At 69.6% G+C, this 115343-nt stretch carries 93 protein-coding genes and 6 pseudogenes (1 of these 99 running past the window's edge); 59 read left to right on the plus strand and 40 right to left on the minus strand.

The annotated features are described in order from the left end of the window. Positions 1–42: 42 nt before the first annotated feature. The 5 genes from OOK07_RS35045 (at position 43) to OOK07_RS35065 (ending at position 5731) form a co-directional block, all read left to right on the plus strand. Positions 43–1311 carry a cytochrome P450 gene (locus tag OOK07_RS35045; RefSeq protein WP_266800480.1) on the plus strand — a complete coding sequence of 423 codons (1269 nt, stop codon included), beginning with the start codon at positions 43–45 and terminating at the stop codon, positions 1309–1311. Beyond that, the gene (locus OOK07_RS35050) at positions 1308–2330 is read left to right on the plus strand and encodes an MDR family NADP-dependent oxidoreductase (protein ID WP_266800482.1); all 1023 of its coding nucleotides are present in this window, start codon (positions 1308–1310) and stop codon (positions 2328–2330) included. The genes OOK07_RS35045 and OOK07_RS35050 overlap by 4 nt, the downstream gene beginning before the upstream one ends. A 56-nt stretch (positions 2331–2386) precedes the next feature. Then, a complete protein-coding gene (locus tag OOK07_RS35055; protein ID WP_266800483.1) occupies positions 2387–3469 on the plus strand; it encodes a winged helix DNA-binding domain-containing protein in 1083 nt (360 codons plus the stop codon). Positions 3470–3702: 233 nt separating this feature from the next. Further along, on the plus strand, positions 3703–4464 hold the full coding sequence (locus OOK07_RS35060; RefSeq protein WP_266685821.1) for an SDR family NAD(P)-dependent oxidoreductase: 762 nt from the start codon (positions 3703–3705) through the stop codon (positions 4462–4464). 43 nt (positions 4465–4507) lie between these two features. Then, complete coding sequence (locus tag OOK07_RS35065) at positions 4508–5731, plus strand: cytochrome P450 (RefSeq protein WP_266685826.1); 1224 nt, start codon at positions 4508–4510, stop codon at positions 5729–5731. Positions 5732–5843: 112 nt separating this feature from the next. Here the strand turns inward: OOK07_RS35065 and OOK07_RS35070 are convergent, their stop codons facing one another. Then, positions 5844–7271, minus strand: coding sequence for an alpha/beta fold hydrolase (locus tag OOK07_RS35070; protein ID WP_266685827.1), 1428 nt, complete (start codon positions 7269–7271; stop codon positions 5844–5846). Between the two features lie 38 nt (positions 7272–7309). Continuing rightward, positions 7310–8782, minus strand: coding sequence for an MFS transporter (locus OOK07_RS35075; protein ID WP_266800485.1), 1473 nt, complete (start codon positions 8780–8782; stop codon positions 7310–7312). A gap of 176 nt (positions 8783–8958) precedes the next feature. Here OOK07_RS35075 and OOK07_RS35080 point away from each other — a divergent pair, with 176 nt between their 5' ends. The 4 genes from OOK07_RS35080 (at position 8959) to OOK07_RS35095 (ending at position 12131) form a co-directional block, all read left to right on the plus strand. Continuing rightward, positions 8959–9282, plus strand: a complete 324-nt coding sequence (locus OOK07_RS35080) for a 2Fe-2S iron-sulfur cluster-binding protein (protein ID WP_266800487.1) — start codon at positions 8959–8961, stop codon at positions 9280–9282. Then, the gene (locus OOK07_RS35085; RefSeq protein WP_266800488.1) at positions 9282–10541 is read left to right on the plus strand and encodes an NAD(P)/FAD-dependent oxidoreductase; all 1260 of its coding nucleotides are present in this window, start codon (positions 9282–9284) and stop codon (positions 10539–10541) included. The genes OOK07_RS35080 and OOK07_RS35085 overlap by 1 nt, the downstream gene beginning before the upstream one ends. Before the next feature lie 105 nt (positions 10542–10646). Then, entirely contained in the window at positions 10647–11189 is a 543-nt protein-coding gene (locus OOK07_RS35090; protein WP_266685832.1) for a hypothetical protein, read from the plus strand. A gap of 159 nt (positions 11190–11348) precedes the next feature. Beyond that, positions 11349–12131 (plus strand): VOC family protein, encoded by a 783-nt coding sequence (locus OOK07_RS35095; RefSeq protein WP_266685833.1) that lies wholly within the window; start codon positions 11349–11351, stop codon positions 12129–12131. A gap of 97 nt (positions 12132–12228) precedes the next feature. Here the strand turns inward: OOK07_RS35095 and OOK07_RS35100 are convergent, their stop codons facing one another. From OOK07_RS35100 to OOK07_RS35110, 3 genes are all read right to left on the minus strand, one after another. Beyond that, positions 12229–13452 carry a cytochrome P450 gene (locus OOK07_RS35100; RefSeq protein WP_266800490.1) on the minus strand — a complete coding sequence of 408 codons (1224 nt, stop codon included), beginning with the start codon at positions 13450–13452 and terminating at the stop codon, positions 12229–12231. A gap of 152 nt (positions 13453–13604) precedes the next feature. Next, positions 13605–14729: an acyl-CoA dehydrogenase family protein gene (locus tag OOK07_RS35105; RefSeq protein WP_266800492.1), complete on the minus strand. Its 1125-nt coding sequence runs from the start codon at positions 14727–14729 to the stop codon at positions 13605–13607. A gap of 45 nt (positions 14730–14774) precedes the next feature. Beyond that, positions 14775–15260 (minus strand): SRPBCC family protein, encoded by a 486-nt coding sequence (locus tag OOK07_RS35110; protein WP_266685836.1) that lies wholly within the window; start codon positions 15258–15260, stop codon positions 14775–14777. A 292-nt stretch (positions 15261–15552) separates the two neighbouring features. Between OOK07_RS35110 and OOK07_RS35115 the strand changes: the two genes are divergently transcribed. The 3 genes from OOK07_RS35115 to OOK07_RS35125 all read left to right on the plus strand — a co-directional run bounded on the left by OOK07_RS35115 (position 15553) and on the right by OOK07_RS35125 (position 17902). After that, positions 15553–16338, plus strand: a complete 786-nt coding sequence (locus OOK07_RS35115) for an SDR family NAD(P)-dependent oxidoreductase (protein ID WP_266685837.1) — start codon at positions 15553–15555, stop codon at positions 16336–16338. Positions 16339–16448: 110 nt separating this feature from the next. After that, positions 16449–16985: a flavin reductase family protein gene (locus OOK07_RS35120; RefSeq protein ID WP_266685839.1), complete on the plus strand. Its 537-nt coding sequence runs from the start codon at positions 16449–16451 to the stop codon at positions 16983–16985. Continuing rightward, positions 16982–17902, plus strand: a complete 921-nt coding sequence (locus OOK07_RS35125) for an MBL fold metallo-hydrolase (RefSeq protein WP_266800495.1) — start codon at positions 16982–16984, stop codon at positions 17900–17902. Before OOK07_RS35120 ends, OOK07_RS35125 begins: the two co-directional genes overlap by 4 nt. A gap of 105 nt (positions 17903–18007) precedes the next feature. On the opposite strand, the gene OOK07_RS35130 is transcribed toward OOK07_RS35125, so the two are convergent. Further along, on the minus strand, positions 18008–18457 hold the full coding sequence (locus OOK07_RS35130; protein ID WP_266531663.1) for a nuclear transport factor 2 family protein: 450 nt from the start codon (positions 18455–18457) through the stop codon (positions 18008–18010). Between the two features lie 273 nt (positions 18458–18730). Continuing rightward, positions 18731–19176, minus strand: a pseudogene (tnpA, locus tag OOK07_RS35135) (IS200/IS605 family transposase). Between the two features lie 25 nt (positions 19177–19201). On the opposite strand from tnpA, the gene OOK07_RS35140 reads away from it, so the two are divergent. Both OOK07_RS35140 and OOK07_RS35145 read left to right on the plus strand, forming a co-directional pair. Further along, positions 19202–20425, plus strand: coding sequence for an RNA-guided endonuclease InsQ/TnpB family protein (locus OOK07_RS35140; protein ID WP_266800497.1), 1224 nt, complete (start codon positions 19202–19204; stop codon positions 20423–20425). Positions 20426–20485: 60 nt separating this feature from the next. After that, positions 20486–21007: pseudogene (locus tag OOK07_RS35145) on the plus strand (HxlR-like winged helix-turn-helix transcriptional regulator); the annotation flags it as partial. Positions 21008–21056: 49 nt separating this feature from the next. On the opposite strand, the gene OOK07_RS35150 reads toward OOK07_RS35145, so the two are convergent. Genes OOK07_RS35150 through OOK07_RS35160 form a run of 3 tightly spaced genes read right to left on the minus strand, consistent with a single transcriptional unit; the run spans position 21057 to position 24684 of the window. Beyond that, a complete protein-coding gene (locus OOK07_RS35150; protein WP_266800499.1) occupies positions 21057–21863 on the minus strand; it encodes a hypothetical protein in 807 nt (268 codons plus the stop codon). Continuing rightward, the gene (locus tag OOK07_RS35155) at positions 21863–23128 is read right to left on the minus strand and encodes a VWA domain-containing protein (protein WP_266800501.1); all 1266 of its coding nucleotides are present in this window, start codon (positions 23126–23128) and stop codon (positions 21863–21865) included. The genes OOK07_RS35150 and OOK07_RS35155 overlap by 1 nt, the downstream gene beginning before the upstream one ends. 44 nt (positions 23129–23172) lie before the next feature. Continuing rightward, positions 23173–24684, minus strand: a complete 1512-nt coding sequence (locus OOK07_RS35160) for an IucA/IucC family protein (RefSeq protein ID WP_266800503.1) — start codon at positions 24682–24684, stop codon at positions 23173–23175. Between the two features lie 110 nt (positions 24685–24794). Between OOK07_RS35160 and OOK07_RS35165 the strand changes: the two genes are divergently transcribed. After that, positions 24795–26279 (plus strand): IucA/IucC family protein, encoded by a 1485-nt coding sequence (locus tag OOK07_RS35165; RefSeq protein ID WP_266685845.1) that lies wholly within the window; start codon positions 24795–24797, stop codon positions 26277–26279. A gap of 212 nt (positions 26280–26491) precedes the next feature. Further along, positions 26492–26905, plus strand: a complete 414-nt coding sequence (locus tag OOK07_RS35170; RefSeq protein ID WP_266800505.1) for a BlaI/MecI/CopY family transcriptional regulator — start codon at positions 26492–26494, stop codon at positions 26903–26905. Positions 26906–27048: 143 nt separating this feature from the next. Here the strand turns inward: OOK07_RS35170 and rfbD are convergent, their stop codons facing one another. Genes rfbD through OOK07_RS35185 form a run of 3 tightly spaced genes read right to left on the minus strand, consistent with a single transcriptional unit; the run spans position 27049 to position 29980 of the window. Beyond that, a complete protein-coding gene (gene rfbD, locus OOK07_RS35175) occupies positions 27049–27897 on the minus strand; it encodes a dTDP-4-dehydrorhamnose reductase (RefSeq protein ID WP_406313399.1) in 849 nt (282 codons plus the stop codon). 32 nt (positions 27898–27929) lie between these two features. Beyond that, positions 27930–28916 (minus strand): dTDP-glucose 4,6-dehydratase, encoded by a 987-nt coding sequence (gene rfbB / locus OOK07_RS35180; RefSeq protein WP_266800509.1) that lies wholly within the window; start codon positions 28914–28916, stop codon positions 27930–27932. After that, a complete protein-coding gene (locus OOK07_RS35185) occupies positions 28913–29980 on the minus strand; it encodes a glucose-1-phosphate thymidylyltransferase (protein ID WP_266685850.1) in 1068 nt (355 codons plus the stop codon). The genes rfbB and OOK07_RS35185 overlap by 4 nt, the downstream gene beginning before the upstream one ends. Before the next feature lie 491 nt (positions 29981–30471). Between OOK07_RS35185 and OOK07_RS35190 the strand changes: the two genes are divergently transcribed. The 4 genes from OOK07_RS35190 to OOK07_RS43805 all read left to right on the plus strand — a co-directional run bounded on the left by OOK07_RS35190 (position 30472) and on the right by OOK07_RS43805 (position 34943). After that, complete coding sequence (locus OOK07_RS35190) at positions 30472–32466, plus strand: glycosyltransferase (protein WP_266800512.1); 1995 nt, start codon at positions 30472–30474, stop codon at positions 32464–32466. Between the two features lie 27 nt (positions 32467–32493). After that, positions 32494–33090: a dTDP-4-dehydrorhamnose 3,5-epimerase gene (gene rfbC, locus OOK07_RS35195; RefSeq protein ID WP_266800514.1), complete on the plus strand. Its 597-nt coding sequence runs from the start codon at positions 32494–32496 to the stop codon at positions 33088–33090. A 160-nt stretch (positions 33091–33250) separates the two neighbouring features. Beyond that, positions 33251–34513, plus strand: coding sequence for an alpha/beta hydrolase (locus OOK07_RS35200; RefSeq protein WP_266800516.1), 1263 nt, complete (start codon positions 33251–33253; stop codon positions 34511–34513). Between the two features lie 229 nt (positions 34514–34742). Beyond that, positions 34743–34943 carry a hypothetical protein gene (locus OOK07_RS43805; protein WP_406312863.1) on the plus strand — a complete coding sequence of 67 codons (201 nt, stop codon included), beginning with the start codon at positions 34743–34745 and terminating at the stop codon, positions 34941–34943. Positions 34944–35200: 257 nt separating this feature from the next. Here the strand turns inward: OOK07_RS43805 and OOK07_RS43810 are convergent, their stop codons facing one another. Then, positions 35201–36283: an eCIS core domain-containing protein gene (locus OOK07_RS43810; RefSeq protein ID WP_406312865.1), complete on the minus strand. Its 1083-nt coding sequence runs from the start codon at positions 36281–36283 to the stop codon at positions 35201–35203. Between the two features lie 133 nt (positions 36284–36416). After that, positions 36417–36695 carry a hypothetical protein gene (locus tag OOK07_RS35215; protein WP_266800518.1) on the minus strand — a complete coding sequence of 93 codons (279 nt, stop codon included), beginning with the start codon at positions 36693–36695 and terminating at the stop codon, positions 36417–36419. Positions 36696–37099: 404 nt separating this feature from the next. Here OOK07_RS35215 and OOK07_RS35225 point away from each other — a divergent pair, with 404 nt between their 5' ends. Together OOK07_RS35225 and OOK07_RS35230 are read left to right on the plus strand one after the other, a co-directional pair. Continuing rightward, a complete protein-coding gene (locus OOK07_RS35225; protein WP_266800519.1) occupies positions 37100–38014 on the plus strand; it encodes a HipA family kinase in 915 nt (304 codons plus the stop codon). After that, positions 38011–38289 carry an Rdx family protein gene (locus OOK07_RS35230; protein ID WP_266685857.1) on the plus strand — a complete coding sequence of 93 codons (279 nt, stop codon included), beginning with the start codon at positions 38011–38013 and terminating at the stop codon, positions 38287–38289. The genes OOK07_RS35225 and OOK07_RS35230 overlap by 4 nt, the downstream gene beginning before the upstream one ends. 4 nt (positions 38290–38293) lie before the next feature. Here OOK07_RS35230 and aceB read toward each other — a convergent pair whose 3' ends face one another. Next, on the minus strand, positions 38294–39928 hold the full coding sequence (gene aceB, locus OOK07_RS35235) for a malate synthase A (protein ID WP_266800521.1): 1635 nt from the start codon (positions 39926–39928) through the stop codon (positions 38294–38296). A gap of 184 nt (positions 39929–40112) precedes the next feature. Continuing rightward, positions 40113–40712 carry a nucleotidyltransferase family protein gene (locus OOK07_RS35240; protein WP_266685859.1) on the minus strand — a complete coding sequence of 200 codons (600 nt, stop codon included), beginning with the start codon at positions 40710–40712 and terminating at the stop codon, positions 40113–40115. 189 nt (positions 40713–40901) lie between these two features. Here OOK07_RS35240 and OOK07_RS35245 point away from each other — a divergent pair, with 189 nt between their 5' ends. Beyond that, positions 40902–41222 carry a DUF5955 family protein gene (locus tag OOK07_RS35245; protein WP_266800523.1) on the plus strand — a complete coding sequence of 107 codons (321 nt, stop codon included), beginning with the start codon at positions 40902–40904 and terminating at the stop codon, positions 41220–41222. Between the two features lie 176 nt (positions 41223–41398). Here the strand turns inward: OOK07_RS35245 and OOK07_RS35250 are convergent, their stop codons facing one another. After that, positions 41399–42196 (minus strand): IclR family transcriptional regulator, encoded by a 798-nt coding sequence (locus OOK07_RS35250; RefSeq protein ID WP_266685861.1) that lies wholly within the window; start codon positions 42194–42196, stop codon positions 41399–41401. 268 nt (positions 42197–42464) lie between these two features. Here OOK07_RS35250 and allB point away from each other — a divergent pair, with 268 nt between their 5' ends. Then, entirely contained in the window at positions 42465–43805 is a 1341-nt protein-coding gene (gene allB / locus OOK07_RS35255) for an allantoinase AllB (protein WP_266800525.1), read from the plus strand. A 47-nt stretch (positions 43806–43852) separates the two neighbouring features. Continuing rightward, positions 43853–44983 carry an allantoicase gene (alc, locus tag OOK07_RS35260; RefSeq protein WP_266800527.1) on the plus strand — a complete coding sequence of 377 codons (1131 nt, stop codon included), beginning with the start codon at positions 43853–43855 and terminating at the stop codon, positions 44981–44983. A gap of 135 nt (positions 44984–45118) precedes the next feature. On the opposite strand, the gene OOK07_RS35265 is transcribed toward alc, so the two are convergent. Then, complete coding sequence (locus OOK07_RS35265) at positions 45119–45865, minus strand: 3-oxoacyl-ACP reductase family protein (RefSeq protein WP_266800529.1); 747 nt, start codon at positions 45863–45865, stop codon at positions 45119–45121. A gap of 113 nt (positions 45866–45978) precedes the next feature. Between OOK07_RS35265 and OOK07_RS35270 the strand changes: the two genes are divergently transcribed. The 3 genes from OOK07_RS35270 (at position 45979) to OOK07_RS35280 (ending at position 48035) form a co-directional block, all read left to right on the plus strand. Beyond that, a complete protein-coding gene (locus OOK07_RS35270; RefSeq protein ID WP_266800530.1) occupies positions 45979–46791 on the plus strand; it encodes an AIM24 family protein in 813 nt (270 codons plus the stop codon). Positions 46792–46880: 89 nt separating this feature from the next. After that, entirely contained in the window at positions 46881–47507 is a 627-nt protein-coding gene (locus OOK07_RS35275) for a dihydrofolate reductase family protein (protein WP_266685867.1), read from the plus strand. A 132-nt stretch (positions 47508–47639) separates the two neighbouring features. Beyond that, positions 47640–48035, plus strand: a complete 396-nt coding sequence (locus OOK07_RS35280) for a ribonuclease domain-containing protein (RefSeq protein WP_266800531.1) — start codon at positions 47640–47642, stop codon at positions 48033–48035. Positions 48036–48110: 75 nt separating this feature from the next. Here the strand turns inward: OOK07_RS35280 and OOK07_RS35285 are convergent, their stop codons facing one another. Continuing rightward, the gene (locus OOK07_RS35285) at positions 48111–48311 is read right to left on the minus strand and encodes a hypothetical protein (protein WP_266800533.1); all 201 of its coding nucleotides are present in this window, start codon (positions 48309–48311) and stop codon (positions 48111–48113) included. 178 nt (positions 48312–48489) lie between these two features. Here OOK07_RS35285 and OOK07_RS35290 point away from each other — a divergent pair, with 178 nt between their 5' ends. Beyond that, a complete protein-coding gene (locus tag OOK07_RS35290; RefSeq protein WP_266685872.1) occupies positions 48490–49737 on the plus strand; it encodes a sensor histidine kinase in 1248 nt (415 codons plus the stop codon). 47 nt (positions 49738–49784) lie between these two features. After that, on the plus strand, positions 49785–50465 hold the full coding sequence (locus OOK07_RS35295) for a response regulator transcription factor (RefSeq protein WP_266800534.1): 681 nt from the start codon (positions 49785–49787) through the stop codon (positions 50463–50465). A 207-nt stretch (positions 50466–50672) separates the two neighbouring features. On the opposite strand, the gene OOK07_RS35300 is transcribed toward OOK07_RS35295, so the two are convergent. Next, positions 50673–51695 carry a Gfo/Idh/MocA family protein gene (locus OOK07_RS35300; RefSeq protein ID WP_266685874.1) on the minus strand — a complete coding sequence of 341 codons (1023 nt, stop codon included), beginning with the start codon at positions 51693–51695 and terminating at the stop codon, positions 50673–50675. Between the two features lie 130 nt (positions 51696–51825). Here OOK07_RS35300 and OOK07_RS35305 point away from each other — a divergent pair, with 130 nt between their 5' ends. From OOK07_RS35305 to OOK07_RS35330, 6 genes are all read left to right on the plus strand, one after another. After that, on the plus strand, positions 51826–52563 hold the full coding sequence (locus OOK07_RS35305) for a GntR family transcriptional regulator (RefSeq protein WP_266802133.1): 738 nt from the start codon (positions 51826–51828) through the stop codon (positions 52561–52563). A gap of 255 nt (positions 52564–52818) precedes the next feature. Continuing rightward, positions 52819–53967 carry an ROK family glucokinase gene (locus tag OOK07_RS35310; RefSeq protein WP_266802135.1) on the plus strand — a complete coding sequence of 383 codons (1149 nt, stop codon included), beginning with the start codon at positions 52819–52821 and terminating at the stop codon, positions 53965–53967. Then, positions 53964–54548 (plus strand): sugar kinase, encoded by a 585-nt coding sequence (locus OOK07_RS35315; RefSeq protein WP_266800536.1) that lies wholly within the window; start codon positions 53964–53966, stop codon positions 54546–54548. Before OOK07_RS35310 ends, OOK07_RS35315 begins: the two co-directional genes overlap by 4 nt. Before the next feature lie 101 nt (positions 54549–54649). Next, the gene (locus tag OOK07_RS35320) at positions 54650–57487 is read left to right on the plus strand and encodes an SCO1167/SCO6262 family helicase (protein ID WP_266800537.1); all 2838 of its coding nucleotides are present in this window, start codon (positions 54650–54652) and stop codon (positions 57485–57487) included. A 1070-nt stretch (positions 57488–58557) separates the two neighbouring features. Continuing rightward, on the plus strand, positions 58558–60657 hold the full coding sequence (locus OOK07_RS35325) for an SWIM zinc finger family protein (protein WP_406312874.1): 2100 nt from the start codon (positions 58558–58560) through the stop codon (positions 60655–60657). 125 nt (positions 60658–60782) lie between these two features. Beyond that, positions 60783–61748 (plus strand): hypothetical protein, encoded by a 966-nt coding sequence (locus OOK07_RS35330; protein WP_266685878.1) that lies wholly within the window; start codon positions 60783–60785, stop codon positions 61746–61748. 48 nt (positions 61749–61796) lie between these two features. Here OOK07_RS35330 and OOK07_RS35335 read toward each other — a convergent pair whose 3' ends face one another. Further along, positions 61797–62465, minus strand: coding sequence for a TetR/AcrR family transcriptional regulator (locus OOK07_RS35335; RefSeq protein WP_266685879.1), 669 nt, complete (start codon positions 62463–62465; stop codon positions 61797–61799). A gap of 112 nt (positions 62466–62577) precedes the next feature. Here OOK07_RS35335 and OOK07_RS35340 point away from each other — a divergent pair, with 112 nt between their 5' ends. Next, entirely contained in the window at positions 62578–63387 is an 810-nt protein-coding gene (locus OOK07_RS35340) for a hypothetical protein (RefSeq protein ID WP_266802139.1), read from the plus strand. A gap of 281 nt (positions 63388–63668) precedes the next feature. Here the strand turns inward: OOK07_RS35340 and OOK07_RS35345 are convergent, their stop codons facing one another. Then, positions 63669–64361, minus strand: a complete 693-nt coding sequence (locus OOK07_RS35345) for a TetR/AcrR family transcriptional regulator (RefSeq protein ID WP_266680069.1) — start codon at positions 64359–64361, stop codon at positions 63669–63671. Positions 64362–64509: 148 nt separating this feature from the next. On the opposite strand from OOK07_RS35345, the gene OOK07_RS35350 reads away from it, so the two are divergent. After that, on the plus strand, positions 64510–65181 hold the full coding sequence (locus OOK07_RS35350) for an SDR family NAD(P)-dependent oxidoreductase (RefSeq protein ID WP_266800538.1): 672 nt from the start codon (positions 64510–64512) through the stop codon (positions 65179–65181). Between the two features lie 224 nt (positions 65182–65405). On the opposite strand, the gene OOK07_RS35355 is transcribed toward OOK07_RS35350, so the two are convergent. Beyond that, the gene (locus OOK07_RS35355; RefSeq protein WP_323183048.1) at positions 65406–66848 is read right to left on the minus strand and encodes an NF041680 family putative transposase; all 1443 of its coding nucleotides are present in this window, start codon (positions 66846–66848) and stop codon (positions 65406–65408) included. A gap of 376 nt (positions 66849–67224) precedes the next feature. Continuing rightward, positions 67225–68229 (minus strand): amidohydrolase family protein, encoded by a 1005-nt coding sequence (locus OOK07_RS35360; protein ID WP_266800542.1) that lies wholly within the window; start codon positions 68227–68229, stop codon positions 67225–67227. Between OOK07_RS35360 and OOK07_RS35365 the strand changes: the two genes are divergently transcribed. Continuing rightward, positions 68216–69229 (plus strand): LysR family transcriptional regulator, encoded by a 1014-nt coding sequence (locus OOK07_RS35365; protein WP_266800544.1) that lies wholly within the window; start codon positions 68216–68218, stop codon positions 69227–69229. The two genes, OOK07_RS35360 and OOK07_RS35365, sit on opposite strands and share 14 nt — an antisense overlap. A 453-nt stretch (positions 69230–69682) precedes the next feature. Here OOK07_RS35365 and OOK07_RS35370 read toward each other — a convergent pair. Then, a pseudogene (locus OOK07_RS35370) lies at positions 69683–70690 on the minus strand (IS5 family transposase). 43 nt (positions 70691–70733) lie between these two features. Continuing rightward, positions 70734–72497, minus strand: a complete 1764-nt coding sequence (ltrA, locus tag OOK07_RS35375; protein WP_266794682.1) for a group II intron reverse transcriptase/maturase — start codon at positions 72495–72497, stop codon at positions 70734–70736. A gap of 895 nt (positions 72498–73392) precedes the next feature. On the opposite strand from ltrA, the pseudogene OOK07_RS35380 reads away from it, so the two are divergent. The 4 genes and pseudogenes from OOK07_RS35380 to OOK07_RS35395 form a co-directional block, all read left to right on the plus strand. Next, a pseudogene (locus OOK07_RS35380) lies at positions 73393–74172 on the plus strand (IS481 family transposase); the annotation flags it as partial. A 538-nt stretch (positions 74173–74710) separates the two neighbouring features. After that, positions 74711–76513: a reverse transcriptase/maturase family protein gene (locus tag OOK07_RS35385; RefSeq protein WP_266794913.1), complete on the plus strand. Its 1803-nt coding sequence runs from the start codon at positions 74711–74713 to the stop codon at positions 76511–76513. 106 nt (positions 76514–76619) lie between these two features. Beyond that, positions 76620–76790: pseudogene (locus OOK07_RS35390) on the plus strand (integrase core domain-containing protein); the annotation flags it as partial. Between the two features lie 60 nt (positions 76791–76850). Next, entirely contained in the window at positions 76851–78362 is a 1512-nt protein-coding gene (locus tag OOK07_RS35395) for a serine hydrolase domain-containing protein (RefSeq protein WP_266800546.1), read from the plus strand. A gap of 620 nt (positions 78363–78982) precedes the next feature. On the opposite strand, the gene OOK07_RS35400 is transcribed toward OOK07_RS35395, so the two are convergent. Beyond that, positions 78983–79453, minus strand: coding sequence for a DIP1984 family protein (locus OOK07_RS35400; RefSeq protein WP_266802141.1), 471 nt, complete (start codon positions 79451–79453; stop codon positions 78983–78985). 546 nt (positions 79454–79999) lie between these two features. On the opposite strand from OOK07_RS35400, the gene OOK07_RS35405 reads away from it, so the two are divergent. The 4 genes from OOK07_RS35405 (at position 80000) to OOK07_RS35420 (ending at position 82863) form a co-directional block, all read left to right on the plus strand. Continuing rightward, positions 80000–80203, plus strand: a complete 204-nt coding sequence (locus tag OOK07_RS35405; RefSeq protein ID WP_023586116.1) for a cold-shock protein — start codon at positions 80000–80002, stop codon at positions 80201–80203. A gap of 343 nt (positions 80204–80546) precedes the next feature. Beyond that, positions 80547–82052: a DEAD/DEAH box helicase gene (locus OOK07_RS35410; RefSeq protein ID WP_266685882.1), complete on the plus strand. Its 1506-nt coding sequence runs from the start codon at positions 80547–80549 to the stop codon at positions 82050–82052. Positions 82053–82098: 46 nt separating this feature from the next. Then, entirely contained in the window at positions 82099–82503 is a 405-nt protein-coding gene (locus tag OOK07_RS35415; protein ID WP_266800548.1) for a CBS domain-containing protein, read from the plus strand. 51 nt (positions 82504–82554) lie between these two features. Then, entirely contained in the window at positions 82555–82863 is a 309-nt protein-coding gene (locus OOK07_RS35420; RefSeq protein ID WP_266685884.1) for an SCO5918 family protein, read from the plus strand. Between the two features lie 103 nt (positions 82864–82966). On the opposite strand, the gene OOK07_RS35425 is transcribed toward OOK07_RS35420, so the two are convergent. Beyond that, complete coding sequence (locus OOK07_RS35425; RefSeq protein ID WP_266685886.1) at positions 82967–83326, minus strand: hypothetical protein; 360 nt, start codon at positions 83324–83326, stop codon at positions 82967–82969. Positions 83327–84384: 1058 nt separating this feature from the next. Between OOK07_RS35425 and OOK07_RS35430 the strand changes: the two genes are divergently transcribed. Both OOK07_RS35430 and OOK07_RS35435 read left to right on the plus strand, forming a co-directional pair. Continuing rightward, complete coding sequence (locus tag OOK07_RS35430) at positions 84385–84723, plus strand: MerR family transcriptional regulator (RefSeq protein ID WP_031144137.1); 339 nt, start codon at positions 84385–84387, stop codon at positions 84721–84723. Positions 84724–84965: 242 nt separating this feature from the next. After that, positions 84966–85169 (plus strand): cold-shock protein, encoded by a 204-nt coding sequence (locus tag OOK07_RS35435; RefSeq protein ID WP_030052720.1) that lies wholly within the window; start codon positions 84966–84968, stop codon positions 85167–85169. Positions 85170–85679: 510 nt separating this feature from the next. Here OOK07_RS35435 and OOK07_RS35440 read toward each other — a convergent pair. Then, positions 85680–87365, minus strand: a complete 1686-nt coding sequence (locus OOK07_RS35440) for a ribonuclease J (protein WP_266685887.1) — start codon at positions 87363–87365, stop codon at positions 85680–85682. Positions 87366–87837: 472 nt separating this feature from the next. Between OOK07_RS35440 and OOK07_RS35445 the strand changes: the two genes are divergently transcribed. From OOK07_RS35445 to OOK07_RS35455, 3 genes are all read left to right on the plus strand, one after another. Next, on the plus strand, positions 87838–88530 hold the full coding sequence (locus OOK07_RS35445; protein WP_406312881.1) for a restriction endonuclease: 693 nt from the start codon (positions 87838–87840) through the stop codon (positions 88528–88530). A 723-nt stretch (positions 88531–89253) separates the two neighbouring features. Further along, the gene (locus OOK07_RS35450; protein WP_266800556.1) at positions 89254–92754 is read left to right on the plus strand and encodes a SpoIIE family protein phosphatase; all 3501 of its coding nucleotides are present in this window, start codon (positions 89254–89256) and stop codon (positions 92752–92754) included. Between the two features lie 357 nt (positions 92755–93111). Continuing rightward, a complete protein-coding gene (locus tag OOK07_RS35455) occupies positions 93112–93600 on the plus strand; it encodes a GNAT family N-acetyltransferase (protein ID WP_266800558.1) in 489 nt (162 codons plus the stop codon). 91 nt (positions 93601–93691) lie between these two features. Here the strand turns inward: OOK07_RS35455 and OOK07_RS35460 are convergent. The 9 genes and pseudogenes from OOK07_RS35460 to OOK07_RS35500 all read right to left on the minus strand — a co-directional run bounded on the left by OOK07_RS35460 (position 93692) and on the right by OOK07_RS35500 (position 105817). Further along, positions 93692–95649 (minus strand): annotated as a pseudogene (locus tag OOK07_RS35460) (SMI1/KNR4 family protein). 917 nt (positions 95650–96566) lie between these two features. Then, positions 96567–97916 (minus strand): cation:proton antiporter, encoded by a 1350-nt coding sequence (locus OOK07_RS35465; protein WP_266800559.1) that lies wholly within the window; start codon positions 97914–97916, stop codon positions 96567–96569. 480 nt (positions 97917–98396) lie between these two features. Then, positions 98397–99203: a TetR/AcrR family transcriptional regulator gene (locus OOK07_RS35470; protein WP_266800560.1), complete on the minus strand. Its 807-nt coding sequence runs from the start codon at positions 99201–99203 to the stop codon at positions 98397–98399. Positions 99204–99522: 319 nt separating this feature from the next. Then, positions 99523–99819, minus strand: coding sequence for a TfoX/Sxy family protein (locus tag OOK07_RS35475; RefSeq protein ID WP_266800561.1), 297 nt, complete (start codon positions 99817–99819; stop codon positions 99523–99525). Positions 99820–99977: 158 nt separating this feature from the next. After that, positions 99978–100907, minus strand: a complete 930-nt coding sequence (locus tag OOK07_RS35480) for a DUF1702 family protein (RefSeq protein ID WP_266685904.1) — start codon at positions 100905–100907, stop codon at positions 99978–99980. After that, positions 100904–101893, minus strand: a complete 990-nt coding sequence (locus tag OOK07_RS35485; protein WP_266800563.1) for a DUF1702 family protein — start codon at positions 101891–101893, stop codon at positions 100904–100906. Before OOK07_RS35485 ends, OOK07_RS35480 begins: the two co-directional genes overlap by 4 nt. 173 nt (positions 101894–102066) lie before the next feature. After that, the gene (locus OOK07_RS35490; RefSeq protein ID WP_266800565.1) at positions 102067–103059 is read right to left on the minus strand and encodes a DUF1702 family protein; all 993 of its coding nucleotides are present in this window, start codon (positions 103057–103059) and stop codon (positions 102067–102069) included. An 11-nt stretch (positions 103060–103070) separates the two neighbouring features. Beyond that, positions 103071–104006, minus strand: coding sequence for a DUF1702 family protein (locus tag OOK07_RS35495; protein WP_266802143.1), 936 nt, complete (start codon positions 104004–104006; stop codon positions 103071–103073). Positions 104007–104011: 5 nt separating this feature from the next. After that, positions 104012–105817, minus strand: coding sequence for an NAD(P)/FAD-dependent oxidoreductase (locus OOK07_RS35500; RefSeq protein ID WP_266685908.1), 1806 nt, complete (start codon positions 105815–105817; stop codon positions 104012–104014). 546 nt (positions 105818–106363) lie between these two features. On the opposite strand from OOK07_RS35500, the gene OOK07_RS35505 reads away from it, so the two are divergent. The 6 genes from OOK07_RS35505 to OOK07_RS35530 all read left to right on the plus strand — a co-directional run bounded on the left by OOK07_RS35505 (position 106364) and on the right by OOK07_RS35530 (position 112715). Further along, positions 106364–107590, plus strand: a complete 1227-nt coding sequence (locus OOK07_RS35505) for an IS110 family RNA-guided transposase (protein WP_266801861.1) — start codon at positions 106364–106366, stop codon at positions 107588–107590. A 300-nt stretch (positions 107591–107890) separates the two neighbouring features. Further along, positions 107891–108781 (plus strand): AfsR/SARP family transcriptional regulator, encoded by an 891-nt coding sequence (locus OOK07_RS35510; protein ID WP_266685909.1) that lies wholly within the window; start codon positions 107891–107893, stop codon positions 108779–108781. A 98-nt stretch (positions 108782–108879) separates the two neighbouring features. Continuing rightward, positions 108880–109209, plus strand: a complete 330-nt coding sequence (locus OOK07_RS35515) for an SCP2 sterol-binding domain-containing protein (RefSeq protein WP_266800569.1) — start codon at positions 108880–108882, stop codon at positions 109207–109209. A gap of 283 nt (positions 109210–109492) precedes the next feature. Continuing rightward, positions 109493–109984, plus strand: a complete 492-nt coding sequence (locus OOK07_RS35520; protein WP_266685912.1) for a hypothetical protein — start codon at positions 109493–109495, stop codon at positions 109982–109984. A gap of 98 nt (positions 109985–110082) precedes the next feature. Then, a complete protein-coding gene (locus OOK07_RS35525; RefSeq protein WP_266802145.1) occupies positions 110083–110616 on the plus strand; it encodes a TetR/AcrR family transcriptional regulator in 534 nt (177 codons plus the stop codon). A gap of 437 nt (positions 110617–111053) precedes the next feature. Then, on the plus strand, positions 111054–112715 hold the full coding sequence (locus OOK07_RS35530) for an MFS transporter (protein ID WP_266800571.1): 1662 nt from the start codon (positions 111054–111056) through the stop codon (positions 112713–112715). 137 nt (positions 112716–112852) lie between these two features. Here OOK07_RS35530 and OOK07_RS35535 read toward each other — a convergent pair whose 3' ends face one another. Continuing rightward, complete coding sequence (locus tag OOK07_RS35535; protein WP_266685916.1) at positions 112853–113695, minus strand: AfsR/SARP family transcriptional regulator; 843 nt, start codon at positions 113693–113695, stop codon at positions 112853–112855. 675 nt (positions 113696–114370) lie between these two features. Here OOK07_RS35535 and OOK07_RS35540 point away from each other — a divergent pair. Next, positions 114371–115343, plus strand: the 5' portion of a protein-coding gene (locus tag OOK07_RS35540) for an NAD(P)/FAD-dependent oxidoreductase (protein ID WP_266800574.1). 863 nt of this gene lie beyond the right edge of the window; the window shows 973 of its 1836 coding nt (coding positions 1–973); it begins with the start codon at positions 114371–114373; its stop codon lies off the right edge, out of view.

Here is a 115343-nt window from a genome sequence, read left to right on the forward strand (position 1 = left end):
CCGCAGCGCGGCGACACGCCGCCCGACCGAGGAGCCGTCATCGTGCCTGACACACACTGCGCCGAGGACCTGCCGGCCTTCCCCTTCCCAGGGTCGAGCTACCGGGGGCCCGCGCCGCTGTTCGCCCGGCTGCGGGGCGAGCGGCCGGTCGTCCGGGTGGCATGGCGGGGTGGGGGCCACGCCTGGCTGGTCACCCGGTACGCGGACATCAAGGCCGCGCTCGACGACCCCAGACTCAGCCGGGCCGCCGCCTACGGGCCCGAGGCACCCCGGTTCAGCGGGCTTTTCCAGGCGCCACCCGGAATGATCATCTCGCTCGACCCGCCGGACCACACCCGGCTGCGGGCCCTGGCAGAGCAGGCGTTCTCGGGGGAGCGGATCGAGGCGATGCGACCACGGGTGCGCGAGCTGGCGGGCGGGCTGCTCGACACGCTGGAGAAGGAGGCCGCGTCGACCGGCGGCCCCGTGGATCTGGTCGCCTCCTTCGCGGCACCGCTCGCGATGGCCGTGATCGGCGAACTGCTCGGCATCCCCGAACAGGACCGGCCCCAATTCCATGACTGGGTACGGCAGTTCGCCGACGTCTCGGCCCCCGCCGAACACAGCGCCGAGGGTGGGGAGATGCTGGGCGCGTACATCGCGGGCCTGGTGGCCGCCAAGCAGCAGTCGCCCGGCGACGACGTCCTCTCCGCGCTCATCATGGCCCGCGGGGGCGCGGCCGGCCACGACGGACCCGCGGACCGCCTCACCTTCGACGAACTCGTGGGCCTCGGCTTCACCCTCCTCGGCGCCGGGTTCGACTCCTCCGCCGGACAGCTCGCCAACTTCGCACTCGCGCTGCTGGCCGACCACCCCGAGGCCTGGCGGCGCCTGGGCGAGTGTCCGCAGGAGATCCCGGCGGCCGTCGAGGAACTCCTGCGGACCGTCAATCTGAACGGGGACGACACGTCGGGCCTGCCGAGGATCGCCACCGAGGACGTCGTCATCGGCGGCGTCACCGTCCCCGCCGGGGACGCGGTCTTTCTCGCCTTCCCCTCGGGCAACCGGGACCCGGCCGTCTTCGAGCACCCCGACCAGGTCGACCTGCTGCGCACGGGGGCCGGACATCTGGCGTTCGGGCACGGCATCCACCGCTGCCTCGGTGCCCCGCTGGCCAGGCTCGAACTCGCCGTGGCCGTCGAGGAGTTGACCCGACGCTTTCCCGGCGCCCGGCTCGCCGTACCGGAGCAGGAGCTGTGCTGGCGGCTGGGCGACGTCAACCACAACCTGCTGGCCCTTCCCGTCCACCCGCACCCCCAGGAGCTCTCATGACCACCGAGCAACTCCCCACGACCAGCCGCGAGATCCGGCTCGCCTCCTACCCGCAGGGTCCCGTCACCCTGGACCACTTCGAGCCCGGCGAGACGCCGCTCCGCGAGCCGGCCGAGGGCTACGTCGTGGTCCGCAACGACTGGATGACACTGGGCTCCGTCGCCCGCGACCAGATGAACCCGGACACCAGACTGCCGATCCCGGTGTTCCAGCCGGGTGTGGCCATGTGGGGCCGCACCGTGGGCACGGTGGTCAGGTCGGGCAGCCCGCTGCACGCGGTCGGTGACCTGGTCGAGCACTTCAACGGGTGGCGCGAGTACGCCGTCGGCACCGCCCACGAGTTCTTCCCGCGGGACCGCTCACTGCTGCCGGGCCCCGAGTACTTCCTGTCCCAGGGCCCGACCGCCTGGCACGGCATGGTCGGCACCGCCCGGATCGCCGAGGGCGACGTGGTCTTCGTGTCAGGGGCCACCAACGGCGTCGGCGCCCTGGCCGGACAGATCGCCAAGCTGAAGGGCGCCGCACGGGTCATCGGCAGCACCGGCTCCAAGGAGAAGATCGACTTCCTGGTGGACGAACTGGGCTTCGACGCCGCCTTCGACTACCACGAGGGCCCGGTGGCCGAGCAGTTGGCCAAGCTCGCCCCGGACGGGGTGAACGTGGTCTTCGACAACGTCGGAGGCGAGCAGTTCGAGGCGGCGGTCCAGGTCGCGGCCCCGGGCGCGCGGTTCGCGCTGTGCGGCGCGCTGGCCGGGCAGCACGGCTCGGACGACGGTGGCCGACCCCGGCTCGCGCTGATGTCGGCCATCACCAAGTCGCTGACCCTGCGCGGCTTCGCGACGCTCCACACGCCCGACCAGATCGACGAGTGGAACGCCCAGTTCGGCGCCTGGCTGCGCGAGGGGCGGATCGTCTTCCCGCACACCGTCGTCGAGGGCGGAGTGGCCGCCCTGCCGGAGACCTTCGTGGCACTGCTGGAACGCAAGTACAGCGGCACGGTCGTCGTGAAGCTGTCCTGAGGGCCTGTGAGACGCACTGAACCCGGTGCCTGGCACATCGGGAAGGCGGGGGCGGGATGACCGTACTGGACCGACGTACGCTCAACAGGGCTTTGCTGGCACGGCAGTTGCTCCTGGAACGGCAGCCCGTGTCCGCCTCCGCCGCCCTGGAGCACCTGGTCGGCATGCAGGCGCAGGCGCCCGACCCGCCCTACATCGGCCTGTGGACCCGGCTTGCCGGCTTCGCCGCGGAGGACCTCGCGGGTCTGATCCGGGAGCGCGAGGCCGTGCGGCTCGTCCTGATGCGCGGCACCCTCCACCTGGTCACCGCACACGACTGCCTGACCCTGCGGCCCGTGCTGCAGGGCGCGCTGGACCGGCAGCTGACCGGCGCCTTCGGACGCAGGCTCGGCGGTCTCGACCTGGACGAGGTCAGCGCCTACGGACGCAAGCTGTGCGAGGCCGAGCCGCTCACCGTGGGCGGCCTCGGCGCGCTGCTCGCCGAACGCTGGCCGCAGCACGAGCCGTTCGCGCTGGCCAACGTGGTGCGTAACCGCGTGCCGCTGGTGCAACTGCCGCCGCGCGGGCTGTGGGGCGTCGGCGGGCAGGCCGTACACGGCACGGCCGAGTCATGGCTGGGCCGCTCACCGGCCGCGGACACCGCACCGGAGGCCCTGGTCGAGCGGTATCTGGCGGCCTTCGGACCGGCCACCGTCAAGGACATCCAGGCGTGGTCGGGACTGACCCGGATCGGCGCGGTCGTCAAGCGGCTGCGGCCCCGCCTGAGGATGTTCCACGACGAGAACGGGGCGGAACTCTACGACGTCCCGGGCGCCCCGCTGCCCGATCCCGGGACACCGGCGCCCGTGCGGTTCCTGCCCGAGTTCGACAACATCCTGCTCGCACACGCCGACCGGACCCGCATCCTCACCGACGAACAGCGGCGCCAGGTCTTCACCCGCAACGGGCTGATCAGGTCCACGGTGCTGGTGGACGGCTTCGTACGGGCGGTGTGGCGGATCGAGGACGGCGGCCTGGTCGTCGAGCCACTGGGGCGCCCCCTGCCGGCCCGGGAGCGCACCGCGGTGGAACGCGAGGGCCGCGCCCTGCTCGCCTTCACGGCACCGGCCTCGGACGCTCCACGCATCCGCTGGACCTGACCCCCACACCCACGAACGACCGCGCCCGGGCTCCGCGCCCGGGCTCCGCGCCCGCGCACCGCGTCCCGGAGGTCCGCGTCCGGGCTTCGCGTCCGGAGTCAGGGCCCGGAGCCGTGCCCGGAGGCCGTATCCGGCGGGCGACGGACGGGTCTCTGCTCGCCCCGGACTCGACCATCGCCCAAGACGCACCCGCTGTACTGACGCCCTCGGACCGAACCAGAGAGGGAGCCGCCATGCCGGAGAAGCCCTTTGCGGAGCACACTGTCGTCGTCACGGGAGGCGGCACCGGCATCGGCCGGGCCGCCGCCCTGTCGTTCGCGGAGCTCGGCGCACGCACCGTGATCGTCACCGGCCGCCGCAAGGAGCGGCTCGCCGAGGTCGCCGCACTGCACGACGCGATCGTGCCGGTGGGCGCGGATGTGACCACCGAGTCGGGCGCCCAGGCCGTCGCCGACGCGGTGGGGGAGCGGGGCGGAGCCCTGGACGTCCTCGTGCACAACGCGGGGATCTTCCGCTTCAGCCCGCTGACGGCGCTCGACACGACCGTCGCCCGGGACGTCGTCGACACCAACGTCCTCGGCCCGCTGCTGCTCACCGCACATCTGCTGCCCCTGCTGCGCTCGTCCGGCAGCATCGTCCTGGTCTCCAGCCGCGGCGGGCACACCCCGGGCCCGGACAGCTCCGTCTACTCGGCGAGCAAGGCGGCCGTGCACAGCTTCACCCGGAGCTGGGCCGCCGAACTCGCCCCGCGCGGTATCCGTGTCAACGCCGTCGCCCCCGGCTTCGTACGCACCGAGGCCTATGCGGCCAACGGCCTCGGCCCGGAGCAGGTCGAGGGCCTCTTCGCGGGCGTCGCCGCCACCGTCCCGCTGGGCCGGATCGGTGAGCCCGAGGACGTCGCGCAGTGGATCACCCGTCTCGCGGACCCCGCGAACGCGCTGGTCACAGGCCAGATCATCACGGTCGACGGCGGCCTGGACATCACCGCCCGCTAGGCACGTCAGCACCCATCCACTCCTGCTCACGAAAGGACCCACCGTGACCACCAGTGCCACCGAGGCGGACGCGCCGGCCGAGGCGAGGACCTTCCCGTACCCGCGCACCTGCCCGTTCAGCCCTCCCGCCGAATACACGGAGATGGCCGACAAGGACGTCTCACAGGTCACCCTGACGGGATCGGGTCTGCGCATATGGACGGTGACGGGCTATCAGACGATCCGTGAGCTGCTCACCGACCCGAGGGTCAGTGCCTCCCGCAAGCACGACAACTTCCCGTTCTACTTCATCGCCCCGCCCGAGTACCGCACGGAGACGTCGTTCATCGGCTACGACGGCAAGGAGCACAGCTCCACGCGGCGCAGGGCGGCGCTGACGTTCACCAACCGTCAGGTGCAGCGACTGCGGCCGCGTATCGAGGAGATCGTCGACGAGCACATCGACAAGCTCCTCGCCCTGCAGCCGCCGGCGGACTTCCACCGGGTGTTCTCCCTCGCCGTCCCCATGACGGTGATCTGCGAACTGCTGGGCATCCCGCAGGACCAGCACGACTTCTTCATCAAGCACGGCACGGCGCTGCTCGGCGGGCACAGCTCCACCGAGGAGCGGCAGGCCGCGATCGTCGAGGTCAACGCGTATGTCAGCGACCTGATCCAGCTCAAGCGGCGCGAGCCGGGCGAGGACCTGCTGAGCCGGGCCATGGCCGACTACGAGGAGTCCGGCGAGGAGTACACCGACCGCGACCTGTTCAACATGGTGCGGCTGCTGATGAACGGCGGCCACGAGACCACCGCCAGCCAGATCTCGCTCGGCACGGCCTGCCTCCTGGAGAACCCCGACCAGCTCCGGCTCCTCCTGGACGACCCGTCGCTGGTGAAGCCGGCCGTCGAGGAACTGGTGCGCTACGCGACCATCGGCGACACGGCCGTGCCGCGCGTCGCCCTGGCGGACATCGAGATCGGCGGGCAGGTCATCCGCAAGGGCGACGGCATCCTGTGCCTGGGGCTCGCCGCCAACCGCGACCCGGAGGTCTTCCCCGAACCGCAGAAGCTCGACATCACCCGCGGCAGCCGCAAGCACCTCGGCTTCGGGCACGGCGTGCACCACTGCATCGGCGCGGACCTGGCCCGGCTGGAGCTGGAGATCGTGTGGAGCAAGCTGTTCCAGCGCATCCCGACCCTCCGGCTGGCCAAGCCGTTCCTGGAGATCCCGCGCAAGGAGGGCGCCGTCATCTACGGCCTGTGGGAGCTGCCAGTCGAATGGTGACGTGAGCGGCGTCCGTGCGGATCTCCGTGCGGATCTGCCGTACGACGACGAAGGGGCCCGGTACCGCATTCGGTACCGGGCCCCTCGTCTGCGAACTCTCCTCCCGGCAGCGTCAGTTCGGGTCGGCCGCGACGTCCGGGCGCGGGGTGCGGCCGGGGCAGGTGGCGCGGTGGGCCGGGAGCCGGCCGTCCACCAGGTAGCGGTGGACGACTGCGTCGACGTGCGGGTTGCCGCCGAGCACGTACACCTCGTGCTCACCGGAGTCCTCGACGGTGAGCAGATGGTGACCGAGGCGCTCCGCCATCGCCACCCCGCCGTCGTAGTGGTCCATCGGGTCGCCGTCGGCCTGCACCACCAGGCCCACCGGGTACCCGGCGCGCACCGGCACGACCGGCGGCTCGGCGGGCTCGAAGGCCCGGAAGGCGCCCACCCAGGGCTGCGCGCGCAGCACCCCGTAGCCGTACGGGAAGCGCTCCCGGAACTCGCGCATGTCCTGGTAGTAGACCTCCGGGTCGGCGGGCCACTCGTGCTCCAGCGTGATGGCCTCCAGGACGCCCACGCGCAGGGAGCCCTCGCTGTCGTCGGGGCGCCAGGTGCCCTGCTCCTGCAGCAGCCGCCGGCAGGCCTCGACGTCGCCCGCCTCGGCCGCCTTGCCCAACTCGCCGACGAGCGCGCCGAGTTCGGCCCACTGGCCGCGGTCGGCCGCCCGGTTTCCGACGGCGCCGTCGAACAGGGTGCGCAGGAACGGCCCCTGCCCGAGGCCGTCGAGGCGTACGACGACGTCCTCCACCGCGGCGAACACCAGCTCCGGTGTGTCCCCCAGCCCGAAGTGCAGCCGGCGGGCGGCCGTCCACTCGGCCCAGCGCTCGACGTTGCGCCGCACCGCGTCGCCCTGCCACAGGAACTGCTCACGCCAGCTCCAGTCGGGGTGGACGCACGAGTCCAGGACGCTGCGGTCGAGGTGAGCGGGAAACAGGGTGCCGTACACGGCGCCGACGTACGCCCCGTACGCGTATCCGACGAAGGTCAGCCGCTCCTCGCCGAGTACGCCGCGGATCACGTCCATGTCGCGGGCCGTGTTGGCGGTGCTGATGTGGCGGCGCAGCTCGCCGCCGGCGCGGGCACAGGCCTCCTCGCGCAGCCGCATGTCCTCGGCGAACTGCGGGAACAGCTCGTCGGGCGGGCGGGAGTCGAACGGGGCCCTGGGCACGGTCACTTCGGCGAGGAGGTTGGTGGACGCGCCGGTGCCGCGCGGATCGAACCCGATCAGGTCGTACACCTCGTGCAGCGGCGTGCCGGCGAACTTGTCCGGCAGCTCCCGGCCGGCGCCCCAGTCGCCGCCGGGACCTCCGTTGACGCCGAGGAGGATGCCGCGGCGCCGCGGGGGCGCAGTCGCACGGCGGCGGCTGAGGGCGATCTCGATCCGTTCACCGCCCGGCTCGGCGTAGTCGCGCGGCACCTGGATCGTGGCGTGTTCGAGCAGCTCGTCGTCGGGGTCCGGCGACCACTGCGGTCGCTGGGCGTAGAAGTCGGTGAGCACCGCGAACCTCCGTTCTGGTCAGGAGGCTCAGCGTCTCCTCATCGCCTTGAGAAGGCCTGGAACCCGCCCTGACCGGACGCTCGGGGCACCGCGAGTGCGGCCAGCAGCCCCGCGGCCGTGAACGCGGCCGCCCCGGTCAGGGCGAGGCCGTAGCCGGAGGCGAGCGCCTGGACGGAGGCCGAAGGGCCGGGGCCGGACGCCTCGTCGATACGGTGCGCCGAGAGGGCCGCCAGCGTCACCAGGCCCAGGGCGCTGCCGAGTTGGCGCGTGGCGTTGAGCAGTCCGGAGCCGAGGCCCGCCTGGTGGACGGGCAGGCCGGCGGTGGCGGCGTTCGTCGTCGCGTTGAGCACCGCGCCCATGCCGAAGCCGAGCAGCAGTGCGGGGCCCAGCAGATCCGCGACGTAGGTGGCGTGTGCGTCCGCCCGGGCCAGCCACAGCAGGCCCAGGCAGGACAGCGACAGACCGCTCATCAGCACGGGCCGCGGTCCGATGCGCGGGACGAGCGAGGAGACGCCCCAGCCGCCGAGCGCGATGCCCGCCGACAGCGGCAGATAACTCAGGCCGGTGCGTACGGGGCTGTAGCCGAGCACGTTCTGCAGCAGCAGCAGCGTGAAGAAGTAGAAGGTACTGAACAGGGCGGCGACACTGAAGAACGCGACCAGGTTGGCGGCGGCCACCGAGCGGATGCGGAAGACACCGAGCGGCACCAGAGGATGCGCCGCGAACCTCGCCTGGATCAGTACGAACAGCGCGAGCAGCGCCACCCCGCCGACGAGCGGGACGAGCACCACCGGTGACATCCAGCCGTAGGTGTGCGCCTCGGCGACCGCGCAGACCACCGCCATCAGGCCGAGCGTGACGGCGACGGCGCCGGGCAGATCCAGACCGGGGCGCGGCCCGTCGCGGTGCGGTCCGCGAGGCACCGCGCAGCAGACGGTCACGAACAGCGCGATCCCGATGGGTACGTTGATCAGCAGCGTCCAGCGCCAGGACAGCCACTCGGTGATCGCGCCGCCGGCCAGTACACCGACCGCTCCCGCCGCCCCCGACACCCCGCTCCACCAGCCGAAGGCTTTCGCCCGCGCCTCGGGCCGGGTGAACGTGGTGCCCAGCACGGTCAGCGTGGCCGGTGCCATGACGGCGGCGCCGAGCCCCTGGAAGGCGCGGGCCAGGATCAGTGTCGCGGGGCTGTGTGCCGCCCCGCCGACGGCACTGGCGAGCGTGAACAGACCGACCCCGGCCAGGAAGACGCGGCGCTGCCCGAACAGGTCGGCCAGCCGGCCGCCGAGCAGCAAGAAGCCGCAGACGACGACGGTGTACGCGTTGTTGACCAGCTGCAGATGATGCCGGTCCAGACGCAGTTCCTCGGCGATCACGGGCAGCGCCACATTGACCACCGAGGCGTCGAGCACGTTCATGAACTGGCCCAGGCAGCAGGCGGCGAGGACGATCCCGAGCCGCTGCCCGGCCCCGGCGGGCGCGGCGGCGGTCTGCACGGTCGAAGCGGTCATGCGGGCACGCTGCGCCGGCACGGTCGACCTCCGATCGCCCCCCGGTCGTGACCCGGTCGAGCCGGGCGGCCGCGGCTGCCCGCCTGAGGAGCACTCAAGGGCGTTTCGAGAGCGGATGCCCACAGTCGCCTTCCGAACCGCCGCAGGGCCGGACGACATTCCCCGAGGAGAGCGCCATGGCCAAGATCACCTACCTGCATCCCAACGGCACCGCCACCGTCGTCGACGTCCAGGCACCCAACACGGTCATGCGCGGCGCGAAGCTCCACAACATCGACGGCATCGAGGCGCAGTGCGGCGGCTCCGCCCAGTGCGGCACCTGCCATGTCTACGTCGACGAGGACAGCACCGTGCCGCTGCCGCCGATGGACTCCGTGGAGGACGACGTCCTGTACGGCACGGCCTGCCCCCGCCGGGAGAGCAGCCGGCTCAGCTGCCAGTTGCCGGTCTCCGAGGAAATCGACGGGCTCGTGGTGCGGCTGCCCGAGGCGCAGAGCTGATGGCCCCCCGGGGAGTCGTCGTCGTCGGCGCCGGACAGGGCGGTCTGGACACGGTGGCAGCACTGCGCGCCAAGGGTTACGGCGGACCGGTCACCCTGGTCGGCGAGGAACCGGTGCTCCCGTACCAGCGGCCGCCGCTGTCCAAGGGCTTTCTCACCGGCGCCGTCGCACGCGGCGAACTGACCCTGCGCACCGAGTCGTTCTTCGAGGCACAGGACATCGCCCTGGTGTCCGGCGACCGCGCGCAGCACATCGAGGTGGAGCGGCAGCGCGTCCGGCTGGCCTCGGGCGGCACGCTCGGATACGACAAGCTGGTCCTCGCCACCGGTTCCCGGCCCCGTACCCTTCCGGTGCCCGGTATGGACCTCTCCGGTGTGCTGACGCTGCGCACGCTCGCCGACGCCGAGGCCCTGCGCACGCTGCTGGACGGACCGCCCCGCCAGGTTGTCGTGCTCGGCGCCGGCTTCGTCGGACTCGAACTCGCCTCCACCGCCCGCGTCCTGGGCCACGACGTCACCGTGGTCGAGGCGCAGCGGCGCGTCCTCGCCCGCGCCCTCACCCCGCAGATGTCGCAGTGGCTCGCCGAACGGCATGCGCAGCAGGGCGTCCGGCTGCTGCTCGGCCAGGAGGTCACCGCACTGCACGGGACGGCCGCGGGCGAGGTCGCCGTGGTGCGGCTGCGCGACGGGCGGCGGCTGCCCGCGGACCTCGTGGTCGTGGGCGTCGGAGCCCTGCCCAACACCCAACTCGCCGCCGAGGCAGGGCTCCTCGTCGGTGACGGCGTCGTCGTCGACCGTTGGCTGCGAACCGACGACCGGTCCGTGTACGCGATCGGCGACTGCGCCCGTTTCCCCAGCACCCGCCTGGGGCGTCACATCCGCCTGGAGTCGGTGCAGAACGCCTCCGACCAGGCCCGGTGCGTGGCCGCCGCGATCTGCGGTGAGTCCGCCCCGTACACCGCGGTCCCCTGGTTCTGGTCCGAGCAGTACGCGTTGCGGCTGCAGATGGCCGGACTGACCGCGGGGCACGACGAGACGGTCACTGTCGGCGATCCCGACGGGGCCCGTTTCTCCGTGCTCTGTTTCCGCGAGGGCCGGCTGACCGGCGTCGAGTCGATGGGCAGGCCAGCCGACCACGGCATCGCACGACGCCTCCTGTCGTCGGACACCGGCCCTTCTCCGGCCGAGACACGAGCTCCCGGCTTCGACCTCAAGTCCTATGCCATGAAGCCGAGTTCGACCGTCCCGGCCCCCGCGTGACCGCAGACAAGACACCAACACAGGCACCGGATCCACATCCACATCCCTATTCAGATCCCGATTCAGAACCAGCACCAGAACCAGGCCCAGAGAGGACCTCCCCGCATGCCCGACACCACCCCGGCCGCACCCACGCGTGACCGCCGTATCCGCCGCCTCCGTCCCCGTACCCTCGCAGTCTCGCTCGTCCTGTCGGCCGCGATCGCCGGGACGCTGACCCTCTCGGCAGCGCCCAGCGGGGCGGCCTCCCGCAACAACGCCACGCTGGCGGGCACCTGGGACCTCACGGTCTCCGTCACGACACCCGACGGAGGCGCCGCGGTCACCACCCCGCGCTTCGTCTTCACTCCGGACCACCGGCTGTCGGCCGAGGGCCCGAAGGACAGCGACGGCGTGCCCGCCTATGTGGCCCACGGGTTCTGGAACGAGGAGTCCGACGGCGACATCGCGTTCTACATCAACCACTCCGGCCGCGCGGACGGCGCCTACCTCGGCGCGGTACAGGCCGAGCACATGGGCCACCTCACCCGGCACGGCACCCGTTTCAGCTCCCACGCCTACGCCTTCACCACCCAGGAGGACGGCACCACACAGGGCCCGATAGCGGTCAGCAGCACGGCCGTCCGGGTGTCCGACGCCACCGGGTGAACCCACGCGCCGAGACCGGCACACCAGGCCCGCGTCCCACTCCCGCACGAGTCGGACGCGGGCCTGGCTCGTCCGGCGCTCAAGGCGCCGTCCCTAGCGTTCCGTCACGACCATGCCCTCCCCCCGCTGAGTATCACGCAGCAACGAAGTGAGGCAGAAATGACCGCATTCACCGCAGGATCCCCTTGCTGGGCCGATGTCAGCGTCCCTGACCCCGACGCCGCGAAGCGCTTCTACGGTGCGCTCCTGGGCTGGGACTTCGAGACCGGCGAGGAGCCCTTCGGCGGGTACGCGCCGGCACTCAAGGACGGCAAGAACGTGGCGGCCGTCGCCACGGCGCAGGGCGGCGCCCCCGCCGCCTGGAACCTGTACTTCGCCACGCCCGACGCGCAGGCGCTGGCCCGGCGCATCGGAGAGGCCGGCGGCAAGGTCGTACTGGAGCCGACCGCGATCGGCGACGCCGGCACCATGCTGCTGGCGGCCGACCCGGGCGGGGCCCACTTCGGTGCCTGGCAGCCGGGCACGCGCGCCGGTTTCGAACTGCAGGGGGTGCCCGGCACGTTCTTCTGGCCGGAGATCTACACCCGTGACAAGGCCGACGTCGACCCGTTCTACGAGGGCGTGTTCGGCTTCAGCGGCCAGCAGATCTCGGAGGGCCCCTTCGACTTCAAGCTGTGGTTCCAGCCGGACAACCCGCAGCCCGTCGCCGGGCGGCTGCAGATGGGCGAGTTCATGCCGGCTGAGGTCCCGGCGCACGCGCTCGTCTACTTCTCGGTGGCCGACACCGACGAGACCGTGGCGAAGGTGCTCGAACTCGGCGGCAGCGTGGGCCGGGAGCCGGCGGACAGCCCCTTCGGGCGCTCCGCCCTCGTCGCCGACGACCAGGGAGCGCGCTTCGCGGTGATGGGACCGGTCAAGGACCAGGACGCCGCCGCGAGTTGAGCCACGTACCGCAAAGAGCCGGTCCCGGCACCCCCAGGGGGTCCGGGACCGGCTCTTGTGTTCTGGCTCGTGTTCAGGAGGCCGGGCGGGCGGGGGTTCAGTCGCCCCAGACCACCGGAAGGCTGGTCAGCGTGTGGTTGATCTCGCCGACGTGCCACGGCAGTTCGGACTCCGGCACCGCCAGACGCAGGTCGGGGAAGCGGGTCAGCAGTCCCTCGATGGCGATCACCAGCTCCATACGGCCCAGGTGCTTGCCCAGGCAGTAGTGCAGACCGTGCCCGAAGGAGATGTGCGGGTTGTGCTCGCGGGCGAGGTCGAGCCGGTCCGGATCGGTGAAGACGTTCTCGTCCCGGTTGGCCGAGGCCAGGGCCAGCAGCACCGCGTCGCCCTTACGGATGGTCACGCCGCCGACCTCGATGTCCTCGGCGGCGATCCGCGGGAAGCCGGAGGTGTCGGTGGCGAACAGGTTGACGTGCCGCAGGAGTTCCTCGACCGCCACCGGGATCCGGGAGTGGTCCTCGCGCAGCCACTGCCACTGGTCGCGGGCGTCCACGAGAAGCGCGAGCACGGAGTTGGCGAGCTGGTTGGCGGTGGTGTCGAAGCCCGCGCCGATGAGGGTGAAGCCGAAGGTGACCAGCTCCTGCTCGCTCAGCCGGTCGTCGTTGTCGCGGGCGGCGATCAGCTCGGAGAGCATGTCGTCGGTGGGGTTGGCCCGCTTCTCGGCGATGAGGCCGACGATGTACTCGCTGAGCTTGGCGAGCCCGTCGAGCGACTCCTTGCCGCCGGCCCGCTCGTCGACGGTGGCGAACGCGCGCGCCCACTTCTCGAAGGTGCGCAGGTCCTCGGACGGTACGCCGAGCAGCTCGCCGATGACGGTCAGCGGCAGCGGCACCGCGAACTCCTGTACCAGATCAGCCGTGCCGCCACGGGAACTGATGCCGTCGAGCAGTTCGTCGCAGACCTTCTGCACGTTGTCCCGCATGCGCTCGATCCGGCGCATCGTGAAGGCCCCGGCCACCAGCTTGCGCAGCCTGGAGTGCTCGGGCGAGTCGAGCGAGATGATCATCTCCGGGGTGGTGTGCATGGTGCCGCCGATCCTGGGCGCGCCCTCACCGCAGGCCATGGCCCGGCTCAGCCGGGGATCGGCGGACAGCTCCCGCACGTCCTGGTAGCGGGTCACCAGCCAGGCATCCACCCCGCCCGTGGTGCGCACCTTGACCACCGGCCGGGTCCTGCGCAACTCCGTGTAGCGCGGTGCCGGGGCCCGGTACGACGAACCGGGCAGGGGGTACACATCGGTTTCCTGAAGGGCAGTCACCATGACTCCTCCGCTGTAGCCGCCAAGGTCTCCAACACCGTACGAACCGGTGATGGAGACCAAGTCGGATGCAACTGGAGCCAGTTGGGGAACGCGGGAGCCGGTCGGGGAATGCGGGAGCCCGTGTCCGGCGCCATGCCGTCAGTCGTCAGGCGTCAGGCGTCGGGCGCGCCGAGCAGCACCGTGGAGTAGTTCTTGCGCGCGGCGGTGTCGTACTGCAGGGCGACATGGCTGGTGGCCGAGGTGACGTCGCGCCAGGCCCGCTGCAGCGCGTGCGTCTCCCCGAGGCCGCCGGTGCCCGTGGCGCGGACGAGCAACTCCAGTGCTTCCTGGAGGAGTTCGGCGGAGAAGGTGGCGTTGCGCTCGCTGCGCGCCATCAGCTCGGGCGTGAAGGACCTGGTGTCCAGGACGGCCGCGTTCTGCTCGACGAAGTGCCGGGCCGCGTCGACCCGCCCGGACGCCCTGACCAGCTTCGTCTCCGACGTGACCGTGCGCTTGCGGCCGGTCAGCAGCCCGGCCGCCGCCTCCAGGGCGCCGGCGGCGGCGCCCACCACGGGCGCGATGAAGGTCAGCCCGCCGACCGCCTGGAACGGCACGTTGTGGGCGGGCAGTTCGGACGTCGCGTTGCGCCCGCTGAGCATGTCGGCGCGGGCGAACGACAGATGCTGCGGTACGAAGACGTCGTCCACGACGACGGTGTGGCTGCCGGTGGCCCGCATGCCGACGCTGTCCCAGGACCGCTCGACGGCGAACATGTCCCGCGGCAGCGCGAAGAACCGCAGCTCACCGGGCCCCTCGCCGCCGGGCGCCGGCACCGCGGCGCAGACCAGCGCCCAGCCGGCGAAGTCGATCCCGCTGACGTAGCTCCATCGGCCCGTCACCCGCCAGCCGCCCTCGGCCGCCCGCGCCCGCCCGGCCGGCATCAGCCCGGTGGCGATGACCGTGTCCGGGCTCTCGCCCCACAGCGCCCGGTGCCCCTGGGCGGGCAGATGTGCCGCGAACCGCGCCGAGTACGCGGCCAGCGAGGCGCACCACGCGGTGGCCGCGCAGCCCTCGCCCACGGTGAGCACGGCGCGGGTCAGCTCGCCGAACGAGCCCTCCGCACCGCCCCACTCGGCGGCCACGAAGTGCCGGGCGAAGCCGGCCTCGGTCAGTGCCTCGACCACCGCCGGGGCGAGCGCGCGCTGCCGGTCCGCCTCGGAGGCGTGCTCGGCCGCGAGCAGGCGCAGCTTCTCGGCGGCCGGAAGCAGCCCGGTTGCGTTGTCGGGATCGTTGCCCATGCCTGTGACCTCCTGCGTGGGTGGTGGTGATCGGTCGAGTGGGTGTCAGACGCCGCGCGCGACGGCCTGGGCGAACCGCTCCAGGGTCTCCCCGGGACTGGGGCCGTCCAGGGCGCGGAAGATCCCCTCGGCGCCCTCGCCGTGCCGGTGGAGCTTGACGTGCGCGAGTGACACCCTGGTCGTCGTGGCGTCGACCGGTTCGATGTCGAGTTCGATCTCGCTGGCGCGCTCGTCGTCCGGTATGGACTGCCAGTTGCCGTCGATCCGCCAGGTCATGACGAGCCTGCGGCCCGGCTCCCACTCCAGGACGCGGCCCCAGGCGATCTCGGTGCCCTCCACGTCCCACTCGTAGTAGCGGCCGCCCACGCCCGGTTCGAAGGCGAGCCCGGCCCGCTCCTTCTTCACCAGCACATGGGACGGCGGCCACCACTGTCCGGGCTGCTCGGTGAACACCCGGAAGCAGTCCTCGGGACTCGCCACGACGGTCACCGACTTCCGTACGTCGGGGATGCTCTGCGTCTGCTCGGGCACGGGCCCTCCTCGTCAGGTGTCTGCACAGGTCCGCTCACGCTGGCGTGCGGGGCTCGATACGCGCCGGACCGCCGGTAGGGCCGCGATAGGGGGTGCCACGCCGTGTCGTCTCGCGGCTGCGGCTGCGGCTGTGGCTGCGGCGCCGCGGTGGCCGGTCGCGCCCACGCGGTGGCGCGGCACATCGATGCGGCCCCGAGTCCCTTCGGGGCGCTCCGGCGGGAGGCGAGCGACGTCCTAGGCCCCGCGTCCACCGTCGTTTCGACCGGGCCCCACGACCTCTTGGGAGAGCACGATGACAGAAGCGGGACGACGGGTTGCCTTCGTCACGGGCGCGACCAGCGGGATCGGCCTCGCTGTGACCGAACTGCTGGCCCGGCAGGGCGCGGCGGTGTTCGGTGTGGCGCGCGGAGAGGAGAGCGTCCGTGCGGTGGTGAAGCGGCTGCGCGAGGAGGGCCTTGAGGTCTCCGGGGCGGTCTGCGACGTCACCTCGCAAGAGCAGGTGAGGACCGCCGTCGAGGCGGCGGTGGCCGTGTACGGGCGGATCGACATCCTCGTCAACAACGCGGGCCGGGGCGGCGGCGGAGTCACCGCCGAACTGTCGGACGCCCTGTGGCTCGATGTGATCGACACCAATCTGAACGGCACGTTCCGCGTCACCCGCGAGGTGCTGAGCACCGGGCGGATGCGGGACGGCGACTGGGGCCGCATCATCAACATCGCCTCCACCGGTGGCAAGCAGGGCGTCGAACTGGCCGCTCCCTACTCGGCGTCCAAGCACGGTGTCGTCGGCTTCACCAAGGCCGTCGGCAAGGAACTGGCGAGGACCGGCATCACCGTCAACGCCGTGTGCCCCGGATACGTCGAGACCCCGATGGCGCAGCGGGTCCGCCAGGGCTATGCCGGCCACTACGGCGTCAGCGAGCAGGACATACAGGAGAAGTTCAACGCGAAGATCCCGCTGGGCCGTTACTCCACACCCGAGGAGGTGGCCGGCCTGGTCGGCTACCTGGCCTCGGACCCGGCTGCGTCCATCACCGCCCAGGCACTCAACGTCTGCGGAGGCCTGGGCAACTACTGACCTCCCGGCGACCGTCCCGGCAGACTGCCCGGCTGAATCCGTCGCCGCCACACGCGTGATCCACGCCCGACCCACGCCGCTGATCCCGTTACGAGAGACGGAGCCCCACGATGACCGACACCGGTGGCACGCTGCTCGCCGAACCCGCAACCGAACTCGCCGCCTTCCGGGCGGCGATGGGCCGCTTCCCCACCGGGGTCACCCTGCTCACGCAGGGCAGCGGCGACGACACCATCGTCATGACCCTCAACAGCCTGACCTCGGTCTCCCTCGACCCCATGCTGCTGCTCGTCTCCGTCAAGTCGGACGGCCGGATGCGTCCGAAGATCGTGCGTGGCGGGGGCTTCGCGGTGAACGTGCTCAGCGAGCAACAGCGCGACCTGGCCCAGGAGTTCTGCCGCCCCGACCGTCCGGCCGGCCGGGCCGCGATGCTGCGCGTCGGCGCGGTCGAGGGAACGCTCGGCCATGCGGTGATCCCGTCGGCCGAGGCGTACTTCGAGTGCGAGCTGCACGACCAGCACGAGGCGGGCGACCACGTCCTGCTCGTGGGCCGGGTCGTGGCCCTGCACGACCGGCCCGGTGAGGCACAGCCCCTCCTCTTCCACCGCGGCGCCTACGCGCAGGTGGGCGCGGGCAGGGCGGCATGAGCGCGCCCGCCGCCACGGCACCGACGCTCGACCGGGTGGCGGACGGGGTGTACGCCTACGTGCAGTCCGGAGGCGGATGGTGTGTGAACAACGCCGGCCTGATCGTCGGCGAGGAGGCGGCGGTCCTGGTCGACACGGCGGCGACGCAGGCGCGTACGAGGCGCCTGCGCGAGGAGGCCGAACGGGTCGCTCCCGGTGGCGTGGACCTCGTGGTCAACACGCACTTCCACGGCGACCACACCTTCGGCAACGGGCAGTTCACGCCCCGCGCGCAGATCGTCGCCCATGAGGGCACCCGGGCGGACAGCGCGGAGGCGGGCCTGCATCTGCGGGGTCTGTGGCCGCAGGTGGAGTGGGGAGAGACCCCCTTGACCCTGCCGACGGTCACCTTCCAGGACACGCTGACACTGCACCCGGGCAGCGGCGTACGGGCCGAACTGCACCACGTCGGCCCCGCGCACACCGCGAACGACGTGGTCGTCTGGGTCCCGGACCGGTCGGTCCTGTTCGCCGGCGACGTGGTGTGGTCCGGTGTGACGCCGTACGTCCTGATGGGCTCGATCACGGGCTCCCTGGAGGCCCTGGAGCGGCTGCGCGCGCTGCGCCCCCGCACGGTGGTCCCCGGCCATGGCCCGGTCGGCGGCCCGGAACTGCTGGACTTCACCGAGGCGTACCTGCGCCTGGTCGACCGCCTGGCGGTGGACGGCCTCCGCGACGGCCTGACCCCTCTCCAGGCGGCCGAACGCGCCGACCTGGGCGGGTTCGCGACGCTCGTCGACGCGGAACGCCTCGTGGGCAACCTGCACCGGGCCTACGCGGAACAGCGGGGACTGCCACCGGGGGACCGGCTCGACGTGGTGGAGTCGTTCAAGGAGATGGTGGCGTACCAGGGCGGCCTGCCGCAGTGCCACGCGTGACGATCCACGCCGGTCGCGGGCGAGAGCCGCGCGCCGGACGGAGGCCCATCACAGTCCCCGTCCGGCGCGCGGCTCTTTTTCCGGCTGTCCCCGCGTCCTCCGCCTCTACGCCGGTACCGGCTGATCGCGGTGGATCACCCGCCGCCTGGTGAACAGCACGCCCTCGCGGCGCACCAGTTCGTCCTCCACCGTGAAGGTGGGCTCGAAGACGACGTTGCCCTCGCGGTCGGTCTGGGTGACGAGCGAGTAGTACGAGACGTGCAGGGTGTTCTCGTCGACCGGGTCGGCCTCGATCAGCACGTGGTCGAACCAGTGGCGTACGGCGATGTCGCGGTAGCGGGGCAGCGCCGCCCGCATTCCTGCGAGCATCTCCGCCCGCCCGCGCTGCACCGCGCCTCCCGCGTGTACGACCTCCCCGTCCTCGGTGAACGTCGCGGCGAACCCCTCGATGTCCAGCGCGTCGACCCGGCGCATCTGCCATGCGTAGAACGTCCGGACCTCGGCATAGACCTCCCCGGAGACCTGCGCGTACGTTTTCTGGACCGCCTGGGACACGGCGTCTCCCCTCAGTGACAACGGCCGCCCGACTCCGGCGGCGCGACTGCCGCCCACGCTGCCCGGCCCCGCTCCAGGCGCGCTGGAGGCCCGGTCAGTCGGCCGCGCTACCGGGATTCATTCGCAGTGCATCGGGCTTCAGCCCGGTGGTGAAGCGAATCTGAGGGTTGCGACGCGGAGCGTCGCAGTCTTGTCCGGCGGAGCCGGACGGCGTGCTCCTCACCCGTGGCGCGGAGCGCCACGACAGCTGGTCCCGGCGGAGCCGGGCGATGCTCACACGGGCCGGTTCTGCTGTTCGGTGTACTGCCTGACCACGGAGAGCGGGGCGTCGCCGACGGTGCCGGCGAAGTAGGAACCGGACCAGAGCTTGTTGGCCCGCCAGTAGTGGCGTACCAGGTCGGGGAACTCTCCCCCAGCCTTCGGCCGGGAGGTGCCCCCAGGCGCAGACGGCGGGAGGAGACGCCCTTGAGGGAGTTGACGAGTTTGGTGACGGCGACCTTGGGCGGGAAGTTCACCAGGAGGTGGACGTGATTGTCCTCGCCGTTGAACTCCACCAGCTCGCACTCGAAGTCCGCGCACACCGACCGCATGATCTCCTCCATCCGCGTCAGATGAACATCCGTGAACACCTTGTGCCGGAACCTGGTCACGAAGACCAAGTGGACATGCATCACGAAAGCACAGTGCCGGCCAGTTCTGATCTTCTGCATCTCACCCATAACCCAATTATCTAGCGTGGCCGTCATGCAGCTTCGGCACGCCTTCAGGTTGTACCCGGACTCCGGCCGGCAAACGGAACTGGCGAAGGCGTTCGGGTGCGCCCGCGTCGTGTTCAACGACGCGGTGCGCGCCCGCGAGGACGCCCGCACAGCGGGCGAGGTGTTCCCGACGGCCGGCGAGCTGTCCAGGAAGCTGATCACCGAGGCGAAACAGACCGACGCACGGTCGTGGCTGGGCGAGGTCTCCGCCGTCGTGCTCCAGCAGTCCCTGCGCGATGTGGAGGCTGCCTACAACAACTTCTTCGCCTCCCTCCGGGGCGAACGCAAGGGCACGAAGACGGGTGCGCCCCGCTTCAAGTCCCGCAAGGACAACCGGCAGGCGATCCGCTTCACGGCCAATGCCCGCTGGTCGATCACCGGCAGCGGGCGGCTGAACCTGCCGAAGATCGGGGCGGTGAAGGTGAAATGGTCCCGCACTCTGCCCACCACCCCGACCTCGGTCACCGTGATCAAGGACGCGGCCGGCCGGTACTTCGCCTCCTTCGTCATCGACACCGACCCGCACGCCGACGCCGCACGCATGCCCGCCACCGGCCACACGGTCGGCATCGACCTGGGCCTGACCCACTTCGCGGTCCTCTCCGACGGCACGAAGATCGACTCCCCGCGCTTCCTGCGCCGCGCGGAGAAAAAACTGAAGCGAGCCCAGCGGGACCTGTCCCGCAAGCAGAAGGGATCCAGGAACCGGGAGAAAGCCCGCCTCAAGGTCGCCCGCGCCCACGCACAGGTGGCCGACGCACGCCGCGAGTTCCACCACCAGCTCTCCACCAAGCTGATCCGCGACAACCAAGCGATCGGTGTGGAGGACCTGGCGGTCAACGGACTCGCGCGCACCAGACTCGCCAAGAGCGTGCACGACGCGGGCTGGTCACAGTTCGTGGCCATGCTGGAGTACAAAGCGCTCCGGTACGGCCGGACCCTGGTGAAGATCGGCCGGTTCGAGCCGACCTCCCAGACCTGCTCGGCCTGCGGTGTCAAAGACGGACCCAAGCCCCTGAACGTCAGGGAATGGACCTGCACCGCCTGCGGCACCCTCCACGACCGCGACCACAACGCCGCGATCAACGTCAAGACGGCCGCCGGACTGGCGGTCACAGCCTGCGGAGCACCGGTAAGACCAGGACTCGTCCCGGCACGGCGCGAAGAAACAGGAAGCCACGGATTCCCGCCCGAAACCTGTGCCGCGTAGCGGCACAGCAACGGACGAGAAGGCCAGAATCCCCGGGCTTCAGCCCGAGGAGCAAGTCAAACGGACCTGCACGCGGACCTGCCCGGCGTGAGCACGGACGTACTCGCCTCGCGGCTGAAGGACATGGAGCGGGACGGCCTCGCGAGCAGGCGCCGGCTGCCGCCGCCCGGCGCGGCGTACGTCTACGAACTGACCGCGAGAGGACGGGAGTTGCTGCCCGTGCTGCAGGCGCTGAGCCTGTGGGGCGAGGCCGAGCTGGGTGAGCGGCGGGCCACCGACGCCCTGCGGGCCCACTGGTTCGCGCTGCCGCTGCTGCGCTCGCTTGAGGAAGTCCCGGACAGTGAGGGGCTCGTCGAAGTGCGTCTGGAGGAGGGCGACTTCCATCTGCACGTCCGCGCCGCGCACGGAGCGGTGTACGGGGACGGTCCCGCACCCGGGGAGCCCGACGCGCGACTGGTCCTGGATGCCGGGACGTGCGCGGCCGTCAGCCGCGGGGAGTTGAGCCTCACCGAAGCGGTGCGGAACGGGCGGGTCGGGGTGACCGGCGACGGCACACTCGCCAAGGCGCTCAGGGAGGCATGACCACGCAAAGGCCCGCCGCACCGAAGAGCGGCGGACCATTGACGTACCGTCAGGCTCCCGCCGTCACCCGCGCAGGCCGCCCCGAGCCACGCGTCAGCGCATATCCGCCGACCCCGGCGAGCGCGGCCAGCACACCGCCGATCGCCGTCCACACCCACCGGTCGGACCACCAGCCGGACGACCAGCCGTCATCGGGCTCGATGCCGGACAGGACGGCGGCCTTCGCCGAACCCTCGTCACTCTTGGACGCGGACGTCACCGCGATCCCCGGCACCAGCGGCTTCGCCAGTGAGCCGTCCACCGCCGCCGAGCCGCCGATGTCCTGGGAGCCGACCCGGACCGAGGCGCCGATCGGCTGACCGAGGTCGGCCGTCGCCAGGTTCACCGCCGTCAGCCGGAGGTAGTACGTGCCCGGCAGCGGGTCGTTGGCCCACGACTCCGACCAGGCGCGCACGGTGCGCAGGGTGCAGGCCAGCTCGACCGAGGTGGAGCCCTCGGCCGCGGTGCGCGTCTGCGCCCCGTACTGGCAGGCCTGGCGGCGGCGCAGGCCGTCATACACGTCGACCTGCCAGGTCTGGGCCGCGTGCGAATCCGGCAGCTTCACCGTCGCCTTGACGGTCGGGCGCTGTCCGGCGTCCGCGGGGAACGACCAGTACAGGTAGTCGCCCGTGGACGCGCTCGCGGTCGCCTGCTGTCCCTGGTCGATCTCGGTCGCCGTGCGGAACGACGTGCCCGCGGTGGCCGGCGCCGACTTGTCGCCCGACGCGCTCGGCGACGGGGAGGAGTCGGCGAAGGCCGGCGAGACGGCCAGCCCGAACAGCAGCGCCGTAGCGCTCAACACGCGTGTGATCCCCATCAGTTGGTCCTCCAGACCGCGACCCGCCAGCGAGACACCCAGCCCCAGATCAGCCCCGCGAGGAAACCGGCCGGCACCAGCACGCCGAGCAGCCACCAGCCGCGACCGAGGCCGAAGGAGGCCACGTCGCCCGAGTGCGAGGGGCCGTCCACGACGTCGACGGTCAGCTCCAGCGGCAGGCCCGGCGTGGTCTTCACACCGGAGGTCGCCGAGAAGGAGTGGCTGACCTGCAGGCAGACCGTCTCGGCCGGCGCCTCGTCGTCGTCGCTCTCCGCCTTCGGGTAGCGCAGACCCGTGGAGACCACGTCCGTACGGCCGTTGCCCGCCGCCTCGCCGCGGACGATCTCACGGCCGTGCACGCTTACCGCCCTGAGCAGCACCCCGTAGCCCGGGTTCACGGCCCGGTCGGCCGCCACGCTCACCGAGGCCCGCAGTTCCTGACCGGGGCTCACCTCCACGCGGTAGAAGCGCTGCTGCCCGAACTCCTCGCGGTCGGTGTACAGACCGGACTTCAGCGTCGGCGCGTCCGCGCACTGCGCGGCACCCTCGGCGGCGACCGGCGTCACCACCGGGTCGGCCGCCCGGTCCACCAACTGGTTGACCTTGTCGGTGAGTTCGCCCGCGTGCTCGACCGAGGTGTACGTGCCGCCGGTCGCCTCGGCGATGCAGCTGAGCTGCTTGCGCATCTTCGTGTTCGGGACGAGGCCGAGCGTGTCGATCGTCATGCCGATGCCCTTGGCGGCGATCTCGCGGGCCACCTCGCACGGGTCGAGCGGGGCGCAGGTGTCCTCGCCGTCGCTGATCAGCACGATCCGCTTGGAGCCGGCACCGCCGGCCAGGTCGTCGGCCGCCTTCAGCAGGGCCGGGCCGATCGGGGTCCAGCCGGTGGGCGAGAGGGTCGCCACCGCGGTCTTCGCCTGGGTGCGGTCCAGCGTGCTGACCGGGTAGAGCCGCGCGGTGTCCTTGCAGCCCGTCTTCTGGTCGTTGCCCGCGTAGTCGGCGCCCAGCGTGCGGATGCCGAGCTGGACCTCCTCGGGTGTCGCGTCGAGGACCTCGTTGAAGGCCTGCTTCGCGGCGGTCATCCGGGTGTCGCCGTCGATGTCCCGGGTCCGCATGGACCCGCTGACGTCGAGGACGAGGTCCACCTTCGACGTAGCCTCGCCGGTGGGTTCACCGGCACTCGCCGCGGCCGGGAAGGCGACCCCGGCCGCCAGGGCGGCGAGCAGGGCGCACACTCCCGCCGCCAGCCGTTGTGTTCTGATCATCGGCGGATCCTATTGATCAGATGCGCCACCCTCCAAAACGAGCGTCAGCGGCCCTTCCACCGCAGGGGGTTGGGCAGCTCGGCCCACTGGTCCCCGGGCGTCCCCGGCGACATCCGCATCAGCGTCAGCGCCTTCGCGGGCAGTGGCTCCTCCAGCAGCGCGACCAGGTCGGGGGTGCGCGGCAGATCCCGTACGGCCCGCTCCAGCGCCGCGCGCAGGGCCGGCGCCGACCCCGCCGTCCCCGCGAGGGCGCCCGCCACCAGCGAGCCGAACAGCTTGCGCCGCAGCGCCGGCACGTCGTCCGTGACGATCCGTCCGGACAGATCCGGGACCGGGACGCCGTGCCGTGCCAGCCTCGCCGGGCTCACGCGGATGTCGGCGAGGTCGCGGTAGACCAGTCGCAGGGGGGCACCCTTCGCCGAGAGCACGACGAGGAGGTTCTGGCCGTGCGCCTCCAGGGCCACGCCCAGCTCCAGCAGGCGCAGGCCGACGGTGAGGGTGAGGCGGGTGAAGTCGGCGAGCCAGGCGGGGGACTCGGGCAGCGCGGTGGTGGCGAGCGCGGCCACCGGCACCACCCGCTCGCCACGGTCGGTCGAGGCGTACGTCTGCGGCGACTCCCGCAGCACGGCGGCGAGGTCGGGCGAGTCGGCCGTGGCCGCGCCCAACGTCCGTGTGACGTGCAGCAGTCCGTCCGCACGGGCCGCCAGCGAATCCGCGAAGTCCGACAACGTCGCCGACAGTGAGACCGAGTAGGCCGAGATGTCCCGCACCGAGGACGTCAGCCGGGCGCTCAGCGCGGTCTTGACGTGCGGTCCGCCGGGCACCGCGAGCGTGCGCAGGGACATCAACGGGTGCGCGGTGAGCACCTCGTCGCAGGTCCGCTTGAGCACATGAGCCGCCTGCCACGGATGCACCGGAAGCAACAGCCGCTCCCCGTCCCGCATGCCGTCCGGCCACACCCCGGTCACCAGGCACTCCCCGGCCCGGACCGGCAGCATCCCCAACGCGACCAGCGGCCGGTGCTCGGGCCCGTAGGCGAACTGCTCGGCCACCGAGAACCCGGGCCGGGAACGGCAGCCCGGGTGGTACGGATGCCCGTCGACCACCCGCTGCTCCCACTCCCAGCCCCACGCCGGCCATTCGCCCGTGTGACCCGCCTGCCCGGCCCGGGACAGCGCCAACGAGGCGACGCTGTGCCCGAGTTCGGCCGCGAAGTCCACACAGTGCGGCACGGCGAGGTCCGTCATCAGCCGCGCCGGATGCTCGTACGCCACGCCGTCGAGTCGTACGACGCTCACGTACGCGGCGGTGGCATACGGATCAGGGGCCGGCCCGTGCAGCCTGCGGCCGTCCCCGAGACGCAGCGTCGGCCCCTCCCGGCCTTGGTCCCGGTCCGTGATCCACGGCAGCGGCTCATGGGTGAGCGCCCGCCACAGCCGGGTCAGGACCGCGGCGCGGGCGCCCGGCAGCTCGGCCGCGTACCGTGTCAGCAGGGCCGGACGCACGGCGGCCAGCTCCTCGGCGACCTCGGCCTCTGCGGGGTGGGGACGGTGCACGGGCGGACTCCTCGGGTACGAGTAGGGCGTCACGAACCGGGGTGACGGCATACATACTGATCGCCTCCGCCCGAACGGACCTCAGGGAACGAGTGGATCGCGTGGACCTCATGCCCCCGCCCGCAGGTGGCGACGCCGACGCGTACGCGGCCGCGCCGCTCCTCAACTGCCTGCTGCGCGAGGTCGCGGAGCCCGTCGCGCCGAGGGGCACCCACCGCACCTACCGGCTGCCCGGCGTCGACCGCCTGCTGCGTGTGCGCGGCGAGCGGCGGCCGGGAGCGCCCGAGGTGTACGCGGCGGGCCACTGGCACCCCATCGGCCACACCGAACTCGTCAAACTCGTCGCCGAGGAGCTGCGCCGCCACACGGGCCTGTCCAACCACGAGCTGCCCGCCGAGATGATCGACAGCCGCGACGCGGTGGCCGCGCTCCTCGCCGCCCGCGCCCTGGCGACGGTCCCTGAGGACCCGTACCGGCGCTCCGAGCAGTCCCTCATCACCGGCCACCCCTACCACCCCGCCCCCAAGGCACGCGGCGGCGGTCCGGTGGCCGGCTGGCTGCCGTACGCCCCCGAGGCACACGCCCGCTTCCCGCTGGTGCTGCTCGGAGTGCGCGCGGACACGGTCGTCGAGGACGGTGACACCTCGGCGCTCGACGCCCTGGGCGAGGCCCCGCCCGGCTATCGCGTGCTGCCCGCGCACCCCTGGCAGCTCGACCTCCTCGACCTCGCGGAGGCCTTCGCCGACGGCCGTCTCGTCCGGCTCGGCACCACCGCCTTCGACACCTGGCCCACGGCCGCGATCCGCACGCTGTACGCGCCCGAGCACGACCTGTTCCTCAAGTTCAGCCTCGATGTCCGCATCACCAACGACATCCGCCGCCTGTGGCGCCACGACCTGCTGAAACTCGGCAGGACGGATACGGCGGTGACCGCGGCCTTCGGGGAGTGGAGCGGCCGGGCCGCCTGGCTGAGCGACCGCGGCTACCGCACGGCGGACTTCGCGTTCGAGGAGCTCGCCGTCCTCGTCCGCGACGGACTGCACGGCCGGCTGCTGCCCGGCGCGACCCCGCTGCTCGCCGCCGGTCTGGTGGAGGGCTTCGCGGGCAGTCCGCTGGAGAGCACCGCCGACCCGGCCGCCTGGTGGGAGGCGTACCTGAGGGCGGTCGTACCGCCCGCGCTGGGAGTCTTCGACCGCCATGGCGTCGTACTCGAAGCGCATCTGCAGAACACGCTGGTCGCCGTCGACGCAGGCGGCATGCCCGTGCAGGCGCTGTTCCGGGACGCCGAGGGCGTGAAGCTGGTGCCGGAGGTGTCCCGGGCCGACGGCTGGGAGCGGCTCGTATACTGCCTGGTCGTCAACCACCTCGCCGAGATCTCCGGTGCCCTGGCCGAACGCCACCCCGGCCTGGATCCCTGGACCGCGGCCCGCCGCGAACTCGCCCGCCACGACCTCCCCGAGATCCCCGGCCTGCTCACCTCACCGACCCTGCCCGGCAAGACGAACCTGCTCCTGCGCTGGACCGGGGCGGACGGCGCCGACGCCCGCTATCTCCCCCTGCCCAACCCACTGGCAGGCCCGGTGCCGGAGCACTGACCACCGCGCTCCTGCCTGCCCTCCCCGTCCTACCCGTCCTGCTGGTGGGCGTACGGCGCCGGGGCACGCGGACGCACCGGACTTCCGAGGTGGGGCATGGGCCTCGGCTCGTCCCTCCCAGGTGGGGTGGCCGGCCGCACCCCGCCTTCTGCCTTCTACAGGTCGTAGTAGCCAGCCGGTAGGCTGAGAGGTCGAGTGGGAAGGCGGTGAAGGTGCGCGCGCGGAAGAGCGATGAGAGTGGCGGGGCGACCGGCAGGAGGGCCCGCGGGGAGCTGGAGAGCGCCGTCCTGGCCGCCCTGTGGGCGGCGGACGAGCCGCTGACCGCACGGCAGGTCCAGGAACGGCTGTCCGGAAGCCTCGCCTACACGACGGTGCTGACGATCCTGTCGCGCCTGCACGACAAAGGCATGCTCCTACGCCACCCCGCAGGCCGCGGACACGCCTTCGCACCCGTCCGGGACGAGGCGACCGAGACCGCCGTACGGATGCACAGCCTGCTGGAGCGCGGCTCGGACCGGGAGGCGGTGCTGTCCCGCTTCGTGTCCGAACTGTCGCAGGAGGACGAGCAGTTGCTGCACCGCCTGCTGGGCGAGCAGGACGCCGGGCGCGGCGACGACGGACAGTGAGCGGTGACGATCAGCCTCTCCGCTCCCTCCTGGACACAGCCGCTGGCCGAGTACGACCGTCGCGCCGGTCGGCGCACCCGCCGCTGGATTCAGCAACGGATGTGGCCGAGCACACCCGTTTCGCGGGGACTTCGTGCGCCGGGTCACGGTCGCTCGGCCGCCAGCAGTTCCGGAAACGATTCTTGCAGGGCCTGACGCCAGTCGCGGATCGGCTCGACCCCGGCGGCTGCCCAGCGGTCGTGCCCGAGGACGCTGTAGGCCGGTCGGGGTGCCGGGCGGACGAAGGCGGCGCTGGTGGTCGGGCGGACCCGCCCGGGGTCCGCGCCGAGGAGCCGGAAGATTTCCCGGGTGAGGCCGAACCAGGTGGTCTCGCCGCCGCTGGTGCCGTGGTAGATCCCGGCCGGAGCGGCACCGGTCAGCGCGGAGTGCCCGAGGCGGACGAGCCGGTCGGCGAGGTCCACGGTCCAGGTGGGCTGGCCGCGCTGGTCGTCGACCACGTCGAGGGTGTCCTTGACGCTCTCCAGCTTGATCATCGTACGGACGAAGTTGCCGCCGCCCGCGCCGTACAGCCATGCCGTGCGCACCACGTAGCCAGACTCGGGCAGTGCGGTCAGCACCGCCTCTTCACCCGCCAGCTTGGTGCGGCCGTAGGCGCTCCGCGGGGCCGTCGGTGCGTCCTCGGCGTACGGAGAGGTGCCGTCGCCCGCGAAGACGTAGTCCGTGGAGACCTGGAGCAGCCTGGTGCCGGCCTTGGCGCAGGCTGCTGCCAGGTTCCGGGCGCCGTGGCCATTGATCCGCAGAGCCTCGGTCTCCTGGGTTTCCGCGTCGTCGACGGCCGTCCAGGCGGCGCAGTTGACCACCACATCGGGCTGGTGCTCCGCGACGGCCCCGTGCACCGCCTCCGGGTCCGTGATGTCGAGGTCTGCCCGGGTCAGGCCGACGCCGTGTTCGCCGTCGGCCGCCAGCCGGGCCAGGAGGTCCTGCCCGAGCATCCCGCCCGCGCCGGTGATCAGCCAGGTGGATGTCACAGCGCCGCACGCTCCTTCAGAGGCTCCCACCAGCCGCGGTTGTCGCGGTACCAGGTGACCGTCTCCGCAAGGCCGGTGGTGAAGTCCTTGCGGGGTTCGTAGCCCAGTTCCGTGCGGATCTTGGTGCAGTCCACGGAGTAGCGGCGGTCGTGGCCCTTGCGGTCGGCGACGTACTCGACGGAGGTGTCCCAGTCGGCGCCGCAGGCTTCGAGCAGGAGGGTGGTGAGTTCCTTGTTGGACAGTTCGGTGCCGCCGCCGATGTTGTAGACCTCGCCGGGACGGCCCTGGGTGCGCACCAGGTCGATGCCCTGGACGTGGTCGTCGATGTGCAGCCAGTCGCGGACGTTGCCGCCGTCGCCGTAGAGCGGGACCTTCTTGCCGTCCAGCAGGTTGGTGATGAACAGCGGGATGACCTTCTCGGGGAAGTGGTGGTGCCCGTAGTTGTTGGAGCAGCGGGTCACCCGCACGTCGAGGCCGTGGGTGCGGTGGTAGGACAGGGCGATCAGGTCGCTGGACGCCTTGGCGGAGGAATAGGGCGAGTTGGGCTGCAGCGGATGGGTCTCCGGCCAGGAGCCCTCGTCGATGGAGCCGTAGACCTCGTCGGTGGAGATGTGCACGAAGGTCTTGATGCCGGCCCGGTGCGCGGCGTCGATCAGCGTGTGTGTGCCGACCACGTTGGTGCGGACGAACTCGGCGCCGCCGTCGATGGAGCGGTCCACATGCGACTCGGCGGCGAAGTGGACGACCTCGTCGTGTTCGGCCATCAGCTTCCCGACCAGTCCGGGGTCGCAGATGTCGCTCTGGACGAACGCGAAGCCCTGGTGGTCGCGTACCTCGTCGAGGTTGGCCGGGTTGCCGGCGTAGGTGAGCTTGTCCAGGACGGTGATCGCCACGTCGCCCGGGCCCTGCGGGCCGAGCAGGGTACGGACGTAGTGCGAGCCGATGAAACCGGCACCGCCGGTCACCAGGATTCTGGTTGTCATGAGGAGATCTGCACCTTGCTGTGGTCGCCGAGAACGAAACGGTGGGCTACGGGATTGCGGGGCGAGGGGGTGACCTCGACGTTGCGGCCGATGAGCGAGGTCTCGATCCGGCGTACGCCGGTGATGGAGGAGTCCCGCAGAACGATCGAGTACTCGATCTCGCTGTCGTCGATCCGGCAGCCCTCGGAGATGGAGGTGAACGGGCCGATGTAAGAGTCGCTGATCACCGAACCGGAGCCGATGACGGCGGGGCCGACGATGCGCGATCCGCGGACCTCGGCGCCGACGTCGATCCGCACGCGGCCGACGATCTCGCTGGACTCGTCGACGGTGCCCTCGACGCCGGGGACGAGCGTCTCCAGGACGGAGCGGTTGACCTCCAGCATGTCGGCGACGTTCCCGGTGTCCTTCCAGTAGCCGGAGATCGTCGTCGAGCGGACGTCCTTGCGCTGGTCGATCAGCCACTGGATGGCGTGGGTGATCTCCAGCTCGCCGCGCCATGAGGGCTCGATGCTGCGGACGGCCTCGTGGATCGCGGGCGTGAAGAGATACACACCCACCAGCGCGAGGTCGCTCCTGGGCTGTTTCGGCTTCTCCTCCAGGCTCTTGACGCGGCCGCTCTCGTCGAGCTCGGCGACACCGAACGACGTCGGGTTGGGGACCCGGGTCAACAGGATCTGGGCGTCGGGGCGTTCCGCACGGAATTCGTCGACGAGGCCGGTGATGCCGCCGACGATGAAGTTGTCGCCGAGGTACATCACGAAGTCGTCGTCGCCCAGGAACTCGCGTGCGATGAGGACGGCGTGGGCCAGGCCGAGCGGCTGGTCCTGGGGGATGTAGGTGACGTCGATACCGAGCTTGGAGCCGTCACCCACGGCTTCCCGGATCTCGTCGGCGGTGTCACCGACGATGATCCCGACCTCCGTGATGCCCGCATCGGCGATGGCCTCCAGTCCGTAGAACAGCACGGGCTTGTTGGCGACGGGCACCAGCTGCTTGGCCGATGTATGGGTTATCGGACGCAGGCGAGTGCCCGAGCCACCGGAGAGAACAAGAGCCTTCATTCGCGGCATGTTAGGCCCCGTCAAGGTACCCCTCCGTGCGCTCTGTCATAGTTCGCCGAATCATTGCGGATGCTTTGTGATCTTTTGTAGGTAAGATTCTGATTTGATGTGAAATGTAATGTAAGGATAGTTGACCGGACCCGTGACGCCCTCGATGTCGGCGAGGGACTCACCGGGCCCGGCCCCTGCTGCGTGATCGGCCCATCGGCACCGGCCTGCTCGCGGCCAACCGGCTCGCCGGTGTAGAGGAGTTCGCCGCCCGCGGGGTTCGCTCCTCGGCGGGCGGAGTGGGCAACATCACTCTACAAGATGTAGTAGGTTGAGCTGCACGACAGTGCTGACGATCCTGTCCCGCCTGTACGGCGTGGGCGCGCGGGAACGGCACCCAGCGGGCTGCGGCTACGGCTGTGAGCCCGTGCAGGGCGAGGCGTCTGCGGCGGCCGCCATGAAGTCACTCAGTTATGGACAGCAATGGAGGCGGAGGAAGAGACGTGCCGATCAAGGTGAGCGTGGTGATCCCGGTCTACAACCCGGGCAAGTACATCGAGGACTGCATCGCCTCTCTTCTGCGTCAGAGCATGCCGGATGACGAGTACGAAGCGATCTTCGTCAACGACGGCTCCACCGACGGGACGCCCGAGCGCCTGGACCGGCTCGCTGTCGAGCACCCCCACATGCATGTCATTCACCAGGAGGGGTCCGGGTGGTCGGGCAAGCCGCGCAACGTCGGCGTCGCCGCCGCCAAGGGTGAGTTCATCCAGTTCGTGGACAACGACGACTGGCTGGGCGACGAAGCCCTCGAACGTATGTACAACTACGGCGTGGAGAACAACGCCGACGTGATCGTGGGCAAGATGGCCGGAAAGGGCCGCCCGGTCCCGCGGGAGCTGTTCCGCAGGAACCGCCCGCACGCGAACGTCGAGAACGCCCCGCTGATCGACAGCCTCACCCCGCACAAGATGTTCCGCAAGGCGTTCCTGGACGAGCACAACCTCCGCTACATGGAAGGGCGCCGCCGCCTGGAGGACCACGTCTTCGTCACCGAGGCGTACCTGCGGGCCGAGAACGTCGCCGTTCTCAGCGACTACCTGTGCTACTACCACGTCAAGCGCGAGGACGCCTCCAACGCCGGCTTCCAACGCTTCGACCCGGTCGGATACTTCAAGAACCTCCGTGAGGCCCTCGACGTCGTCGAGAAGCTCACCGAGCCCGGCCCGCTGCGCGACCGGCTCTTCCGCCGCTGGCTGCGCGTGGAGATGGTCGAGCGCATGCGCGGGCAGCGTCTGCTCAAGCTGCCCGTCGACTACCGCCGGGAGCTGTTCGACGAGATGCACAAGGTGGTCGTCGAACGCTTCGGACCAGGTGTCGCGGCCGGTCTGCAGCCCACCCAGCAGATCGTCGCCGGCCTGATCGCGGCCGACCGGCTCGCCGACATCGAGGAGTTCGCCAAGTGGGAGTCGGGGATCAAGCCCTCCGGCGTCCTGGAGCACCTCGGCTGGGAGAACGGCAAGCTGACGATCGCTTTCACCGCCGAGTACACCGCGGGCGGCGAACCCGTCACCTTCCGTGCCGACGGCGAGAAGGAGCTGCTCGTTCCGCAGTTGCCCGAGACCAGCCTGGACGCCATCGCGCTGCTGGACGTGAACATCGCCGCCCCGCTGGCCAAGTCCAAGGTGGACCTCGTCGTGCGTGAGCGCGCGACGGCCGCGGAGTTCTTCCAGCCCGTCGAGTTCACGCGGGAGAGAGTCGACGTGGAGCGCCGGGAGGGATACTTCCGGCAGGTGCTGCGCGCCACTTCGCGGGTCGACCCGCTGTCGGCGGCGAACGGCGCCGGATTGGATACGGGCATCTGGGACGTCTCCATCCGCATCAGCTCATGCGGATGGAGCAACGGGATCCGTCTCGGTTCCGTGCGCGGCGAGGAGGCCGGGCGCGGGCTCGGCGCCGCCGTTGTCGGCTCCCCGGCTCAGTTGGTCCTGCCGTACTGGACCGACCCGCACGGCAACCTCTCGCTCGACGTCGGCCAGAAGACCAACAAGGTCTCGTACGAGGTCGCCGGCCTCACCCCGGCCGACGTCACCGTGACAACGGACCCCGATTCCCTCACCGTTGCGCTGCCGTTCCACGTCCAGGGCGAGAGCGGGGCGAGCCTGAGGCTGACGAGCGTCGCGACCAGCCGTTCGGTCGACCTCCCCGCCACGCTGACCGCCCGCGGGACCGGCCGGGCCGAGCTGAGCGCCGGCCTTCCGCTCGGCGAGCTGGTGGACGGCCAGTGGCGGCTGGAGCTGATCCTGCCCTCGGCCGGGGCCGCCAAGCCGGTTGTCCTGCCTCTGGCGCTGGATGTCTCCGCGCGTGCTGGCGCCGTGGTCACACGGATCGATGCGCCGGCGAAGGCTCCTGGGTGGCGCAGGCTCGTCTCTCGCCTCGTAGAGTCGACGTTCTTGCGCCGGGCGGCGGGCAGGCTCCGTCGGGCTCTGAAGAAGTAACCCAACCAAGCGATCAAGGATCAACACGTGCGACCACTTGGCATTGAGGGCGCTTGGGTGCTGGAGCCCAAGGTCTTCCCCGACGACCGCGGCAGCTTCCACGAGTGGTTCCGCGGCCCGGAGTTCCGCGAGGCGACCGGCCACGACCTCAACCTGGCGCAGGCCAACTGCTCCGTTTCGAAGAGGGGCACGCTGCGCGGCATCCACTTCGCCGACGTCCCGCCGAGCCAGGCCAAGTACGTCAAGTGTGTGCGCGGTGCGGTCCTCGACGTCATTGTCGACATCCGTGTCGGTTCACCGACGTACAAGCAGTGGGAGGTCGTCAGGCTCGACGACCAGACCCACCACGCCGTCTACCTGTCCGAGGGCCTCGGCCACGCCTTCGTCGCCCTGACGGACGACGCGACGGTGGTCTACCTCTGCTCCGAGGGCTATGCCCCCGAGCGCGAGCACGGCATCCACCCACTGGACCCGGATCTCGCCATCGAGTGGCCGGCCGGCATCGAGCCGCTGCTGTCCCCGAAGGACGAGCAGGCGCCGACGCTCGCCGACGCGGAGGCACAGGGTCTGCTGCCGGCGTACGAGGACTGCGTCGCCTACCGCAGGACTCTGCGCGACGACTGACAGCCGGGCAGGTCTTTAGGGGCCCTTTCGTGGAAGCACGGAAGGGCCCGGGGCCCGGGTCTTTATCCCTTTAGCGCCCTTTGGGGAACGCGGAGGGGTTCACAGCCCTCCTCCTGGGTGACAGAAACACCACGGGCAAGGAAACCGGGGACTGAGTGGCATGGGTTTGACCAGCGAGACGACCGTGTACGTGATGGCGGCCCTGGCCGCTGTCGGTGTGGCGCTGTTGGTCTGGCTGTGGCCGCGGCTTGCCAGGCAGGGTCTGTGGCAGGTACTCGGACGGCTGGTGGCCGTCGGAGTGACCCAGGTGACGATCATCGCGGCCTTCGGATGCTGGCTGAACTCGTCGTACCAGTTCTTCGGATCGTGGAGCGAGCTCTTCGGCAACGTCGACACCGCGCCCGTCGGTGTGACGCAGGCGTCCGCCCACGAGGGCGACGGGACGGTGACCGGCGCCTCCGTCAAGGGGGCGTTGGTGCAGCCTGGCGGCGATGAGCAGCTGAGCCGGGTCAGCGGACTGCCCACCGGCCCCGCAGCGGTGAACGGGCGGGTCGAGTCCGTGAAGGTCATCGGCCGCCGCACGGGCGTCGTCGACCCGGCCTTCGTCTACCTGCCGCCGCAGTACTTCCAGAAGGCGTACCAGAGGCAGCGTTTCCCGGTGATCGTCGCGCTCAGCGGCTACCCCGGCAGCATCTTCAACCTCGCGCAGCACCTGCGGGTGTCACAGACCGCCGGGGAGCTGCAGAAGAGCGGCCAGATGCAGCCGACCATCATGGTGATGATCCGGCCGACGATCGCCCCGCCGCGCGACACCGAGTGCGTGGACGTCCCGGGTGGGCCGCAGACCGAGACCTTCCTGGCCAAGGACCTCCCGGACGCCCTGAAGTCCACCTACCGGGTGGGCCACGACGCCAACTCCTGGGGCGTCATGGGCTACTCCTCCGGCGCCACCTGCGCCCTGCAACTGACGATGCGCAATCCGCACGTGTACACAACGGCCGGCGCCCTTTCGCCCGACTACAGGATCAAGGACGACGCCACGACCGGCAACCTCTTCGGCAGCGGGCTGGGCCGGGTCAACAGGGTCAACGGGCACGACCTGATGTGGCGGCTCAAGCACCTTCCGGTTCCCCAGGTCTCCGTCCTCGTAGCCGACAGCAAGCACGGCGAGAAGGGGTACCCGCAGACGGTGGCCTTCATCAAGGCCGTCAAAGCACCCATGCGCGTCGCGTCGATCCTGCCCGAGCAAGGAAGTCACAACTTCCCGACCTGGGTACGGGAGATGCCGGCCACCTTGAAGTGGATGAACCAGCAGCTGACCTTCCCTCAGGACGTCGTGCCCCGGCACCACCACAAGCCGGGCCACACCACGGTCCGGGCCTCGGGCGCCGAACCCTCCGAGTCCGCCACCAAGCGCAGGTGACCTGAGACCGCCACAGCTGCGGCACGTCGCGATATCCCCACCTCGTGTGGCTGGTCAGTGTCGTGAGGCTGGTCAGTGTCCTGACCCATGCGGTGTGACCCGTCAGGGCACCGTGGGGACGCGGGACGCAGCCTGGCGACGGCCCGGTTGGCGGCCGTCTGCTGCCACAACCGGCAAGCGAGCCCGGCAGCAGCAGGTGGGGGTTGTCGGGCAGAGACGCAGAGACGTCGTGATCATTACCGCGCTCGCGCTGCTGTCGTTCATGCCGCGAGGGCAATGTCAGGCCAGGTCCAGCGACGAGGCCACCGCGGCCTTCCAGCCGCAGGATGCGGGCGGCGGGACGGCCCGGCACGAAGGACAGCAGGCACACCAGGGCGGCCTCGGCGAGGGCGGCGGCGAACAGCAGGGGGCGCGGCCTGGCGAGGAATGAGCCGAGGGCGCCGCCCGCCCGGCAACTGGAATACCCCCACGGTGCGCCGTCTTGGAGGGCGGCTCGGCCGTCGAACCGGACTGTCCTGAGACTCGCGCGGCCGCCATCCGCGCCGTAGTCGACCCCGGCGGAGCGCGCCGCAGGATGCGGTGCGCTCCGCCGACACGATCCTCCACACGGACATCCCACCGAGCGACGGCAGCAAGACCGCGATCTACAGCTGGAGTATCAGGACACGGTGGTCCGGTCGGTGGTGCTCATTCCCACCAATCCTTGATGGCCTGGACGTTGGCAGGCGGGTAATCCGAAATGTAGTAGATGGGGATGTCGTAGCCGCGAGCCTTTCCGTTGGCTACGTTTTTGATGGCGGTTTCGCATGCACCGCACGGCTTGCGGTCGGTGAATATGGCTATGGGGCGATAGTTCGCCTTCACATTCTCCAGATGTGCGAGGAGCGCCTCTTCGGAATGGTGTGCTCTGAACCCGGCGTTGAAGGAGTTCAGGGTTGTCACGGTGTTGGTGTCGTTGTCCAGGTACTGGATCACCGCGAAGTTGGTGTTCTGCCAGTCGGCCACCGCTTTCCGTGTGGCTTGGTGCGCGCGTACATCGTTGTCGATGAAGGCGGTACCTGTGGGATGCGCGCCCAACTGCCGCGGACTCAGCGATGCGAAGGAGCCCGGCTCCGGCATCCGCTGCACCGACGCGTCGTGCGTGGCGTGCGTGGCGTGCGTGGTGGTGCGCTCGGAGCGGGAGGCCACTGTGGGGGCGGATGGGGTGGGTTTGGACATCACGCGCGTCGCATTGGCCTCGGCGGCCCGTTCGAACCGGTCGCCGGGATCACTGACACGCAGCCCGGCGCCCTGGTCGGTGCCCTGCACCGGTCCCCGGCGCTGCTGCAGGACGTGCGTCAGTTCGTGGGCCAGGGTGTGCCGGTCGGCTCCGCCCGCTCCGATCACCACATGGTGTCCGGATGTGTAGGCGCGTGCGCCGATCTCCGTGGCGGACCGCTGGGCGGTGGAGTCGTCGTGCACCCGTACACCGGAGAAGTCCGCCCCGAGGCGTCCCTCCATCTCGGCGCGCACCGGCTCATCCAGCGGCCGGCCGGGCGACCGCAGGACGTCGTGGACGGACGACCGCTGCACCTGCGGCGACGACACGTGGCCGCAGGCCTCATCGTGCTCATGCCGCTGACGTGCCACCATGCGAGCCACCGCCGCATTGCCGACAGTACGTTGCAGGTCGATCATCCGTGCAGGTTTGGCTTGTTCGGGGACGCCTGCCCGCGCCGGCGATGGGTGGATCTCCCGTTGCTCGTTCTGCCGTTCGGCCCTGTTGCGCATGCGTACCTCCGCTGGCCCCGATAAGTAGACCTGTGATGCGGTCATCCCGATCACAGCCAATGTCAGTGGCGTTCCAGTTCTCCGGTCCGGTGGGGTGCTCCTCCGTCCCAACCTGCCATCTATCGGTCCGAGTCTAGATCAACTGCCTTACGCCGCAGGTGACTTCGGTCGGCGAACGCAAGAAGCGCGGCCGGAATGTCCAGTTCATCGACGATCCCAACGGGGTCGCGCCGGCTCCCGCTGAGCTGCGCAGCGCTTTGGAGTCGGCCTGGCCCGTATCGGCGGGCAGTTCGCCCTGCTGGTCCAGCGCAGTGATCAGGCGGACAAGGCGCCCGCCGCCGATAGGGCAGGCGTCCCACGCGGCAGGTCCGAGCAGCGGGACGAGGACGGCGTCGCCGTATTGCTCGATCACCACCCGCCCGCAGCCCTGACCCACAGCGTCAACCAGGCGACCGCGTCTGTCCGATGTCTGTGAGCCGCATCCGGTGCCCGCACTGACCGCGGACGGCTTCCACGTGCTGCGGCACACCCAAGCCTCGATCATGCTGGAGGCGGGGGAGTCCGTGGTGGCGCCGGCGCGGTGGCTCGGGCACTCGTCCCCGGCTGTCACGCTGGGTTACTATGCTCACTTCATGCCGGAGGCCGGAAGTAAGGGCCGCACCGCCATCGACGGACTGCTGGGGAGGCAGAGTGATGAGCATGCCGGCGGAAGCTCCCCAGATTCTCCCCAGGGCTGATCGAGGAGATTTTCCCGGATTGCATCGCGTTGGAGCTCGTCGTGGAATCTAAGGAAAACAAGATGCCGGGCCTTAAAAGATGCTGAGAGAGGTCACTGCGACCCGCTACATCGAGCCCCTGCGCTCCGGCGGCTCCGTCCCCGGCGTCGTCGAGACCGACGACCTGGGCACCTACGTCGTGAAGTTCACCGGCTCCGCCCAGGGCCGCAAGGCACTGGTCGCCGAGGTGGTCGTCGGCGAACTGGCCCGCGCCCTCGGACTGCGCTTCCCCGAGCTGGTCCTCGTCCACTTCGACCCGGCGATCGCCGACGGCGAGCCCCACCAGGAGGTGCGGGAACTCCACAGCGCCAGCGCGGGCGTCAACCTCGGTATGGACTTCCTGCCGGGCGCGGTGGACTTCACCCCGGAACTGGCGAAGAGTTTCCCGGTCGATGCGCTTGAGGCGGGCCGGATCGTCTGGCTCGACGCGCTGACGGTGAACGTGGACCGCACCGTCCACAGCTCGAACCTCATGGTCTGGCCCACACTCGGCACCGTGCCGCCCCGCCTGTGGCTGATCGACCACGGGGCCGCGCTCGTCTTCCACCACCGCTGGGACGGCGCGGATCCCGCCAAGCGTTACGACTTCCGGCATCACGCCCTCGGCCACTACGCCCCCGACATGAGAGCGGCGGACGCCGAACTGGCGCGGAAGGTGACGCGGGAGCTGCTGCGGGACATCGCGGCGGAGGTGCCCGACGCCTGGCTGGCAGGCGAGGAGGGCTTCGCGACCCCGGACGACGTCCGTTCCGCGTACGTGGACTACCTCCATGCGCGCGTGGAGGCCTCCGCGGCCTGGCTTCCCACCGACTTCCCCACCCGGGAGGAAGTCGCCGCCGAGGAGGCCCTGCGCGCGGCGAAAACGCAACAGGGCCGCCCGAATTGGCTGAAGCAGGTCCCCGACCTGCACGGTGAACCGGCGGCGGAACAGGATTGGTCGGTGCACCTCGGATGAGCCCCGTCGTACAGATCGAGTACTGCACCCAGTGCCGCTGGCTGCCCCGCGCGGCGTGGCTGGCGCAGGAGCTGCTCACCACCTTCGAGGCGGAGCTGACCGAGCTGTCGCTCAAGCCCGGCACCGGTGGCGTCTTCGTCGTCCGGGTCGACGACGAGGTGGTCTGGGACCGCCGTGAACAGGGCTTCCCCGAGCCGACGGCCGTGAAGCGGGCCGTACGCGACCGAGTGGCCCCGGGAAAGCCCCTGGGCCACTCGGACAAACCTGTTTCCTGAAGGGTCAGCCCCTGAGCTGCTCGTACGCGGGCAGCGTCAGGAAGTCCGCGTAGTCGTCGTCGAGGGAGACCGTCAGCAGCAGGTCGTGGGCCTGCTGCCAGTGGCCGGCCGCGAAGGCCTCCTCGCCGATTTCCTTGCGGATGGTGTCGAGTTCCCCGGCGGCGATCTCGCGGGCCAGCTCCGGGGTGGCCTTCACCGGGTTTCCCGCGTGCTCGAACTCGACGCCCGCGTTGATCCACTGCCAGATCTGCGAGCGGGAGATCTCGGCGGTGGCCGCATCCTCCATGAGGTTGAAGATGGCGACCGCGCCCAGGCCGCGCAGCCAGGCCTCGATGTAACGGATGCCCACCTGGACGGCGTTGACCAGGCCGTTGTACGTCGGCTTGGCCTCCAGGGAGTCGATCGCGATCAGGTCGGCGGCCTCGACGTGGACGTCCTCGCGCAGGCGGTCCTTCTGGTTCGGCCGGTCACCGAGGACCTTGTCGAAGGACTCCATGGCGATCGGGACCAGGTCGGGGTGGGCGACCCAGGAGCCGTCGAAACCGTCGCCGGCCTCGCGGTCCTTGTCGGCGCGGACCTTCTCGAAGGCCACCTTGTTGACGTCGGCGTCCCGGCGTGAGGGGATGAACGCCGCCATGCCGCCGATCGCGTGCGCGCCGCGCTTGTGGCAGGTGCGGACAAGGAGTTCGGTGTACGCCCGCATGAACGGGGCCGTCATCGTGACCAGGTTGCGGTCCGGCAGAACGAACTTGGGGCCGCCGTCACGGAAGTTCTTCACGATGGAGAACAGGTAGTCCCAGCGGCCCGCGTTCAACCCCGAGGCGTGGTCGCGGAGTTCGTAGAGGATCTCCTCCATCTCGTAAGCGGCCGTGATCGTCTCGATCAGGACGGTCGCGCGGATGGTGCCCTGCGGGATGCCGACGTACTCCTGGGCGAAGACGAACACGTCGTTCCACAGGCGCGCTTCGAGGTGCGACTCCGTCTTCGGCAGGTAGAAGTACGGGCCCTTGCCCAGGTCGAGCAGACGCTGGGCGTTGTGGAAGAAGTAGAGGCCGAAGTCGACGAGGGCGCCCGGGACCTGGGTGCCGTTCGCGTCGACCAGATGGCGCTCGCCGAGGTGCCAGCCGCGCGGGCGCATGACGACGGTGGCGAGTTCGGCGTCGGGGCGCAGGGCGTACGACTTGCCGGACCTCTCGTCCGTGAAGTCGATGTTCCGGGTGTAGGCGTCGGCCAGGTTGACCTGTCCGAGGACGACGTTCTCCCAGGTCGGCGCCGAGGCGTCCTCGAAGTCCGCGAGCCACACCTTGGCGCCCGAGTTGAGGGCGTTGATGGTCATCTTGCGGTCGGTGGGACCGGTGATCTCGACCCGGCGGTCGTTCAGGGCCGCGGGGGAGGGGGCCACCTTCCAGGACTCGTCGGCGCGAATCGCGGCCGTCTCGGGGAGGAAGTCGAGCGTGGAGGTGCGGGCGATCTCGGCGCGGCGTTCCGCTCGGCGGGCGAGGAGCGCGTCACGCCGGGGCGTGAACCGCCGGTGCAGCTCGGCCACGAAGGCGAGGGCCGGCTCGGTGAGGACCTCCTCCTGCCGCGGCAGGGGCTCGGCGTCGACGATGGCCAGCGGGGACGGCGCTGGTGCGGACATGAGTGGTCACTTCCTTCAGCGGTGGCACGGGGTGCCAGTCGAACCGGGTACGGCGGAAAACGCCCGTCGAGCGGTAGGGCGCTTCTGAACAGTGGATACTAGTTTCCTCATCGTGGAACTTCAATGGTTTGTTGATGTCGAGATTCTCCGGGTCGAGGGAAGGTGGCGCTCGGTGCCACCCCGTTCACTCAAGGTGGAGGAGATCGGCCGCCGTGTCGATGTCGTACGGCTGCGCCACGTCCCCGCACTCGACGAGCGTGATCGCCGGCTCGTGCGCCGTGAGGTAGGCGCGGGCCCCGCGGTCCCCGGTCGCGGTCTCGGCGATGCCCGCCCAGTGGGCGCGGCCGAAGAGGACGGGATGGCCGCGGACGCCGTCGTAGGCGGCCGATACGAGTGAGGTCTCGTTCCGGTGTGCGGCCAGCACCCGCGCGACCGCCTCCGGCCCGATCCCCGGCTGGTCGACGAGGAAGACCACGGCGGCCGCGGCCCCCGTCCCGGCGAGCGAGTCCAGCCCGGCCCGCAACGAGGTCCCCATGCCCTGCTCCCACTCCGGGTTGTCCACGAGCACGCACCCCTCCAGTTCCGCCCGCTCCCGTACGGCGTCGGCCCGTGCCCCCAGCACCACATGGACGCGGGTGCAGCCGGCCGCGCGCAGCACTCCGACTGCATGCTCGACGAGCGGCCGCCCGCGGTGCTGAAGCAGCGCCTTGGGCCGCCCGCCGAGCCGCCGTCCGCCCCCCGCGGCGAGGACCAGTCCGGCCACCTGCTGTTCGTCATCCGTCATGCGTCCTGCTTACCTGACGCCTGGGCGAGTGCCCGGTTTCCGGGGGGCTGAATTTCGGTCCGCACAGTGGCGCGCGCGGTATCGGGTGGCGTTTACTGACCCGCGTCCCCAGGCGCCCGACCAACGCCGCAGGGGAGCATGGCGGGATCGCGAAGTGACAGCGCACGAAGACGTGGCTGGGGGAGAGCTGTGTTGCGGAGCTTGGGGCAGAGGCCAGTGACCGGCAGCGACGAGGACCCGAGGGTGGCGGAACTGCGGACCGCGGTGTCCCGGTTGCGCCGCGAACTCGCCGCGCACCCGGCCGAGTTCCCCGACCGCGGCATAGCCGAGGACGAACTCGCCGCGCTCGCCGCGATGACGATCGACGGCGCCCCCGAAATCCCGCGTCTGCGCCGGTCGTTGCTGCTGGTCGCCGGCGCGATCGGCTCCGTGAGCGCCTTGGCCCCGGGGCTGTCGGACGTACGCGACGCGGTGGACCTGTTCGCGGAACCACCGCACCGCTGTTCCTGACCGGTCCTGCTCAGATCTCCGACCTGCCACTTTCCCGAGGGCCAGTGCTTGTTCTCCTGCAGCGTGGAGGACCGGTGCTTGTTCTCCTGCAGCGTGATGGACACCTCGCTCCGCTGCAGGTCTCCCTGCCTTCAGGCTTGGTCCCGAGCGTGTCCCCCGCGCCCCGGGCGGGCAGGCTAGGCCGCCGGTCCCGAGCTGGCCAGTGCCTCCGACAGCTCCGACGCCACCTGCTGCAGCACCGGCACGATCTTGTCCGTCGCCGCCTCCGTGACCCGGCCCGCGGGTCCCGAGATCGAAATGGCGGCGGCGGTGGGGGAGTTGGGCACCGAGACCGCGAGGCAGCGGACGCCGATCTCCTGCTCGTTGTCGTCGATCGCGTAGCCGGCCCGGCGTACGTCCGCCAGGGCTGCCAGGAAGCCCTCCGGGGTGGTGATCGTCTTCTCCGTCGCGGCGGGCATGCCGGTGCGGGAGAGCAGAGCGCGCACCTCGCCGTCCGGTGTGTTGGCGAGCAGGGCCTTGCCGACGCCCGTGGAGTGCGGCAGGACGCGTCGGCCGACCTCGGTGAACATGCGCATCGAGTGCTTGGACGGCACCTGGGCGACGTACACGATCTCGTCGCCGTCGAGCAGCGCCATGTTCGCCGTCTCCCCGGTCTCCTCGACCAGGCGGGCCAGATAGGGGCGGGCCCAGGTGCCCAGCAGCCGGGCGGCGGACTCGCCGAGGCGGATCAGCCGCGGGCCGAGCGCATACCTGCGGTTGGCCTGCTGGCGGACGTATCCGCAGGCCACGAGGGTGCGCATGAGGCGGTGGATGGTGGGCAGCGGCAGACCGCTGCTCGCGGAGAGCTCGCTCAGCCCGACCTCGCCACCCGCATCGGCCATCCGCTCGAGCAGATCGAAGGCACGCTCAAGGGACTGGACCCCGCCGCCGTTGGATTTGGCGGAGTCGGGGGTGCTGGCGCTGGACGTCGGCACGGCGCGTTCCTTTCGGGGCTGGCGGGAAGGGCTGAAGCCTACCCGGCAGTCGGTTGACTCCCTGCTTGTGCGTAACTACGTTCTGCTTGCTGGAATTCTAATTCCGTCTTGTGGAAACGTCCAGAGTGGGCGCAGTGGGTGCACTGTGGAGAAGTGTGCCCTTGACGGCATGGAAGCGGGAGTGAAGACTCCTTCAACAGAAAGTTGAATTCCGTTACGCGGAAGTAAACGCGCCGGCAGTACTCCGCGGCGGCTGAGAGGGGTCCGGGTGTCCGACGTAGAACTGGTGCTGCGCTCGACGCGCGTCATCACGCCCGAGGGGACGCGTCCCGCCGCGGTCGCGGTCGCGGACGGCACGATCACGGCCGTACTCCCGTACGACGCCGAGATACCTGCCGGAGCACGCCTGGAGGACTTCGGCGACGACGTCCTGCTGCCCGGCCTGGTCGACACGCACGTGCACGTCAACGACCCCGGCCGCACCGAGTGGGAGGGCTTCTGGACCGCCACGCGCGCCGCCGCGGCCGGCGGCATCACCACCCTCGTCGACATGCCCCTCAACTCCCTGCCGCCCACGACGACTGTCGACAACCTCAGCACCAAGCGGGAGGTCGCCGCGGAGAAGGCGCACATCGACGTCGGCTTCTGGGGCGGCGCGCTGCCCGACAACGTCAAGGACCTGCGCCCGCTGCACGAGTCCGGTGTCTTCGGCTTCAAGGCGTTCCTGTCGCCGTCGGGCGTGGACGAGTTCCCGCACCTGGACCAGGACCGGCTCGCCCAGTCCCTGGCCGAGATCGCCTCCTTCGGCGGCCTGCTGATCGTGCACGCCGAGGACCCGCACCACCTGGACGCGGCCCCGCAGTACGGCGGCCCGAAGTACGCCGACTTCCTGGCGTCCCGGCCGCGCGACGCCGAGGACACCGCGATCGCCCAGCTGATCGCCCAGGCGAAGCGTCTCGACGCCCGCGTGCACGTCCTGCACCTGTCCTCCTCCGACGCGCTCCCGCTGATCGCCGAGGCCAGGGCGGAGGGCGTCAGGATCACCGTCGAGACCTGCCCGCACTACCTCACCCTCACCGCCGAGGAAGTCCCGGACGGAGCAAGCGAGTTCAAGTGCTGCCCGCCCATCCGGGAGGCCGCCAACCAGGACCTGCTGTGGCAGGCACTCGCGGACGGCACCATCGACTGCGTGGTCACCGACCACTCGCCGTCCACGGCCGACCTCAAGACGGACGACTTCGCCACCGCCTGGGGCGGTATCTCGGGCCTCCAGCTGAGCCTGGCCGCGGTGTGGACCGAGGCCCGCAGGCGCGGCCACGGCCTGCAGGACGTCGTCCGCTGGATGTCCTCGCGCACGGCGGAACTCGTCGGCCTGGACACCCGCAAGGGTGCCATCGAGGCGGGCCGTGACGCCGACTTCGCGGTCCTCGCGCCCGACGAGACGTTCACCGTGGACCCTGCGGCCCTCCAGCACCGCAACCGCGTCACGGCCTACGCCGGCAAGACCCTGCACGGCGTGGTGAAGTCGACCTGGCTTCGCGGCGAACGCATCGTGACGGACGGCGAGTTCACCGAACCCAGGGGCCGGCTCCTCACCCGCACCCCCTGACTCCCTCCCGTACCCGCAGCGGTCAACTCCCGAAAGGCACACACCTCGTGACGGCGCAGCAGCAATCAGGACTGACTCGTTTCACCGGCGACGCGAACCCCTTCGGAGGCGGTGACCCGTACGCGGACTACCGTACGGCCGACTTCCCCTTCACCCAGTACGCCAACCTCGCCGACCGGCAGCTCGGCGCCGGCGTCATCGCCGCCAACGACGAGTTCTTCGCCCAGCGCGAGAACCTGCTGGTGCCCGAGCCGGCCCACTTCGACCCCGAGCACTTCGGGCACAAGGGCAAGATCATGGACGGCTGGGAGACGCGGCGCCGCCGCGGCGCCTCGGCCGACCACCCGTGGCCGACGGCCGAGGACCACGACTGGGCGCTGGTCCGCCTCGGTGCCCCCGGCGTGATCCGCGGGATCGTCGTCGACACGGCCCACTTCCGCGGCAACTACCCGCAGGCGGTGTCGGTCGAGGGCGCGTCGGTCCCGGGCTTCCCGTCGCCGGAGGAACTCCTCGGGGACGACGTGAAGTGGACGACCCTCGTCCCGCGCACCCCCGTCGGCGGCCACGCGGCGAACGGCTTCGCCGTGTCGGTCGAGCAGCGCTTCACCCACCTGCGCGTCAGCCAGCACCCAGACGGCGGCATCGCACGCCTGCGTGTGTACGGCGAAGTCGTCCCGGACCCGAACTGGCTGGAGACGCTGGGTACTTTCGACGTCGTGGCGCTGGAGAACGGCGGCCAGGTCGAGGACGCCTCCAACCTCTTCTACTCCCCGGCCACGAACACCATCCAGCCGGGCCGCTCCCGCAAGATGGACGACGGCTGGGAGACCCGCCGCCGCCGAGACCAGGGCAACGACTGGATCCGCTACCGCCTCACGGCCCAGTCCCGGATCCGAGCCATCGAGATCGACACGGCGTACCTGAAGGGCAACAGCGCGGGCTGGGCGTCTGTGTCGCTGCGGGACGGCGAGAGTGGCGAGTGGACCCAGATCCTCCCCCGAACCCGCCTCCAGCCCGACACCAACCACCGCTTCGTCCTCCCGGCCCCGGCCGTAGGCACCCACGCGCGCGTGGACATCTACCCCGACGGCGGCATCTCCCGACTGCGGCTGTTCGGTTCCCTGACGACGCAAGGGACGTCCGGCCTGGCGGCCCGGCACCAGGAACTGGGGGGCTGACCATTTCAGCCCGTCCGGCATTCGGGGACGAAGCCGTTCAGGCCGAAGAGGGCGCCCGAGCGCGGCAGCCCGTAGGGACGGGACGGGTAGGGACGGGACGGGCAGGGGCGGCGGGGTTGAAAACCCCCGTCGGCCTCACGCCGCGAACCCACCGTCCACGGCGAACTCCGCCCCCGTGACGTACTCGGCCCCCGCCAGATGCACCACCATCGCCGCGACCTCCTCCGCCGTCCCGAACCGGCCCAGCGCGGTCATCGCAGCCTGATCTGCCGCATACGGCCCGCCCGCCGGGTTCATGTCCGTGTCGATCGGCCCCGGATGCACGATGTTCGCCGTGATCCCCCGCCCGCCCAACTCCCGCGCGAGCGCCTTCGTCAACCCGGTCAGCGCCGCCTTGCTCGTCGCGTACAGCGTTCCGCCCGGCCCCGGCACGCGCTGCGTCATACACGTGCCGATGGTCACGATCCGCCCGCCGGCCGGCATCCGCGTGGCCGCCGCCTGCGAGGCCAGGAACACACCGCGCACATTCACGGCCAGCACCCGGTCGACGTCGGCGAGCGAGAGGCCCTCCAGGGGCCCCAGCACTCCCACCCCCGCGTTGTTGACCAGCACGTCGAGTCCGCCCAGCGCCCGCGCCGTACGTTCCACCGCGCCCCCGGCCTCCTCCGCGTCCGCGGAGTCCGCGCGCAGGGCCACCGCCCGCCGTCCCAGCGCCTCGATCCGCCGTACGACCTCCTCGGCCGCCTCCTTGCCGTTCACATACGTGATGGCCACATCCGCGCCCTCCCGGGCGAGCCGCAGCGCGGTGGCCGCGCCGATGCCGCGGCTGCCGCCGGTGACCAGGGCCGTCTTGCCGTGCAGGGTTGTCCGAGTCGTTGTCATGGGTCCATCACAGCGCCGACCGCACCGCGCCGCTGGCGGCGAACGGACACCGAGGTCGGGTGACCGGATCGCGTGGCCGGAACTCTTTTCTCCACCTCCCGCGTTTACCCCTCGTGACCCTTCAGCAAGAGATCGTCGGCAACGCCATGCAGATGGCGGTCGTCAGCCTGCGCCCCGGGCAGACCGTGTACTGCGAGGCGGGCAAGTTCCTGTTCAAGACGACGAACGTGACCATGGACACCCGCCTGTCCGGTCCGTCGAGCGGCGGCGGCCAGGCCCAGGGCGGAGGGGGCGGCATGGGCGGCATGCTGCGCCAGGCCATGGGCACCGCCATGCAGGCCGGCCAGCGCATGCTCGCCGGCGAGTCACTGGCGTTCCAGTACTTCAGCGCCCAGGGCGGCGAGGGCACCGTCGGTTTCGCGGGCGTTCTCCCCGGCGAGATGCGCGCCCTCGAACTCAGCGGCACGCGCGCGTGGTTCGCCGAGAAGGACGCCTTCGTGGCCGCCGAGTCCACCGTAGAGTTCGCCATCGCCTTCCAGGGCGGCCGCACCGGTATGAGCGGCGGCGAGGGCTTCGTCCTGGAGAAGTTCACCGGGCACGGCACGGTGATCATCGCGGGCGCGGGCAACTTCATCGATCTCAACCCGGCCGACTTCGGCGGCCGTATCGAGGTCGACACGGGCTGCGTCGTCGCCTTCGAGGAGGGCATCCAGTACGGCGTCCAGCGGGTCGGCGGCCTCAACCGCCAGGGGATTATGAACGCCGTCTTCGGCGGCGAGGGCCTGTCCCTGGCCACCCTGGAGGGCAACGGCCGGGTGATCCTGCAGTCCCTCACCATCGAGAGCCTCGCGAACGCCCTGAAGAAGGCCCAGGGCGGCGACAAGCAGGGACCGGCGGGCGGCCTCTTCTCCACCAACGCAGGGTGAGGCACCGCATGGCCGGCCGATGAGTTGCGGGTGCCGGTGGGGTCTGAGGTGATGACAACAGACCCCACTCCAGGAAGCAGGCACCCGCCATGGGCAAGCTCGTCTCCACCATCTTCGTCACCCTCGACGGCGTCTACCAGGCACCCGGCGGACCCCAGGAGGACACCCGCGACGGCTTCGAGCACGGCGGCTGGAGTTTCCCGTTCGGCGACGACGACTTCGGCCGGTTCATCACCGAGGTCTTCGACCGTCCCGGTGCGTTCCTCCTCGGCCGCCGTACGTACGACATCTTCGCCTCGTTCTGGCCGAAGAACACCGACCCCGCCGACCGGATCGCCTCCCAGCTGAACACGCTGCCGAAGTACGTCCCTTCGTCCACCCTCTCCGACCCGCAGTGGGCCGGCACCACCGTGATCAGCGGCGATCTGGGCAAGGAGGTCACCGCCCTCAAGGAGCGCACCGACGGCGAGCTCCAGGTGCACGGCAGCGGTGCCCTCGTCCAGTCCCTGCTGGCGCTCGACCTCGTCGACACCCTCCACCTGCTGACGTTCCCGGTGGTCCTCGGCTCCGGCCTCCGCTTCTTCACCGAGGGCGCCGTTCCGACCAAGTTCCGTCACGCCGGCGGAAGCGTCACCTCCGCGGGCGTCTCCATCCAGTCGTACGACCTGGCGGGACGCCCGGACTACGGCTCGTACGCGGAACCGGAGAACGCCTGACCGCGCCTCTTGTGGGGGCCGTGTGTGGTCACGGGCCCCCACGTTAACGCGCGGAAAACTCATCCGACGTGACGGGAAAATCTCCGCAGTTGTCATTGACATGCCACTGTCTACGCGCGTCATCATGAGGTCATGAACTTCCCCCCACGCACCACTCGCATCGGCGCCGCAGCCGCTCTCCTGTCCGCCCTCCTCGTGGGCGGCACCGTCTCCGCCACCACGGCGGACGCCGCTGCCGCGTCCGTCGGCAGCATCTGCTACGGCGCCCTGCCCTCCCAGGCGCACGACACCCTCGACCTGATCGCGCAGGGCGGGCCCTTCCCGTACTCGCAGGACGGCGTCGTCTTCACGAACCGCGAAGGCGTCCTGCCCAGCCAGTCGTCCGGGTACTACCACGAGTACACGGTCAAGACGCCCGGCTCGCCCACCCGCGGAGCCCGCCGCATCGTCACCGGCGAGGAGACCCAGGAGGACTACTACACCTCCGACCACTACGCCACGTTCGACCTGGTCGACTTCGGCTGCTGATCGACGCCGGCTGCTGAGCGACTTCCCCCGCTCGGCACGAGGAACGGTGCGACGAGCCGGAGGTCCGGTCCGACCTCATCCGGACTTCCGGCTCTCCGCGGCGGCGAACAGCGCGAACGCCAGCACCACCAGGGTGACGCTCGCGTAGACCTCGTAGCCGTCGAGGATGCCGAGCCGTTGCACGAGGCCCACATGCCAGTGGGTGAACTCGTGCAGCAGGCCCGGCACGCCCTGCAGCAGGGCGATGCATCCGACGACTTCCAGCAACTTCCTCATGGCACGACCCTCGCCCCGCGGACCCCCCACGGACATCGGCCGCGGGGCGAGCCCTGACCGACCTAAGTTCCCCGCCCCGTGGGCCGGGTGCGCCAAAAGTCGCTGGTGGCGCGACTTTGGTCGGGGATCTTCCCCGCGGAGGGGTGCCGGCGGCCCGCACTGAGTAGATTTGCCAACCGTGAGTGACGACAGGCCGGCCTCGGCCGAAGTGGGGACCATCGGGCCCAGATGGCTGTTTCCGTCGGCTGTGCTCCACGAACTCGAGCCCGACGCCGGGCGTTCCGGGCGTCCCCGGCGCACCGCGCGTGACTGGGTCGTCGACTTCACCTGCTTCCTGCTCGCCGTCGCCCTCGGTCTGGCGGCCGCGGACACCCTCAGCCGCGACGGCAACACCCCGCACGCCCTCGCCGTCGCCGACCAGTTGCTCGGTGCGCTGTCCTGCGCGGCGGTGTGGCTGCGCCGTCGCCGGCCGCTCGGGCTGGCCGTCGCGATGGTCCTCGTGGGCCTGGTGTCGAACACGGCGGGCGGCGCCGGCATCGTCGCCCTCTTCACCCTCGCCGTGCACCGGCCCTTCCGGTACATCGCCTGGGTCGGCGGTGCATCCCTCGCTCTGATTCCGCTGATGTTCTGGTTGCGCCCGGACCCCGATCTGCCGTACGGGGGAGCGGTCGCGTTCACGGAGCTGCTGACCCTCACGGTCATCGGCTGGGGCATGTTCGTACGGTCCAAGCGCCAGCTCACGCTGAGCCTGCGCGACCGCGCCCGCCGCGCCGAGACGGAGGCGCAGCTGCGTGCCGAGCAGGCGCAGCGGCTGGCCCGTGAGGCCATCGCCCGGGAGATGCACGACGTCCTCGCACACCGGCTGACGCTGCTGAGCGTGCACGCGGGCGCCCTGGAGTTCCGGCCGGACGCACCCCAGGAGGAGATCGCGCGAGCGGCCGGCGTCATCCGGGAAAGCGCGCACGAGGCCCTCCAGGACCTGCGGGAGATCATCGGAGTCCTGCGCGCGGGCGAGCCCGACGACGCGGGCCGCCCCCAGCCGACGCTCGCCGCACTGGACGCACTGGTCACCGAGTGCCGCGAGGCCGGCATGAAGGTCACCCTCGCCAGCCGCGTCACCGACCCCGCCGCCGTCCCCGCCTCCGTCGGCCGCACCGCCTACCGCATCGCCCAGGAGACCCTGACCAACGCCCGCAAACACGCCCCCGGCACGGAGGTCACGGTCTGCGTCACAGGTGCCCCGGGCGACGGCCTCGTCGTGGAGGTCCGCAATCCCGCCCCGGAGGGCGAGGTCCCCTCCGTGCCAGGCTCCGGGCAGGGCCTGATCGGCCTGACGGAACGGGCCACGCTGGCCGGCGGCCGGCTGGCGCACGGGGCGGAGCACGACGGAGGGTTCCGGGTCCGGGCCTGGCTGCCCTGGGGATGACCCGACCCGGGCGCGAGGGACGCCCCCACCATGGTTACGTATGGCCCATGACTGCGATCAGACTGCTCCTCGTCGACGACGACCCCTTGGTACGGGCCGGCCTGTCCCTGATGATGGGTGGCGCCGACGACATCGAGATCGTCGGCGAGGCCGCCGACGGCTCCGAGGTCGAGGCACTCGTCGATCGCACCCGCCCGGACGTGGTCCTCATGGACATCCGGATGCCGTCGGTGGACGGCCTCACGGCCACCGAACGGCTGCGCGGCCGCAAGGACGCCCCGCAGGTCGTCGTCCTCACCACCTTCCACGCCGACGAACAGGTGCTGCGCGCCCTGCGCGCGGGTGCCGCCGGTTTCGTGCTCAAGGACACCCCGCCCGCCGAGATCGTCGACGCGGTGCGCCGGGTCGCGGTCGGTGATCCCGTGCTGTCGCCCACCGTCACACGGCAGTTGATGGAGCACGCCGTCGGCAGCGGCGCCGACACCCGGCGCACGCACGCGCGCGTGCGCATCGCCGTCCTCAACGACCGCGAACGCGAGGTCGCCGTGGCGGTCGGCCGCGGTCTGTCCAACGCCGAGATCGCCGCCGCCCTGTTCATGAGCGTCGCCACCGTCAAGACCCATGTGTCCCGCATCCTGGCCAAGCTCGACCTCAACAACCGTGTGCAGATCGCCTTGTTGGCGTACGACGCGGGACTGCTGGAGGAACCGGACGGCGACGGGCACTAGCCGCACCCGCCGTGCGTTGTCGGTGTACGGGGAGAAGATCCTGACGGGGGACGTGGCAGGGCGGGGTGAGCATGGCGGAAGCGATCGACCTGGGGGAGTTGGCCGACGGGTTCCGCACGGGAGGGGCATACCGTTGTACGCGCTACTGAGCGAGGGCGGCCCGGTGCGCCGTGGCCACGGACAGCGCGGCGCCCGTGACACGCCTGCTCATCTGAACGCCGACTCCACCCGGCCCGGGATCTCCGCGAGTGCCACCATTCTGCGGTCCCGTCTGGAGAGTTCGCACGCCTCGGCGATCCGCAGTGCCTGCAAGGCCTCCCGCCCGTCGCACGGGTTGGCCCGCCGCCCGAGCACGACCTCGACGAACGCGGACAGTTCGGCCTCGTAGGCGGGCCCGAAGCGCTCCAGGAAACCCGACCACGGCTTGTCGGCGGCCGGCGGTCCGGTCGGCTCCGTGGACGCGATCGGCGTACGGTCGTCCAGGCCGACGACGATCTGGTCGAGTTCCCCGGCCAGCTCCATGCGCACGTCGTAGCCGGCGCCGTTCAACCGCGTCGCCGTGGCCGTGGCGAGAGTGCCGTCGTCGAGCGTGAGCACCGCGGCACCCGTGTCCACGTCGCCCGCCTCCCGGAACATCGGCGGCCCCGCATCGGACCCGGCCGCGTACACGTCGACGATCTCGTGCCCCGTCACCCAGCGCAGGACGTCGAAGTCGTGGATCAGCGTGTCCCGGTACAGCCCGCCGGACAGCGGGAGCCACCCGGGCGGGGGAGGGGCCTGGTCGGACGAGAGCGCCCGTACGGTGTGCAGCCGCCCGAGCCGGCCCGAGAGCACCGCGTCGCGCGCACCCGTGTAGCCCGTGTCGAAGCGGCGCTGGAACCCCATCTGCAGGATCGTCCCTGCGGCCTCGACCTCGCCGATGGCGTGCAGTGTGCCGGGCAGGTCGAGGGCGATGGGCTTCTCGCAGAACACCGGGAGTCCGGAGCGTGCTGCCCGACCGATCAGTTCGGCGTGGGCCGATGTGGCCGTGGTGATCACCACGGCGTCCACGCCCCACTTGAAGATCTCGTCCACCCCCGGAGCCGCCGTCTCCCCGAGACGGTGGGCGAGCCCCTGGGCCCGCGCCGGATCCACGTCGGTGAGGATCAGGGATCCCACCTCGCGATTGCGGCTGAGCGTGTTCGCATGAATGGTGCCGATCCGCCCCGTACCGATGACCCCGATGCGCATGGAATCAAAGTGAGGGTTCAGTGCGCACGCTGTCAATGCATATGTCCGGACAATCGAACTACACGACTTCCCGTCAACAACTCGTGGAGCTACGCTCGGGCCCGTGCCGAAACCAGAAGTGGACCCGACCGTGCCGCTCGAGCTCAGTGTGGACCGGAGCTCTCCCGTGCCGCTGTACTTCCAGCTGTCCCAGCAGCTGGAGGCGGCGATCGAGCACGGAGCGCTCACACCCGGCAGCCTGCTGGGCAACGAGATCGAGCTGGCCGGGCGGCTCGGCCTGTCCCGCCCCACCGTCCGCCAGGCCATCCAGTCGCTCGTCGACAAGGGCCTCCTGGTGCGCCGCCGGGGCGTCGGCACGCAGGTCGTGCACAGCCAGGTCAAGCGTCCGCTCGAACTCAGCAGCCTCTACGACGACCTGGAGGCGGCCGGGCAGCGCCCCGCGACCAAGGTGCTCGTCAACACGGTCGTCCCGGCGTCCGCCGAGGTCGCGGCCGCTCTCAACCTCGCCGAGGGCATCGATGTGCACCGGGTGGAGCGGCTGCGGCTCGCGCACGGTGAGCCGATGGCCCACCTGTGCAACTTCATCCCGCCCGGCCTGCTCGACCTGGACACCGGGCAGCTGGAGGCCACCGGCCTGTACCGCATGATGCGCGCCGTCGGGATCACGCTGCACAGCGCCCGCCAGACCATCGGCGCCCGCTCGGCCTCCGCCGCCGAGGCCGAGCGGCTGGCCGAACCCGAGGGCGCCCCGCTGCTCACCATGCAGCGCGTCACCTTCGACGACACCGGCCGCGCGGTCGAGTACGGCACCCACACCTACCGGCCGTCGCGCTACTCCTTCGAGTTCCAGCTGCTCGTACGGTCATGAGAGTGCGGTCCTGAGGGCACCGTCACGAGGGCGCGGTCCTGAGAGCAGGCTTCACGGGGCTCGGCTGGTCGTAATGTCAGGACATTTACATCGGCGGGTACCGGACGCGCTCCAAGGGGCGCGGGGCCGCATCGACGAGCGGCTCAGCCGCGTGGGCGTGACCAGCCGGGACACCCCACACCCGGCACCCTTCGCGCACCCCCTTTGCTCCCCGGCTCGGCACACAGCGTGAGCGTGCGGCAGAATCGGGCCTTGATGAGCACCTACGGCAACTTCAGCGCCCCCATAGGCTCCAGGCGCGCCCCCGCGCTCCGTACCGTCGGCACCCGGGAGCGGCGCTCGCACCTGACCGCGCCGCGCGTGCCGACAGTCGGCATCGACATCGGCGGCACCAAGGTGATGGCGGGCGTCGTCGACGCCGACGGCAACATCCTGGAGAAGCTGCGCGCGGAGACCCCGGACAAGTCCAAGAGCCCCAAGGTCGTCGAGGACACCATCGTCGAACTGGTCCTGGACCTCTCCGACCGGCACGACGTGCACGCGGTCGGCATCGGCGCGGCCGGCTGGGTCGACGCCGACCGCAACCGCGTCCTGTTCGCGCCCCACCTGTCCTGGCGCAACGAGCCGCTCCGCGACCGCCTCGCCGGCCGGCTCGCCGTGCCCGTCCTGGTCGACAACGACGCCAACTCCGCCGCCTGGGCCGAGTGGCGCTTCGGCGCGGGCCGCGGCGAGGACCACCTGGTCATGATCACGCTGGGCACCGGCATCGGCGGCGCGATCCTGGAGGACGGCCAGGTCAAGCGGGGCAAGTACGGTGTCGCGGGCGAGTTCGGCCATATGCAGGTCGTGCCCGGCGGCCACCGCTGCCCGTGCGGCAACCGCGGCTGCTGGGAGCAGTACAGCTCCGGCAACGCGCTGGTCCGCGAGGCCAAGGAGCTGGCCGCCGCCGACTCCCCGGTGGCGTACGGGATCATCGAGCACGTCAAGGGGAACATCGCCGACATCACCGGCCCGATGATCACCGAGCTGGCCCGCGAGGGCGACGCGATGTGCATCGAGCTGCTGCAGGACATCGGCCAGTGGCTCGGCGTCGGCATCGCCAACCTCGCGGCCGCCCTGGACCCGTCCTGCTTCGTCATCGGCGGCGGTGTCTCGGCCGCCGACGACCTGCTCATCGGCCCGGCACGCGACGCCTTCAAGCGTCAGCTCACCGGCCGCGGCTACCGCCCCGAGGCCCGTATCGCCCGCGCCCAGCTCGGCCCCGAGGCCGGTATGGTCGGCGCCGCCGACCTCGCCCGCCTGGTCGCCCGCCGCTTCCGCCGCGCCAAGCGCCGCCGGGTAGAGCGCTACGAGCGCTACGAGCGGTACGCGGAAACCCGTCGTTCGACCCAGGACACTGCATGACTCCTCCCTCGCTGCCGCGCCAGGCCTCGTCCTCGGACGAGCCGTCCCGGCCGCCAGAGGACCGCCGTCACAAGATCCGCCGCAGGGCCCTCACCCTGATCATCATCGTGCTGCTCATCGGGGTCCCGGCCGGCTATCTGGTGATCTCCGCCAACCAGAGCCGCGACAGCGGCAAGGACAAGGAGGCCAAGTACGCGGCCACCGGCCTGACCAAGGGCTGGCCGTCGAAGGTGCAGCGCCGCCTCTACCAGGTGCCGATGCCGCACCCGTCGGGCAAGGTCGCCAGCTACGAGACGAACAACTGGAAGACCAGCCGCCTCTACGTCCAGTTCCAGACCCCCCTGCGCAACCTCGAGGTCTTCCTCCACGACATGGGCGTCAGCCGCGCCGACCTGAAGCGGGGGGACATCACCATCAGCGCGCGCGACCAGAAGATCACCGGCTGGGACTTCACCAGCCCGGGCCCCTGGTACGGCCTGGTCCACAAGCAGAAGTCACCCAAGCCCACCCAGTACGTCATGATGAGCCTGGGGAACAGGAACAACCCGTTCTTCTACGTCGTCTCCCGCACCGTTCCGTGAGGGGGCGCACCCCGGGACCGTCACCGGAGCCGATTGTCAGACCCCGCCCGTAGAGTCGAAGACGTCTGATCCGACACACGGGGCGGGAGGTGACAGGTCGTATGAGCGACACGGCTGCGGGGGCCGCGCGAGCGGGGGAGCGGGAGCCGGGCACGGCGGAGTCCGTCCCCGTCCGACTTGCGGCCGTCTTCCTGCCCGCTCCGCTGCCGCGGGAGGGCCGGATCGCCTTCTGGGACCCGGAGGACGGCCCCCTGCCCGCCGGAGACACCGAGCTCACCGTCGTACGACGGCATGGCGCCGGAGCGCGGCGGCGAACCGCACCCGCACTGTCCCTCCCGGTCGGCGAGGCCCTGCCCGTCCTCGTCCGCGCCCGGCGCGACCCGGCGGCCCACCCCGCCACCGCCTGCTGGGGCGCTGCCGCCCTGCACGCGCTGCGCCTCACCGCGAGGGGGCGCCTGCTGCCCGGTCTGACGGCCACCGGCCACGACGCCTGGCGGGCCGGCCCCCTGGACCCGGAAGACATCGCGCACATCCGGGCCGTAGCCGCCGCCCTGCCGTACGAGGGCCATGCGGTCCCGCTGCCCGGACCGGGCCCGCTGCGGCTGCCCGAGCCGGAAGCACTGATGCGCTCCTTCCTCGACGCGGTCGCGGACACCCTCCCCCGCACCCCTGCCGCACCGCACGCCTCCGGCAGGCCCTTCGCCGACCGCCGCCCGCAGCGCCTGCCCGACGCGCACGACTGGGCAGCCGAGGTCGCCGCGGGCATGGACGCGGGCGTGCGCATCTCACTCCGCCTGGACCTGTCGGCGTACGAGCTGTTCGACGGGGAGGAGGGAGTGCGTACCGTGGGCGCCGCGATCGTCCAGGTGCACAGCCTCGCCGACCCCACGCTCATCGCCGACGCGGCGGCCCTGTGGGCGGGCGAGGCCGACGCCGCGTTCGGCCCACGCGCACGCGTGGACGCGGCTCTCGCCGTACGGCGCGCGGCCCGGATCTGGCCGCCGCTCGACCGGCTCTCCGAGCAGGACGTGCCTGACGTCCTGGCTCTGTACGACGACGAGCTGGGCGACCTGCTCGGCGTGGCGGCGACACGGCTCGCGGCCGCCGGGGTCGCCGTGCACTGGCCCCGTGACCTGGCCCAGGACCTGAGCGCGGCCGCGGTGGTACGCCCCGCGCCGGGCTCCGCGACCGACGGCACCGGCTTCTTCGAGAGCGAGGAACTCCTCCAGTTCCGTTGGCAGTTGGCGCTCGGCGGCGACCCTCTCAGCGACGCCGAGATGGACGCGCTGGCCGAGGCCCATCGTCCGGTGGTGCGCCTGAGGGACCGCTGGATCCTGGTCGACCCCGCCCTCGTCCGCAAGGCCCGCAAGCGCGAACTGGGCCTGCTCGACCCGGTCGACGCGCTTTCGGTGGCGCTCAGCGGCAGCGCGGAGGTCGACGGCGAAACGGTCGAGGCGGTGCCGGTCGGTGCCCTGGCCGCCCTGCGCGACCGCCTCACGACGGGAGTTCGCCCCGCCGAGCCTCCGGCCGGCCTTCGCGCCACCCTCCGCGACTACCAACTCCGGGGCCTCGCCTGGCTGGACCTCATGACCTCCCTCGGCCTGGGCGGTTGCCTCGCGGACGACATGGGCCTCGGCAAGACGATCACCGTCATCGCGCTGCACCTGAAAAGGGCCCGCAGCGAGCCGACCCTGGTCGTCTGCCCGGCCTCCCTGCTCGGCAACTGGCAGCGGGAGATCACCCGGTTCGCACCCGGCGTCCCCGTCCGTCGCTTCCACGGCCCGGACCGCACCCTGGAGGACGTGACCGACGGCTTCGTCCTCACCACCTACGGCACGATGCGGACCACCGCACCGCGACTGGCCGAGCAGCCGTGGGGCATGGTCGTCGCGGACGAGGCACAACACGTGAAGAACCCGTACTCGGCGACGGCGAAGGCCCTGCGCACCATCCCGTCACCCGCGCGCGTGGCCCTCACCGGCACCCCCGTGGAGAACAACCTCTCCGAACTCTGGGCCCTGCTCGACTGGACGACACCGGGACTCCTCGGCCCACTGAAGTCATTCCGCGCCCGCCACGCGCGTGCCGTGGAGAACGGCGAGGACCAGGAGGCGGTGACCCGCCTGGCCCGCCTGGTCCGTCCCTTCCTCCTGCGCCGAAAGAAGTCCGACCCCGGCATCGTCCCCGAGCTGCCGCCCAAGACGGAGACGGACCACCCGGTACCGCTCACCCGCGAACAGGCCGCGCTGTACGAGGCGGTGGTGCGGGAGTCCCTGCTGGCCATCGAGACCTCGGAGGGCATCGCGCGCCGAGGCATGGTGCTCAAGCTCCTCGGCGCGCTGAAGCAGATCTGCGACCACCCCGCGCTGTACCTCAAGGAAGAGGCGTCCTCGGGTGAACGGCTCCTCACCCGCTCCGGCAAACTCGCCCTTCTCGACGAGCTGCTGGACACGCTGCTGGCGGAGGACGGCTCGGCACTCGTGTTCACGCAGTACGTCGGGATGGCCCGTCTGATCACCGCGCACCTGGCCTCCCGGGCGGTCCCGGTGGAGCTGCTGCACGGCGGCACGCCGGTCCTGGAGCGCGAACGCATGGTGGACCGCTTCCAGAGCGGCTCGACCCCGGTCCTGGTGCTGTCCCTGAAGGCTGCCGGCACCGGTCTGAACCTCACCCGCGCGGGCCACGTCATCCACTTCGACCGCTGGTGGAACCCGGCCGTCGAGGAACAGGCCACCGACCGCGCCTACCGCATCGGCCAGACCCAGCCCGTGCAGGTCCACCGCCTGATCACCGAGGGGACGGTCGAGGACCGCATCGCCGAAATGCTGGAGGCCAAGCGCGCCCTGGCCGACGCGATCCTCGGCTCCGGCGAGTCGGCCCTCACGGAACTGACCGACCGCGAGCTCTCCGACCTCGTTTCCCTCCGGAGGCCGACATGACCCCGGGCCCGGCCGACGAAGCCCGCCGAGCCCTGAGGGAGGCACGGGAGCGGGCGGAACGGGGCGGGGTCGAGAGGCGTGGGGAGCAAGGCCCGGAGCGGGAGTCGGGGCGAAAGGCGGACGCCGGTCAGGAGTTGGTGGCGGGGAGCGGTGCGGGGGAAGAGCTGACGGTCGGGAAGGGAGCAGAAGGGGAGCCGGCGGCCGGGGGTGGTGCAGAGGGGGAGCCGGCGGCCGGGGGTGGTGCAGAGGGGGAGCTGACGGCCGCGAGGAGTGCACGGCAGGAATCGGTGACGGGGAGGAGCCAACGGCAGGGTTCCGCGGAGGAGCGGAGCGCGGGACGTGGGGCGGTGCCGGTGCGACACGGGGAGCGGTGGCCGCTGACGGAGAGGACTCCCGAGTTGGAGCACGCCTCCGAGACGCGCGGGACGCGTGAGGGCGGCGGAGCGCGCCCCGCTGATGCCGCGCGGGCGGCGCTGCGCCGGGCGATCGCCGAAAGGCGGGCGATGGGTGCCGCGGACTCCGATGCGGCGGTGGGGAGTTCGGGCGGAGACGAGTCGGGCGGTGCGGCTTCCGGCGGGCAAGCGGGCACGGATGGGCCAGCTCCGGCGGCAGGTTCCGGTCGACGTGGCCCGGGTGGTGCCATGGGGGAGGCCGTGAGGGCCGTGTCCCCTGATTCGACGTCTGGGAGTTCGGCACCGGGAGTTTCGGACGGGGACGCATCGGGAGGTGTGGCATCAGGCGGGGGAGCGGACGCAGCGGGTCCTGCTCGGGCATCCGTCTCCACTCGGCGTGACGTAGGCAGCGATGCTGCGGCCGGGACCGCGGACACCATGACCCCGGACCCTGTTCCGAACGGCGCCGCGGGCGACTCCGCTGAAGACGCATCGCAGGGGGACATGCCGGGCGTCGTCGCCGACGTGGCAGCGGACGTGGATCGCCCGGGCGAGCGGCCAGGGTCTTCCCTGATCGACGCGTCCAGTGCGGCAGCGCGTTCCGCCTTGCCGGAATCGCCTGGTGAGGCATCGACATCTGCCTGGCCGAACTTGCCCGGCACTGAGCCGAGTTCTCCCGTGCGATACCGCTCCGGTGAGGCTCCGAGGTCTGACCTGCTCGACGCGTCGGGTGAGGCGCCGAGTTCTGTTCCGCTGAACCGGCCTGGTCATGCGGAGACGCCTGCTCTGCCGGGGTTGCCGAATGAGGCGCAGGCGTCTGCTCCTGCGGATCTGCTGGCTGAGGCTTCTTCGTCTGCTTCGCCGGACCGGCCCGGCGAGGAGCCTCCGGCCGTTCTGCCGAATCCGCTCGCGGACGCGTCTGTTTCTGATGTTTCTGACCCGTCGAACTCGCCCACCGAAGCACCGACTTCCGCCCCGCCCGCCGCGCTGCCGGAAGTGACGGACGTGAGGCCGGAGGCCGAGGTGGGGCCTCGGGGTGGGGAAGCCGATGCTGAGGGTGGGCGGCCCGGTGATGTGGCGCGTGAGGCGTTGCGTGCCGCTCGGGCGCGGTCGCGTCAGGCTCAGGACGCCGAGCGTGCCGCGGCCGAGGCAGGGCGGCGGCAGCGGCGTCCGGCGGGAAACAGGGCCCAGGGCGATGCGTCCCGCCGCGCTGCCGGCGTACAGGCGCGTGAGCTGCGGGAGTTGCTCGCCGACGCCTTCCGTATGCCTTCCTCGGCGGCCGAGCCGGACATGGCGTACGACGACAACGAAAGTGCGGGGAGGGGGAGTTCGGATTCCGAGGTGTCGTCCACGTCCAGGGACCGTACTGGGACAGCCGGTCTCACCGGACCCTCTGCCGAAGCCCATCGGCCCGGCGCAGCACGCACAGCACAGGCAACGGCAACGGCACAGACAGTGGCGCAGACACCTGAAGAGTCCGGCCCTGCCGCCCTGCGGGCTTCCTCCATGGCCGCCCCTTCCCGCGACGGCGAGTTGCGCCGCACCTTCCCCGCCTTCCCGTCCCGTGCTTCGCCCGCCCCGGCCGACGCCCGCTTCGCGGAGACGTGGTGGGGCAATGCGTGGGTCACGGCGTTGGAGGAAGGCGCGCTGGACGCGAAGCGGCTTGCGCGTGGCCGGAGTTACGCCGAGCAGGGGCATGTGGACGCCATCACGGTGACGCCCGGACTCGTGCTCGCGTATGTGCAGGGCAGCCGCCCGCGCCCGTACCGCGTACAGGTGCGGCTGCGCACCCTGGACGACGCGGACTGGGCACGGTTCCTGGACGCCGCCGCCGAGCGCCCGGGGCACATCGCCGCGCTGCTCGACAAGGAGCTGCCGCAGTCCCTGGCCGACTGCGGAGTGCCGTTGCTGCCGGGCCCGCGTGACCTCGACCCGCACTGCAGCTGTCCTGACCGCGGCCACCCCTGCAAACACGCCGCCGCCCTCTGCTACCAGACGGCACGCCTGCTCGACGCCGACCCCTTCGTACTGCTCCTGTTGCGCGGCCGCGGCGAACGAGACCTGCTCGACGTTCTCTCCCGGTTGAGCGCCGCCCGCGCGGCCCGTGCCGCCCAGGAGCAGGAACCCGCCCCGCTCCCTGGCGTGCGCGCCACGGAAGCCCTCGCGCCCCGCCAACTCCCGCTGCTCCCCATGCCGTTGCCCGTCCCGGCGCACCCCGAGCAGCCCCCGGTCTACCCGGCGGCGCCGGGCGGCCCCGACCCCTTCGCGCTGGACCAGTTGGCGACCGACGCCGCAGCTCGCGCCCATGCCCTGCTCAGCACCGGCCGCGACCCGGTGGCGGAACTGACGCTGTGGCAGGACGCGGTCCGGCTCGCCGCCGCCCGCCCCGGCTCGGGACTCACCGCCGGCACCCGCGCCGTCTACGCCTCGCTCGCGTCCGCCGCCGGCCGCACTCCCGCCGAGCTGGCCCGCGCGGTCGCCGCCTGGCGGCAGGGCGGCGCGGAAGGACTCGCCGTCCTGGAAGACCCCTGGGACCCGCCGGCCGGACGTTTCGACCGCGCCCGCCCCCTCCTCCTCGCCGCCGACCTCCCGGCCTTCCGCCCCTGGCGCAACCACCTCAGCCACCCCCGCGGCCACGTCCAACTCCGCCTGGGCCGCGATGGCCTGTGGTACGCCTACGAGTCGGAACCGGGCCACGACGACTGGTGGCCACGCGGCACTCCCGGCCTCGACCCGGTCGGAGCCCTCACCGGCCTCGGCGCCTCGCCCGACGCCTGACAGGGGCTCACGTTCCGCGGCAGGGCTGATTCCCACTGTGGCGTAGGCGTCACGATGAGCCACTACAATGCCGCGAGGTCACGGCACGACACAGCAACAAGCCGAAAACGAACGGTGGGAGAGGCATGGCTACGGGGGGATGGGGGCCGGGTTCCGGCCCCGGGCAGCCTGGCGGCAACGGACCGGGAGGTCAGGGCTGGGGAGGTCCCTACGGACCACCGCAGGGCGGCCCCTACGGCCCTCCGCCACCGCAGCCGGGACCGTACCCGAACCAGCCGCCGTACCCCTACGGCCCGCAACCCACGCCGCGCGCTCCCGCCCGGCGCAGCGGCGGCTGCCTGCGCTACGTCTCGCCGTTCTGGCTCGTCGCCGCCATCCTGCGCTCCGCGCACCGCGTCGCCACCAAGCTGTTCGTGCAGGAGGGCGACGGCCGGATAGAGGACCGCGCAGTGGACCGCGTTCAGCTGGCCCGCACGGTCCTCGGTGCCGCCGCCACGGTGGCCCTGGTCTTCGTCTACAACGTGAAGCCGGACCGCTGGTCGGACGCGGCGTACGGCAGCGCCGCCCAGATGCTCGTCGCGCCGTTCGTGCTACTGGTCGCCGGTCCCCTGATCATCGTCGGATTCATCTACTACGCGCCCTCGCACCTGCGGCCGCACATGCGCTCCCGACTGCGCGCTCCGCTCAAGGCGGTCGGCTGGTACGTGCTTTCGATCGTCGCCATGGGCGTGATCCTGTTCCCGGCGTCCCGGATCGGGACCGACGAGCGACCCACCGTGTTGGAGTACGCGCTCCTCATCGCGGCGACGGCTGTGATCGTGTGGGGCATCCCCTTCTTCATCCTGGCGTCGCTGTACTCGGCCCGCAGCGCCTTCAACACTGCCCAGGTCCATCCGATGCTGCCGCCCGTGATCACCATGGCGCTGGTGTGGGTGTTCGCGGTGTTCAACGTGCTCGGCGACGGTCTGCCCGAGGGCCCGCCGGTCGTCCAGTACTGCTCCATGCTCGGCGGACCGCTGTCGGTGACTGCCGTATCGCTGTGGGAGATGCGGCGGATGCGAACCCGGTTCGGGGTCACCCTCCGCGCCTGACCCGAACCGGACGCCACCGAGCCCCGGCAGGGCCCGCCCGGACCACCGCTAGCAGCCCCCGTCCGGTTCTTCGGACGGCGCCTTTTCGGACGGCGGCCGGATCAGCGTCCCGATGCCGGCGCAGAGCAGGTCCAGGCTGCGGGTGAACTTCTCGTCCGGCCCGTGTGCGGCCGAGGCGCTCACCGTCCGCGGGAAGCTCCGGTGGAGGGCGGCGACGTCCTCGGCGGTGACCGGCATCGCGGGTGGATCGCTCTGCTCCTGGAGCACGTAGCCGGTGACGTGGCTGAGCACGGTGTCGGCGGCGGTGCCGCAGTCCTCCGGGGGCACACCGGCCTCGGCAAGGGTGGCGAGCAGGCGTTCCATCAGCGAGAGCGCGCCGGGGCTGAGGGTCTTCGGGCTGCCGGCGAGCATGATCGCCCCGCCGGGGTGCTGCCGGATGCTCTGCCGCAGGGCGACGGCCTGCGCCGTGACCCGCGCCGGCCAGCCTGCCTGCGCGGGCAGTCCGGCCAGGGCGGCGGTGCCGGCCTCGTACGCCTGCCGGACCACTCGGTCGGCCATCAGCTGGAGCAGCGCGGCCTTGCTGGGCACGTGGTAGTAGAGGCTGCCGGCGTGCACGTCGAGCCGGTCCGCGACCTGACGCACGGAGAAGCCGTGGTAACCGGTCTGGGCGAACACTGCCATCCCCGCGTCGATGATCCGGTCTGCCGTCAGCTTCACGGCCGCAGTCTAGCGAGCCGCACCGGCATTCAAACACTGTTTGAAAATCCCCCGGGTCGCGCTAACGTCATGATCAGCAAAATCGCACACGGCTCGGAGGGGGGTGGTGACGATGGACATCCTGCTGTTCAACGTGACCACGGCGGCACTGATGGTGCTGATGTTCAACGGCGGTCTGGCCCTGGTAGGCCAGAGCACACTGGGCCGGCGGAGGATCCCCTGGGCGGCCGTCGGCCTGACCGGGCTCGCGCTCGCCGGGGTGGCCCTCCAGCTCTGCTGGTCGGGGGCGATGGGCGCGCTCGACGCGGACCCGTCGAAGTCCGGCTGGTGGCGCGTGGTCACCTCGGTCTTCATGCAGAACGGCGGCTTCGGCGGGGCGGCCTGGAACATCGCGACCCTTGCCGCCGTCGCGGCCTTCGCCGACTGGTTCTGGGGTGCGCCGCTGACGCTCGGCCTGTTCGCCGCGGGCATCCTGCTGCCGGAGCAGATCGACAAACTGTGGGGCCAGACCTCCCACAGCACCGATCCCCGCAACTTCGCCGGCAGCTCCGGCGCCACCTACTTCCTGGGCGCGACGCTGGCCGTGGCCCTGCTGCTGCGCGGCGGCGCCGATGAGAACTCCGGCAGGGCCGCCGGCCAGAGCGCCGACGAGGGCTCCGACGACCAGGGTGCGGACCACGGCAAGGCCGTCCGCAAGAACCGGCTGCTCGCGCTCGGCGTGCCGGTGCTCGGGCTGGCGATGTGGTTCGCGCAGGAGAACGGGCACGGGCTGGTCTCCTGCTACGGCTTCGCCCTCGGCGCACTCGCCTGGGCCGTCTTCCGCACCGTCCTGCACCCGGACCGCGACCTCCGGCAGCCGCCGCGCACGACGGTCGCCTCGCTGACGGCTCTCGTCGGCCGGCGGACCCGCAGCGCCGACTAGTGCCTGTGCTGAGTTGAGGTCACGGGAGGGCTGGAAGGCTGCGTATCCAGAGGGTGGACCCGCGCAGGTGGAGTCCTGCGGCGTAGCTCTCGGGTGTCTTGTCAAGGCGGGTGGCCAGCCCTGAGGCGGCCTTCGAGACGCGCGCCGTGTCGCCGGTGCACGCGGAGGTCACCAAAACGCCTCCGCGAACTCTGCGTCGCGGGGACGGAGGCGTACCGGCTCGACATGGTCGCGGGAAGGGGCTCCCCGCGGCGCCTTGAGGAAACGACGCGTGCCGACGGTCAGGCGCCGCAGGCCCCGTTTCCGCCGAGGCTGGTCATGGCGCGGTACAGCTGCTCCCCGGTGAGCGGCGGTGCCGGCAGCGGGTGGGCGCGGTCGGTTCGGAAGCCGTCGAGCAGAAGGTAAAGGTGGCGGCGCCAGGCGTCCGGGGCGATGGCGTGGGTGGCCTCGGTGACGCGGCTGTGCGACCAGATGACGAAGGCAAGGTCCTCGGCGGTGAGGTCGGGGCGCAGGCTGCCCTGCTCCTGCGCACGCTCGACGATGTGTACACCGAGTTCGCGGATGCGGGTCTGGGCGCCCGCCAGGCAGGCGCTCTCCGGCAACCGTATGGAGGCCAGGTCGTTGAATCCCCGGTCCTGTGACTGGAGTTCGCACATGGTCTCCAGGAAGTGGCACAGCCCAGCCCAGGCGTCGTCCATGGTGACGGCCTTCTCGGCGGCCTCCCGCCAGGCGGCCAGCTTCCCGGCGAAGGTTGCCTGCACCAGGTCCAGTCGGGTGGGGAAGTGCCGGTACAGCGTGCCGATGGCCAGCCCGGCCCGCTTGGCCACCTGCTCCAGGGGTGCCTCCAGGCCCTGCTCGGCGAAGCAGGAGCGGGCCGCGGTGAGCAGGGCCTCGCGATTGCGCTGCGCGTCGCGCCGCAGGGGGCGGACAGGGGCCGGGTTCCCGGCGGAGGCGGACGGACGGTCGATGGCCATGTCACTCAGGCTACCAACCGGAGGGATACCTCATGTTCTCTGCTACGCTCCAGAACGTGAGGCTGCCCTCGACTTTCAGTCCTGATCGCTGTCGGGGCGGGAGGTGCCCCTCATAGATCCGGCCCGTCCGACCACAGGAGCACCATCCATGCCCGTCATCGCCGTCATCGGGGCAGGTCCCGGCCTGGGCCTGTCCATCGCCCGCCGCTTCGGAAGGGAGGGCTTCCAGGTCGCCCTGGTCTCCCGGACCCAGGACAAGCTCGACGCGCTCGCCGCGCGGCTCGCCGAGGAGGGCATCGAGGCCGCGGGCTTCGCCGCGGACGTGACGCGTCCCGACTCGCTGCAGTCGGCGCTCGCCGCGGTCGCCGACCGGTTCGGGGCCGTCGACGTACTGGAGTACTCGCCCGCCGACCCCACGTTCGCCGGCGCCGCCGTCGTCGACGCTACGGCGCAGGACCTCCACAAGCAGCTTGACTACTACCTGTACGGAGCGGTCGCCGCGGTCCGTCAGGTGCTGCCCGCCATGCTCGAACGCGGCAGTGGCACCCTGCTGTTCTCCACGGGCGCCTCCTCGGTCCGGCCGAGCGGCGGCGCGTTCGGCAGCATTGGCGTCGCGGCGGCGGCCCTGCGTAACTACGCCATGGCCCTGGGTATCGACCTCGCCGAGCGCGGAGTGCACGCCGCGCACGTGGCGATCGGGGTGTTCATCGGCGGCGGTCCCGGCACCGAGCCCGAGACCATCGCCGAGCACTACTGGGACGCGTACACCAAGCGCGACCAGGCCGAGATCGTCCACACCGTCCCCGGCGGCATCCGGTGAGCACCTCCGGCACACCCGCGGCGAACACGGCCAGGCCCCCCTTGGTGAACACCTGAAATGCTTACCGAATCGGCGATGCGGAACCCTTCCCGCGGCAGTCTGGCCGCGCAAGGTGCGCACCGGGATCTGTAGCCACTCCGCAGCGTCTTCCGCCTTGAGCAAACGAGGCGAATCGCGAGGCACGCGACCTACAAGCTCACCCAGCGCGTAAGCTTGTTCTTTATCTACCAAGATCTTCCAGGCTTGCCGATGGCCTTGAGGGTCTCCGGGCGTTTGACGGTCTTGCCGACGTCGTAGCGGGGTGCCCGGTGTTTGTTCTTGGCGCCGGGTGGCCGTCCGGGGCCTGCGCCTCTGGGTTTGGGAACTCGGGTCGGGCAGGCGAGGTGGGCGCGGATGTTCCTGAACCCCCGTCGGACCCGGGCCGGGGTGAGCCGGTAGAGGGTGGCGGGTTTCTCCCAGGGCCGGCGGAGGTCTTCGGCGAGGGGCCGGGCGAGCCGGAGCTGGGTGTGGGCGACGATCAGGAGCCAGGTCCAGCGGTCCGCAGCCTCGGGAGTACGGAGTTTCGGGGTGGTCCAGCCGAGGGTCTGTTTCGCGAAGCGGAAGGTGTGCTCCAGGTCGAAGCGGCGGAGAAATGCCTGCCAGAAACGGTCCACGTCGTCCGGGGTCGCACCGGTCTTCGAGGACCATAACCACACCGGCGGGGCGTCCCGGTCCTTCGACAGGTGCTCGACCTTCAGTCGGATCAACGTGCCCTCGACCAAGGGCAGTTCGCCGTCGTGGTCGAGCCATGAGGAGCGGTGGGTGAGCCGGGGGTGGACCCGGTCCCACGCCTGGGTTTCGGCCTTGCCGTAGTTGCTGGTGTCCGTGACCGTGGTGATCGCGGGCTCGGGCCGCGTCTCCGGCTTGGTGAAGCGGAACTCCGGGCCGTGCTTGGGTGGCCGGCCATTTGTCCCCGGTCGGCGGGGCGGCTTCGGCAACCGCATGACCCGGTCGGACCGCACTCTGCCGACCAGTTCGACGGGCAGGTCACGCAGGACCCAGGCCAGGCGGGTGACGTCGTAGCCGGCGTCGCTGACGATCACGATATGCGGGTCCCCGGTCTGCCACTGGCCCGCGGTGACGAGCCGCTCCACGACGCCCTGCAGTTGAGCGGCGGTGATCGCGGTCGCGTCGTCCGCCGGGCCGAGCCGGGCCACGTCCAGGATCGCGGTCCAGGACGTGGCGCCCGGCTCCAGCACGGCCACGAAGGAGTAGGGCCAGCCCGGAATGAACTGCGACGCCGTCTTCGCGCGGCCGTATACGTGGCAGAACAGCCGCTCGGCCGAGCACGGCGCGTCCGAACGGAGCCACGGCGAGACATCGACGGCAAGGACCAGGCGCCCGCCGTCGAAACGTGGCAGCGACAGCCGGGCCAGCACGGTCCGCAGCCGGCCGATGTCGATCCGGCCGTGGTTCAGACCGCCGTACATCGCTCCATGCCCACGACGATGCTCGGGCAGCAGCGTCAGATCCACCGGGGACTTCACCGCCCCCTCCGCACACAGCACCGCGTCGGTGAGTTCGAACAACTCGTCGCGCCGAGCGGTCAGACACTCGTAGAACTCGCCCCGGAAGCGTGACGCTTCCGCGAACGCTTCCCTCCGGACAGCATCAGGCAGCAGACTCACCCTCACGGCCTTCTTCTTGGTCACGTGCACCTTGGTCGGAGCACAGGATCAGACGAAGGCCGCCCCCACGTCCGGTGAATCCCCAGGTGAGCGACCCAGTTCGAGACACCGTTCGAGACCGGAAGAAAAAGAACAAGGTAAGCAACGGTTTCCAAAGCGGCAACCGCCTCCGCCCGCACTGAAGTTCACAACACCGGCTCGATGTGCTGTCACGGGGCTGAGGCGGAACTGCTCGAGGTGCGACCCGCTTCGGTGGAACACGGGTCGGACGTGGCGGCGGCCAGCACGCCAGGTCCGACCCGTGCCTGGCGGTCACCGGGCGGATGGCCCGCCAGGCCGTCGCTGGACCGCAGCGCCGACCGCGACGCGGGACCAGTCACTGGATTCGGTCGAGCCCGAGCAGCTTGTCGGCGTTGCCGTGGGCGATCTTGTCCTTGTCTTCGTCGGACAGGTCCGAATCGGCCAGAAACGGCACGGCACCCTCGTTGCCGATCATCGGGAAGTCCACGGCGTGGATGATCCGATCCACGCCCACGGTGTCGACGCAGTAGCGCAGCTGAGCCTGACTGAACATCCCGCTGGGCGTGATGAACACGTTGTCCCGGAAGTACTCCCGGAAGGTCCGGTCAAGCCTGGTCAACCGCTGGGGCAGGGCCTCGTCCAGCCGGTCGAGGTAGAACGGGATGGACTCGCCCCAGTGACCGAGGACGAACTGCAGATCCGGGTAGCGGTCCAGCACTCCAGCCAGGGTCAGGTGCAGGAAGTGCACGGCCGTCTCCTGGTGCCACCCCCACGAGGCCGTCCGGAAGAACGTGGACACCCCGGGTGAGAGCTGGCCGGCGTAGTTGGCGTCGCTGACCGCCAGTGGTGGCGGGGCCGGGTGCAGGTAGATCGGCACGTTCAGCTCGCTCGCGGCGCGCAGAATCGGGTCGAACCGGGGCTCGTCCAGGAACTCGCCGTCGGTGCGGCCCATGATCATGGTGCCCACGAAACCCAGTTCACGGACGCAGCGGCGCAGCTCGTCGGCCGCCGCGCCGGGCACGGCCGTGGGCAGGGTGGCGAACGCGGCGAACCGGCCCGGGTAAGCCTTGACCGCCTCGGCCGCGGTGTCGTTGGCCGCCTTGGTCAGCCCTGGTGCCACGTCGGCGGGCAGGAACGTGTTCTGGCAGGAGAGCACCTGCGTGGTGATGCCGTTGCGGTCCATGTCGGCGATCCGGGCGGCACCGATGTCCGGCAGCAGGTGCCTCCGCTCGGTGTAGGGCACCCCGGCGCTCGCGTCGAACGCGGCCGCGTAGCCGGGGACGAGTTCGGTCATGCCCGGCGCGCTGGCGGCGGACACCGCCGGGTCGGACCAGTGTTCTTCGAGCGTGACGATCCGCATCGCTCTCCCTGCTCGTCAACGATCTTCGGTTGGCACCTCCACGATGGCCCCGGCAGCCGATAAGCTCAAACACTTGTTGCTGATGCTGCGATCAGTACAGCTGATAGGAGCTGGGATGGAGCTGCGGCACCTGAGGTACTTCGTCGCCGTGGCCGAGGAGGGCGGGTTCAGCCGGGCAGCGCGCCGGCTGCACGTGGTCCAGCCCACGCTGAGCATGCAGATTGCCGACCTTGAAAACGAATTCGGCGGACGGCTGTTCGACCGCGGCTCCCGGCAGACCCGGCTAACCCCGGCCGGTCAGGCGTTCCTGATCGAGGCCCGGCGGGTGCTGGCCCAGGCCGAGCGGGCACAGGTCGCGGCGCGGCTCGCGCTGCGCGGTGAGACCGGTGCGGTGCGGATCGGCGTGGCCGGTGCCGTGGTGTTCGGCGGCATCCTGACTGCCCGGATTCGCGCGTTCCACGAGGCCAGGCCGCTGGTACGGATCGAACTGCGGGAAGCTGGGCCGGAGACGCAGCGGGCCGCGATCCTCGCCGGCGAGCTGGACGTCGGCTTCAGCGCACTCCCGGCACCGCTCAGCGAACCTCGGCTCACCTCCGCCCCGGCCAGTTCGGTGTCGTTTCTCGTTGCGCTGCCCGCCGGACATGTTCTGGCCGGGCACGAGACGCTGACCGCGGAGCACATCTCCGGGGTGGACATGGTCGAGTACACCATCGACGACGGCCCGGGCGACCTGGTGTCAGACTTGTCGCGGCTGGCCCGGCTGAAGCTGTGGCCGGCGTCGAGCCGCTTTCGGGCGGACAGCACCCTGGGTGTGCTCGCGCTGGTCGCCGCCGGGGTGGGCGTCGCGGTGGTCCCGGCCGGTGTGCACCGCGCCGCCGTGCCAAACGTGGTGTACCGCCCGCTCGCCGAACCCGGCCTCACCATCGACTTCCACCTGTTGCACCGGACCACGGAAGCCGCCCCGGCCGTGGCCGCCTTCCTGAACACCGGTGAGGGTTAACGAAGTCCTTGGCCACTTCTGGCGGACAGCACAACATCGCTCATTTCTTTCGGCACCCGATGGACATACTTCGCCGACACCCTTTCGTTCGGCAGGATTCCGGGCATTCGCCGTCCTGTTCTGGCTAGCCGGCGCTACCTTCGACGAACCTGGTCGGCCTCGGCGCGCTATCGGCCGCGCACGAAAATCGCGTCGCTGCTGTTCGTCGGTTGGTCGGTAGAAGGAAAGGCCCACCCCTTTCGCGGCGCACCTTTTTTAGTGCAGGATTCGCCGGTCAGATCACGCCTTCGGCCCCGAGCTCGGCCACGGCAGCCTCGTCTCGCGAAACGCCCGCGAATCACCCCAACGAGGCACCCTCACAAGATCTGCACCCATCCGAGTTGATCCGGTGACTCGCCGACTGCGCCGGACCCGCGGCTCGCACTCCGGCTAGGGCCAAGTTCTGAGTTGAGGTCACGGGAGAGCTGGAAGGCTGCGTAACCAGAGGATGGACCCGCGCAGGTGGAGTCCTGCGGCGTAGCTCTCGGGTGTCTTGTCATAGCGGGTGGCCAGCCCCCGCCATTCCTTGAACTTGTTGATGGCGCGCTCGACTGTGTTGCGATCTTTGTACAGTGTGGCGTCATGGCTGACGGGGCGGCCGCCGGAGCGTCCCTTCTTCTTGCGGTTGGCGGCCTGGTCGGTCTTTTCCGGGATTACCGCCTTGATGTTGCGTCTGCGCAGGTGGGCGCGGTTGGCACGGGAGGAGTACGCCTTGTCGCCGGCCGCTGCGTCCGGCCGGGTCCTGGGGCGGCCGAGGGGACCGCGCACCTTGATCTTCTTGAGGACCGGGATGAAGCGCGGGCTGTCCGCGGCCTGTCCGGGGGTGAGGATGATGGACAGCGGGCGGCAGCGCCGCTCGACGGCGAGGTGGACCTTGCTGGTGAGCCCGCCCCGGGAGCGGCCCAGTTCGGCGGCCCGTAGTCGGACCCTGCGGCGTCGGCGCACGGCGCGGCGCTGTTCCCGCTCGGGATCCTCCCCGTTCGCGGACCCCTCGCCTACGGGGTCGTTTTGCCCCTTTGCCGCAGCCCCTTTTCTTTCGCCGCGGCCTTCTCCAAGTCCTCAAGGAGCTCCGGGGCGACGATCATGCCCGCCGCGTGGTGATGCGCGCGGGCAACGGTCGAGTCCACGCTGACCAGGCTGAGATCGACGTCGTCGCGGGCCGCCGCCTCGGCGATCATCGCTTCCATGAGGGTCTGGAAGTCTTCGTCACGCGCCCACGTCCGGAACCGGTCATAGATCGTCGACCAGGAGCCGTAGCTCTCCGGCACAATCCCGCCAGGGGCTGCCGGTACGGAACCGCCACATCACCGCGTTGAAGTAGCTGCGCAGGTCAGGAATCGGTCCGAACGCCCCCAGCGGCAGGTGCGGCTGTCGGGTAGCGGGGACGCATTGCTGCGTCCCCGCCCCCTCAGAACCGGGCATGCCCGTTTTCCAGGCACCACGGCTCAAGCAAGCCCCGAGGGCTTCACGGTGATGCAGAGACTGCGAGTCTCCTGCGTGTTCTGGCTCGGAGACCACGATGGCAAGAGGCGTGTACCAGGCGAGTCTGCGGTCCGTCCGGCGTGCCGCTCCGCCCGTGATGAGTGAGGTAGTTGGCGGCTACCGCTCTGCGGACGGTGTTCAACCACCAGCGTTCCCATTCGTGCGGGGATTGCGGTGGCTGGTTGGCAGTGAGGATGTAGTCCCCGCAGAGTGGACAGCGCCCTTCCTGCTTGGCGAGCAGGTTCAGGTTGTAGTTGTCCAGCGGGGGTTTGACCTTCCTCCGCCTTTTGGCCCAGTAGTCCTGCAGGCCGGGGTCGTCGGGTGACGCCCCGCCCGTGACCAGCTGGTGCCGGACGATATTCGTCCAGGAGAATTTGACCACGTGAAAGGTGCCGCCGCTTTCGCTGGTGCAGCCGCGATCGCCGAACACCCAGTAGTCGTTCCTGTACTTATTGAACTTGCCGTAGTAGCGGCGCACAATCCACTTCTTCGGCTTGTTGGGGTGGGAGTGCTTGGCCCACTTGTATGTGAGCCGCCACACATGAGAGTCCAGATCCGAGAAGACCCGGCTGGACACCGCCCCACGGTAGTAGGCCGCCCAGCCCCGAATGATCGGGTTGAGTTTGGCGATGACCGCCACCACATTCGATCCGCGAAGGTTTCGCATCTCGTCCGTGAGCCTTTTCCGTATCCGCTTGATCGCCTTCTTGCTTGGTTTGATGATCAGCTTGGACCCGTGGAACTGGCGGAGAGTGAATCCCAGGAAGTCGAAACCTTCGGAGAGATGCACAATGCGCGTCTTCTCCTCGTTGAAGGTCAGCCCTCTGGGGGCCAGCCACGCTGCAAGCCGTACCTTGACCTGCTCTGCCTGCTGCCGAGAGTGACAGCAGGCGACCATATCGTCGGCGTATCGCACCAGCACCGGAGCTCCTCGTGTCGTTTCTCCGGAAGTACGTCCGGATGCGAGATAGAGGACTCCGGCAGCTTCCTCCAGGCCATGGAGAGCAACGTTCATCAACAGCGGGCTGATTACACCGCCTTGAGGTGATCCCTCTTCGGTCGGTGCGTGCAGGCCGTCCTCCACCACTCCCGCTTTCAGCCATCCCCGGATCATTTCCCTGGCCGGGAAGGACCCGATCGCTCTGAGCAGTTGTTCGTGGTCGATTCTGTCGAACGCGGCGGACAAGTCGGCATCCAGAATCCACAGCCTCCTGGCCCGGGAGCCTTTCAGCGTGGAGTAGAGAGCGCCGATGGCGTCCGCACAGCTGCGGCCCGGCCGGAACCCATAGGATTTCGGCTCGAAGCGCGCCTCCCACTCGGGTTCCAGTGCGTTACGGACGCGCGCCTGATGGCATCGGTCCATAATCACGGGGATACCGAGCGGCCGTTGTTTTCCATTGGCCTTTGGAATGTACACGCGTCGGACCGGCAGTGGATTCCAGGACGAGCGCGTGTGGTGCACGCGCACAGCCACGTCCATCCTGGCCTCGGGTGACAGGGCGGTCTCCCCGTCGATCCCGGCCGTCCGACGTCCAGCGTTGCGCTGAGTCACCTGCCGCACGCTGATCAGCGTGTTCGACCATGATCTCAGCATCAGTTTCTGCAAGGACCGGACCAGGGCCCAGTCCTCTTCCCGCGTCGCCTTGAAGATCCTCTGCCTCAGCCTCACTACGTTGTCCTCGTGGTGACGCCATGCGACGTCGTCCCATTCGGCAACGTCCTTGGGTCCGTTCACCGCGGTGTCCAACTTGCCCCTCGGTTCGGGAGGCCCCGGGCCTCGGTCGTCAAAGGCTCACCAGCCCACGTCAGCTCCCCTTTCGGGACCCGGCCGCCAGGACCGGCATCCGGCCGGTTCCCCGAGACAGCCGCCTGGAGAGGCAACCACACGTCCCGAGTCCCGCGCCTTTCGGCCGCCGGCATCTGCTTCTTGGGCTTCCTGTCCCGCCGAGGAGTTCCGCCCCTCTTACGATCGGCCTACCGAGCCCAACGGCCCGGACCCCGACGGGGTTTCCACGTTCCGCGCACACGAGACACGGCCGGGGTGGGCGCCCCTTACACCCCGGGGCCAGCGGTGTTCCCACGACCGGTTGATCGTCCCCGGCCGCCGCTTGCCGCCTCTTCCAGCGGCCAGGCCCTTGCACCCTGGTCCTCGTCCCGTCACCCAAGGCTTGGGCTGACGAGGCATCATCGGGGGTTCACTTGCGTTCGCCCGTCCGGCCTTCCCCTCGCCCGGTTGCTCCCCCGGACGGAGCGGGGGCCCTTGGGCTTCTTCCCTGGGCTTCGCACCCTCACAAGCGGGACCTGTGAACGCACGCCAGGGCGGGGACTGATCTCGAACACTGATCAGGAACTACGCATCCGGTCTATAACCGGCCTCCGATCTGCGAGTTCACTCGAAATGCGCGACTTCGTGTCGCACCGATCAACTCCCACTCGGCATCGGTCAGATCACCACGAGTCACGCGACCGGTCTACCGCAGCTAGCACCCTCCTGAAGCGGGAATGACCGATCCCGTGATCTCAACTCAGAACAGGCCCTAGCTGTATTGATCACGAGCGTTGTTAACGCTGGCCGGGCTTGATCATGGCGAAGGCCCCCGTGTGTAGTGGAGGTGTCGAATCTTCACCGCACGGAGGCCTTCGTGTCCCACCGTAATGCCCGGCTGACCGTTCACGGCAGGCGACTGCTCGTCGACCGTGTGCGCTCCGGCCGTCCCGTCGCGCACGTCGCAGCCGAGATGGGCATCTCCCGTCCCACCGCCCACAAGTGGATCCGGCGCTGGCACTCCGAGGGCGAGAGCGGACTCATCGACCGCCCCAGCCGTCCCCGCACGACACCGCACCGGACCGCAGCCGCCACCGAAGCGCATGTCTGCAGGCTGCGACAAGAGCGCAAGCTGGGCCCGGCTCGCATCGGGCCGATCCTGGGCATGCCCGCCTCCACCGTGCACCGCATCCTGACCCGGCACGGCCTCAACCGCCTGGCCTTTCTGGACCGGCCCACCGGGCAGGTCATCCGCCGCTACGAACGCGACCGGCCCGGCGAGCTGGTCCACGTCGACGTCAAGAAGCTCGGCCGCATCCCCGACGGCGGCGGCCACAAGGTGCTGGGCCGGCAGGCCGGCCGGGCCACCCGCAGCGGCATGGGCTTCGACTACGTCCATTCCGCCGTCGACGATCACTCCCGCCTCGCCTACAGCGAGGTCCACGCGGACGAGAAGGCCGCCACCTGCGCCGACTTCCTGCGCCGGGCCGCAGCCTTCTTCGCCGAGCACGGCATCACCCGCATCGAGCGGGTCCTGACCGACAACGCCTGGCCCTACCGCAAAAGCTTCGCCTGGCGTGAGGCCCTGGCCGACCTCGACGCGGCCGGCAAGCTCACCCGCGCCTACCGCCCGCAGACCAACGGCAAGGTCGAACGCTTCAAGTGCGCCACGAGGCGCCCGGTCGTATCCCCGGCATAGCCGGGAGGAATTCGGAGGGATATTCCTGGGTCTGATGGCTTACCTGGATCCGAAAGGTGAAGGGGACCGTAGCATGCCAGCCAACCAGAGGCCGGGTCCAGACGTCAGGGACGGTGCTCTGGGGGACCCGCGTGATATGGCGAAAGCTGAATTGCCTGAATCCCAATCTCCAGAAGATGAAAGTTCGCATCCACCGGAAAAAAACGTCTGAAACCGGTGCCGGTCCTGCGGTCGCTGTGAAAGAAGGCCAAGCAACCTCCGGGACAAGGAGCGATGCCCAGTGAGGGTATTTAAGGAGATGAGTGGGGCGCCTACGTCACGCTATTACGTACGACAGGGACGAACGTGGGATCGCCTAACGGGCGCGAGCCCCATGGCGACGGAGGGGCCGTAGTAGTCGCCGGAGTAACGACCGGCCGGGGAGGACGGGAAAGCCGTCTGCAGTCGGGCGAAGGGCCCCAGGTGATCGGACACCCAAAGTCGGGAGGTATGCGAAATGCAGAGCGCCGAGACGGTGCTGGGTGTCCTGCGTGAGCGCGGCAGGCGCGGTCTGCCGTGTGAGGAACTGTATCGACAGCTGTTCAACCCGCAGTTGTATCTGCTGGCTTACGGGCGCATCTACTCCAACAAGGGTGCGATGACGCCTGGGGTAACGCAGGATACCGTGGACGGCATGTCCGCTCGGAAGATCGACCGCATCATCGATGCGATGCGCCACGAGCGCTATCGATTCCGCCCTGTGAGGCGAGTCCATATCCCGAAGAAACAGAGCGGAAAGACTCGGCCTCTAGGTCTGCCAACTTGGACGGATAAATTAGTAGGTGAAGTGATACGTCTCCTCTTGGAGGCTTACTACGAGCCTTCCTTCTCCGACCGCTCCCACGGATTCCGGCCAGGAAAAGGCTGCCACACCGCACTGCGGGAAGTGGCCAACACCTGGACCGGAACAACCTGGTTTATTGAGGGCGACATCGCCGACTGCTTCGGGAGCCTCGACCATGAGGTCACGCTCCGACTGCTGGGCGAGAAGGTCCATGACCAGCGTTTCCTGCGGCTGGTGCGCAACATGCTCAAGGCCGGATACCTGGAGGACTGGGTCTGGAACGCGACACTCAGCGGGGCTCCGCAGGGCGGCGTCGTTTCCCCCGTGATCTCCAATATTTACCTGCACAAGTTGGACGAGTTCATCGAGAAAACCCTGATCCCCGAATACACCCGGGCGAAGCTCCGAGCGCGCAACCCGGAGTACCGGAAGGTGGAGCAAGCGATCGTACGTGCCCGCCGGCGAGGTGACCGTGTTGAAGTGCGATCTCTCTATCGTCGGCTGCACAGTCTCCCGAGCCAGGATCCGAATGATCCGAACTACCGGAGACTGCGCTACGTGCGGTACTGCGATGACACCTTGCTCGGGTTTGTCGGGCCGAAGGCCGAAGCCGAGGAAGTGAAACAGCGGATCGCGAAGTTCCTGCGTGATGATCTCAAGCTGGAACTGTCACAAGAGAAGACGCTGATCACCCATGCCCGTACCAAGAGGGCAAAGTTCCTCGGCTACGAGATCTCAGTAGCAAGCACAAATCAGAAAACAAGACGGCCGTCGGCAAGCGATCGGCGAAATCGCCGGTCAGTATGCGGAGCGGTAGTCCTGCATGTGCCTGCCTCTGTGGTCAAGGCCAAGAGCGCCCCGTACTTGTCGCGCGGAAAACCCGCGTGCCGAAACCCTCTGGTCAACGAGACCGACTATGTCATCGTGGGCAAATACGGGATCGAGTACCGGGGCATCGTCCAGTACTACCTCCTGGCCGGTGATGTCCAACGACTTCACCGGCTGCGCTGGGTCATGGAGACCTCCATGCTCAAGACCCTGGCAAGAAAGCACGGCTCGTCGGTGACGAAGATGGCGGCCCGCTTCAAGGCTAAGATCGCGACGCCGCACGGGCCACGCACGTGCTTCGAGGCCACCTTGGTGCGAGACAGCAGGAGAGAACTGGTCGCCCGCTTCGGGGGAATTCCTCTCAAGCGGCAGAAGACGGCGGAGTTGACCGACCGTCTGACCGGTCCGGTCTATCCGCATAAAGAGCTGATCCGTCGGCTTGCGGCGAATAGATGCGAGCTCTGCAAGCGGCCGGGCGAGGTGGAAGCCCACCACGTCAAGTCACTCAACGAGCTCCAACGGGCCGGTGTCGCATCCTCCGATTGGGTGAAGATGATGGTCGCGCGCCGCCGCAAGTCCCTTGTGGTCTGCGGCAGTTGTCACGACCGCATCCATCGGAGGAAGCCGAGTACAACGCGCACGCAGTAGTCACTGGAGAGCCGTGCTGCCCGGAAACGGGCATGGCCGGTTCGGTGGGAGGCCGGACGGAAAAGGACCTGCTCAGCAGGCACCTCGCCGTCCGGCCGACCCTACCCGCACCCTGCTCGACGAATGGGCCTACCTGCGGCCCTACACCAGCAACCAGGAACGGACCGAAGCCCTGGCAGACTTCCTCCACACCTACAACCACCACCGCTGCCACACCGCACTCGGCGGCCAGCCACCCATCACCCGCGTCAACAACGCTGCGGGTCAATACACCTAGCCGGCAGGTCCCCGCTCCGCCCCGCCCGCGCCATACCACCGTGACCACGAGGGAGACAGCATGTCGGAACACCTGCGCCAGGAAGTGTCGAGGGTCGTCGACCAGGAGGTGGCCAAGATCCTGGAACAGACCGACCGCGACGTGGCCCGTACGGTCAACCGTGCGCTGGGCGTGAGCGACGGCGCTCCGTCCTTCGACACCGCCCGCTGGCAGGCCCGGCTCGGCGAGCTCCTCGCCACCCACCACATCCCCGGCGCCGCCCTGGCCGTGCTCGCCGGCGGCGAGATCCAGGAACTGGCCGCCGGCGTCCTGCACACCGGCACCGGCGTCGCGGTGACCCCGGACTCCGTGTTCCAGATCGGCTCCGTCAGCAAGGGCTACACCGCCGCCATGGTGGTCCTGCTCGCCGACGCCGGGAAGCTGGACCTCGATGCGCCGGTCGCGGACGTCCTGCCGGACTTCGCGGTCGCCGACGCAGAGGCCACCCGGACGATCACGCCGCGCCAGCTGCTCAACCACACCAGCGGCATCGAGGGCGACTACGTCAACGACACCGGCCGGGGCGACGACTGCCTGGCCCGCTACATCGAGGGCGTACGGACCGTCGGACTGACCAACACGCCCGGCGTCACCATGTCGTACTCCAGCACCGCCTACAACGTCCTCGGCCGGATCGTCGAAGTGTTGACCGGCCAGACCTGGGACGAGGCGCTCAAGGAACTGCTCCTCGTCCCGCTCGGGCTGGAGCACACCATGACCCTGCCCGAGGAGGTGCTGCGCTTCCGCGCAGCCATGGGGCACATGGGCGAGCCGGGCGAGAGCCCCGTCCCCACCCCGCTCTGGAACATGCTGCCGCGCTCGGCCGGCCCGTACGGCGGGATCTGCGCGACCGCCGCCGACGTGGCCCGGTTCGCCCGGGCCTTCATGGACGACGGCGCCGCGCCGGACGGCATCCGGGTGCTGCCGGCCGGAGTGGTCGACGCGATGCTGACCCGCGAGGTCGAGATGCCCGACGAGTGGTTCCTCGGCGCCCACTGGGGCCTGGGCTGGGGCCTGTTCGAGTGGGACGGCGCGCGCGGCTTCGGCCACGACGGCAGCACCTTCGGTCAGCTCGCCTACCTGCGCGCCATCCCGGAGGGGGGCCTCGCCATCGCCCTGCTGACCAACGGCGGCGGCGCCGCGCCCAAGGTCTTCGAGACGCTCTGCCGCGAGCTCTGCGCCGAACTCGCCGGGGTCACCACGCCCGGGTTCGCGCCGGCCGCCGAACCCCTGGCCGTGGAGACGGAGCCGTTCCTCGGCAGCTACAGGCGCGAGGGCTTCCTCATGACCATCGCCGACGGCGACGGCGCCCCGGGGACACTACGGCTGAGGTACGAGGGCGCGGACGGCCTGGCGGGCACCTTCGACCCGCTGGTCTGGCACCTGACCCCGGTCTCGCACACACCGGCGAAGACGGTGTTCGCCGGCCGCCGCAACGAGAAGGACGCATGGATACCCGTCGTGTTCTACGCCCTCGCCGACGGCAGCCGGTACGTCCACTTCGGCGTCCGGGCGACCGCCAAGTCCGCCTAGGCACCTGCGCGCGTGTGTCCGGGGGTACGACCGGGGGTGCCCCTGCCGTACCCCCGGATACCGGTCGGCCCCAGTACTCCGCTCGTGCTTCTCCGCGCGTCTGGGCCAGCGGGCTTGTTTCGGCGACGTCGAATGAGAATCCGCCGGCTGGAACGCGGCAGGACGACGTCGGCTGGAACGCGACAGGACGACTCGTGTCCCGTCGCACTGCGTCCGGCGCGTGGTGGGGCTGCTGACCTGCGCGGTTGCCCGGTCGTACGCGACCGCCGGTGGCCGGGCGCTCTCAAGCGACCTGGATTTCGCGGACGTCTCGTTCGCGACAGATGGAGGAGCGCCCCCCAGAACCGCCAACCGTATCCGCCGGAGATCGCCGTCTCCATGGTGCTGAGATGTGGAAAGCCCCGAACCCGCCCTCGCCGCCTCGGATCTGCACGTGGTGATGTGCTGTGCGATGTGCACCTTTACCTGTACGCGGTGCTGAGCTGCACGGTTAATCGGGGAGTCGAACCCCCGCGTTGCTCTTCACGCGCCAGGAGTGGGCTGGAAAACCGCCGGCCCTCGGTGTGTGCACGCCTCCGAAGCTGCTACCTGCTCCACATCAATCCAGCCTGCCGGACTACTCAGTCCAGCAGATCGACCTCCCAGTTCGTACGCTGGATCCGCACATCGACCTCGCGGATCTCCCTGGCGAGGGCGTCCGCCTGACCGCGCAGTTCCGCGACCGGAAGCGCGGAAAGCATCATCAGCTCGGACCGAAGCTGCCGGCCGTATCCCCGCTCGCCCTGACCCGCCGCGGCGTCCGCAGCCGCGGAGATCACAGAATGACGCAACCGCAGGACATCCCGACGTGCGAGGGCATCGGTGAGCGTGCCGTCCGGACCCATCTCCACGGTGGCGTTGGTCCGGTTGATCCGCCGGATCAACGTTTCCAGAGCGTCCAGCACCCCACCGGCTTCAGCCAGCAGCTGAGCCGCGTCCTCGGCGGGCGTTTCCCCTTCCTGGTACCGCGCACTGCTGACGACACGCGCTCGCAGCTGTTCCACACGGCGCGTCGCCTCCGCACGTTCTGCCAGTGCCTCAGCAAGCTTCACTGTCTCCACCTCCCCCTCCATGAGCCGCACGAGTATACGAGCGCGAACCGGCTCATACGCACCTGGATTTTGGTCCACCGCAGCTCTGACCAGCCACTGGAGTGCCTCGCTCACCGGTTCCGGAACACAGCGCGCGACCCGGCGCCGCTCACAGCACGGCCGGCACCGGGCACCGCTCCTGTGCTGCCCCAGGCGCTGTGGAGTCGTCCCGCGAGGACGAAGACGCCACTCAGTCGCGAGCGGTGTATTTGTGAAAGCCGCGCGCCTCAGTATCTGTGCCCGAGAGATCAGATTTTGACGGACCGCGCAGTGGGAGTTTTTGCCGTGAAGAGCAGAGTGGAATTATCCAGCGCACACGGGCCGTTGCGGCGTGCTACTGTCGATCTCAGTTGCAGTTGTGGTTCCCAAAAACTTCAAGTGCCCCACCAGGCTTCTGCCGGTCGGGAGCGCTTTTGCATTTCCGGTCATTTCCGGACGGGGTAATCATCGCGGCGACACGGCGTTCGCACTGTGCGGATGCCGGTGCACCCCCAAAGGAGATATGGCATGGCTGCTGGTACCGTGAAGTGGTTCAACGCGGAAAAGGGCTTCGGCTTCATCGAGCAGGACGGTGGCGGCGCAGACGTGTTCGCCCACTACTCGAACATTGCGGCGCAGGGCTTCCGTGAGCTGCTCGAAGGCCAGAAGGTGACCTTCGACATCGCGCAGGGCCAGAAGGGCCCGACGGCCGAGAACATCGTTCCCGCCTGACGCTCACGCACCATCTGTAGCTGGGGCCCGCATCCTTCGGGGTGCGGGCCCCAGCTGCACGCATCTCCCGCAGCGGTTTCACCCGCGGGACGACTCGGAGGAATCCGCAGTCCCACCACACGCGGCTCCTCCTTCAGAGATGCAGGCGCATCCTGAAGAGCTGCACCGCAGTAGACGCCCGGATCTTACGTCCCCATCGCGTCACTCATTTCAGTACCTGGGTCGCGGAGTTCTCCGCCGGCCAGACCCGCTTTCTTTTACCGCCGGTCCATACTTGTAATTCTCCATGCCGCTCATCGCTGCGGGAATTCCTTGATATGTGCCACATCGAGGAAGGTTCCGCATGAACCGCACATACGCGAACGACCGCCCCGCCCGCGCCCGTCACGGCAATGCCGACGCCGGAAAGGGCGGCAGTCGCTTCGGCTCGCAGGCGCCGCGCCGTTCCAACGGCCCTGCCCGTTCCGGCGGTTACGGCCGCCAGTCCGCCCCGGTGCGGGGTGAGTTCGCGCTGCCCAGGACGATCACCCCCGCACTGCCCGCCGTTGAAGGCTTCGCCGATCTCGCCATGCCCGAGCAACTGCTCGCCGAACTCGGCAGGCAGGGTGTGACCGTACCGTTCCCGATCCAGGGAGCGACGCTGCCGAACTCCCTGGCAGGCCGTGACGTCCTGGGCCGCGGGCGCACCGGTTCCGGCAAGACCCTCGCGTTCGGTCTCGCCCTGCTCGCCCGCACCGCCGGACAGCGAGCCGAGCCCCGCCGGCCGCTGGGGCTGATCCTCGTACCGACGCGCGAGCTGGCGCAGCAGGTGACCGACGCGCTCACGCCGTACGCCCGTTCCGTCAGGCTGCGGCTCGCCACGGTGGTGGGCGGGATGTCCATCAGCCGGCAGGCCGGCGCGCTGCGCACCGGTAGCGAGGTCGTCGTCGCGACGCCCGGACGGCTCAAGGACCTCATCGACCGCGGCGACTGCCGGTTGGACCAGGTGGGCATCACGGTGCTGGACGAGGCCGACCAGATGGCCGACATGGGCTTTATGCCGCAGGTCACCGCACTGCTCGACCAGGTCCGCCCCGGGGGGCAGCGCATGCTGTTCTCCGCCACCTTGGACCGTAACGTCGACCTGCTGGTGCGCCGCTACCTGACCGACCCCGTCGTGCACTCGGTCGACCCGTCGGCCGGTGCGGTCACGACGATGGAGCACCACGTCCTGCACGTCCACGGCGCCGACAAGCACGCCGCCACGACCGAGATCGCCGCCCGCGACGGCCGCGTGATCATGTTCCTGGACACCAAGCACGCCGTCGACCGGCTGACCCAGCACCTGCTCGACAGCGGGGTACGGGCCGCCGCGCTGCACGGGGGCAAGTCGCAGCCGCAGCGCACCCGCACGCTGGCGCAGTTCAAGACCGGTCACGTCAGTGTGCTGGTGGCGACCAACGTCGCGGCGCGGGGCATCCACGTCGACAACCTCGACCTCGTCGTCAACGTCGATCCGCCGACCGACCACAAGGACTACCTCCACCGCGGCGGCCGTACCGCCCGCGCAGGTGAGTCCGGCAGCGTCGTCACGCTCGTCACACCGAACCAGCGCCGAGGCATGGTCCGCCTCATGTCGGACGCCGGAATCCGGCCGCAGACCACCCAGGTCCGCTCGGGCGACGAGGCCCTGAGCCGGATCACCGGAGCCCAGGCCCCGTCCGGCATCCCGGTCGTCATCACCGCACCGGTGGCCGAACGCCCCGAGCGCAGCGCCTCCTCCCGAGGCCGAGGCCGAGGGCGACGCCGCCCCGCCTCGGCGACCCGGCGCACCCCCGTACGCCAGTCCGTCTTCGACGCGGCGGCCTAGAACATCCGTGATCAGGAAGCCGGCCCATCTCTGCAGGAGGCACCTTTTGACGCTGGTTCAGACGCAGCCCCGCCCGGCGAACGTCAACCCCCTACCCAGGACGGCGGTTGAGGTCATGGACGCGGCCGGACCGCAGGTCTGTGACGACATGAGCGTCGAGGTGGCGCTCGCCGTCATGGGCGCCGCCCGCACGGGCCGACTGGTGGTCTGCGACCAGGACGACCAGCGCATCGGTCTGGTGACCCGAACCGACCTCCACGCCGTCCGTGACAGCTCCGCCTACACGGACCGTGTCCGACTGCGCGACATTCTCGGTGACCGTGGATCGTTCACCTCATCCGTGACCACGATGGGCGAAGCCGAGCGCATGATCCGTACCCGTCGGCCCGGTGTCCTGACGGTGGTCGACGAGCAAGGCGGCGCCCCGGGCATCCCCGCCCTCTGTCGCTGAACCGCCTCATCTTTGGTCGGGCCGTTCTCCTCTTTCCCTCTGTGAGGCCACATGCGCTGCGTCATCGCCCGCTTCCCCTTCGAGCTCACCAAGGGCGGCGTGCTGGAATCGATGAAGGGCATCAAGCCCGAACCGGTCACCGGCGAATCGGTGATCATCGGCCGTCGTCACTATCCCGTCAAGCAGGTCGGCCAGGTCATCACCCGCCAGGACCGGCGTGACTTCAGCGCCACCGAAGTCCTCCGGGCCATGGCTCAGCTCGGCTTCACCTGCCGCCCCCTCGCCAAGACCGCGCCTCTGGGCATCCTCAGCTCGCTGCAGCACGCCTCCGCGATGCTCGGCGCCCCCGTCGCGGTCTGACCGGCGTAAACAGGCACAAGCCGACATCTGACCAGCAGTGTGGGCCCGACCGGTACGCCGGTCGGGCCCACACTGCTGGTCAACGGGTTTCCGTCGCCGTCGCTCAGTGGTCGGAGTAGCTGAAGTCGCCCACGGTCCAGGCGTTGACGTCCTTGATCGCGACCCGGTACATCCCGCCCGTCTCCGGGATCCCCACCGTGCCCTGGAGGATCCGGGCGACATGGAAGTGCAGATGCGTGGGCGGCCCGTCCTCCTTCACAGGGGCGTCGAAGACGGCGGCGAACTCGCCCAAGCGGGCGGAATCCCTCAGCACGTCCGACACCCTCTGCCTCCACACCGCTTCAGGAGCCAGGCGGCCGGTGATGACCGCGCCACCGGTGACCACGGTCAGGGACATCTGATTGCTCTGCCCGGACTCCACCAGCGAGGCGACGTCAACGAGCAGTTCGTCAGGCTTCGACATGACGCGGACTATATTCGCCGACCGTCCGGCTGCCCAAGTGGTGGTGCCATCGGGCAAGGCAGGCGGCCACGGTCTTGCCGCCTGAGACCCGGCCATTACCGCCGTGGCGTGGGCGAGGCGGGTGACCATGGGCCGGCCGAAGCCCCCAGCACAGCCGGTTCAGGCCAGAGAGCGCATGCGCGCGCCGGCTGCGGTCGCGAACGGACCTCGATGGCATCGGTGGCGGTGAGTCACCGCAAGCGCCGGACTGAGCCTCGGTGCTTCTTGAGCCATCCATGGACCGTTCGAGGCGGACTGGCTGAGGCGGACCGGTCGAGGCGGATTACTTCATCTTCGAGCGCGCGGAAATCTGTGCTGGCTGGAGTAGACATTGGGTGGCGGTGTGGTTATGGTTTCTCTTGTAGCCGAGATCGAGCGAGCCCGGCAGAGATGAACTGCCGGGCAGTTGGACGCAGTTGTAGTTGGCAGGACGGTGCGGTGGTGGAGTCCCGAAGCCAGAGCGGTTGCAGGACGGCGACGGGACTGACGACCGGACCGGGTGGCCCGCAGTGATCAGGGGCCGCCATGAGCAGTACCGCAGTGGCAGTACAGGTAAGTGAAGGTTCGCAGTACCCAGCAGTGAAGTCAGTGAGCAGTACCCCGGTGAAGGCGTCGGCTGCGGGCGCGCGTACCGGGAGGTTCGGCAGTGGGGTTCCAAGCCAGAGCAGACGCAGGACGGGCGACGGGGCTGGCTGCCGAAGAGTGGCGCAGTTCGAGGCCACCAGCAGTTCGCAGTTTCCGTAGGTGAGTAGTTGACCAAGAGGGAAGAACGGAGGAGCCGAGCGCCATCAGGATCGCCCGGGAGGAAGTGTTGGGCCCGGGTACCGCAGGACATCGACAGTGAGGTGGTCTCCGGTCAAGCAACCGCGATCCCCGCGCCCCCGACAGTGTCTCGGTCGGGTCCGCGGAAACAGAGGGCCGGTGCAGTATCAGGGCCGGCAGATGGTGTAGTTGTTCCTTCGGGGCCCTGGTGCCAGTACGGCGCCAGGGCCCCTCGACGCGTTCCACAGAGAGGTGCAATGACCGCAGACGACACGTTCGGCCGTCTCGATGACGACGACTACCCCGCCTACACCATGGGCCGGGCCGCCGAGATGCTCGGCACCACCCAGGGCTTCCTCCGCGCCATCGGCGAGGCCCGTCTCATCACACCGCTGCGTTCCGCGGGCGGCCACCGCCGCTACTCCCGCTACCAGTTGCGCATCGCGGCCCGCGCCCGGGAACTCGTCGACCACGGGACCCCCATCGAGGCCGCCTGCCGGATCGTCATCCTCGAAGACCAGCTCGAGGAAGCCCAGCGCCTCAACGCCGAATATCGCCGTGCCGCCGAATCAGCGAACCCAACGGCAGCAGCATGAGATGAGCGTGCCCGTCAGCGTCGGCGGGCACCGCACTCACGGTCCCGGTGTGCGGCATGATCGTTCCCTCTGGTGACGCGGTGAGTGGGCGTGTAGCGTCTGCGTCGGCTGTCGTGGTTCGGAATTCCCTCTTGCCCACGCCTATGGTGTGGGCGTTTTGCTGTGCTGTGCCGCAGGGACCAGGACGATCACCTCCGCCTGCCACTGGAGTGGAAGGCGTTCATCGACTGGAAGGCATGACCATGGCTACGGGAACTGTGAAGTGGTTCAACGCGGAAAAGGGCTTCGGCTTCATCGCCCAGGACGGCGGCGGCCCGGATGTCTTCGCGCACTACTCCGCGATCAACTCCACGGGCTTTCGTGAGCTGCAGGAGGGCCAGGCCGTGACGTTCGACGTCACCCAGGGCCAGAAGGGTCCGCAGGCCGAGAACATCAACCTGGCCTGACCTCGCAGACCTGCCCGAGGGATCGCGCACGCCGCGTCCCGTGGCCGCCCCCCGGGCGGGCCCTGCCGCCCACTGGATGAAGGTGCCTGCTCTCGTGTCGGGCCGGGCGACAGTGTCGCCGGGCACGGGAGGCATCTCATCGACGGCCGACAGGACCCGCCGGGCCAGGGCGATGCTCTCTCCTGCCGGGGAACGTCACCAGGCGACCATGCGGGGGAGGGGGCTCACTCGGTTGTTGCTCTCGATGGAACGTGGCCGAACCGGCTGAACCGGCCGAACCGGCCGAACGGGCCGAACCGGTCAGGCCGAGGCTGCGTGACTGTGGTTCCCCCGAGATGCGGGGCATGGTGACAGAGGGTCAGATGGTTCTCCTTGGGGCGTGTCCCGATGACTCATCACGTGGAGCGCGTTGCCACCCCGGTATGCCGGGGTGGCTGCTGACTCCCGTGCCCGGCCGCGGTGCTGGCGGGACCGCGACCGGCACCGGCGACCGCGCTGCCGGGCCGTGGCTCAGGCGTCGATGATGACGGGGATGACGAGGGGCCTGCGGCGGTGGGTGCGGAAGGCCCAGTTCGCCACTGCTCGGGCGACGAGTTGTTCGAGTTGGCGCGCGTCCCCGACGCCTTCCTCGGCCGCGGTGGCCAGGGTCTTCTCGATGACGGGGATGACCGGCTCGAAGGTGGTGTCGTCGTGGACGAAGCCGCGGGCCAGGAAGTCCGGGGCCTCGGCGAGGGCGCCGGTGTCCGCGTCGACGATCGCCACCACCGTGACCACGCCTTCGGCGGCGAGGGTGAGGCGGTCCTTGAGGGAAGCTTCGGTGGCACCGCCGACTTCCATGCCGTCCACGTAGACGTTGCCGGCGGGAACCTTGCCGGTGATGGACGCGCGCCCGTCGACGAGGTCGACGACGACACCGTCCTCGGCGATGACGACCCGGTCGGGGTCGACACCCGTACGGATGGCGAGGTCGCCGTTGGCCCGCAGGTGGCGCCATTCGCCGTGCACGGGCATGACGTTTCGGGGTTTGACGATGTTGTAGCAGTACACGAGCTCGCCGGCGCTGGCGTGTCCGGAGACGTGGACCTTGGCGTTGCCCTTGTGGACCACGTGGGCGCCCCACCGGGTGAGTCCGTTGATCACTCGGTAGATGGCGTTCTCGTTGCCGGGGATGAGGGAGCTGGCGAGCAGGACGGTGTCGCCCTTGCCGATGCGGATCTGGTGGTCGCGGTTCGCCATCCGTGACAGGGCGGCCATCGGCTCGCCCTGGGAGCCGGTGCACACCAGAGTGATCTTGTGGTCCGGGAGCTTCTCCAGCTCCTTCGTGCTCACGACCAGACCCGACGGGACCTTCAGATAGCCCAGGTCACGGGCGATGCCCATGTTGCGGACCATCGACCGGCCGACGAAGGCGACCTTGCGGCCGTGCTGGTGGGCGGCGTCCAGGACCTGCTGGATGCGGTGCACATGGCTGGCGAAGCTGGAGACGATGACCCGGCGCGGCGCGGTGCGCATCACCTGCTCGATCGCCGGGTTCAGCTCACGCTCGGAGGTCGTGAATCCGGGAACTTCGGCGTTGGTGGAGTCGGTGAGGAACAGGTCCACGCCCTCCTCGCCGAGGCGGGCGAAGGCGCGCAGGTCGGTGATGCGATCGTCGAGAGGGAACTGGTCCATCTTGAAGTCGCCGGTGTGCAGCACCATCCCGGCGCCGGTGCGGATCGCGACCGCGAGGCTGTCCGGGATGGAGTGATTGACGGCCACGAACTCGCAGTCGAAGGGCCCGAAGCCGCGCCGGTCGCCCTCCCGCACCCGCACCGTGCGCGGCCGGATGCCGTGTTCCTTGAGCTTGGCCTCCAGGAACGCCAGCGTCAGCTTCGAGCCGACAACGGGAATGTCCCGCCGCTCGCGCAGCAGATACGGCACGCCGCCGATGTGGTCCTCGTGGCCGTGGGTGAGGACCACCGCCACGATGTCGTCCAGCCGGTCCCGGATCGAGGTGAAGTCCGGAAGGATCACGTCCACGCCGGGCTGGGTCTCTTCGGGGAACAGCACGCCGCAGTCGACGATGAGCAGCTTGCCGGCGTACTCGAAGACGGTCATGTTGCGGCCGATCTCACCCAGACCGCCGAGCGCGACGATCCTCAGCCCTCCCTCGGGCAGCGGCGGGGCGGATTTCAGCTCTGGATGCGGATGGCTCATACCTTGACGCTACCGGAGAGCTGGAAAGCGTGATCCATTGCCTGGGCGATGTCTCTGCTTCTCGGCGGACGAGGGGCTGCATCGCGACGGGTGCCCCTGAAATTTTCGGCTCATTTCACGAGTCTCCCCGGTGGCGGCCCCGGCCGGGCCGACGAAAAAACGCCGCTGGTCCAACAGAGCGGGATCGGAGCCGAAGGCGAAGCTCCATCCGGTGCCGCCCCGGCCGGTAGGGCCCCTGCGGTACTACGGCATTGTCTACGCCGCCCTTGCGGCACGCGAGTCCGGCAAGAGCGGCGCGGGCGCGACTGCCCCGCGCTCGGGGACCTGTGCCACGCACCTGCCGGTCCGCTGACGCACCCGCCGGTACCGGCCGGCATGCGCCGCTCTGGCGCGGCCTGGCCCTCTTGCCGCGACGGGGCGGGGCTTTCACACTGCAGACCAAGGACGGTGGGGTGGGGGAGCGGGGGGAGCCATGGCGACACAACGACGGCGTCGGCGGTTGCGGAAGCGTACGCGCCGGCACTTACAGGGCTGGAGCAGCGTCGCGGCGGTGGCCGCGGTGGTGTGGCTGGTGGGGCACTGGGCTGCGGTGTGGCCGGTCCTTGTGGTCGCGCTCGGTGTGATCGTGGTGGCCGGGGCCGGCTGGGGGTTGTGGCGCGCGCACTCGGACGCGGTGGGCCAGGACCGACAGTGGCGGGCGCAGGAGGAGGCGAAGGCGCGTGAGCTGTCGATGAGGGAGGTCGATGCTCTGTCCTGGCAGGACTTCGAGGCTTACATCGCCGACCTGTGCCGCCGGGACGGCTGCACGAAGGTCGTCGTCAGCGGCAAGAGCGGTGACCTGGGCGCCGACGTCATCGGCTACTTCCCGGACGGCCGCAAACTGGTCGTTCAGTGCAAGAAGTACGCACCCGAGCGCAGCGTGTCCTCGCAGGACATGCAGAAGTTCGTGGGCACCGCCCGCCTTGAGCACGGCGCGGACGTCGCAGTCTTCGTCACCACCTGCCGTACGTTCACCAAAGCCGCGCAAGGGCTGGCGCTGCGGCAGAACATCGTGCCCCTGCACCGGGACCTGCTCGGTTCCTGGGTCAAAGGGGCCCATCTGGAGACATTGATTGTGCTCGGTGGGCTTGGCGACGGCAGAACGAAGCGGAACTCGCCGGCCTGATGTTCAAGGGGAGTTGAAAGCGCGCTTCGGTTGATGCGTGCCCAGTCGCGTGCTGTTGGACGCCTCCTGGAAACACGGGGACTGCTGCACTCTGGCACCTGCGGATTCTGGCTTGGCCGGCTTTGTCGGACCCACTGTTCGGCAAGCCGTAGGACTCGGTGTTCCTCGGGACGCGGGCGGTTCCGTCGCCTCACCCGCGGCGGCGACCGTCAGGCCAACGCTGCGCCGCGCCGCACCGTGTTCACCCGCCTGCGGATCGACTCGGGTACTCAGGACCACTACGAGCGGCGGATCTAGGAGGGCAGCACCCGGCGCAAATCGTCCGGTGCCTCATTGGGGCCTGCTCCGCGGCCCGGTCCTGGACGCTCGCGGCGGTGACAAGCACCACCAGCAGCAATCCCGGGCAGACCACGACCTGTGCCCTTTGCGGCCCGCGGTCTTCTTCCCCTCGCCCCGGCCGACGCCGTCGGTGGCGACGTGTCGGCCGCCCAGAGGGACTGCGAGTCGATGATCGCCGCCGTCGGCGGACGCTCGAAAGCTTACACTTCTGAGTAAATTGCAGTTTAGGTTAATTTAATGTTGCAATTCTGGCTGGAGTGCAGCCCAGAAGCGTCGGATACGGCGTCCGTTCTGCCCGAAGGCCCGAAGGCCTGCAGTGAGTGGCCACCGGCAGCCTTGGGAGGGCGCGGGCGGATCACATGGCGCCAGGAGGAAGATTTCTCGATGACCCGGCCCGATGACCCGCCCACCGCGGCGGCCCGGATGTTCGCCGAGGCCGGTGCGTTCGGCGAGCTTCTGGCCGGGATCGAGTGGGCGGCGACGCCGCTCGGGCCCCCCGAGTCCTGGCCGGGGCCCCTGGTGGACACCCTGCGCCTCATGCTCACCTCTGAACACGGGATGGCTCTGTACTGGGGCGCCGAATTCGCCACGCTGTACAACCTGGGCTCCTCACCCATCGTCGGCGCCAAACACCCCTGGGCGCTCGGCAAGCCCTACAAGGACGTGTTCCCTGAGGTCTGGGACCACCCCGTGAGCTCCCACTTCCACTATGTGACCGACACCCGCAAGTCACTGCTGATCCCCGATGAGCCGCTCATCATGGAGCGCCACGGCTTTCCGGAACAGTGCTACTTCGACTCCTCCTTCCAGCCCGTGCTGCTGGACGACGGCACCGCCGGCGGCGTACTGCAGATCATCACCGAGACCACCGGCCGGGTACTGGGTGAGCGCCGGCTGCGCCTGCTGAGCGAGACCGGCGCCCGCACCGCCGGGCTGCCCACCCCGGACGGGGTCGCCCGCGTCGTCGCGGAGGTGCTGGGCTCGTATCCCGAAGAGATCCCGTTCCTCGACCTGTACCTGGCCTCCGAGTCGGGGACGCTGCGGCCGGCGGCCTCCGCAGGACTGCGGCCGGCGCCAGAGGCCGTCCTGCCGAGTGCGGCCAACGGGTCGAAGGTCGCGGCCCGGCTGGCGCAGGTGGTCGCCGACGGTACCCCTGCCACGCTGCCGGCAGCCGCGCTCACCGGCGGCAACACGGCCGGGCAGCACGCCGCGGCCGCCCGACTGCCAGTCGAGGAGGCGCTGGCTCTGCCGCTGGACTGTGCGGGGCAGGTGGGAGGTGTCCTGGTCGTGGGCATCAACCCCTGCTTCCCGCCGACCGGGGCCTACCGGGACTTTCTGGAGGTGCTCGCCGCCGCGGTGGCCGGGGCGCTCACGGCCGCACTCGCCCACGACGAACAGCGCCGGCGGGCGGAGGCACTGACCGAGCTGGACCGGGCCAAGACCACGTTCTTCGCCAACGTCAGCCATGAACTGCGCACCCCGCTCACTCTGCTCCTGGGGCCACTCCAGCAGGTTCTGGCCGACGAGGACCGGCCCGAGCAGCGCGAGCGGCTGGAGCTGGCCGAGCGCGGCGCCCTGCGCCTGCTGAAGCAGGTCAACACCCTCCTGGAGGTCGCCAGGGCCGATGCCGGGCAGACACGCCCTGCCCTCGAGCCGGTCGACCTCGCCGGTGCCACGGCCGAGCTGGCCGGGGTGTTCCGCTCCGCCTTCGACGCGGCCGGGCTGACGCTGGAGGTGGACTGCCCGCCACTGCCCCGGCCAGTCTCCCTGGACCGGGAGATGTGGGAGAAGATCATCCTCAACCTGCTCAGCAACGCCCTGAAGTTCACCTTCACCGGCGGCGCCCGGGTACAGGTGGCCGCGGCCGGCGGCCGGGCCCGGCTGACCGTGACCGACACCGGAACCGGCATCCCCGCGGACGAGCTGCCGCGCCTGTTCGAACGCTTCCACCGGGTCCGCGGCGCCCGCTCCCGCTCCCACGAGGGCAGCGGCCTCGGCCTGGTGCTGGTCAAGGACCTGGTGGAAGCGAACGGCGGCACCGTCGGCGTGAACAGCCGGCTCGGCCAGGGCACCACCGTCACCGTGGACCTCCCCTTCGCCGCCGCCCACCGGCCCGGCCCGGTCCCGCCCGCGGCCGGCGCCGAATCCCCCGGGCAGGCCCCCAGGGAAGGCGCAGGCGGGCGGTCCGGCCGCGCCGCGGCCTATGTGGACGAGGCGCTGGGCTGGCTGGCGGCCGACCCCGTCCCCGCTGCGGCCACCCCCGCGGCACACACCCCGCACGCCCCCGCGACCCACGATGCCCCCGACGGCCCCGGCCCGCACGAAACCGACCGCCCCCAACGCGCCCGCCTGCTGGTCGTCGACGACAACGCCGACATGCGCGCCTACCTCACCCAGCTCCTGCAGCCCGACTACGACGTGCTGCTTGCCGCCGACGGCCGGGCCGCCCTGGAGATGGCCCTGGCGCAGCCGGTGGAGATGGTGCTCAGCGACGTGATGATGCCCCACATGGACGGCTTCGAGCTGGTTCGCGCGCTGCGCGCCGACCCGCGCACCGCCCGCCTGCCCATCGTCTTGCTCACCGCCCGCGCCGGCGAGGAGGAATCCGTGCAGGGCCGGCAGGCCGGCGCCGACGACTACCTGGCCAAACCCTTCTCCGCGCGCCAGCTGCTGGCGCGCGTCCGCGCCGGGTTGGAACTGTCCCGGCTGCGCGAACATGCCCTGACCGAGACCCGCAACCAGCTGGCCGTGCTGGCCTCCCTGGCCGACGCGGGCCTGCGGCTGTCCGCCACCCTCGACCCGGACCAGATCCTGCAGACTGCCGGCCAGATCCTGCTGCCCGACTTCGCCGACCAGATCAGCATCCACCTCACCGCGGCGGCACCCGCCCCGCAGTCGCCCCCGGCATACATCGCCGGGACCCCCCTTCTTGCCCGCGAGGCCCTGGTCACCGCCGCCACCCACGCGATCAACGGCACCGGCCCAGCCCCGGCCGGCCCGCCCCCGGCGCCCGCCGCCGTGCTGGCCCTGCCGCTGCACGCCCACGACCAGACACTGGGGGCCTTGGTACTGGTCCGGCGCACCGACTTCTCAGCGGTCGAACACAAGTATCTGGAGAACCTCGCCCACCGTCTGGCCATGGCCTACGACAACGCCACCCGGTACCACAACGAGCGCCGCCTCGCCCTGACCCTGCAGGGCGCCCTGCTGCCCCACCGCCTGCCCCAGGTGCCCGGGGTGCGCCTGGCCACCCACTACCGGGCGAGCAACCGCGGCGCCGAGGTCGGCGGCGACTGGTACGACGTGCTCGCACTGCCCGACGGTGCCGTGGGGCTGGCCATCGGCGACGTCATGGGCCACGACGTGGAAGCCGCCACCGTGATGGGCCAACTCCGCTCCGCCCTGCACAGCCTCGCGATGGAGGGCGCCGGCCCGGCCCAGGTGCTGGCCAGGCTGGACGCCTACCTGCAGTCGCTCGCCACCGAACGCTTCGCCACCTGCCTGTACGCGGTCTACGACCCACACCGCCACCGCCTGCACTACGCCGCCAGCGGGCACCTGCCGCCCCTGCTGGTAGCCGCCGACACCGCCTATCTGGAGCTGCCTCCAGCGCTGCCGCTGGGTCTGGGCAGCACCCCGGTCGACCGCGAGGTGGCGTTCCCGCCCGGCACCAGCCTGCTGCTGTACACCGACGGCCTGGTGGAAAACCGGACACTGTCCCTGGACGACTGCCTGGCGGCCCTGTGCCGGACCTGCGGGGCGCTGCCCGCCGCCGCCCGCACCGACCCCCAGCAGATCACCGAACGGGCCCTGGAGCTGCTGAACACCCCCGGCCGGGTCGACGACGACACCGCCCTGCTCGCCGCCACCGCCGAACCATCGTGATGGCCCGACCGCGTGCTCGACCGGTTGGCTGGAAGGCTTGAGCGACGAGACGATTCCGGTGACCGGCGCCACCACAAGGACCGGCCGCCGCGTGGTGCAGCAGCTGACAGCTGACGGCCGGGGGGTTCCGGCGCGGGCGGCGTCCCGTTCCGGCAGCGTGTGCTTCGACGGGGCAGGCCGCACCACCTGGGAGCGGGCCCTGGCCGCACCACCTGGGAGCCGGCCCCTGCGCGGTGTGAAGGGGCTGCACTCCGATCGGGGCCCGGGCAAGCGGATCCCGGGAGCGGCGCGGAAAACGCCTGCGCGAGCAGCCGACCCGCCGCACGAAGGCACTCCCGCGTGCGAAATACTCTCCCGATGAGTTCACGCACTTCCCCGATCAGCCAGCCGATCACGGTACGGAGGGCCGTCGCGCGGGATGCCAAACGGCTCACGCGGCTCGTGCGTGGCTCAGGCGCCTACGAGGGCAAGTACGCAGCCGCAGTCGCGGGCTACCGGGTCGGTCCTGATTACATCGAGGCCCATCGCGCCTTTGTGGCCGTCGGCGCCGACGAGCAGGGAGGCCGGATCCTCGGGTTCTACTCGCTCGTCCTCTCTCCACCGGAGCTCGACCTGCTGTTCGTCGCCGACGACGTGCAAGGACGGGGTATCGGACGGCTCCTCGTCGCGCACATGCAGTCCGAGGCCCGTGCCGCCGGGATCGACCGTCTCAAGGTCGTGTCGCACCTTCCCGCCGAGAACTTCTACCACCGCGTCGGTGCGGTGCGGACCGGGACCGCGTTCGCGAACCCGCCCGCCGTGCCGTGGGACCGTCCCGAATTCGAGTTTCGCATTCCTCCGGGATGAACACGGTGTGCCGGTTGGGGGCACCGGTGGGGGCCGGCTTGCAGGAGCCGCTGGACGCCACGCGCTCGACCTTGCGCGACCCGGCCGGTCTCTACCTGCTCCCCGGCCTGTCCTCTCCCGTCCGCCGACCGTCCGGCCGGCGCGCGTCTCCCTGATCCATGCGGATCACCATGTACGACTCGCCGTTCCTCGGTGGACGCGTCCAGGAACGGGTGGCGAACGTGTGCAGCCGGCCGTTCACGAGGGCATGACGCGGCAGAGACGCACCGAACTCCCTGGCCGCCGCGTCCAGCAGTGACCGTTCCACTGCGGCGCCGTCCGCCAGGTCGCCGAAGAACCGGCTCGGGTCCAGCGCCCGCGGTATCTCTCCGCTCTGCCGGATCTCTCCGTCCGCGTACGTGAATGCGTACTGCTCGGCCCCGTCTCGTGCCACCGAAAGGTGGAAGAACGGCTCCCCGTGCCGTGCCCTCAGGCCACTCCACACCACCACTGCGCGGGTGCCCCCGCTGGCGGCCGCGACCGGGGAGACGAACCGCCGCCCGTCGAACGGGGCGGGATCGCCGTCGAAGGCGAAGCTCCAGCCGGTGCCGGCCCGGCCGACCGCCGTGAGAGCCCTGTCGTCGTAGGACGAGAACTCCCCCTGGTTGCGCGGCGACACGCGGCGCGCCTCCCGGAGGGTCATGGGTTCGTTCAGCACGGTGCCGTCCGCGTCCCCGTCCGCGAGCCGTTCAGACAGTTCCTCCGGCTCCACCCCCTCCACCAGGACGAACCGGTAGGACGTGCGGTTGTTGCCGGGGTCCGGCTCCGCGAGCCACGCCAGGTCGCCCGGGTCGAGCGCGGCCGTCGGCCTCGGTGTCCCACCCGCCTGCCCGCCTCTGGGAGTCGACAGCAACTCGCGGCCCCGCTCCGGGGTCAGCAGCGGCCCCAGCACCGGGTCGGCCATCCAGCCCAGCGGCGCCAGGTGGTCCGCTCCCAGAGGCTCCCACAAGGGCAGAGCGTTCATCAGCGTCCGCCATGCCCCGTCGGTGTCCCCCCACCGCGCCAGCTCCCGCGCCCGCTGGACCGCTTCCCCGAACGGTCCGGCCGTCGTGTACCGGTACGTGCCGTTCCGCACCTGGTCCAGCGTCGTGTAAGCCAGTGACACCAGGTCGTCGTCGGCGCCCTGCAGATGGAACTTCAGTGTGGAGTCGTCCCGGTACGAGTGTGCCGCGTGCTCTGCGACCAGCGGTGGCAGCAGGTCGGGCGCGTACTGCGGGTCCGTCACCAGGCCGTCGAAATACACCATGTAGGTCTGTCCGAGCAGGCGGCGAATCTGGTCACCCAGCCCGGCGGCCCGCGGTCTGCCGTACTCCTTGGCCTCGTCCAGCGCCTTCACGGCTCGTTCCCAGCCGCCGCGCAGCGCCTCCAGCCGGGCCTCCTCCACCAGGGCGTCCAGCTTTCGCGTCGTGTCGTTGGCGAACACCGGCTCCCCGTCGCTCCGGCGCGCCCGCAGGCTGTGGAACTCCCGGTGCATGTCCCGCATGAACGTAAGGAAGTTCGCGTGCCGCTCGGGCGGCGCGGCCCGCCAGCTCGCCCACGTGTACACGGCCCACTCACCGTCCTCGTCCACGTCCTCGGGATCCAGGAGGACGTGGGTGATGTCGGACTCGACGTCGAGTTGCAGCCCGCGCCGCCAGATGTCCGCCTCCCGTCGCTCCTCGGGCCCGGCGTCCTCGTCCAGGTACTCCTCGAACATGTCGGCGAGTTCCGACTCGTTGTTGTGCCAGCGCGCGTCCTCGGTCCCCGCCAGCAGCCACACGAAGCCGCCCGCGTGCCGCCACCCGTCGCTGACCGCGAGGAACTCCCGGTAGACGGGGGCATTTGTCGGCCGAGCCGCTCCTCCATGGCTGCGATCCGCTCCTCGGTCGCGGAAGGGAACCCCAGCCATCGCGCCTGCCGCGCGGCCTCGTCGTCCTCACCCCGCGTCTCGCCGTCCGGCAGGGAATCCGCCCACTCCCCGCTCCACCGGAGCAGGAAGGACCGCCAGTCGAATGCCTTGGTGTCCGTCATACGCCCGATGCTGCCACCCGCCACTGACAGTGCTCCGTCGCCTGCCGCGCCAACGGCACCAGGCGCGCGAGCGGGCCGGCGGAGATCCTGCCTCGCCGATGACCCACCTACGGAGTTCGTGGTGGTTCTCGAACTGTCCGCGACCGGTTCCTGGTCTGGCGCACTTCGGCGGCCGGTCCCTGCCGGTCGTACCAGGACGCAAGCTCACCGCAACGGCTGAACCACCCGAAGCGGTCCGGCCCGGCACATGAGCCGAGTTGGCCGGCCCTCGGATCGGGCAGCTCACTGAGCAGATCGGGGACTCGGAAGGCCGAACGGCCCGGCTTGTGGAACGCCGCGCTCTGTGTGGAATCGGGGTTTCGCCGGGTGGTCTTGGGATCTGCCAGGGAGCGGATGCGATCGGGATGCGCCCAGGAAGTCGATGGTTGGGTCGAGCATCGCGGATGCGCACGCCGGGCCGGGGACGCTCCGTACCGGACGGCGGACTCCTTGTCCCGTCAGTCGCTTCTCGTCACTGCGACCCCGCGGCCACCTCGACAAACTGGCCGCGAAGTGCGGCACCGTTATGCAGACCTGCCGCCCGTGAGGTGCCGGGCATTGCGCTCGGCGGGACGGTAGTCGGACCTATCAAGGCGCCTGACCAGCCCACCGAGCAGTTGCGCCGCCCCGACGATCACCGCCAGATCCAGAAGCAGTGTCGCAAGTGTGCTCACCTCCATCGGGAGCCCTCTTCTTCGCCGGCGGGTACCGGGGTGGGTTCCGGTGTCACCGCGAGGGCGACGAACGGCGCTTCAATGCGGTCCTGGGGCATTGCGTGACTCCCTTTGCCCTATCGGCGGGCCTGACGAAGTCCTGTGGCTGCTCCCGTGCGGGCGCAGCGGACTTCGAGCGGGGAATGGCGTACGGGTCGGCCGATGTCAGGCGTGAAGGGGGTCTGCCTCGGGCGAGTTCGTTCCCGAGGCGGCCTCGGGTTCGGGTGCAGTGGGGGACATGCGCTGTTCGAGCCGCTCGGGCAGCGCCCAGCGGTACAACGGCATCGCGCCGGCAGTAGTGATGACCGCGACCAGGACCAGCATGGAGAAGACGTCCTTGCTGATCATTCCCTGGGCGAGGCCGATGTTGATGAAGATGAGGATCATCAGGCCACGGGCGTTCATCAAGCCGCCGACCGCCCAGGACTCGCGCCACGAGAAGCCGATGCCGCGCATGGCCGTCGCGCAGCCCACGTACTTGCCGATGAACCCCGCGGCCAGGATCAGCAGGAACGGGCCGATCATGGCCCATCCGGCGAGGCCGCCGAGTTCGGTGTTGAGGCCGGAGAAGGCGAAGAAGATCGGCAGGAGCAGGACGCAGACGATGTCCATCATCCGGCTGTGCAGAGCCGTTCGGAAGGCGGGGTTGCGCGGCATGGCGAGTCCGGCGATGAAGCCGCCGAAAACGGAGTAGATGCCGATGTAGTCGGTGAACCATCCGGCCAGGAGGACGATGCCGACGACGATGTACATCTGGTCGAAGCCGAAGTGGCCGGTGCGTTCGACTTTGGCGCCCATCGGGCGCAGCAGCCGGGCCACGACAGTCAGCATGACCAGGGCGAATACGGTAGTGAAGCCGATCATGCGCAGGATCCGCATTGCCCCGCCTCCGGTGTGCATCGCTGACAGCACGGCGAGCAGGCACCAGGCCGCGGCATCGTCGACCGAGGCGCCCAGGAGGGTCATCCGGCCGAGCTGGGTGTTCTCCAGCCGGCGCTCGTAGAGGATGCGGGCCAGCATCGGGAAGGCAGTGATCGACAGGGCGCCGCCCATGAAGAGGGCGAACTGGAAGGAAGTGACGTCGGGGCGGGAGAGCCGGTCGTAGAGGAGGTAGCCGGCGCCGGTGCCTAGCAGCAGGGCGGGGATGATGCCGGAGAGGGCCAGGACGGCGGCGTTCCTGGTGTCCTGCCCGGCGGTGCTGTCACCGTGGTCAAGGCCGGCGCCGACAAGGAACATGAAGATGGTCAGACCGATGGTGCTCAAGACGTAGAGGATCGGCTTCACCTCGGCAGTGAAGATCGCCTTCTGTGCCTCGGGGAAAAGGGCGCCGAAGAGGGTGGGGCCGAGCAGCACACCGGCGACCATTTCACCCAGCACCCGCGGCTGCTTCACCATGAGGGCGAGGCGGCCGCAGAGGGCCGAGACGGCCAGGATGACGACGATCGCGGGCAGGACGTGGAGAACGAGTTCGAGGTTCTTGTCAGTAGTGGCGGCCAGATCGGTCGCGTGCGGCACGACAACTCCCGTGATCGTCAGGTAGGGGACAGCGGGTTGGTGGGGACCGCCGACAGCCGGTTCTTCGGGGGCGAGAACGCCGTGTGTCGGCGGGTTCGCGGGAAGACCGAGCACCCGGTGCGCATGTTCCACATGGGCGGCCTCGCCCGATGGCACAGGCGCCCGAAACCCGGCTTGCCTTGCGGTTCGGCCGGCAGATCGAGGTCCTTCCGAGCGTCACCATGACGGGATCGCATCGCGCGTGGCGACGCGTCTTCGGGTTCCGTCGCCCCTCGCAGCCCGCCGTCGATAGTCAGACAGCCGAACCGACAGCGGCACCGCGGATGTTGTGGGTCGGGGCTTTCCGCGCGCTGCCGGCATACAAGGATGCTGGCCGGGTCGAGTTACGTTGCGCTTACTCGAAGCGCAAGTGGCTGAGCTGCTTGCCGACAGGGCTGGCTGCACGAAAAAGCCCGGGCAGCACGGGCAGTGGGCCGGCGATCAGTGGCCCGCGGCGAGCTCGGCGCCGGCCCGGAGCGCAGTATCGCGGCTCACCCCGATAAGCCGGTCCCAGCTGTCGGCAAGGCCGACGCTGGCGAAGGTTTCGCGCATCAGCGTGTTGAAGACCGAGTCGGAGCCGATGAGTTCTGCTTCGACTTGCCCGAAGACCTCGACCATCAGGACCCCGTAGAGTCTGGCCCATGCCAGTTTGAACAGCCAGAGCGTGCCCAGTCCCTCTATGCCGAGCGCAGCGACGAACGGGTCTCCGCGCTTGCTTGCGCTCTCCTGGATGAGCGCATGTAGTCCAGGGTCCAGGTCGGCGGGCGCCGGCACGGCGATGAGGCCCTGGGAGTGCAACTCGATGAACAACCCTGCGAAGTGCGCGGCGAACGGATTCGGAGAGTCGTCGCCGCCCTCGTCCAGCAGTCCCAACTCCTTGCGGCGAATCGGGCAGGAGGCCGCAGCGAGCGTCGGGTTGGCGAATGCCATCTGGAATTCTATCCGGTTGGCCAGCGCCCAGCAGCGCAGCATCGTGGCCGAAGCGGCGAGCCTGGCGGCGGGGTCGTCGCACGGGTAGTGGTCGCGTGCCTTGTCCATGGCTGCGACCACGTCGTTGCAGATGTCGCGCGCGACCAGTACATGCAATTCGTCGACGCTGTCGATGTATCGGTACAGGGCCGGTGGGGTCATCCCCATCTGGGTGGCCACCGCACGCAATGACAGGGTGTCGCCGTGTCGCAGCAGCGTTCGGGACACCTCGACGATCTCGTCGTAGGTCTCCAGGCGCCGTCGTTCGCGGCGGCTCATCGCTGGTGACCGTTGCACCATCTCGCCTCCCCCGGCCAATCCGCCGATGCTGTCCGACCGGTTCGTCCGCGACCGCAGCGACTGTAATCGACATATACGGCCGGATGACGGGTGACCCCGCGGCTTTGTGGCGGCCGGCCACGGCGTCCACGGGACGAACTGCCGGCTCAGTCCCCGTACGGACCGGCCGACTTGGCGTCTTTCGATCATACGTTGAGTCGTCCGCCCACAGATAGCGCTGCGCAGGTGCGCCATTGCCGGGGCCCCGGCCCAGTATGCAGTGGCCGCTGGCGGTTCGCGCTCGGGTCCGGAGCGGCGCTCACCTCTTTCGTCGGGGTGTGGTCGCCGAACGGTGGTGGTCGAGCGCGACGTCGAGCCAGAAGTCCAACGTCTCCTCGGTCGGCACCTGTTCGGCGCTCACCTGCACCCAACCGGCACCCATATTGCGGCCGTTGCCCATGTCGGCGCACTGTGCACCCTTGCGTTCGAGTTCGCCGACCCGGGACGGCGTGCAGCGCAGCCACATGCCGCCGTCGCCGTGGGCGAACACCGCGAGCTTGCCGTTGACCATGAATCCCAGCCCGCCGAACATGTGCACTTCACGGACAGACTGCACGGATGTGAGCCCACCGCGGATACGGTCAGCAAGATCGCGGTCATAGGCCACCGGTCACAGCCCCCTCGGCCTGCGCCCCAGCGGGTGGGGCAGTCCTGCCTGGTCCGGGTCCAGGATGCCCTGTGGCACCCTCGATCAAATATGCCCCAGGGGCCTTGTCACGCAGTGGTGACCGTCGCCGCGAAATGACTGCGCCATGCCTGGATCGGCGCCGACGACGCGGAACCGGCGACCTCATGGCGCCCCTCCCGGAGTACGCGTGCGGCGTCGTCGCTGGGGATGCCGATGAACACTTCGCAGGCCAGATTGGTGTGCGCGGTCCGGTTGCCCGCCAAATCCCGCGTCCAAGCGGCGGTGGCCGCGCCCCAGGCCAGCCGGTCCCGATACGCGTCGGCCACCTCGCATATCCGCTCCAGACCAGCGCGGTCGGTGCCGCCGCCGTAAGCACAGGCCATCCCGATGCCGTTCCACAGAGCGGGGTGACGGTCGGGCTGGAAGCCGGCCACCGTAGCGGCCGCCCGCTCGACCACGGCCCCGCTCGAGAACCAGATCGCGCGGCCCAGGCCCTGGTCGAACAACGGCCCGCACTCACTCGACAGATGGGTCGGACGCGCCTTCCTGACGATGTAGCGGCGGCGTTCGAAGAAGCCGCCGTGGAACCCGTATCCGTCCACGGTTGCCCAACCGAGCAGCGGATCCAGCTCGCCCAGATACCGCTCGGGCCGGCGCCGCAGGCGGGCCAGAGCGAGGCCGACACCGACGTAGATAGTGTAGATGTGCGCTCCGCCGGGACCGTCGACGAAGGCGCCGAGGCGCTTCTTCCATGGCGTCAGCAGATCCAACGCGCCCAAGCCCATGCCCGCGCCTTCGTAGGCGAACCCGCGGAACACGCGGTCCACCGCCTGCAGTCGGACGACCAGCGCGGGCGCGGAACAGTCCTCCAAGGTGGCGTTGTAACCCAGTGCCAGCGATTCGGCTACCGGGGCGAATCGCCGCCAGGCTTCGGGTGCGAACCCGGGCTTGCTGAACACCTTTCGGGGTTGGGGGATACCGAAAAGTCGACGACGGACGCTGCCCAGTGCGGTCATTGATCGGCCCTCGCTGCTGTGGTCGGGTCTTGATGGCGTGCGGTCCACGCCGTTCGCACCCCTTGCCGCCAAGCCTCGTAGCGTGGGGTGGTCATAGCCAGTGGTGCTGTGCCGGCTCGTTCAGCGGTGGCGATCCGTGCCACCGTCGCGCTGTCCGCGCCCCACGAGATGGCGCAGGCAAGATCGGTGTGGCCGGCTGAATGTCCCGCCACGTGCCGGAACTCCGCGGCGACGGCGACCCCGACGGCGAACTGGTCCGCGTCCGGTCCGGCTGCTGTCACGAGCCGGCGCATCGCCGGTTCGTCGAGTACACCGGCAGCGTATGCGCAGGCCAGGCCGACGCCGCTCCACAGGTCGCCGCGGCGAGCTGCCGGGAACCGTCCTATGACGGCGGCGATCCGCTGTGTGTTCGCGGCGGAGGTGAACCAGAGGCTGCGCCCGAGCCCGCGGTCGAACATCTGCCCGGCATAGCCGGTGATGCGGCGCGGCCTGACCTGCTGTCGCAGGCTCCGCTCGGGGGTGAAAAAGCCGTAGTAGAAGCCGTATCCGTCGAGGATGAGCCACCGGTCGTCATCGTCGTAGCGGGCCATGATCCGAAGCGGGTCCACCGGCATCCGCGGCAGTGCGAGACCAGCACCGATGTACAGCAGTGGCTTGTAGGCGCGCCCGGGACCGGTGAGGAAATCGGCGAGCCGCTTCTTGTAGGGCAGCAGGCAGTCCAGCAATGACAGCCCCATGCCGGCGCCCTCGTAGGCGACCCCGCGTACGTCGTCGTCGGTGGCGTCCAGCATCGGGACCAGCGTGGCGAACCGGGGATGGTCGACGGTCGTCCAGAAGCTGTCGACGAGGGTGTGCGCGACTGGCGCGAAATCCTGCCAGACGCGATCGATGTCGTTGTGGGCGCCGAACTGCCGGGCCGCGATTTTGGGGAATTCGTCGGCAGAGAGCCGCAGCACCGGCTTGAGGATGGTGCTCAAGGTGATCAACGTCGGGCTCCTCACACTGGTTCGGCGCAAGAGGCCGCGCGCCGGGGGCGCCGCACGGTATGGGATACGGCCTTGGCAGCCGATCGGGGCGGCTCGGCACCGGTCGCGTCCGCCCCGAGCGGGACCGCCGGACGGGCAGCTTGGTCTGCCGCGGTTGTCGGATCGGATCGAATTCATTCGAACTGTCGAAGAATGCGCTGACGCCACAGGGCGTATGCAGGCACCTCCGGGTCGGTCGGCAGGCCCCGCCGCAGCGAATCGACCGCCGCGGCCGCCTCCGCGGACGGCATCCCGCACAGCACCTCGCTCGCGAAGTCGTTGTGGTCGGCGGTATTGCCGACGTGATGCCGGATGCTGGCCGACATCGCCGAGCCGACCGCGAGATGCCCCTGGCGCTCGCCGGCGACGGCTCGCAAGCGCTCTATGGTGGGACGGTCGACTCCGCCGGTGTAGCCGCAGGCCAAACCCACTCCCTGCCACAAGTCGGCCTGTCGTGTCTCGCAGAAGCCCGCTATCGTCGCCCCGACGCGCTCGACGTCGGCGCCGGAGGAGAACCAGATGCTGCGTCCCATCCCGTGGTCGAACACCCGGCGCCCGTAGCCGCGCAGATGACCCGGAAGACGCTGTTCGATCACGTACCGCTTGTGCGCGAAGAACCCCTGGTGGAAGCCGTACCCGTCCAAGACGGCCCAGCCGAACAGCGGGTCGCCCAAGCGCCTGCGGAATGGCTCCGGGTTGAACCGCATCCTGGCCAGGCCCATACCTGCGCCGAGGTAGATGCCGAAGATGTACGGCGCGCCCGGGCCGGTCGCGAACGCCAGGGTCCGCCGCTTCGTCGGCATCAAGGTGTCCAGGGCGGCCAGACCGACACCGGCGCCTTCGTAGGCGAAACCGGCCAGTTCCTTGTCGTATGCGTCGAGTTTGGGGACAAGCGTCTCGACCCGGGGGTCGAGCACGGTGGTCTGGCAGCATTCGGTGACGGTGAACACGACCTGCTTGAGCCTTGCGCTCGAGGCGTCGTCGCCGACGGTCGGAGGCTTGAGCGTCGCGGACGACACCGCGAACACCTTTCCCAGGAGATTGCCGGCGAACGTGCGCAGCTTGCTCTCGCCCGCGTCGGCGGGGATTTCACGACCGGCGGGCGATGCGGGTATCAGGTCGACCATGGGCTCACTCTCTAGGCGGGCAGACTCGAAGCGGTGAAGACCTCGAACAGGTGGGTCTGGAGCAGTTCGTAGCCCGGCTGGTCCATGCGCCTGGGCAGAGCAGCGAACGCGTCCTCGACGATCGTCGAGGCGCCCAGGCTGTCGGTGCCGCACAGCACCTCGCACGCCAGGTCGGTGTCGGGTTGGGGGTTGCCGGCACGGTGGCGGCCCCGGGCCGCGAACGCCGCCCCGATGGCCACGCGCGTCAGGTGCGGGGCGCAGACCTCCCGTAGACACTCGATCTCCTGCCGCGAAAGCCCGCCGACGTAGCTGCAGGCGACGCCGACGCCCAACCAGAGATCCGCGTGCCGGTCAGGGGTGAAAGCGGCGATGTGGGCGGCGATGCGGACCACGTCGGCACCCGCGGAGAACCAGATGCTGCGGCCCACACCCTGATCGAAGACTCGCCGAGCGTACGGCGAGAGGAACGCGGGGACCACCTGCCGGTCGACGTACTTGGCCCGGGCGAAGAACCCCTGGTGGAAGCCGTAACCGTCCATGACCAGCCATCGCAGCACGGGGTCGTCGAGCCGAGCCAGAAACGGTTCGGGCCGTCGTCGCATTCGCGCCAGTGCCTCGCCGGCGCCGATGTGCACCATGTAGACGTGGGCGTCTCCGGGCCCGGCGAGGAACTCGCGGAACCGCGATTTCGACGGCAGTACGCAGTCCAACCCGGTCAGTCCCATCGCGACGCCTTCGTGGGCGTACCCGTTCAACGGTTTGGGGACCTGCTCCAGGCGGGCCATGATGTCGGCCAAGCTGCCGCCGTCGACCACCGCGTGGTAGCCGCCGACAGCCGCCCGGACACCATCCTCCAGGTGTCGCCAGTTCGCCGAGTCACCGCCCTTGAAGGCGAGGATCTCCCTCTCGGGAACGCCCATCGCGGCGCGGCGGGCCCGCATCAGCATGCCGGTCACCGCGACTGGCCTCCCGCCAGCGCACCCGCTTCGATGTCGCCTTCGGTTCCCTTCGTGGGCGCGGCAGCGTCACTGCCGTGCGGGCGGATCGAGAAGTCCCGGCCGCCGCCCTTGGCCAGTCCGTCCGGCCCCACGGTGATCCACGCTTCCTCCGATGTGCCGTGTGACTGGTAGCTGTCGACGAGCCGCATCAGCGCCTTGTCGGCTCGCCACCGGTCGGCCTGGTCGCGTCGTACCTCGTCGTCGGCGGCGTCGCACTCCGCGATGACCGCGGACACGAGCTCGCCGGCGATCCGCTCCAACTCGTCCAGATTGGCGGCGAATTGATCGTCGAGTTCCGCATCGGGAAGGTCGCCGACCATGCCCTCGTGGAAGCGTGTCATGAAATCGAAGTCGTAGTAGGTGACGAAGCCGTCGGCATGTGCCTTCGGTTCGACGTCGTACCACTGCCGGAAGAACCGCTGGACCGGCTCGGTGATCGTCGATATCCGTGCCATCTGCGCCACCAGCCGCGGCCGGTCGCCCAACTGCCGGAACTGGTCGTGGTGGTAGAGCAGCGACGCCACCGCCCAATAGACCCCGGTGTCCCAGATGATCTTCGCGCTCATGACCCGGGCGTTGCCCATGATCGGGTACTGGCCTTCGTAGATCGGTAGCCAGCCGTCGGTGACCAGGAAGAACACATTATTGTGGATCGCGGCGAGCTCGCTGATGTCCTCTCCGTCGAGCGCGCGTGTGACCAGGTCGGTGATCAGCCCGTTGCTCAACGAGATGACGTCGAACCCCGGCGAGTACAACGGGTCCAGGAAGATGCCCGCCTCCCCCGTCAGGCACCAGCCCTGCTCGGAATACACCTGCTCACAGCCGTACGAATAGTTCCGCATGACCTTGAAGTCGAGCAGCTTGTCGCGATGCGACTCGACGACTTCGGCGCACTGCGGCTCGTGTTCTCGCAGCCACGTCAGCGCCTTCTCGAAACGGTTGATCTTGTCGAACGGGTGGATCTCGGCGTCGGCGACGATGCCGACGCTGATCGAGTTCGAGGCCAAGGGGATCAGCCATACCCAGTACCCCTCACCCATCAGGTGGTTGGTCGACAGGCGACGGTGGCCGTCAGTGATGCGCTCGTGCCAGCTGCTCAGGCTCGACCATTCGTCGATGTCGATCGGGTGGTCGATCCGGAACCACGCGGCATTCACATTGTGTCCGTTCGGTTTCGCCAGCCCGAGCTTGCGCTTGAGGAGCGAAGCGCGGCCCGAGGCATCGAGCACCCATCGCGCCCGGATGCCGCGATGCTCACCGTCCGGCGTCGTCACGCTGACGCTGTGCCGCCGGCCGGTATCGGTGAGATCGATCTTGTCGATCCTGTGGCCGACCCACACGTCCACACCGAGATCGGTGAGTTCGTCGGACAGGTAGTTCTCGAACCGCCCGCGGTCGATCTGGTAGGTGGCACCGACATGCGGGCGGTGCGCATGGCCGAGTTCGACGCGTCGCGCGATGTCGCGGTTGTCGGCCTGGGTGAAGAAGAACCGCAGCCCGAACTTGTCGAGTTGCCGGCCAGTGATGTGAGGTTCCACCTTGAGCACGTCACGCATGTAGTGCGCGGCGATGTCGACGGTCGATTCTCCCACCTTGTGTGCTGCCTCGGGGGCCCGGGTACTTTTCTCCACCACCACGATCGAGGTGCCGGGGCGGGCCCTGTGCAGATGCATCGCCAGCGTCAGCCCGGCCGCGCCGCCGCCCATGATTGCTACGTCGAATTCGGAAACCGCGTCGTCGGACGTTTTCTGCTCGGTCACTGTGCTACCTCCAGCACGGCATCACGGGCGACGAAGGCCCCAGGATGGTTGGATGGTTGCCGCTTTGGCTTGACGTGGGCCGGCGCCCGTATGCGTCTGGCTGCGCTCGCATGCTGCCGACGAAGTGCCGCGAGGTCGCCATGCTCAACGTCCCCGCTCTTCGGCAGTCATCGCGTGGCCCCATGCATCCGCCTCCGCCTCCGCAACAAGGTGCTCCTGCATCTCGTCTTGCCAGCGAACGCTAGGGGCCCCGGTTACGCGGCACTTACTGCCGGTGGAAGCTCCACCAGGGCTCCTCGACGCCTAATGGGAGCTACGGAGCCGGGGAATGCTCGGGTCCGTAGCCGCCAGCAGGTGAGCACTACCGACGCCGGAAGCATTCGACTTCTGAGGTCAGACCGTGCCCCTGCTGGTCGGCCGGGAGGCCAGACCGTTGATGGGGTGGCGTGCCCGCCGGGCAGTGGGGCGTGAGCACTGGATCCATTAGGCCGCGTGCCGTGCCTTCCGCAGGCTGCATGGAGCAAAGCACCTGACCAGGAGGACGAGTTGCTGCTGATCGGCGATGACTGGGCCGAAGACCACCACGACGTCGAGGTCCAGGACGAGGCAGGCCGAAAACTCGCCGCGGCGAGGCTGCCCGAGGGCGTGGAGGGAATCGCGAAGCTGCACGAGCTCCTGGCCAAGCACGGCGGCGAGGGCCTGGATGCCGCCGACGTGGTGGTGGGGATCGAGACCGACCGCGGCTCCTGGGTGCAGGCCCTGATCGCCTCCGGCTACCAGGTCTATGCCATCAACCCGCGGCAGGTCGCCCGGTTCAAGGAACGCTATGCCTCCTCCGGCGCCAAGAGCGACAGGGGCGACGCGCACGCGCTGGCGGACATGGTCCGCATCGACCGGGCCCAGCTGCGGCCGGTGGCCGGGGACAGCGAGCAGGCGCAGGCCGTCAAGGTCGTCGCCCGCGCCCACCAGACCTTGATCTGGGAACGCGTTCGCACGTTCCAGCGGCTGCGCAGCACGCTGCGCGAGTACTTCCCCGCCGCCCTGGCCGCCTACGCGGACCTCACCCTGACCAGCACGGACGCCCTGGAACTGCTGATCAAGGCCCCTACCCCGGCGGCCGGGGCGAAGTTGACCCGTGCCCAGATCACCGCCGTTCTGGCCCGTGCCCGCCGGCGCAACCGGGACGCGAAAGCGGCCACGATCCAGGCCGCGCTGCGCGAACGGCAGCTGGGCCTGCCCGAGCCGGTCACGACCGCCTACGCGGCCACCGTCACCGCTCACGCGAAGCTGCTGATCGCCCTGAACGAGCAGATAGCCGACCTGGAAGGGCAGGTGAGGGCCCATTTTCTCAAGCACCCAGACGCTGAGATCTACCTCTCGATGCCCGGCATCGCGGAGATCACCGGCGCCCGGGTGCTCGCCGAGTTCGGGGACGACCCCACCCGCTACGCGTCCGCCAAAGCCCGCAAGAACTACGCCGGCACCAGCCCCATCACCCGGGCCTCCGGCAAGAGCCATACCGTCCAGGCCCGCTACGTCCGCAACAACCGGCTCGCCGATGCGTTGCAGACCCAGGCGTTCTCCGCCCTGCGCGCCTCGCCCGGCGCCCGCCACTACTACGACAAACAACGCGCCCGCGAGGCCGGTTACAACCCGGCCCTGCGGCAGCTCGGCAACCGCCTCGTCGGCATCCTCCACGGATGCCTCAAGACCCGAACCCTCTACGACGAAGCGACCGCCTGGTCGCACCACGCCCACACCCCTGCCGCTTGACACCAAACGACATGGGGTGTCTGACCGCGACCATGCTGGAGCTCGTCACAGAACAACCTCGATTGTGTAGTCCTACGGGTGCTTCACGTCCGGGGTGGCACCGTCCTCATCCCGTTACCCAGGGGCACTTTCAGCGCGCCACGCAGCTGACTATCTGTCAGATATGAAGGTTTGTCCTCCGTGTTTGTTTAGCGCGTCAACTTGGGTAACGTGCCGTATTGCCTGTGAACGGCGCTAACTTCCGGCTGGAATCGACAACGTCTCCGCTGGTCAGCGCGGTTTCTATGGAACGGGGGAGCGATGACTGCTGTGCATGCGGTCGAGGATTTGATCAAGAACGATGTCGATCACCCGAGGGAGCTCGAGAGAGAAGCTCCGTACCGGGCCTACCTGTTCGGGTATCTACGGATGTACCGCGGCGATCACCGGGTGACGCTGGAGTCGAGCCGCAAAAAGGGCCTGCACATCCTGCTGTGGTTCCTGTTGAACCCCGGAAAGCCGTGCTCGGCGGACCAGTTCGTCGACACGTTGTGGCCTGAAACCGAACCCGACAAAGCGATCAGAGGGTTCGACGTCAACATGCATGTGCTCAAGCGGCTGCTCGAGCCCGAACTCGGTCCGCGAGAACGGTCTTCATTCATCCAGCACCACGCCAACCGTGTGTACACCTTCGAGTCGGCAGACCTGTGGTGGACGGATGTGGCCGACCTCGAGCTGTTATTCCGGCGCGGTCACGCGTACGACATCGCCGGCGACGTCGCTCGTGCACTCTTCTACTATCGCCGTGTGTCGGGTTACGTCTCACAGGGCCCGTTGCTCGACGGAGAATCAAGCTCCTGGCTCGAGCGCTACCGGCACAAATACGCGCTGATGTGCTCGCAGGCGCTCACCCGCCTGATGCAGATCGACATCGATTCCGGCACAGACGAAGAGCTCCTCGAGACGGCCTACCAGATGCTGCGGCTCGAGCGGTACAACCAGTTGGCGACCAAGGTGATCATCGAGGTCTCCCTGCGCCAGGGCAATCGCAGGCGAGCCGCACGCCGGCTGGAGGCATTCTGCGAAGTCGTTCAGCGTGATCTCGGCATGCGACTCCCGAAAGAGTTCGTCGAACTTCGCCACCAACTGCTCGGCACGCCCATCCGCTGCGGCGGCCCGTCGCACCAGGCCACGAACTTACAAGCCCGGTAATAGGCGGGGAAGTCCGCGTCCCTACGGTCATCGCGCACCAGCTGGAGAACGACGAAGCCAGCTCCACCTGCAGGACAAGGCATCAGGAGCCCAATCCAATGACCCTTACCGTTGGCGAATTCTTCGACCAACTGCCCGGCCGACTGCGGGCCGAGACCGCGGCCGGCCTCGAACGCACCCTTCAATGGCAGCTCACCGACCTTGACCCAGGCGTGTGGGCCGTCGAGATCAAGGGCGGTCAGGGACGCGTCATCCCCGGTGGCGTTCCCGAGCCGGACACCACATTCACCACCACCAGCGAAATCTGGCTCGCCATCGCCGAGGGCCGCCAGGACGCGATGAAGGCGTTCATGGCCGGCAAGATGAAGGTCGAAGGCGACATGACACTCGCACTCAAGGTGCCCGAGCTCTTCGACACCGAATCCTGACCCCCCGGGCGCGGCCTGTCCCAGGGACCCGTGCCAACTCCATGTGCACTCCAAGCCGTGGGACGGGCCGACCATCAACCTGCTGTCCGTTGGGCGAAACGTCGGTGGATCCCGCTTACGCGGGTCGTGACACGCGGGGAAGTCGAGCCGCCTAGGGTCACGGCGCACATACGGAGGCGACGTTCGCGGCACCGCCGAATATGGCAGCGAGGGTAGGCGCTCAATGAAGGTGAGACGGGAGTCTGATGTGTCGGGATGGCCCCTCGTCTGGGGTACGACCGACGTGGAGATCGGTGCCACATACCCGTGTGACGGTGTGTTTGCCGACCCCAAGTTCGAAGCACACCGTGCGGTCAGCGTTGCCGCTCCTCGCTCGGACGTGTTCCGGTGGCTGTGCCAGCTCAGAGTAGCCCCGTACAGCTACGACCTACTGAACAACTTGGGGCGCACCAGCCCTCGCGCCCTCACTCCAGGACTTGAGCAGCTGAAGATCGGGCAGCGCTTCATCAGGGTGTTCACATTGGTGAGCTTCGTGGTCGACGAGCATGTCACCATACGTGTGTCCCGGCTTGGCCGCTGGATGTTCGGGGAACTGGTGATCAGCTACGTCACTCGTGATGAGGATTCGGGTGGCACTCGGTTGATGGTGAAACTGAGCCTCCCTCGCGCGCGCAGCCTCGGTTTGGCGCGCCAATGGATGCTGGCGTGGCTCGACTTGTTCATGATGCGCAGGCAGCTCCTGAACCTGCGCGACCTGGCCGAAGGCAAGACGTGACGTCGGCATCCCGAATAATGCGGGCCCACACCGCGTAAGCGGACGCATGGAGCAGTCGCTGGAAGTGGGTTTGAGCGGCGGCAAGCGGAGTGAGCTTCGTGGTCAGGATGAGTGCCGAAGACAGACGCGAGCGTGTTGTCCGTGTGGCGATTAGGGAGTTCGGCCGTGGCGGATACCACGGCACGTCAACGGAGGCGATCGCTGAGCGGGTGGGTGTCTCACAGCCGTATCTCTTCAGGCTCTTCCCGGACAAGAAGGCGATCTTTCTGGCGGCGGCGCGGCGCTGCATGGAAGACACCGTCCGCACGTTCGGGGAGGCCACTGAGGGATTGGAGGGCGAAAGCTCCCTCGACGCCATGGAGAGCGCCTACACCGACCTCATCGCTGAACGCCCCGAACTGCTGTTGATGCAGATGCAGGTGCACGTCGCGGTGTCCGCCGCCGAGCAGGCAGGGGACTACGAGTTCGGAGAGGAGGTGCGCAGCGGATGGATGCGGCTGTGGGACACGGTCCATCTGCCGCTGGGCGCCGACCCGGATGAGACGACCAGGTTCCTGGCCTACGGGATGCTCATCAATTGCCTGGTGGCTATGGGCTTCGCCCCCGAGTCCCGACTCTGGAAGGCCGTCTGATCCGTTGACGCGACTCACGGACCGGCCGGAAAGGCACTCCTCCGTGGTTTTGCACCGTCGGTGGACGAGCCGATGAGAAAGGGAGTGGGGCCGTGCCATCAGATACACGCTGGGGCCGGTCCTCTGCCGCTGGCCGAGCACGCGGCCGTAGTGACGGTGCTACTGGAGCCCGTGTTGCTCACGCTGCGGCGATTGGCTTTGGAGGACAAGGCGTTGCGCCGGAACGGTGAGAAACCAGTGGGTGTTCATCCGCAGAACTGGCGAGCGCCGGCCCGCCACCTAGGCCCCCGCGAACACGGCATCTCTGGCGGCGTTCAAGCCCCACGTGATCGTTCATCGCGGGACTCCGGCGCCTCGCGCGCACCAGGCGTCACTTGACAATTATTACCTCAACTTGAGAAAGTCAAGCTATGCGGAAACCTCTGATCCTTCTCGCATTGACCCTCACTGCCTTCATCATCAGTGTGGAAATCCTGATCGTGAACGTCGCCTTGCCCGCGCTCATGCAGGAACTCGGGGCGAGTACGGCGCAGCTGCAGTGGGTGGTTGATGCCTACAGCCTGGCTTTCGCCGCCTTGGTGCTCGCGGGGGGCAGCTTCGGCGACCGCCAGGGCCGGAAGGGTGTCCTGCTTGCCGGCCTGGTGATCTTCGGAGCCTCCTGTCTGTGGGCGGCGTTCATTGACACGCCTGGTCAACTCATCGCCGCGCGCGCGCTCATGGGTATGGGCGCTGCTCTCATGTTTCCCGCCACCCTCTCCATCCTCGTGAACGTATTCACAGAGCGCGTCGAACGCGCCGGGGCCATCGGGATGTGGGGAACCGTCACGGGCTTCGGTGTCGCGGCTGGCCCGATTGTCGGCGGCTGGCTGCTGGCGCACCACTGGTGGGGGAGCATCTTCGTCTTCATGGCTGTGGTCGCCGTGGTGGTCGGGGTCCTCATCTGTTGGGTGGTGCCGACTTCCCGTGACTCAAGGACGCCTTCGGTCGACTGGCTGGGCCTTTTGCTTTCGAGCGCCGGCGTGGCGGTTCTCGTCCTCGGCGTCATCGAAGCGCCTGGTTGGGGATGGGGATCCGTTCGAACCGTCTCCTGTCTTGTGCTCGGCGTGGCGCTCCTGGTGATCTTCGTTGCCGTCGAGTACCGGGTCACCCACCCGATGCTCGATGTATCGCTGTTTGCCAACCCTCGGTTCAGCGCGGCGAGCGGTGCGGTCGCAATCTCATTCTTTGCTCTGCAGGGCTTCATCTTCGTGATCACGCAGTACTTGCAGCTGGTGAAGTTCTATAGCCCGTTTTCCATGGGGGTACGCCTACTCCCCATGGCGTTTGCAGTGGCTCTTTCTTCTCTCACGGGAACGAAGCTCGCGGTGAAGATCGGGAACAAAGTCGTTGTGGTGTCGGGCCTGATCCTGTTTGCCGCGGGGCTCCTGTGGACCTCAAGGAACACGGGCACGACCTCGTACGGCATGATCGCCGGTGAGATGCTTCTGTTGGGGGTCGGGGTCGGATTGGCGAGTGCACCAGCCACCGAGGCAATCATGGGGGCGGTTTCCGAGGAGAAGGCAGGGGTTGGCGCTGCAGTGAACGACGCCACGCGCCTGTTCGGCGGCACTCTAGGGGTGGCGGTCATTGGAAGCGTGGCTTCGTCGCTGTATCGCAGCCGTCTGGAATCAACTCTTCCAGGTGATCCGGTAAGTGAGAAGGCGTACTCCGCGGCTTCGAAATCCTTTGGGGCTGCTCTTCAGGTTTCGCGAACGCTCACCGACCGCGGCCTCGCTGAGAGCGGGCACCGTTTGTTCGACGCTGCGACTGCCGCTTTCTTGCACAGTATGTCCGGCGCTTCGCTGGTTGCGGCGGGGGTCTCGCTCGTTGGGGCGCTCTTGGCAGCGCTGCTCCTGCCTGCCCGCCCTCGATCCGGTGCTCAGGATGCTCCCACTCACCTCTTGGCCCGAGACATGTCGGGCGCGGCCGCAGGTGCACTTATGGCGGATGCGCTCCTGTCGCGCCGCCGTGGTCGTTCCCGGCTTCAGGACGGTGCCGACTCCGGCACAGGCGGAGATCTTTCGGCGGACGGCCAACGTCAGCGGGATGACGTACCGTAGGGCGATCTTCCGGGGCGGGACAGGTCCCCTGGTCGCACCAGTCCGTGTGGCTGGGCCGGTGCCTGCGTGTGATGGGCGACGACCGTGAACGTCGTCGCCCCACTTGCCGGTGAGGCGCACCTTGACGGTGTCGCTCGTCACCCAGCCCGTTCTATTCGTTCCCACAATTGCCGCGTGGCAGGGCTCGGATCGACTCCGAGTTCGCGGTGAATGGTCTCCAGGTAGTTTGCAAGTTGCGTCCGCGCGGCCAACACGTTGCCCTGCAACAGATTGACCTCTGCGATGGCTGTCGATGCATCCTCTGAATAGGGGTCACGCTCCAGGACCGACCAGGCGATCTGGAGTGCCTTGTGAGTCAGGTCGTGAATCAGGTAAAGCCGCAACAGTCGGCTCTCCGTTTCCCGGTGCGCGACTTCGTACGCCGTGCGAGACGAGTCGAAGGCTTTATCGAACAGGTTCTCCGGCAGAAAAGTCCGGTTGTAGTAGTCCAGCAGTACCTCGCACGACATGATCGCGGTCTCGATGTCGCCGTTCGCTTCGGCATCCCTGCCCTCGGCGAAGAGCCGCTCCACCTCGGCGACGTCGGTCCACCAGCAGTCAGCAAGGTCGAACCAATACCGACCCTTGCCGTCTGAGCGGATGAAGGTCGACGGCTGCCGGGCTGCCAGGTTCGGCTCGAGTAGATATCGCAGGTAGTGCAGCGTCACATGAAGCCGGTTGGGATTGCTGCGCGACCTGCGGTCGGGCCACAGCAGTTCACACAACTCCAGTGACTCCACGTGGACTCCCGGATTCAACAAGAACCATTTCAGTAGGGTGCGGGCGCTGGCACGACCCAACTCGGCTGCGCCATTCAGCGGGTCATCGTCGCGCCAGATCTGGAACGGTCCGAATAAACGAGCCGTGAATTGGTGACTCGCGCCTTCAGCACTCGACTTGCGTCGATCCCCGTCCTGCGCCCCTGTCTGCTGCTCGGACATATCGCCTCCCCCGTGATGAGCCGCACCGGACAACCTGGATCGCCGGTGCCCCTGAGCCTTCCCCCCGGCCGTGGATACGCCGAGACGGGTATGTGAGGTTCCAGGGGAAGTGCTGTACTCGGTCGTGAACATGGCTTCGGCGAACACGTGTGTGAAATAGCTCCATTGAGACCGCACCGGAGCTGCCGCACTGGGTCATGCCCCCCGCCGGGGCTCAGGTCGCGCAGCGCGACATGGAGCCGGATCAGTATGCGGTTGACTTCCTGGGCCAGGTCGTCGTGTCGTTCGGGTGAGGCCCGGGCAGGTCGCATCCCATCCAAGGCACCATGGAATGGGGCCACTTGGGAAACGTGGAGGGCGTCGGATGGCGTCGGTTCGCGTGAGCTCAGCTCGCGGAGCCCCTATCCCTGCTCCTCCATGCAGGCGCACTCTTGTGCCTGCAGGATCACGACCAATTCGACGTGTGTTCTTGCTGATGGTCCCGTCGAGTTCCTCGGGTCCCAAACGCCTGGGCTACGGCTGGGCCGACCTCGACGTGCTCCGCGGACGGATCCTCTCCGGCCCGTGACCCCGCCGGCCCCCAAGATCTTGGCTGGCCGCCTTTCGCGATCCTTCCGTGCGATGTAAGCGCTCCGAAAGTCGGTGCAGTGAGAGTGCTTTTGCGAGGAGGAACCCATGACCGAAGCAGTACGGCATCGACTCTCCAAATTGTCGGGTGACCAGCGGAGGGCGCTCGCAGAGTCGCTGCGCGCACGCATGGCGACAGAATCGACCGGGCCAGGGCACTATGACGTGGTTGTCCTGGGCGGCGGTACGGCCGGCCTGACGCTCGCGCTTCAGCTTCGAAAGAACCTGCCCGGTATTCGGGTCGTCGTCGTCGAAAAACTCACTCATCCAGTCCCCGAGACCACACACAAGGTGGGCGAGTCCACCGTTGAGATCGCCGCGCACTATCTGCGCGACGTGCTAGGGCTGAAGGACCACCTCGAGACGCGTCAGATCCGCAAGTTCGGGCTGCGCATGTTCTTCAGCAACCACGACAACTCCGACATCACCCGTCGCGTCGAGCTGGGCAGCTCGGTGTTTCCGCCCTTGAGTACCTATCAGCTCGATCGTGGCCGCTTGGAGAACGAGCTGGGTGTGCGCTGCACCCAAGCGGGGGTCGAGTTCCTCGGTGGCTGCAAGGTGCTCGACGTGGAACTGCGGTCCGATCAGGCGCTGCACCGGATCCGGATGGCCGGGCCCGTTGGCGAGCGCACTTTGGAGGCTCGGTGGGTGGTAGACGCTTCCGGTCGCAGCCAGCTGCTGCAGCGCCACCACCGTCGTCTGCGCGAGGAGGTCGGGCACACGGCGAACGCCGCATGGTTCCGGGTCGCGCACCCGATCGACGTCGGCACCTGGACCGATGACCCCGAATGGGCCGAGCGGATCGCCGAAGGCGACCGCGCCATGTCGACGAACCACTTGATGGGCGACGGCTACTGGGTGTGGCTCATCCGGCTCGCGTCGGGCTCGACCAGCGTCGGGATCGTCGCCGATGCCGATGCTCACCAGTTCACCTCCTTCAACACCCTGGACAAGGCGCGTGAGTGGCTGCGAGAACACGAACCGCAGTGCGCGGCGGTCGTCGACGAGCACGTGGGCGGCA

The sequence above is a fragment of the Streptomyces sp. NBC_00078 genome (assembly GCF_026343335.1).
GTDB lineage: Bacteria > Actinomycetota > Actinomycetes > Streptomycetales > Streptomycetaceae > Streptomyces.

What these genes read in the sequence shown, in the direction of transcription:
- OOK07_RS35080 (WP_266800487.1), top strand. Translation starts at nt 8,959, where the DNA reads ATGGCCAAGATCACCTACCTGCATCCCAACGGCACCGCCACCGTCGTC.
- OOK07_RS35050 (WP_266800482.1), top strand. Translation starts at nt 1,308, where the DNA reads ATGACCACCGAGCAACTCCCCACGACCAGCCGCGAGATCCGGCTCGCC.
- OOK07_RS35200 (WP_266800516.1), top strand. Translation starts at nt 33,251, where the DNA reads ATGGGTTTGACCAGCGAGACGACCGTGTACGTGATGGCGGCCCTGGCC.
- OOK07_RS35275 (WP_266685867.1), top strand. Translation starts at nt 46,881, where the DNA reads ATGGGCAAGCTCGTCTCCACCATCTTCGTCACCCTCGACGGCGTCTAC.
- OOK07_RS35105 (WP_266800492.1), bottom strand. Translation starts at nt 14,729, where the DNA reads ATGGGCAACGATCCCGACAACGCAACCGGGCTGCTTCCGGCCGCCGAG.
- OOK07_RS35350 (WP_266800538.1), top strand. Translation starts at nt 64,510, where the DNA reads ATGCCCGTCATCGCCGTCATCGGGGCAGGTCCCGGCCTGGGCCTGTCC.
- OOK07_RS35300 (WP_266685874.1), bottom strand. Translation starts at nt 51,695, where the DNA reads ATGCGCATCGGGGTCATCGGTACGGGGCGGATCGGCACCATTCATGCG.
- OOK07_RS35310 (WP_266802135.1), top strand. Translation starts at nt 52,819, where the DNA reads ATGAGCACCTACGGCAACTTCAGCGCCCCCATAGGCTCCAGGCGCGCC.
- OOK07_RS35060 (WP_266685821.1), top strand. Translation starts at nt 3,703, where the DNA reads ATGCCGGAGAAGCCCTTTGCGGAGCACACTGTCGTCGTCACGGGAGGC.
- OOK07_RS35430 (WP_031144137.1), top strand. Translation starts at nt 84,385, where the DNA reads ATGACCGCAGACGACACGTTCGGCCGTCTCGATGACGACGACTACCCC.
- aceB (WP_266800521.1), bottom strand. Translation starts at nt 39,928, where the DNA reads ATGTCCGCACCAGCGCCGTCCCCGCTGGCCATCGTCGACGCCGAGCCC.
- OOK07_RS35495 (WP_266802143.1), bottom strand. Translation starts at nt 104,006, where the DNA reads ATGCTGATGCGGGCCCGCCGCGCCGCGATGGGCGTTCCCGAGAGGGAG.
- OOK07_RS35535 (WP_266685916.1), bottom strand. Translation starts at nt 113,695, where the DNA reads ATGTCCGAGCAGCAGACAGGGGCGCAGGACGGGGATCGACGCAAGTCG.
- OOK07_RS35265 (WP_266800529.1), bottom strand. Translation starts at nt 45,865, where the DNA reads ATGACAACGACTCGGACAACCCTGCACGGCAAGACGGCCCTGGTCACC.
- OOK07_RS35480 (WP_266685904.1), bottom strand. Translation starts at nt 100,907, where the DNA reads ATGACCGCACTGGGCAGCGTCCGTCGTCGACTTTTCGGTATCCCCCAA.
- OOK07_RS35470 (WP_266800560.1), bottom strand. Translation starts at nt 99,203, where the DNA reads ATGAGCCGCCGCGAACGACGGCGCCTGGAGACCTACGACGAGATCGTC.
- OOK07_RS35330 (WP_266685878.1), top strand. Translation starts at nt 60,783, where the DNA reads ATGGCTACGGGGGGATGGGGGCCGGGTTCCGGCCCCGGGCAGCCTGGC.
- OOK07_RS35450 (WP_266800556.1), top strand. Translation starts at nt 89,254, where the DNA reads ATGACCCGGCCCGATGACCCGCCCACCGCGGCGGCCCGGATGTTCGCC.
- OOK07_RS35345 (WP_266680069.1), bottom strand. Translation starts at nt 64,361, where the DNA reads ATGGCCATCGACCGTCCGTCCGCCTCCGCCGGGAACCCGGCCCCTGTC.
- OOK07_RS35120 (WP_266685839.1), top strand. Translation starts at nt 16,449, where the DNA reads ATGACCGACACCGGTGGCACGCTGCTCGCCGAACCCGCAACCGAACTC.
- OOK07_RS35320 (WP_266800537.1), top strand. Translation starts at nt 54,650, where the DNA reads ATGAGCGACACGGCTGCGGGGGCCGCGCGAGCGGGGGAGCGGGAGCCG.
- OOK07_RS35340 (WP_266802139.1), top strand. Translation starts at nt 62,578, where the DNA reads ATGGACATCCTGCTGTTCAACGTGACCACGGCGGCACTGATGGTGCTG.
- OOK07_RS35440 (WP_266685887.1), bottom strand. Translation starts at nt 87,365, where the DNA reads ATGAGCCATCCGCATCCAGAGCTGAAATCCGCCCCGCCGCTGCCCGAG.
- OOK07_RS35295 (WP_266800534.1), top strand. Translation starts at nt 49,785, where the DNA reads ATGACTGCGATCAGACTGCTCCTCGTCGACGACGACCCCTTGGTACGG.
- OOK07_RS35165 (WP_266685845.1), top strand. Translation starts at nt 24,795, where the DNA reads ATGCCCCCGCCCGCAGGTGGCGACGCCGACGCGTACGCGGCCGCGCCG.
- OOK07_RS35385 (WP_266794913.1), top strand. Translation starts at nt 74,711, where the DNA reads ATGCAGAGCGCCGAGACGGTGCTGGGTGTCCTGCGTGAGCGCGGCAGG.
- OOK07_RS35240 (WP_266685859.1), bottom strand. Translation starts at nt 40,712, where the DNA reads ATGACGGATGACGAACAGCAGGTGGCCGGACTGGTCCTCGCCGCGGGG.
- OOK07_RS35360 (WP_266800542.1), bottom strand. Translation starts at nt 68,229, where the DNA reads ATGCGGATCGTCACGCTCGAAGAACACTGGTCCGACCCGGCGGTGTCC.
- OOK07_RS35055 (WP_266800483.1), top strand. Translation starts at nt 2,387, where the DNA reads ATGACCGTACTGGACCGACGTACGCTCAACAGGGCTTTGCTGGCACGG.
- OOK07_RS43810 (WP_406312865.1), bottom strand. Translation starts at nt 36,283, where the DNA reads ATGCGCAACAGGGCCGAACGGCAGAACGAGCAACGGGAGATCCACCCA.
- OOK07_RS35125 (WP_266800495.1), top strand. Translation starts at nt 16,982, where the DNA reads ATGAGCGCGCCCGCCGCCACGGCACCGACGCTCGACCGGGTGGCGGAC.
- OOK07_RS35150 (WP_266800499.1), bottom strand. Translation starts at nt 21,863, where the DNA reads ATGGGGATCACACGCGTGTTGAGCGCTACGGCGCTGCTGTTCGGGCTG.
- OOK07_RS35490 (WP_266800565.1), bottom strand. Translation starts at nt 103,059, where the DNA reads ATGGTCGACCTGATACCCGCATCGCCCGCCGGTCGTGAAATCCCCGCC.
- OOK07_RS35455 (WP_266800558.1), top strand. Translation starts at nt 93,112, where the DNA reads ATGAGTTCACGCACTTCCCCGATCAGCCAGCCGATCACGGTACGGAGG.
- OOK07_RS35435 (WP_030052720.1), top strand. Translation starts at nt 84,966, where the DNA reads ATGGCTACGGGAACTGTGAAGTGGTTCAACGCGGAAAAGGGCTTCGGC.
- OOK07_RS35315 (WP_266800536.1), top strand. Translation starts at nt 53,964, where the DNA reads ATGACTCCTCCCTCGCTGCCGCGCCAGGCCTCGTCCTCGGACGAGCCG.
- OOK07_RS35230 (WP_266685857.1), top strand. Translation starts at nt 38,011, where the DNA reads ATGAGCCCCGTCGTACAGATCGAGTACTGCACCCAGTGCCGCTGGCTG.
- rfbB (WP_266800509.1), bottom strand. Translation starts at nt 28,916, where the DNA reads ATGACAACCAGAATCCTGGTGACCGGCGGTGCCGGTTTCATCGGCTCG.
- OOK07_RS35115 (WP_266685837.1), top strand. Translation starts at nt 15,553, where the DNA reads ATGACAGAAGCGGGACGACGGGTTGCCTTCGTCACGGGCGCGACCAGC.
- OOK07_RS35515 (WP_266800569.1), top strand. Translation starts at nt 108,880, where the DNA reads ATGACCCTTACCGTTGGCGAATTCTTCGACCAACTGCCCGGCCGACTG.
- OOK07_RS35425 (WP_266685886.1), bottom strand. Translation starts at nt 83,326, where the DNA reads ATGTCGAAGCCTGACGAACTGCTCGTTGACGTCGCCTCGCTGGTGGAG.
- OOK07_RS35445 (WP_406312881.1), top strand. Translation starts at nt 87,838, where the DNA reads ATGGCGACACAACGACGGCGTCGGCGGTTGCGGAAGCGTACGCGCCGG.
- OOK07_RS35405 (WP_023586116.1), top strand. Translation starts at nt 80,000, where the DNA reads ATGGCTGCTGGTACCGTGAAGTGGTTCAACGCGGAAAAGGGCTTCGGC.
- OOK07_RS35140 (WP_266800497.1), top strand. Translation starts at nt 19,202, where the DNA reads ATGCAGCTTCGGCACGCCTTCAGGTTGTACCCGGACTCCGGCCGGCAA.
- OOK07_RS35225 (WP_266800519.1), top strand. Translation starts at nt 37,100, where the DNA reads ATGCTGAGAGAGGTCACTGCGACCCGCTACATCGAGCCCCTGCGCTCC.
- OOK07_RS35095 (WP_266685833.1), top strand. Translation starts at nt 11,349, where the DNA reads ATGACCGCATTCACCGCAGGATCCCCTTGCTGGGCCGATGTCAGCGTC.
- OOK07_RS35090 (WP_266685832.1), top strand. Translation starts at nt 10,647, where the DNA reads ATGCCCGACACCACCCCGGCCGCACCCACGCGTGACCGCCGTATCCGC.
- OOK07_RS35185 (WP_266685850.1), bottom strand. Translation starts at nt 29,980, where the DNA reads ATGAAGGCTCTTGTTCTCTCCGGTGGCTCGGGCACTCGCCTGCGTCCG.
- OOK07_RS35510 (WP_266685909.1), top strand. Translation starts at nt 107,891, where the DNA reads ATGACTGCTGTGCATGCGGTCGAGGATTTGATCAAGAACGATGTCGAT.
- OOK07_RS35395 (WP_266800546.1), top strand. Translation starts at nt 76,851, where the DNA reads ATGTCGGAACACCTGCGCCAGGAAGTGTCGAGGGTCGTCGACCAGGAG.
- OOK07_RS35075 (WP_266800485.1), bottom strand. Translation starts at nt 8,782, where the DNA reads ATGACCGCTTCGACCGTGCAGACCGCCGCCGCGCCCGCCGGGGCCGGG.
- OOK07_RS35285 (WP_266800533.1), bottom strand. Translation starts at nt 48,311, where the DNA reads ATGAGGAAGTTGCTGGAAGTCGTCGGATGCATCGCCCTGCTGCAGGGC.
- OOK07_RS35280 (WP_266800531.1), top strand. Translation starts at nt 47,640, where the DNA reads ATGAACTTCCCCCCACGCACCACTCGCATCGGCGCCGCAGCCGCTCTC.
- rfbD (WP_406313399.1), bottom strand. Translation starts at nt 27,897, where the DNA reads ATGCTCGGGCAGGACCTCCTGGCCCGGCTGGCGGCCGACGGCGAACAC.
- OOK07_RS35085 (WP_266800488.1), top strand. Translation starts at nt 9,282, where the DNA reads ATGGCCCCCCGGGGAGTCGTCGTCGTCGGCGCCGGACAGGGCGGTCTG.
- OOK07_RS35420 (WP_266685884.1), top strand. Translation starts at nt 82,555, where the DNA reads ATGCGCTGCGTCATCGCCCGCTTCCCCTTCGAGCTCACCAAGGGCGGC.
- OOK07_RS35100 (WP_266800490.1), bottom strand. Translation starts at nt 13,452, where the DNA reads ATGGTGACTGCCCTTCAGGAAACCGATGTGTACCCCCTGCCCGGTTCG.
- OOK07_RS35410 (WP_266685882.1), top strand. Translation starts at nt 80,547, where the DNA reads ATGAACCGCACATACGCGAACGACCGCCCCGCCCGCGCCCGTCACGGC.
- OOK07_RS35155 (WP_266800501.1), bottom strand. Translation starts at nt 23,128, where the DNA reads ATGATCAGAACACAACGGCTGGCGGCGGGAGTGTGCGCCCTGCTCGCC.